The sequence below is a fragment of the Mycolicibacter icosiumassiliensis genome (genome assembly GCF_900078685.2).
GTDB lineage: Bacteria > Actinomycetota > Actinomycetes > Mycobacteriales > Mycobacteriaceae > Mycobacterium > Mycobacterium icosiumassiliensis.
Window position 1 is genome coordinate 3,656,570 of record NZ_LT546166.1, and the last position, 113,134, is coordinate 3,769,703.

112 protein-coding genes, 4 pseudogenes and 1 riboswitch (1 of these 117 only partly in view) are annotated in these 113,134 nt (G+C 67.5%); of the genes and pseudogenes, 40 read left to right on the forward strand and 76 right to left on the reverse strand.

The features are described from left to right. The 4 genes and pseudogenes from BN4346_RS50085 to BN4346_RS50100 all read right to left on the reverse strand — a co-directional run. The coding region (locus tag BN4346_RS50085; RefSeq protein WP_208863260.1) for a hypothetical protein at window positions 1-875 on the reverse strand (875 nt) is incomplete at its 3' end. Beyond that, entirely contained in the window at window positions 872-1,027 is a 156-nt protein-coding gene (locus BN4346_RS50090) for a hypothetical protein (protein WP_208863261.1), read from the reverse strand. The genes BN4346_RS50090 and BN4346_RS50085, both read right to left, overlap by 4 nt. A gap of 24 nt (window positions 1,028-1,051) precedes the next feature. Beyond that, entirely contained in the window at window positions 1,052-1,546 is a 495-nt protein-coding gene (locus BN4346_RS50095) for a hypothetical protein (RefSeq protein WP_208863262.1), read from the reverse strand. A gap of 352 nt (window positions 1,547-1,898) precedes the next feature. Beyond that, a pseudogene (locus BN4346_RS50100) lies at window positions 1,899-2,594 on the reverse strand (hypothetical protein); the annotation flags it as partial. A 194-nt stretch (window positions 2,595-2,788) separates the two neighbouring features. Here BN4346_RS50100 and BN4346_RS41400 point away from each other — a divergent pair. Together BN4346_RS41400 and BN4346_RS49185 are read left to right on the forward strand one after the other, a co-directional pair. Next, a complete protein-coding gene (locus tag BN4346_RS41400; protein ID WP_235653685.1) occupies window positions 2,789-3,406 on the forward strand; it encodes a GNAT family N-acetyltransferase in 618 nt (205 codons plus the stop codon). Window positions 3,407-3,573: 167 nt separating this feature from the next. Further along, a complete protein-coding gene (locus BN4346_RS49185) occupies window positions 3,574-4,245 on the forward strand; it encodes a DUF2599 domain-containing protein (RefSeq protein ID WP_235653686.1) in 672 nt (223 codons plus the stop codon). 19 nt (window positions 4,246-4,264) lie between these two features. Here BN4346_RS49185 and BN4346_RS49570 read toward each other — a convergent pair whose 3' ends face one another. Together BN4346_RS49570 and glgC are read right to left on the reverse strand one after the other, a co-directional pair. Beyond that, window positions 4,265-6,514 carry a cellulase family glycosylhydrolase gene (locus BN4346_RS49570; protein WP_067975443.1) on the reverse strand — a complete coding sequence of 750 codons (2,250 nt, stop codon included), beginning with the start codon at window positions 6,512-6,514 and terminating at the stop codon, window positions 4,265-4,267. Window positions 6,515-6,769: 255 nt separating this feature from the next. Next, on the reverse strand, window positions 6,770-7,984 hold the full coding sequence (glgC, locus tag BN4346_RS41415; RefSeq protein ID WP_067975444.1) for a glucose-1-phosphate adenylyltransferase: 1,215 nt from the start codon (window positions 7,982-7,984) through the stop codon (window positions 6,770-6,772). A 139-nt stretch (window positions 7,985-8,123) separates the two neighbouring features. Between glgC and glgA the strand changes: the two genes are divergently transcribed. Further along, window positions 8,124-9,284 carry a glycogen synthase gene (glgA, locus tag BN4346_RS41420; protein WP_067975447.1) on the forward strand — a complete coding sequence of 387 codons (1,161 nt, stop codon included), beginning with the start codon at window positions 8,124-8,126 and terminating at the stop codon, window positions 9,282-9,284. Window positions 9,285-9,323: 39 nt separating this feature from the next. Here the strand turns inward: glgA and BN4346_RS41425 are convergent, their stop codons facing one another. The 8 genes from BN4346_RS41425 to BN4346_RS41460 all read right to left on the reverse strand — a co-directional run bounded on the left by BN4346_RS41425 (window position 9,324) and on the right by BN4346_RS41460 (window position 15,762). Then, window positions 9,324-9,494 (reverse strand): DUF3117 domain-containing protein, encoded by a 171-nt coding sequence (locus tag BN4346_RS41425; protein WP_064998965.1) that lies wholly within the window; start codon window positions 9,492-9,494, stop codon window positions 9,324-9,326. A gap of 166 nt (window positions 9,495-9,660) precedes the next feature. Then, window positions 9,661-10,236, reverse strand: coding sequence for a DNA-3-methyladenine glycosylase I (locus BN4346_RS41430; RefSeq protein ID WP_067975450.1), 576 nt, complete (start codon window positions 10,234-10,236; stop codon window positions 9,661-9,663). Next, entirely contained in the window at window positions 10,233-10,544 is a 312-nt protein-coding gene (locus BN4346_RS41435; protein WP_067975453.1) for a DivIVA domain-containing protein, read from the reverse strand. The genes BN4346_RS41430 and BN4346_RS41435 overlap by 4 nt, the downstream gene beginning before the upstream one ends. 72 nt (window positions 10,545-10,616) lie before the next feature. After that, on the reverse strand, window positions 10,617-11,564 hold the full coding sequence (locus tag BN4346_RS41440; protein ID WP_067975456.1) for a glucosyl-3-phosphoglycerate synthase: 948 nt from the start codon (window positions 11,562-11,564) through the stop codon (window positions 10,617-10,619). Beyond that, window positions 11,561-12,436: a dihydropteroate synthase gene (gene folP / locus BN4346_RS41445; RefSeq protein WP_096867574.1), complete on the reverse strand. Its 876-nt coding sequence runs from the start codon at window positions 12,434-12,436 to the stop codon at window positions 11,561-11,563. Before folP ends, BN4346_RS41440 begins: the two co-directional genes overlap by 4 nt. A gap of 49 nt (window positions 12,437-12,485) precedes the next feature. Further along, window positions 12,486-13,361, reverse strand: a complete 876-nt coding sequence (gene hchA / locus BN4346_RS41450) for a glyoxalase III HchA (protein ID WP_067975462.1) — start codon at window positions 13,359-13,361, stop codon at window positions 12,486-12,488. Window positions 13,362-13,399: 38 nt separating this feature from the next. Continuing rightward, window positions 13,400-15,166 carry a long-chain-acyl-CoA synthetase FadD6 gene (gene fadD6 / locus BN4346_RS41455; protein ID WP_067975464.1) on the reverse strand — a complete coding sequence of 589 codons (1,767 nt, stop codon included), beginning with the start codon at window positions 15,164-15,166 and terminating at the stop codon, window positions 13,400-13,402. 32 nt (window positions 15,167-15,198) lie between these two features. Then, complete coding sequence (locus BN4346_RS41460) at window positions 15,199-15,762, reverse strand: LOG family protein (RefSeq protein WP_067975468.1); 564 nt, start codon at window positions 15,760-15,762, stop codon at window positions 15,199-15,201. Window positions 15,763-15,808: 46 nt separating this feature from the next. Here BN4346_RS41460 and BN4346_RS41465 point away from each other — a divergent pair, with 46 nt between their 5' ends. After that, the gene (locus BN4346_RS41465) at window positions 15,809-17,857 is read left to right on the forward strand and encodes an AAA family ATPase (protein ID WP_096867575.1); all 2,049 of its coding nucleotides are present in this window, start codon (window positions 15,809-15,811) and stop codon (window positions 17,855-17,857) included. Window positions 17,858-17,975: 118 nt separating this feature from the next. On the opposite strand, the gene dapE is transcribed toward BN4346_RS41465, so the two are convergent. After that, window positions 17,976-19,052: a succinyl-diaminopimelate desuccinylase gene (gene dapE / locus BN4346_RS41470; protein WP_067975472.1), complete on the reverse strand. Its 1,077-nt coding sequence runs from the start codon at window positions 19,050-19,052 to the stop codon at window positions 17,976-17,978. 82 nt (window positions 19,053-19,134) lie between these two features. Here dapE and dapD point away from each other — a divergent pair, with 82 nt between their 5' ends. Continuing rightward, window positions 19,135-20,088 (forward strand): 2,3,4,5-tetrahydropyridine-2,6-dicarboxylate N-succinyltransferase, encoded by a 954-nt coding sequence (gene dapD, locus BN4346_RS41475; RefSeq protein WP_096867720.1) that lies wholly within the window; start codon window positions 19,135-19,137, stop codon window positions 20,086-20,088. Here dapD and BN4346_RS41480 read toward each other — a convergent pair. Next, window positions 20,085-23,000 (reverse strand): MMPL/RND family transporter, encoded by a 2,916-nt coding sequence (locus tag BN4346_RS41480; protein ID WP_067975477.1) that lies wholly within the window; start codon window positions 22,998-23,000, stop codon window positions 20,085-20,087. The genes dapD and BN4346_RS41480 overlap by 4 nt on opposite strands. Continuing rightward, window positions 22,997-23,422, reverse strand: a complete 426-nt coding sequence (locus BN4346_RS41485; RefSeq protein ID WP_067975480.1) for an MmpS family transport accessory protein — start codon at window positions 23,420-23,422, stop codon at window positions 22,997-22,999. Before BN4346_RS41485 ends, BN4346_RS41480 begins: the two co-directional genes overlap by 4 nt. Before the next feature lie 124 nt (window positions 23,423-23,546). On the opposite strand from BN4346_RS41485, the gene BN4346_RS41490 reads away from it, so the two are divergent. Next, the gene (locus tag BN4346_RS41490; RefSeq protein ID WP_096867721.1) at window positions 23,547-24,224 is read left to right on the forward strand and encodes a TetR/AcrR family transcriptional regulator; all 678 of its coding nucleotides are present in this window, start codon (window positions 23,547-23,549) and stop codon (window positions 24,222-24,224) included. An 8-nt stretch (window positions 24,225-24,232) separates the two neighbouring features. Here BN4346_RS41490 and BN4346_RS41495 read toward each other — a convergent pair whose 3' ends face one another. Together BN4346_RS41495 and BN4346_RS41500 are read right to left on the reverse strand one after the other, a co-directional pair. Continuing rightward, complete coding sequence (locus tag BN4346_RS41495; RefSeq protein ID WP_067975486.1) at window positions 24,233-24,529, reverse strand: hypothetical protein; 297 nt, start codon at window positions 24,527-24,529, stop codon at window positions 24,233-24,235. A gap of 38 nt (window positions 24,530-24,567) precedes the next feature. Beyond that, window positions 24,568-25,974, reverse strand: coding sequence for an acyl-CoA synthetase (locus BN4346_RS41500; RefSeq protein ID WP_067975490.1), 1,407 nt, complete (start codon window positions 25,972-25,974; stop codon window positions 24,568-24,570). Between the two features lie 129 nt (window positions 25,975-26,103). On the opposite strand from BN4346_RS41500, the gene BN4346_RS41505 reads away from it, so the two are divergent. Continuing rightward, window positions 26,104-26,823, forward strand: coding sequence for a helix-turn-helix transcriptional regulator (locus BN4346_RS41505; RefSeq protein WP_067975493.1), 720 nt, complete (start codon window positions 26,104-26,106; stop codon window positions 26,821-26,823). A gap of 24 nt (window positions 26,824-26,847) precedes the next feature. Here the strand turns inward: BN4346_RS41505 and BN4346_RS41510 are convergent, their stop codons facing one another. From BN4346_RS41510 to BN4346_RS41520, 3 genes are all read right to left on the reverse strand, one after another. After that, entirely contained in the window at window positions 26,848-27,195 is a 348-nt protein-coding gene (locus tag BN4346_RS41510) for a carboxymuconolactone decarboxylase family protein (RefSeq protein ID WP_067975495.1), read from the reverse strand. A 19-nt stretch (window positions 27,196-27,214) separates the two neighbouring features. Beyond that, the gene (gene pruA / locus BN4346_RS41515) at window positions 27,215-28,846 is read right to left on the reverse strand and encodes an L-glutamate gamma-semialdehyde dehydrogenase (protein ID WP_067975497.1); all 1,632 of its coding nucleotides are present in this window, start codon (window positions 28,844-28,846) and stop codon (window positions 27,215-27,217) included. 75 nt (window positions 28,847-28,921) lie between these two features. Beyond that, complete coding sequence (locus BN4346_RS41520) at window positions 28,922-30,376, reverse strand: PE-PPE domain-containing protein (RefSeq protein ID WP_067975500.1); 1,455 nt, start codon at window positions 30,374-30,376, stop codon at window positions 28,922-28,924. A gap of 125 nt (window positions 30,377-30,501) precedes the next feature. Between BN4346_RS41520 and BN4346_RS41525 the strand changes: the two genes are divergently transcribed. Continuing rightward, window positions 30,502-31,722 (forward strand): PucR family transcriptional regulator, encoded by a 1,221-nt coding sequence (locus tag BN4346_RS41525; protein ID WP_235653687.1) that lies wholly within the window; start codon window positions 30,502-30,504, stop codon window positions 31,720-31,722. Here BN4346_RS41525 and BN4346_RS41530 read toward each other — a convergent pair. Further along, window positions 31,719-32,621, reverse strand: coding sequence for a pseudouridine-5'-phosphate glycosidase (locus BN4346_RS41530; RefSeq protein ID WP_067975508.1), 903 nt, complete (start codon window positions 32,619-32,621; stop codon window positions 31,719-31,721). The genes BN4346_RS41525 and BN4346_RS41530 overlap by 4 nt on opposite strands. Window positions 32,622-32,840: 219 nt before the next feature. Here BN4346_RS41530 and BN4346_RS41535 point away from each other — a divergent pair. Beyond that, window positions 32,841-33,473 (forward strand): annotated as a pseudogene (locus BN4346_RS41535) (HNH endonuclease family protein); the annotation flags it as partial. Window positions 33,474-33,475: 2 nt separating this feature from the next. Here BN4346_RS41535 and dapC read toward each other — a convergent pair. Then, a complete protein-coding gene (gene dapC / locus BN4346_RS41540) occupies window positions 33,476-34,576 on the reverse strand; it encodes a succinyldiaminopimelate transaminase (protein ID WP_067975767.1) in 1,101 nt (366 codons plus the stop codon). 161 nt (window positions 34,577-34,737) lie between these two features. Between dapC and BN4346_RS41545 the strand changes: the two genes are divergently transcribed. Both BN4346_RS41545 and BN4346_RS41550 read left to right on the forward strand, forming a co-directional pair. Beyond that, window positions 34,738-35,286, forward strand: coding sequence for a PadR family transcriptional regulator (locus BN4346_RS41545; protein ID WP_067975770.1), 549 nt, complete (start codon window positions 34,738-34,740; stop codon window positions 35,284-35,286). 10 nt (window positions 35,287-35,296) lie between these two features. Further along, window positions 35,297-37,339, forward strand: a complete 2,043-nt coding sequence (locus BN4346_RS41550) for an NADPH-dependent 2,4-dienoyl-CoA reductase (RefSeq protein WP_067975511.1) — start codon at window positions 35,297-35,299, stop codon at window positions 37,337-37,339. Window positions 37,340-37,402: 63 nt separating this feature from the next. Here BN4346_RS41550 and BN4346_RS41555 read toward each other — a convergent pair whose 3' ends face one another. The 13 genes from BN4346_RS41555 to BN4346_RS41615 all read right to left on the reverse strand — a co-directional run bounded on the left by BN4346_RS41555 (window position 37,403) and on the right by BN4346_RS41615 (window position 54,716). Then, window positions 37,403-39,949 (reverse strand): bifunctional FO biosynthesis protein CofGH, encoded by a 2,547-nt coding sequence (locus tag BN4346_RS41555; RefSeq protein WP_067975514.1) that lies wholly within the window; start codon window positions 39,947-39,949, stop codon window positions 37,403-37,405. Window positions 39,950-40,022: 73 nt separating this feature from the next. Then, a complete protein-coding gene (locus BN4346_RS41560) occupies window positions 40,023-40,421 on the reverse strand; it encodes a hypothetical protein (RefSeq protein ID WP_067975773.1) in 399 nt (132 codons plus the stop codon). A 178-nt stretch (window positions 40,422-40,599) separates the two neighbouring features. Continuing rightward, window positions 40,600-41,514 carry an N-acetyl-1-D-myo-inositol-2-amino-2-deoxy-alpha-D-glucopyranoside deacetylase gene (mshB, locus tag BN4346_RS41565; RefSeq protein WP_078058782.1) on the reverse strand — a complete coding sequence of 305 codons (915 nt, stop codon included), beginning with the start codon at window positions 41,512-41,514 and terminating at the stop codon, window positions 40,600-40,602. A gap of 50 nt (window positions 41,515-41,564) precedes the next feature. Beyond that, window positions 41,565-42,449: a hypothetical protein gene (locus tag BN4346_RS41570; protein WP_154677645.1), complete on the reverse strand. Its 885-nt coding sequence runs from the start codon at window positions 42,447-42,449 to the stop codon at window positions 41,565-41,567. Window positions 42,450-42,607: 158 nt separating this feature from the next. Beyond that, a complete protein-coding gene (locus BN4346_RS41575; RefSeq protein ID WP_407695115.1) occupies window positions 42,608-44,515 on the reverse strand; it encodes an ABC transporter family substrate-binding protein in 1,908 nt (635 codons plus the stop codon). Between the two features lie 65 nt (window positions 44,516-44,580). Next, window positions 44,581-46,467 carry a translational GTPase TypA gene (gene typA / locus BN4346_RS41580; RefSeq protein ID WP_067975782.1) on the reverse strand — a complete coding sequence of 629 codons (1,887 nt, stop codon included), beginning with the start codon at window positions 46,465-46,467 and terminating at the stop codon, window positions 44,581-44,583. A gap of 51 nt (window positions 46,468-46,518) precedes the next feature. Continuing rightward, entirely contained in the window at window positions 46,519-46,908 is a 390-nt protein-coding gene (locus tag BN4346_RS41585; RefSeq protein WP_067975520.1) for a MarR family winged helix-turn-helix transcriptional regulator, read from the reverse strand. 198 nt (window positions 46,909-47,106) lie between these two features. Continuing rightward, a complete protein-coding gene (locus tag BN4346_RS41590; RefSeq protein WP_067975524.1) occupies window positions 47,107-47,424 on the reverse strand; it encodes a DUF732 domain-containing protein in 318 nt (105 codons plus the stop codon). Beyond that, entirely contained in the window at window positions 47,421-48,170 is a 750-nt protein-coding gene (narI, locus tag BN4346_RS41595) for a respiratory nitrate reductase subunit gamma (protein ID WP_096867578.1), read from the reverse strand. Before narI ends, BN4346_RS41590 begins: the two co-directional genes overlap by 4 nt. Further along, complete coding sequence (gene narJ / locus BN4346_RS41600; RefSeq protein ID WP_067975527.1) at window positions 48,167-48,835, reverse strand: nitrate reductase molybdenum cofactor assembly chaperone; 669 nt, start codon at window positions 48,833-48,835, stop codon at window positions 48,167-48,169. The genes narI and narJ overlap by 4 nt, the downstream gene beginning before the upstream one ends. Next, window positions 48,832-50,439, reverse strand: coding sequence for a nitrate reductase subunit beta (gene narH, locus BN4346_RS41605; protein ID WP_067975529.1), 1,608 nt, complete (start codon window positions 50,437-50,439; stop codon window positions 48,832-48,834). The genes narJ and narH overlap by 4 nt, the downstream gene beginning before the upstream one ends. A 3-nt stretch (window positions 50,440-50,442) precedes the next feature. Further along, the gene (locus tag BN4346_RS41610) at window positions 50,443-54,165 is read right to left on the reverse strand and encodes a nitrate reductase subunit alpha (protein WP_067975532.1); all 3,723 of its coding nucleotides are present in this window, start codon (window positions 54,163-54,165) and stop codon (window positions 50,443-50,445) included. Between the two features lie 143 nt (window positions 54,166-54,308). Further along, a complete protein-coding gene (locus tag BN4346_RS41615) occupies window positions 54,309-54,716 on the reverse strand; it encodes a (deoxy)nucleoside triphosphate pyrophosphohydrolase (protein WP_067975535.1) in 408 nt (135 codons plus the stop codon). A gap of 33 nt (window positions 54,717-54,749) precedes the next feature. On the opposite strand from BN4346_RS41615, the gene BN4346_RS41620 reads away from it, so the two are divergent. Then, window positions 54,750-55,028: a 4a-hydroxytetrahydrobiopterin dehydratase gene (locus BN4346_RS41620; RefSeq protein WP_067975539.1), complete on the forward strand. Its 279-nt coding sequence runs from the start codon at window positions 54,750-54,752 to the stop codon at window positions 55,026-55,028. On the opposite strand, the gene BN4346_RS41625 is transcribed toward BN4346_RS41620, so the two are convergent. Further along, on the reverse strand, window positions 55,006-56,289 hold the full coding sequence (locus tag BN4346_RS41625) for a mannosyltransferase (RefSeq protein ID WP_067975542.1): 1,284 nt from the start codon (window positions 56,287-56,289) through the stop codon (window positions 55,006-55,008). The genes BN4346_RS41620 and BN4346_RS41625 overlap by 23 nt on opposite strands. An 85-nt stretch (window positions 56,290-56,374) precedes the next feature. On the opposite strand from BN4346_RS41625, the gene BN4346_RS41630 reads away from it, so the two are divergent. After that, the gene (locus BN4346_RS41630; RefSeq protein ID WP_235653688.1) at window positions 56,375-57,376 is read left to right on the forward strand and encodes an Rv1157c family protein; all 1,002 of its coding nucleotides are present in this window, start codon (window positions 56,375-56,377) and stop codon (window positions 57,374-57,376) included. Between the two features lie 52 nt (window positions 57,377-57,428). Further along, entirely contained in the window at window positions 57,429-58,262 is an 834-nt protein-coding gene (locus tag BN4346_RS41635; protein WP_067975543.1) for a DUF4349 domain-containing protein, read from the forward strand. Here BN4346_RS41635 and BN4346_RS41640 read toward each other — a convergent pair. Continuing rightward, on the reverse strand, window positions 58,256-58,402 hold the full coding sequence (locus BN4346_RS41640) for a DUF1059 domain-containing protein (RefSeq protein WP_078058784.1): 147 nt from the start codon (window positions 58,400-58,402) through the stop codon (window positions 58,256-58,258). The genes BN4346_RS41635 and BN4346_RS41640 overlap by 7 nt on opposite strands. Continuing rightward, window positions 58,399-58,998: an HhH-GPD-type base excision DNA repair protein gene (locus tag BN4346_RS41645; RefSeq protein WP_067975546.1), complete on the reverse strand. Its 600-nt coding sequence runs from the start codon at window positions 58,996-58,998 to the stop codon at window positions 58,399-58,401. Before BN4346_RS41645 ends, BN4346_RS41640 begins: the two co-directional genes overlap by 4 nt. Window positions 58,999-59,140: 142 nt before the next feature. Here BN4346_RS41645 and BN4346_RS41650 point away from each other — a divergent pair, with 142 nt between their 5' ends. Continuing rightward, the gene (locus BN4346_RS41650; RefSeq protein WP_067975553.1) at window positions 59,141-59,437 is read left to right on the forward strand and encodes a hypothetical protein; all 297 of its coding nucleotides are present in this window, start codon (window positions 59,141-59,143) and stop codon (window positions 59,435-59,437) included. A gap of 9 nt (window positions 59,438-59,446) precedes the next feature. Here the strand turns inward: BN4346_RS41650 and BN4346_RS41655 are convergent, their stop codons facing one another. Continuing rightward, window positions 59,447-59,620: a DUF5302 domain-containing protein gene (locus tag BN4346_RS41655; protein WP_096867581.1), complete on the reverse strand. Its 174-nt coding sequence runs from the start codon at window positions 59,618-59,620 to the stop codon at window positions 59,447-59,449. A gap of 44 nt (window positions 59,621-59,664) precedes the next feature. After that, window positions 59,665-60,108 (reverse strand): PPOX class F420-dependent oxidoreductase, encoded by a 444-nt coding sequence (locus BN4346_RS41660; protein WP_067975556.1) that lies wholly within the window; start codon window positions 60,106-60,108, stop codon window positions 59,665-59,667. A 63-nt stretch (window positions 60,109-60,171) separates the two neighbouring features. Between BN4346_RS41660 and BN4346_RS41665 the strand changes: the two genes are divergently transcribed. Together BN4346_RS41665 and BN4346_RS41670 are read left to right on the forward strand one after the other, a co-directional pair. Continuing rightward, window positions 60,172-60,702, forward strand: coding sequence for a DUF1697 domain-containing protein (locus BN4346_RS41665; protein ID WP_067975558.1), 531 nt, complete (start codon window positions 60,172-60,174; stop codon window positions 60,700-60,702). 25 nt (window positions 60,703-60,727) lie between these two features. Next, a complete protein-coding gene (locus tag BN4346_RS41670) occupies window positions 60,728-61,549 on the forward strand; it encodes a class I SAM-dependent methyltransferase (protein WP_067975561.1) in 822 nt (273 codons plus the stop codon). On the opposite strand, the gene BN4346_RS41675 is transcribed toward BN4346_RS41670, so the two are convergent. Further along, window positions 61,546-61,929: a GntR family transcriptional regulator gene (locus tag BN4346_RS41675; RefSeq protein WP_067975563.1), complete on the reverse strand. Its 384-nt coding sequence runs from the start codon at window positions 61,927-61,929 to the stop codon at window positions 61,546-61,548. The two genes, BN4346_RS41670 and BN4346_RS41675, sit on opposite strands and share 4 nt — an antisense overlap. Before the next feature lie 28 nt (window positions 61,930-61,957). On the opposite strand from BN4346_RS41675, the gene BN4346_RS41680 reads away from it, so the two are divergent. After that, window positions 61,958-62,671: an SIR2 family NAD-dependent protein deacylase gene (locus tag BN4346_RS41680; RefSeq protein ID WP_067975566.1), complete on the forward strand. Its 714-nt coding sequence runs from the start codon at window positions 61,958-61,960 to the stop codon at window positions 62,669-62,671. A gap of 7 nt (window positions 62,672-62,678) precedes the next feature. Here the strand turns inward: BN4346_RS41680 and BN4346_RS41685 are convergent, their stop codons facing one another. After that, window positions 62,679-63,317, reverse strand: a complete 639-nt coding sequence (locus BN4346_RS41685; RefSeq protein ID WP_067975570.1) for a class I SAM-dependent methyltransferase — start codon at window positions 63,315-63,317, stop codon at window positions 62,679-62,681. Window positions 63,318-63,485: 168 nt separating this feature from the next. On the opposite strand from BN4346_RS41685, the gene BN4346_RS49575 reads away from it, so the two are divergent. Next, the gene (locus BN4346_RS49575) at window positions 63,486-63,611 is read left to right on the forward strand and encodes a hypothetical protein (protein WP_096867583.1); all 126 of its coding nucleotides are present in this window, start codon (window positions 63,486-63,488) and stop codon (window positions 63,609-63,611) included. Window positions 63,612-63,672: 61 nt separating this feature from the next. On the opposite strand, the gene BN4346_RS41695 is transcribed toward BN4346_RS49575, so the two are convergent. The 4 genes from BN4346_RS41695 to BN4346_RS41710 are packed head-to-tail and all read right to left on the reverse strand — an operon-like array spanning window position 63,673 to window position 68,102. Next, window positions 63,673-64,704, reverse strand: coding sequence for an amidohydrolase family protein (locus BN4346_RS41695; RefSeq protein ID WP_067975574.1), 1,032 nt, complete (start codon window positions 64,702-64,704; stop codon window positions 63,673-63,675). Between the two features lie 10 nt (window positions 64,705-64,714). Then, a complete protein-coding gene (locus tag BN4346_RS41700; protein ID WP_067975576.1) occupies window positions 64,715-65,713 on the reverse strand; it encodes a VOC family protein in 999 nt (332 codons plus the stop codon). Further along, window positions 65,710-66,579, reverse strand: a complete 870-nt coding sequence (locus BN4346_RS41705) for an alpha/beta fold hydrolase (RefSeq protein WP_067975578.1) — start codon at window positions 66,577-66,579, stop codon at window positions 65,710-65,712. The genes BN4346_RS41700 and BN4346_RS41705 overlap by 4 nt, the downstream gene beginning before the upstream one ends. Continuing rightward, window positions 66,576-68,102: a bifunctional 3-(3-hydroxy-phenyl)propionate/3-hydroxycinnamic acid hydroxylase gene (locus tag BN4346_RS41710; protein ID WP_078058791.1), complete on the reverse strand. Its 1,527-nt coding sequence runs from the start codon at window positions 68,100-68,102 to the stop codon at window positions 66,576-66,578. The genes BN4346_RS41705 and BN4346_RS41710 overlap by 4 nt, the downstream gene beginning before the upstream one ends. Before the next feature lie 98 nt (window positions 68,103-68,200). On the opposite strand from BN4346_RS41710, the gene BN4346_RS41715 reads away from it, so the two are divergent. From BN4346_RS41715 to dmpG, 4 genes are read left to right on the forward strand one after another with little or no spacing between them, the layout of a single operon-like run. Then, on the forward strand, window positions 68,201-68,833 hold the full coding sequence (locus BN4346_RS41715) for a TetR/AcrR family transcriptional regulator (protein WP_067975796.1): 633 nt from the start codon (window positions 68,201-68,203) through the stop codon (window positions 68,831-68,833). Next, complete coding sequence (locus tag BN4346_RS41720; RefSeq protein WP_067975581.1) at window positions 68,830-69,618, forward strand: 2-keto-4-pentenoate hydratase; 789 nt, start codon at window positions 68,830-68,832, stop codon at window positions 69,616-69,618. The genes BN4346_RS41715 and BN4346_RS41720 overlap by 4 nt, the downstream gene beginning before the upstream one ends. Before the next feature lie 33 nt (window positions 69,619-69,651). Further along, window positions 69,652-70,569, forward strand: coding sequence for an acetaldehyde dehydrogenase (acetylating) (locus BN4346_RS41725; protein WP_067975799.1), 918 nt, complete (start codon window positions 69,652-69,654; stop codon window positions 70,567-70,569). Further along, the gene (gene dmpG / locus BN4346_RS41730) at window positions 70,566-71,588 is read left to right on the forward strand and encodes a 4-hydroxy-2-oxovalerate aldolase (RefSeq protein ID WP_067975584.1); all 1,023 of its coding nucleotides are present in this window, start codon (window positions 70,566-70,568) and stop codon (window positions 71,586-71,588) included. Before BN4346_RS41725 ends, dmpG begins: the two co-directional genes overlap by 4 nt. On the opposite strand, the gene BN4346_RS41735 is transcribed toward dmpG, so the two are convergent. Continuing rightward, window positions 71,581-72,243, reverse strand: coding sequence for a TetR/AcrR family transcriptional regulator (locus tag BN4346_RS41735; protein WP_235653689.1), 663 nt, complete (start codon window positions 72,241-72,243; stop codon window positions 71,581-71,583). The genes dmpG and BN4346_RS41735 overlap by 8 nt on opposite strands. 133 nt (window positions 72,244-72,376) lie before the next feature. On the opposite strand from BN4346_RS41735, the gene BN4346_RS41740 reads away from it, so the two are divergent. Together BN4346_RS41740 and BN4346_RS41745 are read left to right on the forward strand one after the other, a co-directional pair. Continuing rightward, a complete protein-coding gene (locus tag BN4346_RS41740; RefSeq protein ID WP_407695148.1) occupies window positions 72,377-73,498 on the forward strand; it encodes a VOC family protein in 1,122 nt (373 codons plus the stop codon). After that, window positions 73,495-74,451, forward strand: coding sequence for a fumarylacetoacetate hydrolase family protein (locus tag BN4346_RS41745; RefSeq protein WP_067975591.1), 957 nt, complete (start codon window positions 73,495-73,497; stop codon window positions 74,449-74,451). The genes BN4346_RS41740 and BN4346_RS41745 overlap by 4 nt, the downstream gene beginning before the upstream one ends. 57 nt (window positions 74,452-74,508) lie before the next feature. Here the strand turns inward: BN4346_RS41745 and BN4346_RS41750 are convergent, their stop codons facing one another. The 3 genes from BN4346_RS41750 to BN4346_RS41760 are packed head-to-tail and all read right to left on the reverse strand — an operon-like array spanning window position 74,509 to window position 77,428. Continuing rightward, a complete protein-coding gene (locus BN4346_RS41750; RefSeq protein ID WP_067975594.1) occupies window positions 74,509-75,507 on the reverse strand; it encodes an NAD(P)H-dependent flavin oxidoreductase in 999 nt (332 codons plus the stop codon). Window positions 75,508-75,547: 40 nt separating this feature from the next. Then, on the reverse strand, window positions 75,548-76,300 hold the full coding sequence (locus tag BN4346_RS41755) for a 3-hydroxyacyl-CoA dehydrogenase (protein ID WP_067975597.1): 753 nt from the start codon (window positions 76,298-76,300) through the stop codon (window positions 75,548-75,550). Window positions 76,301-76,342: 42 nt separating this feature from the next. After that, the gene (locus BN4346_RS41760; RefSeq protein WP_067975801.1) at window positions 76,343-77,428 is read right to left on the reverse strand and encodes a CaiB/BaiF CoA transferase family protein; all 1,086 of its coding nucleotides are present in this window, start codon (window positions 77,426-77,428) and stop codon (window positions 76,343-76,345) included. Window positions 77,429-77,479: 51 nt separating this feature from the next. Between BN4346_RS41760 and BN4346_RS41765 the strand changes: the two genes are divergently transcribed. Further along, the gene (locus BN4346_RS41765; RefSeq protein WP_067975600.1) at window positions 77,480-78,304 is read left to right on the forward strand and encodes an enoyl-CoA hydratase; all 825 of its coding nucleotides are present in this window, start codon (window positions 77,480-77,482) and stop codon (window positions 78,302-78,304) included. Window positions 78,305-78,315: 11 nt separating this feature from the next. Here BN4346_RS41765 and BN4346_RS41770 read toward each other — a convergent pair whose 3' ends face one another. The 4 genes from BN4346_RS41770 to BN4346_RS41785 all read right to left on the reverse strand — a co-directional run bounded on the left by BN4346_RS41770 (window position 78,316) and on the right by BN4346_RS41785 (window position 81,576). Beyond that, window positions 78,316-79,035 carry a CPBP family intramembrane glutamic endopeptidase gene (locus BN4346_RS41770; protein WP_067975603.1) on the reverse strand — a complete coding sequence of 240 codons (720 nt, stop codon included), beginning with the start codon at window positions 79,033-79,035 and terminating at the stop codon, window positions 78,316-78,318. A gap of 80 nt (window positions 79,036-79,115) precedes the next feature. Further along, a complete protein-coding gene (locus tag BN4346_RS41775; protein ID WP_067975806.1) occupies window positions 79,116-79,634 on the reverse strand; it encodes a gamma carbonic anhydrase family protein in 519 nt (172 codons plus the stop codon). A gap of 5 nt (window positions 79,635-79,639) precedes the next feature. Then, entirely contained in the window at window positions 79,640-80,428 is a 789-nt protein-coding gene (locus BN4346_RS41780) for a crotonase/enoyl-CoA hydratase family protein (protein WP_067975606.1), read from the reverse strand. After that, a complete protein-coding gene (locus BN4346_RS41785; protein WP_067975609.1) occupies window positions 80,425-81,576 on the reverse strand; it encodes a thiolase family protein in 1,152 nt (383 codons plus the stop codon). The genes BN4346_RS41780 and BN4346_RS41785 overlap by 4 nt, the downstream gene beginning before the upstream one ends. A gap of 104 nt (window positions 81,577-81,680) precedes the next feature. Here BN4346_RS41785 and BN4346_RS41790 point away from each other — a divergent pair, with 104 nt between their 5' ends. The 3 genes from BN4346_RS41790 to BN4346_RS41800 all read left to right on the forward strand — a co-directional run bounded on the left by BN4346_RS41790 (window position 81,681) and on the right by BN4346_RS41800 (window position 85,971). Continuing rightward, window positions 81,681-82,331: an SDR family oxidoreductase gene (locus BN4346_RS41790; protein WP_067975612.1), complete on the forward strand. Its 651-nt coding sequence runs from the start codon at window positions 81,681-81,683 to the stop codon at window positions 82,329-82,331. Between the two features lie 52 nt (window positions 82,332-82,383). After that, a riboswitch (cobalamin riboswitch) is annotated at window positions 82,384-82,589 on the forward strand. 121 nt (window positions 82,590-82,710) lie between these two features. Next, window positions 82,711-85,005 carry a 5-methyltetrahydropteroyltriglutamate--homocysteine S-methyltransferase gene (metE, locus tag BN4346_RS41795; protein ID WP_407695116.1) on the forward strand — a complete coding sequence of 765 codons (2,295 nt, stop codon included), beginning with the start codon at window positions 82,711-82,713 and terminating at the stop codon, window positions 85,003-85,005. Between the two features lie 75 nt (window positions 85,006-85,080). Next, on the forward strand, window positions 85,081-85,971 hold the full coding sequence (locus BN4346_RS41800) for a mycobacterial-type methylenetetrahydrofolate reductase (RefSeq protein WP_067975614.1): 891 nt from the start codon (window positions 85,081-85,083) through the stop codon (window positions 85,969-85,971). An 11-nt stretch (window positions 85,972-85,982) separates the two neighbouring features. Here the strand turns inward: BN4346_RS41800 and BN4346_RS41805 are convergent, their stop codons facing one another. Both BN4346_RS41805 and BN4346_RS41810 read right to left on the reverse strand, forming a co-directional pair. Beyond that, a complete protein-coding gene (locus BN4346_RS41805) occupies window positions 85,983-86,456 on the reverse strand; it encodes a hypothetical protein (RefSeq protein ID WP_154677646.1) in 474 nt (157 codons plus the stop codon). 99 nt (window positions 86,457-86,555) lie between these two features. Further along, on the reverse strand, window positions 86,556-86,885 hold the full coding sequence (locus tag BN4346_RS41810; RefSeq protein ID WP_067975620.1) for a MerR family transcriptional regulator: 330 nt from the start codon (window positions 86,883-86,885) through the stop codon (window positions 86,556-86,558). A gap of 65 nt (window positions 86,886-86,950) precedes the next feature. Between BN4346_RS41810 and BN4346_RS41815 the strand changes: the two genes are divergently transcribed. Next, a complete protein-coding gene (locus BN4346_RS41815) occupies window positions 86,951-87,832 on the forward strand; it encodes a crotonase/enoyl-CoA hydratase family protein (RefSeq protein WP_067975623.1) in 882 nt (293 codons plus the stop codon). Here the strand turns inward: BN4346_RS41815 and BN4346_RS41820 are convergent. From BN4346_RS41820 to prpD, 7 genes are all read right to left on the reverse strand, one after another. After that, entirely contained in the window at window positions 87,829-88,656 is an 828-nt protein-coding gene (locus BN4346_RS41820) for a sterol desaturase family protein (RefSeq protein WP_067975626.1), read from the reverse strand. The genes BN4346_RS41815 and BN4346_RS41820 overlap by 4 nt on opposite strands. Window positions 88,657-88,660: 4 nt before the next feature. Continuing rightward, on the reverse strand, window positions 88,661-89,377 hold the full coding sequence (locus BN4346_RS41825; protein ID WP_067975629.1) for a FadR/GntR family transcriptional regulator: 717 nt from the start codon (window positions 89,375-89,377) through the stop codon (window positions 88,661-88,663). 122 nt (window positions 89,378-89,499) lie between these two features. Then, the gene (locus BN4346_RS41830; RefSeq protein WP_067975632.1) at window positions 89,500-91,230 is read right to left on the reverse strand and encodes a DUF3556 domain-containing protein; all 1,731 of its coding nucleotides are present in this window, start codon (window positions 91,228-91,230) and stop codon (window positions 89,500-89,502) included. A gap of 98 nt (window positions 91,231-91,328) precedes the next feature. Next, entirely contained in the window at window positions 91,329-92,489 is a 1,161-nt protein-coding gene (locus BN4346_RS41835) for an acyl-CoA dehydrogenase family protein (protein ID WP_067975635.1), read from the reverse strand. Window positions 92,490-92,519: 30 nt separating this feature from the next. Continuing rightward, window positions 92,520-93,650, reverse strand: a complete 1,131-nt coding sequence (locus BN4346_RS41840) for a bifunctional 2-methylcitrate synthase/citrate synthase (RefSeq protein ID WP_067975639.1) — start codon at window positions 93,648-93,650, stop codon at window positions 92,520-92,522. Beyond that, window positions 93,647-94,561, reverse strand: a complete 915-nt coding sequence (gene prpB, locus BN4346_RS41845) for a methylisocitrate lyase (RefSeq protein ID WP_067975642.1) — start codon at window positions 94,559-94,561, stop codon at window positions 93,647-93,649. Before prpB ends, BN4346_RS41840 begins: the two co-directional genes overlap by 4 nt. After that, entirely contained in the window at window positions 94,558-96,063 is a 1,506-nt protein-coding gene (gene prpD, locus BN4346_RS41850) for a 2-methylcitrate dehydratase PrpD (protein ID WP_067975645.1), read from the reverse strand. Before prpD ends, prpB begins: the two co-directional genes overlap by 4 nt. A gap of 120 nt (window positions 96,064-96,183) precedes the next feature. On the opposite strand from prpD, the pseudogene BN4346_RS41855 reads away from it, so the two are divergent. Continuing rightward, window positions 96,184-97,611 (forward strand): annotated as a pseudogene (locus tag BN4346_RS41855) (short-chain fatty acyl-CoA regulator family protein); the annotation flags it as partial. On the opposite strand, the pseudogene BN4346_RS41860 reads toward BN4346_RS41855, so the two are convergent. From BN4346_RS41860 to BN4346_RS41870, 3 genes and pseudogenes are all read right to left on the reverse strand, one after another. Beyond that, window positions 97,543-98,046 (reverse strand): annotated as a pseudogene (locus BN4346_RS41860) (DoxX family protein); the annotation flags it as partial. The pseudogenes BN4346_RS41855 and BN4346_RS41860 overlap by 69 nt on opposite strands. 9 nt (window positions 98,047-98,055) lie before the next feature. Further along, window positions 98,056-99,279 carry a WS/DGAT/MGAT family O-acyltransferase gene (locus BN4346_RS41865; protein ID WP_067975647.1) on the reverse strand — a complete coding sequence of 408 codons (1,224 nt, stop codon included), beginning with the start codon at window positions 99,277-99,279 and terminating at the stop codon, window positions 98,056-98,058. Window positions 99,280-99,309: 30 nt separating this feature from the next. Next, complete coding sequence (locus tag BN4346_RS41870) at window positions 99,310-100,203, reverse strand: alpha/beta fold hydrolase (RefSeq protein ID WP_067975649.1); 894 nt, start codon at window positions 100,201-100,203, stop codon at window positions 99,310-99,312. A 72-nt stretch (window positions 100,204-100,275) separates the two neighbouring features. Here BN4346_RS41870 and BN4346_RS41875 point away from each other — a divergent pair, with 72 nt between their 5' ends. Together BN4346_RS41875 and BN4346_RS41880 are read left to right on the forward strand one after the other, a co-directional pair. Further along, a complete protein-coding gene (locus BN4346_RS41875; RefSeq protein WP_067975652.1) occupies window positions 100,276-101,127 on the forward strand; it encodes an alpha/beta fold hydrolase in 852 nt (283 codons plus the stop codon). After that, complete coding sequence (locus tag BN4346_RS41880) at window positions 101,128-101,952, forward strand: adenylate/guanylate cyclase domain-containing protein (RefSeq protein WP_067975655.1); 825 nt, start codon at window positions 101,128-101,130, stop codon at window positions 101,950-101,952. A 6-nt stretch (window positions 101,953-101,958) separates the two neighbouring features. Here BN4346_RS41880 and BN4346_RS41885 read toward each other — a convergent pair whose 3' ends face one another. Beyond that, a complete protein-coding gene (locus BN4346_RS41885; RefSeq protein WP_096867723.1) occupies window positions 101,959-102,120 on the reverse strand; it encodes a hypothetical protein in 162 nt (53 codons plus the stop codon). 38 nt (window positions 102,121-102,158) lie between these two features. Between BN4346_RS41885 and BN4346_RS41890 the strand changes: the two genes are divergently transcribed. Then, window positions 102,159-102,836: a guanylate cyclase gene (locus BN4346_RS41890; RefSeq protein WP_407695149.1), complete on the forward strand. Its 678-nt coding sequence runs from the start codon at window positions 102,159-102,161 to the stop codon at window positions 102,834-102,836. 54 nt (window positions 102,837-102,890) lie between these two features. Here BN4346_RS41890 and BN4346_RS41895 read toward each other — a convergent pair whose 3' ends face one another. Then, a complete protein-coding gene (locus BN4346_RS41895; protein WP_067975657.1) occupies window positions 102,891-103,211 on the reverse strand; it encodes a putative quinol monooxygenase in 321 nt (106 codons plus the stop codon). Window positions 103,212-103,216: 5 nt separating this feature from the next. Further along, window positions 103,217-103,729: an OsmC family protein gene (locus tag BN4346_RS41900; RefSeq protein WP_067975815.1), complete on the reverse strand. Its 513-nt coding sequence runs from the start codon at window positions 103,727-103,729 to the stop codon at window positions 103,217-103,219. Window positions 103,730-103,832: 103 nt separating this feature from the next. On the opposite strand from BN4346_RS41900, the gene BN4346_RS41905 reads away from it, so the two are divergent. Further along, window positions 103,833-104,186, forward strand: a complete 354-nt coding sequence (locus BN4346_RS41905; RefSeq protein ID WP_067975660.1) for a Fe-S protein — start codon at window positions 103,833-103,835, stop codon at window positions 104,184-104,186. Window positions 104,187-104,262: 76 nt separating this feature from the next. Here the strand turns inward: BN4346_RS41905 and BN4346_RS49775 are convergent, their stop codons facing one another. Further along, complete coding sequence (locus BN4346_RS49775; protein WP_078058785.1) at window positions 104,263-105,486, reverse strand: acetyltransferase; 1,224 nt, start codon at window positions 105,484-105,486, stop codon at window positions 104,263-104,265. Between the two features lie 23 nt (window positions 105,487-105,509). On the opposite strand from BN4346_RS49775, the gene arr reads away from it, so the two are divergent. Continuing rightward, window positions 105,510-105,914, forward strand: a complete 405-nt coding sequence (gene arr, locus BN4346_RS41915) for an NAD(+)--rifampin ADP-ribosyltransferase (protein WP_067975662.1) — start codon at window positions 105,510-105,512, stop codon at window positions 105,912-105,914. A 373-nt stretch (window positions 105,915-106,287) separates the two neighbouring features. Here arr and BN4346_RS41925 read toward each other — a convergent pair whose 3' ends face one another. From BN4346_RS41925 to ychF, 3 genes are all read right to left on the reverse strand, one after another. Next, window positions 106,288-107,295, reverse strand: a complete 1,008-nt coding sequence (locus BN4346_RS41925) for an alpha/beta fold hydrolase (protein ID WP_067975666.1) — start codon at window positions 107,293-107,295, stop codon at window positions 106,288-106,290. 250 nt (window positions 107,296-107,545) lie between these two features. Then, window positions 107,546-107,983 (reverse strand): VOC family protein, encoded by a 438-nt coding sequence (locus BN4346_RS41930; protein ID WP_067975668.1) that lies wholly within the window; start codon window positions 107,981-107,983, stop codon window positions 107,546-107,548. A gap of 30 nt (window positions 107,984-108,013) precedes the next feature. Beyond that, window positions 108,014-109,087 carry a redox-regulated ATPase YchF gene (ychF, locus tag BN4346_RS41935; protein WP_067975671.1) on the reverse strand — a complete coding sequence of 358 codons (1,074 nt, stop codon included), beginning with the start codon at window positions 109,085-109,087 and terminating at the stop codon, window positions 108,014-108,016. 71 nt (window positions 109,088-109,158) lie between these two features. Here ychF and BN4346_RS41940 point away from each other — a divergent pair, with 71 nt between their 5' ends. Then, on the forward strand, window positions 109,159-110,217 hold the full coding sequence (locus tag BN4346_RS41940; RefSeq protein ID WP_235653690.1) for a DUF6542 domain-containing protein: 1,059 nt from the start codon (window positions 109,159-109,161) through the stop codon (window positions 110,215-110,217). A 15-nt stretch (window positions 110,218-110,232) separates the two neighbouring features. Here the strand turns inward: BN4346_RS41940 and BN4346_RS41945 are convergent, their stop codons facing one another. Then, window positions 110,233-111,249 carry a 4-hydroxy-3-methylbut-2-enyl diphosphate reductase gene (locus tag BN4346_RS41945; protein WP_067975679.1) on the reverse strand — a complete coding sequence of 339 codons (1,017 nt, stop codon included), beginning with the start codon at window positions 111,247-111,249 and terminating at the stop codon, window positions 110,233-110,235. Window positions 111,250-111,345: 96 nt separating this feature from the next. Here BN4346_RS41945 and BN4346_RS41950 point away from each other — a divergent pair, with 96 nt between their 5' ends. The 3 genes in view from BN4346_RS41950 to BN4346_RS41960 are tightly spaced (each overlapping or abutting the next) and all read left to right on the forward strand, a layout consistent with a single transcriptional unit that may run on beyond the window. Beyond that, window positions 111,346-111,939 (forward strand): lipid droplet-associated protein, encoded by a 594-nt coding sequence (locus BN4346_RS41950; protein ID WP_067975682.1) that lies wholly within the window; start codon window positions 111,346-111,348, stop codon window positions 111,937-111,939. Further along, a complete protein-coding gene (xseA, locus tag BN4346_RS41955; RefSeq protein ID WP_067975684.1) occupies window positions 111,936-113,126 on the forward strand; it encodes an exodeoxyribonuclease VII large subunit in 1,191 nt (396 codons plus the stop codon). Before BN4346_RS41950 ends, xseA begins: the two co-directional genes overlap by 4 nt. After that, on the forward strand, window positions 113,116-113,134 hold the 5' end (the start) of the coding sequence (locus tag BN4346_RS41960) for an exodeoxyribonuclease VII small subunit (protein WP_067975688.1). 224 nt of this gene lie beyond the right edge of the window; only the first 19 of its 243 coding nucleotides appear in the window; its start codon is at window positions 113,116-113,118; the stop codon falls past the right edge of the window. Before xseA ends, BN4346_RS41960 begins: the two co-directional genes overlap by 11 nt.

Here is a 113,134-nt window from a genome sequence, read left to right on the forward strand (position 1 = left end):
CCGGCCGCACCACCGGTGCCGCCCTGGCCACCGTCGCCGTCAGCGCCCGCAGTGCCCGCGGTCGCGGTGCCACCGGCACCACCCTGGCCGCCGACACCACCAGCACCACCGTTGCCGCTGTCGCCGCCGCCGATACCGACCGTGCCGTCACCGCCGCTGCCAGCTATCGCATCGACACCGGCCTGTCCGTCGAGGCCGTGGCCACCGGCACCACCGGTGCCGCCTACGCCGCCCGCACCGCCGGCACCACCGTTGCCCGCGGTCGTACCGCCGGCACCACCGATGCCGCCCGCACCACCGGCACCACCGACAACGCCGTCCGTGCCGTCACCACTGATGTTCGTTTGTCCGGCCGTACCGGTCGCGCCCTTGCCGCCGACGCCGCCGTTACCGCCGTCACCGACCGCCCCGGCGTTACCACCGTTGCCGCCCTGGCCACCGGCCTGCACGGTGCCGTCGCCAAGGAGCTCGCCGGCGCCACCGTTACCGCCGGCGCCGCCGTTACCTTCGGCGCCCGCGGCACCCCCAGCGCCCGAAGCCGCGTGCGTGGAGCCGCCGCTCGAGCCGCCAGCGCCACCGGCACCACCAAGACCGGCAACAGCGTCAGCTGCGTTACCGCCCTTACCGCCGTTACCGGCCGCTGCCCCGGTACCGCCGCCAGCACCGTCCCCGCCGTTACCACCGTTACCAGCACCGCCACCGACACCGCCGTCGCCGCCGATACCGCCAACGCCGTGCGCACCCGCGGTGCCGTGCGCCGAGGAACCGCCCGCGCCACCGTCGCCACCGACACCACCCACACCACCGGCACCACCGGTGTTGGAGGCGTCGCCACCATCGCCACCGTTGTCACCGCTACCGGCATCGGCATTCACACCCGCAGTGCCATCAGCGCCGGCACCACCGGTGCCACCGGTGCCACCGCGGCCACCAACACCACCGGCACCACCATTGCCGGCCTGCGAACCACCCGCACCACCAGCGCCACCCACACCACCAGCGCCACCGGCCAGACCCGTCGTGCCATCACCGTTGACATCGGTGTGCCCAGTCACGCCGACCGCGCCGTCACCACCAGCGCCGCCGGCGCCACCGTTGCCCAGCGAACCACCATCACCACCACGACCACCAGCGCCACCGGCACCACCGGCAATGGCGGCGTCGGCACCGTCACCGCCCTGGCCACCGTTACCACCACCGGTTGCCGCCGCACCCGCAGCACCCGCGGTACCCGAGGTCGAACCCGCACCACCGGCACCGGCCACACCCGCGTCACCACCACGACCACCGGCACCACCATCAATGTGAGCGCCATCGCCGTCGGCACCGGCGCCACCGTTACCACCAACACCAGCGTTACCACCGTTACCGCCGTGCCCACCGGCACCCGCAGAACCGGCGGAACCAAGCAGACCACTCGAGCCACCGGCACCACCAAGACCGGCGGCACCACCAGCACCACCGTTACCGCCGTTACCGGCGGCGCCACCGTCTGCGCCCGCAGTGGTGGCGTTGATGCCGTCGCCGCCATCACTACCGTTGCCACCGTGGGCGCCCTGACCACCAGCACCACCCTGGCCACCGGAACCGATCAGCCACGAACCCTTACCACCGGCGCCACCATTACCACCCGCGCCACCATTAGCCCCAGCAAGACCATTGAGCCCCGCACCAACAACCGCCCCCGCAGCACCCACCGCACCATCGCCACCAAGACCACCGTTACCACCAGAACCGAACGCCACACCAATACCGTCACCACCGGCACCACCAACACCACCGTCACCACCAGCGATACCAGCACCAGCAGCACCACCGTCACCGCCGATACCCATCCACCAGCCGCCGTTACCACCAGCGCCACCGTCACCACCATCAACACCGGCACCACCGGCACCACCATCGCCGAACATGCCCGCCGAACCACCAACACCACCGGTGCCATCTGCGGCCGTACCACCAGCACCACCATCACCGAACCACAAACCACCAGCACCACCAGCAGCCTGCGCCACCGTGCCGCCATCCATACCGTCAGCGCCATTACCGATCAGAATCTGACCGAACCCGAAAATATTGATGAACTCATTAACCGCAGACCCAAACGAACTGTTAATCCACGCCTGACCCAAGTCATGCCACGGGTCATAGAACAACGACCCAAACCAGTCATCCGCAGCAGCCGACCCCGGCACCCCCGCCAACGACGCATCAAACGACAAACCCACATTCGACAGCAACGGCTCCCACGAACCCGCGTCAAACAACGTCTCCCACGACGACGCCTGACCCAAATCACCAAGCGCCCCAGCCAAATCCGAACCAACCAGATCAACAACCCAATCCAGCTCATCAGCCTGCGCCACCGGAACCCCCGACAACGGCGACAACCCAAACGCCAAAAACGCCCCAACCGCACTACCCACAGCCGCCACTCGGCCACCCTGGCGGCGAACTACGCCAGTGAAACCACGACGCTCTGCGCGGTGCTGCTTTCCTGTCATGTGGGACTCCCTATTCTGCGACGAACCCATGTCGGTGATGTCTTGTCGGATCAAGTTTTTGAGTGCTTTACGGCGCTGATGTCTCAGCATCGGTGAGGGAAATTCGGCTGCCTGTTCTGGCGGTGGCGATCGGCATTTCGGACCTGCCGCTTCGCGGTCGACGTGGCATCATTGGCGAACCCATCGGCGACGGCGTTGCCGTCAAAGGACTTCCAGGAGGAACCTGTAATGATTACCGAATCTGCTTCAACAACAACGGGTTCGGGTGCGCTATGAGTGCGCTGATGGCGCGACAACTGGCGGACGTGTCCGATGAGGTCCGTGCGGTTCCGGCTCCGCCGCTGCCGATATTTCCCGAGCCGTACAGTTTTCGTTTCGCAAACCCGGACACCGATGCCGAGATGATCTCCGAGTGGATGAACCGTCCGCACCTGGCCCGGACCTGGCACTACGACCGGCCGGCCGACGAGTGGCGTCGACACCTGAGCATCCAATTCGAAGGCAACTACTCGCGCCCCTACGTCTTCAGCCTCGAAGGGCGCCCGCTTGGATATATCGAATTGTTCCGTGCCGCGCAAGATTACATGTCCACCGTCTACGACGCCGATCCGTATGACGTGGGGATGCATGGTGCCATCGCCGACCCCGAGATGGTGCGAAAAGGGCACGGACGGATCGTGGTGACCAACATCATTTCCGGCCTGTTCAGTGCAGAACCCCAGTGCCGACGGCTGCTCGGCGATACCGGGAGCGATCCCGACACCGAGGGTAGGCGTTTCTGGGAACAGTTCGGCGGAGTGTTCCTCGGCGAACACCACATCCCGGCACTGAACTACCGGCTTGCGCTGTTCGTCTGGCCGCGGTCGCCCGAAGATGTTCCGCCCCGTCGCGACGACACCTAGTACCGATCGCCCTAGGTGGCGGGTCATCATGACCCTCCACCTGCGCCACCGCCCCCGCCGGCGCCGCCCTTCCCGGCACCCGCGGACCCATCGTTCTTGCTGCCGCCAGTGCCGCTCACGCCGGCCTGGCCGACACCGCCGGCCTGGCCGGCACCGCTCGCGCCGCCGTGGCCGCCGGCGCACCCCTGGCCACCGGTGCCGCCGGCGCCGCCGGTGGTCAGGGCGGCACCGTCATCGCGATCTTCGGCGGCAATGGCGGTGCGGCCGGCAACGGCGGTGCGGGTGGCGACGCGAGCGGCGACGGTAGCACCGCAGGCACTGGCGGCGTCGGAGGCTTCGGCGGCATCGCTATCACGATCTTCGGCAGTACCGGCGGCGCAGGTGGAGTCGGTGGCGACGGCGGCGCGGGTGGCCTGCTGTTCGGCCGCGGCGGTGACGGCGGACTCGGCGCAGAGGGCGGCGCGGGCGGCCTGGGCGGCGCCGGCGGGTTCCTGGGTGCCGCCGGCATCAGCGCGGCGCCGTACGTCGCGAACACCCAGTGGGTGACTTACGACGGCGGGACCAGCCTGCGGGTGTATCCGACCGACGCCGGCCGAACCGAGGCGGGCGAGCCCGGCACCCTGCGCCAGGGCGAGCAGGCCTGGGCGGAGGTCGTGAAGCGCAACCCGGAGGCGAACAACCCCGGCATGCGCGCACAGTTCCTGTGCCACTGGCAGTTCGCCGAGTTCATCCAACCCGGTAAGACCAGTTGGAATTTGGAGCCGTGGCGCCCGGACGTGAGCACACTGAACCTGCTCGCCAACGGCTGTAACCCCGGCGGCGCCGAAGAGCCGTTTTAGCCTGGCCCTAACCTCAGGATTAGTGCTGACCGCCGGGGTCGGCGGTGACGGTCACGGTGACGGTGGTTGCGCCGTTGTCCGAGGCGATGATCAGCACCGGGGCGTCCGGTGCCGAGACCACGTGCCCGCCGGTGACGACAACGTCGTAGCCGTTCGGGTAGTTGATAGTCGGCACCGAGATGGTGGTCTGTGCGCCGGCGGCGAAGTGGCCCTGTCCATCAGCCATCTCGGTGGAGTAGCTGAGATGGAAGCTGCCGTTGTCAAACGACCACGAGTTCGGAGTGCCGGCGATCGCCTGCGGATACGGCTGGGCCAGTGTCCCCACGGTGCTGTCGCTGCCCGTCTGGTCGCGCCATCCCGAGTTGTAGGCCCACTGCATCCAGCCGATCTGGGCGTGATCGGCGCTGTGCATGGTGTCGGTGACGATCTTTGGTGGGTCGACGGCGCCGAACTCGGTGATCAACGCCGGGACATGGTGCGCCTGCGCGAAAGCCACGGAGGTGTTGACCTGCAAATCGACAAGGAAGCCGCACAGCGACTCCAACGGGCCAAAGCCGGTGACCGGGCAGTAGTCGTGGAACGAGAACACCGAGTAAGGGTCGTCCACGACGCCGAGTTTGGGTGGCACCAAGACCTGGGTGGTCTCTGTCGGTTCGTAGAGCACCGGGGTCGTCGGGTCGACAGCACGGATTCCGCCGATCACCTGGTTGTAGAACGGGGTCAGCGTCTCAGCGTCGAAGCGTGGACTGCCCAACAAAGTGGGCAGCCACTCTGTTCCGCCGGGCCACGGTTCGTTCATGATCTCGTAGCCGGCCACGTTGGGATTGTCGGCGAAGTAGTGCCCAACGTATTCCCACATGCGGGTGTAATGGTTCTGCAGCCCGACCCCATCCGGCGCCTTGGAGTTCGACCAGAACGCAGCCCAGGCGTGGTTCTGCGCCGGGTCGGTGACGTATCCGAACGGGAAGGGAGCGCCGATGTGGGGCAGGCCTCCGGTGTCGGCGGCCCAGGCCGGTGCCCCGTTGCCGTCCCCGTCGAGGTTGGTGTAGAGATCCTGGTGCATCTCGACCACGGTGACGATGCCGTGCCTGGCCAGCATGTTCACCGTCTCTTCGATGGAGGCCAGGTAGGCCTGGTCGTAGACGCCGGGCTCGGGTTCCACCGCGGCCCATTCAATGCCGAGCCGCACCACGTTGAAGCCGTTGGCCGCCAGGAAGATCGCGTCGTCTTCGCTGAACCCGTCGGCGGACGGCGTATATGGCGGCTCCTTGTTCACCTCGTTGGTGCCGTGCAGGATGATGACCCGGCCGTCGCGGTCGGTTAGCCAGGTGCCGGTGACCCCGAGGAGATGGGGGGTGGGCGTCGGGCCGTCGGCCAGCGTGCCGTGGTGTCCGACCGCGCCATGGGTGCCCAACATGCCGGCGTTGCCGCCGGCCCCACCCAGAGCGGGCAGCACATCGCGGTTGTAGCCGTTGCCGCCGTCACCGGCGTTGCCGCCATTGCCGCCGTTGCTGAACAACCCGGCGCCGTTGCCGCCGTCACCACCGTTGCCGCCAGCGGAGACAGCATCACCCGCGCCGCCCGCGCCGCCGGTGCCACCGGTACCGAACAACCAGCCAGCGGTCCCGCCGGCACCACCGGTGCTGACGTTGACGGCGATGGCGCCGGTGACGTTGGGGCCGAATCCGGCGCCGCCGACGCCGCCGTTGCCGATCAGGCCGGCATTACCGCCGGCGCCCGCCAGAATCACGTTGCCGTGGTCGTCGATGCCGGCCGCGGTCCCGGCGCCGCCGTCACCGAACAAGAAGCCACCGTCGTGCAGGCTGCCGAATACCCCGAAGGACCCGAGGACCGAGTCGTTGACGCCGTCCCACCCGTTCTCGCCGACCGTGATGCCGTTGCCGATCAGATCCCGGCCGAACAGGAATACCGACGGCTGGTTGACGATGTCGAGCAGCGGCGCAATCGCCGGGTCTGTGATGATGTCCTGCAGCTGGCTGTAGGCGTTGGTGTAGAGCGCGTCAAAAATGTTGCCCAGGTCGAAGTCAGCGGCCGGAAAAGGGGTGGCCGCCGCGGCACCCAGCCACGCCGAAGGGTCCAGGAAGTCGAGAAGATCGAAGTCGGCATGCGCGCTGGGCGCGCTGGCCAACGGCGTCAACCCGAAGGCCACCACGGCACCCGCCGCGGTCGCGGTGCCTATCGCGCGACGCCGCGACGACGCGGCCGGTAACCGGCGGTTTCCGGCACGGCGGCGGCGCCCAACAGCCATCTGCAATCTCCTAGCATCGATTCTGGCAACGATGCCATGCATGTTAGCAAGCACTCAGACATTATTCAGATTCTGCAGATTGAGGGGTGCGTGGGCGTCTGAATCCGCCGGTCGCCAGAAGTGAACGGGCTGGGCGGGTCGGTTTGGCGGTATGCGCTGCTAGATGCCCCGGCGGCGTCGACGTCGAGATGGGCGTGGGTGGCGAACTGCCGCGACCCTGGGTGCCGGACGCGGGCTTTATGGCTAAGCCTAGGTTCAGATCCAAACGCCCTTTCCGACGGCGACCACGCCGCCGGAGCTGATGGAGAACCGTTCCCGGTCCTTCTCCAGGTCGACACCGATCATCTCGCCGGGCCCGACCACGACGTTCTTGTCGAGGATGGCGTGGCGCACCACTGCGCCGCGCCCCACCCGGGCGCCGGGCATGATCACGCTGTCTTCCACGATCGCGCCGTCGTCGATCACCACATTCGACGACAGCACCGAGTTGCGCACCGAGCCCGCTGAGATGACGCTGCCGGCGCCCACCACCGACTCCTGCGCCGAGCCCCCGTTGACGAACTTCGCCGGCGCCAGATTCTCGGTCGCGCCGTGAATCGGCCAGCGGTTGTTGTACAGGTTGAACACCGGGTGCGCTGACACCAAGTCCATGTGCGCGTCGTAGAACGCATCCAAGGTTCCGACATCACGCCAGTAGCCGCGGTCACGCTCGGTGGCCCCGGGCACCTCGTTGTCGGAGAAGTCGTAGACCGCGGCCATTCCGTCGGCCACCAGACGCGGCATGATGTCGCCGCCCATGTCGTGGTCGGAGTGGTCATCGTCGGCGTCAGCGCGGATCGCATCGATCAGCACCTTGGTGGTGAAGACGTAGTTGCCCATCGACACATACGTGCTGTCCGGATCATCGGGTGTGCCAGGCGGGTTCGCCGGCTTCTCCAGGAAACCGCGGACCCGGCCGGACTCGTCGGCGTCGATGCAACCGAACGAGGACGCGTCCGCGCGCGGCACCCGTACCCCGGCGACCGTCGCCCCGGCCCCACTGTCGATGTGGAAGCGGACCATCTGTTCGGGGTCCATCCGGTACACGTGGTCGGCTCCGAAGACCACGATGTAGTCCGGATCTTCGTCGAAGATCAGGTTCAGCGACTGATAGATGGCGTCGGCGGACCCGGTGTACCAGCGCGGGCCGAGGCGCTGCTGGGCCGGCACCGGGGTGATGTACTCCCCCGCCAGGCCGCTCAACTGCCAGTTCTGCGAGATGTGCCGGTCCAGCGAATGCGACTTGTACTGCGTCAGAACACAAATTCTCAGGTAGCGCGCGTTGACCAGATTCGACAGCACGAAGTCGATCAACCGGTAGGCACCCCCGAAGGGCACCGCCGGTTTGGCGCGGTCTGCGGTGAGCGGGTGCAGCCGCTTGCCCTCCCCACCGGCCAGGACGATGCCCAGCACATGCGGCGCTTCCCTCATGGCCACAAACCTATCGGCCCCTTCGAAGCCCTGCCAGGTTGACCGCACGATTGACGAAGGTTCATTACAAAATCGTCGTCACAAATCGCCGGTCGATCCGCTGCGCGGCCGGTGATCGGCGACCGCTACCGTGCCGGTTATGCGGGTGGCGATGCTGACTCGGGAATACCCTCCGGAAATCTATGGCGGCGCGGGTGTCCATGTCACCAACCTGGTCGAGGCGCTGCGGCGGTTGTGTCACGTCGACGTGCACTGCATGGGCGCGCTCCGGCCGGGCGCGCACGCGCATCAGCCCGATCCGGCGCTGCGCGACGCCAATCCGGCGCTCGGGACACTGTCGGCCGACCTGACGATGGTCGACGCGATCAGCACGGCCGATGTCGTGCACTCCCACACCTGGTACACCGCCCTGGCCGGTCGGCTGGCGGCGCTGCTGTACGACATCCCGCATGTGCTGACCGCACATTCGCTGGAGCCGTTGCGCCCCTGGAAAGCCGAACAGCTCGGTGGCGGCTACCGGGTGTCGTCGTGGGCCGAGAAGGAGGCGACGGTCGCCGCCGACGCGGTCATCGCGGTCAGCTCGGCCATGCGCGACGATCTGCTGCGGGTCTACCCTGACCTGCGGCCGGACCGGGTGCACGTGATCTACAGCGGCATCGACACTGAGGTCTGGCGTCCGCAGCCTGCCGGTCCCGATTCGATGCCGGCCGAACTCGGCGTCGACCCCGATCGGCCGATGGTGGCCTTCGTCGGGCGGATCACCCGACAAAAGGGGGTGGCCCATCTGGTGGCCGCCGCCCACCGGTTTCACCCGGACGCGCAATTGGTGTTGTGCGCGGGCGCCCCCGACACTCCGGAGATCGCCGAGGAGGTGAGTGCAGCCGTGGCCGATCTGTCCGCCGCCCGCCGCGGGGTGTTCTGGATACAGGAGACCCTGCCCGCTCGGCAGATCCGCGAATTACTCTCGGCGGCAACGGTTTTTGTCTGCCCGTCGGTTTACGAACCGTTGGGCATCGTCAATCTGGAGGCGATGGCCTGCGGTACCGCGGTGGTCGCCTCCGACGTCGGCGGCATCCCGGAGGTGGTCATCGACGGCGTAACCGGCACCTTGGTCCACTACGCCGCCGCCGATCCGGACGCCTATCACGCCGAACTCGCCGACGCCGTCAACGCGTTGATCACCGACCCGACGCGTGCACAACGCTACGGCGACGCCGGCCGGCACCGCTGCGAGGAGGTGTTCTCCTGGGCCAGGGTGGCCGAGCAGACCTTGGCGGTCTACCGGCAGGCGGGCCGCTAGTGCCCCCATTCGCCCGGCTCCGCCGCGCTTGCGATCGCCTTAGCCGCTGGTGACAGCTTTGAGTTCGTCGCCGAGCGCGGCGGCCTCATCGGGAGTCAACTCGACGACCAGTCGTCCACCGCCCTCAAGCGGTACTCGCATCACGATGCCTCGCCCCTCTTTGGTCGCTTCCAACGGACCGTCGCCGGTCCGGGGCTTCATCGCCGCCATCAAGTGCTCCCTCCAGGTACCAGCCCGCAGGCCGTGCCCATGCTCTGCGCCGGGTGTGCACGGCAGTCGCAGCGTCCGGCTTCGAACTGCAAATTCACTCCGCCATTCTCCCCTATCGGCGATGGCGCGTGCACAAGACCCGATTCCGTAGTGCATTTTAGTGGATCTAGGCGGTTACCGGTGGCACCCAACATGCCCGGACGTGGTCGTCGACCATGCCCGTGGCCTGCATCAACGCGTACGCGGTGGTGGGCCCCACGAATCGGAACCCCCGACGCTTCAATTCGCGCGCCATCGCTGTCGATTCCGGCGTGACGGCCGGAATTGCCGACAGGTCCACCGGGCGCGGACGCGGCGGTGGGGCGAATGACCACAACAGTTCCGCCAAATCGGTGGAACCCAGGTCGATGGTCGCCCGCGCGTTGGCGATCGTCGCCTCGATCTTGGCCCTGTTCCGCACGATGCCGGCGTCGTCCATCAGCCGGGCCACGTCGGCGTCGGTGAAACGCGCGACGGTATCGACGTCGAAATTGGCGAACGCACGCCGGAAGTTCTCCCGCTTACGCAGAATCACCAGCCACGACAGTCCGCTTTGAAAGGCTTCCAGGCTGACCCGCTCGAACAGCGCGGCCGAGTCTCGCACCGGACGGCCCCACTCCTGGTCGTGGTAGTCGCGGTACAGCACCGAGGCGCCGTCGACCCAGCCACACCGAACCTGGCCGTCGTCGGGTGCGCTGCTCAACGCGATTCCGTTGCGGCCGCGGCGGTCGCCTGCGCCGCGGCCAGCTGACCGCGGAGCTGGTCGAGCTCGGCACCGAGGCGCTCCAGCACCCAGTCGACCTCACCGGTGTTGTAGCCGCGCAGCACCTGGGAGAACTTGACCGCGTCGACATCGGCACCGGTGACCCCGGAAGCCGGCAGCATGGTCGCCGTCGTCGCCCGCGGCAGCGGCGGCAGCTGCTCACCACGGCCGAACAGCGTGCTGGCCACCCCGAACAGCAGCAACGCGGTGAGCACGAGCACAACGAGATACAGCAACACCAGTGTCACGGCATCGATAGTGCCTCATTACACCGACACGAGGGGCGATGCCGACCCGATCAGCGCTGGCGATCGCCAGGATCAGCGCTGGCGCAGCGTGTTCATCGGTGGCCGCTCGACCAGCGACAACGGCGTAGTGCGGGGCAGATAGTCCGTTCCGTCCGGGCCGTCCGCGACGAACTGGGTCAGGCCCACCCCGGAATCCGGGACACCGCAGCGCGACAGCAAGGTGGCGACGACTTGGCGGCTCATCACGGCCAACTCGGCCAACGGGCGATTGCGGTGGGCCCGCACACCGAGGTTGACCTGGGCGATGGCCTCCAGCCCCAACCGGTCGTAGGTGTCGATCAACAGCCCGATCTCCACCCCGTAGCCGGGCGCGAACGGAACCGACGCCAACAATTCACGACTGCCCGCGTACTCACCGCCCAACGGCTGGATGACCGCACCCAGGTCGGGGCGCAGCGCGGTCAACAACGGTCGGGCCACCAGCTCGGTGACCCGGCCGCCGCCGGTGGGTTCCTCGGTGCCGTTGACCTTCAGCGGCCGCCGGTAGAAGCCTTTGACGAGGTGGACGCCGTCCCCGGTGAGCAGGGGCCCGACCAGGTTGGGCACGAACATCGGGTCGGGGTCGATCAGGTCAGAGTCGATGAACACCACAATGTCGCCGCTGGTGGCCGCCAGCGACCGCCACAGGGCTTCGCCTTTGCCGGGCTGCGGTGCGACCTCCGGGACCGCCTGTTCACGGCTGACGACGCGGGCGCCGGCGGCGATCGACCGGATCTCGGTGTCGTCGGTGGAGCCGGAGTCCAGCACGATCAGTTCGTCGACCAGGTTGTCGACCAGCGGCGTGATGCTGTCGATCACCGATTCGATGGTGGCCTGCTCGTTCAGCGCGGGCAGCACCACCGAGATGCTGCGACCGGACTTGGCCTTGGCCGCCAGCAGCTCGGCCACCGTCCACTGCGGCCGGGCCCAGGTGCGCCCGGACAGCCGGGTGTCGCCCGGCGCCGAGACCAGGTCGGTCATGCCAATCCCCTTACTGTGCGGGTCGGGGCCCGCACGCCCTGGATCGATGCCACCATCTCCAGTACGCGCCGGGTCGGCCCGACCTCGTGAACCCGAAACATCCGGGCTCCGGCGGCCGCCGCCAACGCGGTGGCCGCCAATGTTCCGTCCAGTCGTTCGGTGAGGCCCACTCCAAGAGTCTCCCCGATGAAGTCTTTGTTGGAGAGCGCCATCAGCACCGGCCATCCGGTACCGACCAAGTCCTCCGTGTGTCGCAACAACGCTAGCCCGTGGAAGGTGTTCTTGCCGAAATCATGGGTGGGATCGATCAGCACCCGCTCCCGGGCCACCCCGGCCGCCACCGCTCGCTCCGCGGCCGCAGTGACCTCGCTGATCACCGCTTTCACCACGCCGTCGACGCCTGTGCCGTAGCTCACCCGGAACGGGCGGGTGCGCGGCTTGGCGCCTCCGGTGTGCGAGCAGACCAGCCCGGCCCCGAACTCCGCGGCCACCACCGGCAGATCCGGGTCGATGCCGCCCCAGGTGTCGTTGATCAGGTCGGCACCGGCCGCGCAGGCGCGTTTGGCCACCTCCGCACGCCAGGTGTCCACGCTGATCAGCTGCTCGGGATAGGCGCTGCGCAGCCACTCGATGAACGGCACCACCCGAGCGGTCTCGGTGTCGGCGTCGATGGTCTCGCCCGGCCCGGCCTTGACCCCGCCGACGTCGATGACATCGGCGCCGTCGGCCACTGCGCGGTGCACGGCGGACTTGGCCGCCTCGTCGGTGAACGTGGCGCCCGCGTCGTAGAACGAGTCCGGGGTGCGGTTGATGATCGCCATGATCAGCGCTCGATCAGCCGCCACCGGACGACCGCAGAAGTGGGACTGCACCCATCTATGGTGCCCGGTGATGCTCAGTCCGCTCAGACCTGGTGGCCGCTCACACCGTCGCGCCGGCCTCTTCCAACAGCGCGGCGGCGGCGAGGTGACCCAGCCTATTCGACGCGAGCGGACTGTCCCCGGTCAGTAACTTGCGGTCCCGGTGCACCTGACCGGTCATCGCGTCGTTGACAACGGTCAGTCCCTGCTTGCTCAGCAGATCGGCGACGAGCCAGCACAGTCGGCCGGGCAGGTATCCGATTTCGAGATTGGGGCCCTCGTCGAGCGCATCGGGAAACACGCACACCGAGTATCCAGCGAACGGCGATTGTTGCTTGCTCACCGAGGCGGCCAGCAGCGCCGCCGGGCCGTGGCACAACGTGATGATGAACTTGTCGTTGGCCAGCGCCCAATCCAGGGTCTGCTCCACCAAGGTGCTGGTGGGGAGCCCCACCACGGCACCGTGGCCGCCCGGGATGAACACCGCCAGATAGTCGGAATCCGGGCCGAGCTCGTTCTCGATCACCTCGGAAAGCTTTTTCGGTGCCTTGAGCTTCGATTTCAATGCCGCATAGGTCGCAGCGACAGCCTGGTCCTGTGACGGCATCGCCCACAGTTCCAACTTGGCCGGGTAGCCGGAGATGGTCGCGACGTCGATCTCGAACCCTGTCTCCATCAGATGGTGGGCGGGCAGCAGCATCTCGACCGGATGATTGCCGGTGGAGAACATCCGCCCGTTTTCCAGCAGCACATAGCGTTCCTCGGTCGCGATCATCAGCACTTTCCACCGACCGCGGTAGCCGCCCTGATGTGTCACCTTGTCGAAGTCGGTTCGCGGTGCCGTGTACTGGCTCAGCGAATAGGGAGACGGGAAGAAGGCGTTGTCCTCGGCGGGATCTGGAGTCGGATCTCTGCTCAAGTCATCCGTGCTCGACATGTCCCCCAACGTACGCGGGCTTGACCAGCGTGTCAGCCCTACGGACGCTTACCGGCGGCTACTTCGGCGGGGTAGTCGGCGTAGTAAGGCACGTAGCCTTCGCCGCGGCCGGCCAACACGTACAGCGGGTCCTCGATCACGGCGCCCCCGCCGCCGTAGCCCTGCTCGCGCAGCTCCACCTTGCGGCTCTTGAACGTGGTGGTGTGGGCCATCGACGGCACCACCCGCACGAACAGCGGCACCGCGTAGGAGGGCAGCTGGCCGGAGACCACGGCGGCCAGCCCCGGCCCGTCGAAGCTCACTCCGTCCCGCAGTTTGACCGCGGCCATCCCGGCACGGCCACCGGTGCCGGGCACCTCCACCCCGTAGACGGCGCACTCCTCGACCGACTCGTCGGCGCCCAGCGCAGCCTCGACCTGAGTGGTGGCGACGTTCTCGCCCTTCCACCGGAAGGTGTCCCCGAGCCGGTCGACGAACGCGGCGTGCCCCATGCCCTGTGGGCGCATCAGGTCACCGGTGTTGAACCAGCAGTCGCCGTCGCGAAAGGCGTTGCGCACCAGTTTCTTCTCGTTGGCCTCCGGGTCGGTGTAGCCGTCGAACGGCGAGAACCGGTTCACTGGGCTCAGCAGCAGTCCGGGCTGGCCCGCCGGCACCCGCTGCACCCAGCCGTCCGCGCCGCGCAGCGGCAGGCCGGTGTCGGGGTCGTACTGCACGTAGGCCAGCGGCCCCGGATAGACACCGGTGCTGCGCGGCACGTTGAACACATTGAGGAAGGCGCTGTTGCTCTCGCTGGCGGCGTAGAACTCGCAGACCCGCTTGATACCGAACCGATGGGTGAACTCGTCCCAGATCTCTGGCCGCAGCCCGTTGCCGGCGATCACCCGCACCTTGTGCGCCCGATCGGTGGCCTTGGCGGGCTGGTTGAGCAGATACCGGCAGAGCTCGCCGATGTAGACGAACGCGGTGGCGTCCGTGGCGATCACCTCGTCCCAGAACCTCGAGGCCGAGAACGACTTGCCCAACGCCAGCGTGGCACCGGCGTTGAGCACCGAGGACACCGCGACCGTCAGCGCGTTGTTGTGGTACAGCGGCAGGCAGCAGTACAGCGTGTCGGTGCCGCGCAGCCGCAGCCCGATGCCCCCGAAGGTCGCCAGCGCACGCAACCACCGGTAGTGCGTCATCACGCTGGCCTTGGGGTAGCCGGTGGTGCCGGAGGTGAAGATGTAGAACGCGGTGTCCTTGGCCAGCACCGCGTTGACCGAGGCGGGGTTGCCGTCCGGTGCCGTGGCGGCCAGCCGCCGGAACTCCTCGATGGTCACCGGCGCGTCGGTGCAACCGCATTCTTTGACCGGCTCGACCAGGTCGGACTCCGCAATCAGCAGGGTGGCGTTCAGCACGCCCAGACTGTGGGCCAGCACGTCACCGCGCTGGTGGTAGTTGAGCATGCCGGCGACCCCACCGCATTTGGCGACGGCCAGCATCATCAGCACCGCGTCCGGGGAGTTGCGCAGCATGATCCCGACGACATCGCCGTGGCCGACGCCGCGCGCGTAGCGGTTGAGGGTCTCGTTGGCTTCGCGGTAGGTCAGTTGCTGCTCGCCGAACCGGATGAAGACCCGGTCACCGACTTGGGCCGCGCGGTCCTGGAAGACCTTGCCGATCGAAGCCTTGGAGGTGGGGCGGGCCCGCAGTCCGGTCCACAGCCCGCGCAGGATGGTCGGCCCGTCGGCTAACAGGCTGGGGGTGCGGGCGAGAACGTCGACCAGTCCCACCTTGGTGACGGTTCCGGAGTCGTGGTCGGACACGTTATTGCCTCATTTCGCCGAAAATCGAGAGCTTAATCGGTACCGGCGGTACCGGGTGAACAGGCGTCCAGCGCCGCCTCCATCTCGCCGAACACCAGCAGGCGGTCCCTCGCACGCTGGGACACGAACCCGGTGTCGATCAGCCCCGACAGCCACCTCCACAGCCCCTCGTAGTGGCCGTCGGGATCCAGCAGCACCACTTCTTTGTCGTGCATGCCCAGATACCCGGCGGTCCATGTTTCGAACAGCTCTTCCAGCGTGCCGATGCCGCCGGGCAGGGTCAGGAATGCGTCGGCGCGATCATCCATCACCTGTTTCCGCTCGCGCATGGTGTCGGTGACGATCAGCTCGTCGGCGTCGACATCGGCCACCTCGCGGTGCAACAGCGCCTTGGGGATCACCCCGACGGTATGCCCACCGCGCTCGCGGGCGGCCACGGCAAGCGCGCCCATCGCCGAGACGTTGCCGCCTCCCCACACCAGCGTCCAACCCCGCTCGGCGATCGCCGCACCGACTTTGGCGGCCAGCGCCAGCAGCGCCGGATCGCTGGGGCCCGACGCGCAGTAGACACAGACCGCCCATTCGCTGCACCGCACACCGAAAGGCTATCGGGCAGTTGGCTCAGACCGTAAACTCTCGGCGATGCCGATCCGGTGGAACGTCCCCGAGCATTCGGCGACGTTGCATCAGCTCACCGCAGCACTCGACCCCGACGGGCCCCGCGCGGGCGCGGTGGTGCTCGGTCCCGACGGGTGCGGCAAGTCCACCCTGGCCCGGCTGGCTGCTGAAGACCACGCCGACCGCCACCGAAGCACCCGGGTGTGCTGGGTGATCGGCACACCCGCCGAACGCGCCGTGCCGTTCGGCGCCTTCAGCCATCTGGTTCAGGTGGCCGACATCGGTAAACCCGCCGCGCTGCTGCGGGCGGCGCGCGCGTCGTTGGTCGATGCGGTGGGCGATCTGCTGCTGGTGGTCGACGACGCGCATCTGCTCGACATCTTGTCGGCGACGCTCGTCTATCAGCTGGCGCTGACCGGGACGGCCCGCATGATCGTCACTGGGCGCGCCGACTGCTCCCCTGCACCGCCGCCGCCGATCACCGCGCTGTGGGGCGACAATCTGCTGGCACGCATCGACATCACCGCTTCCGATCAGACGAGTGCGGCCGATCGCGACGTGGACGCGTTCGTGGCGGGGTTGCCGGCCGACGCGCGTGCGGTGCTGGACTATCTGGCCGTCTTCGAACCGCTCGCGCTGGTCGACCTGATCAGCCTCACCAGCGCCGACGCGGTCCGCCAGGCCGAGGAGCTGGGCGCGGTGGAGACCCGTGCCCGCGGCGGCCGCGAACCGGACCCGGTGGTCTACACCGCGCACCCGCTGTTCGCCGAGCGGGCCCGCGACGCGCTGGGGGCCCAGGGCGGGCAAGCTGCCCGCACCCGGCGCACCGAGGTGGTCGGGGCGCTGGCGGCCCGGCCCTGCGCACACGTCGGCGAGCAGCTGCGGCTGGCAGAGCTGGCCGCCGACAGCGACGCGCCCCAGCCCACCGCGGACGTGGTGGACGCCGCCCAGCAGGCGCTGCGGCTGGGCGATCTGCACCTGGGTGAGCGGCTGGCCCGCCACGCCCTGGAGCGATCGGACGAATTGCCGGCCCGACTGGCGCTGGCGCACGCGCTGGGCTGGCAGGGCCGCGGGCGCGACGCCGACGCGGTGCTGGCGGCGGTCGACCCCGCCGGACTGAGCGAGCCGGAGTTGATGGCCTGGGCGTTGCCGCGGGCCGCCAATCAGTTCTTCATGCTGGGCGAGCCCGAACGCGCCACCGCCTTCCTGGCCGCCACGCGTGGCCGGGTGACCGGCTTGGCCCCGCGCATCACCCTGGACGCGCTCGGCGCCACCTTCGCGATGAATGCCGGCAACATCGGCCGCGCCGTCGAGGCCGCCACCGCGGTGCTGGCCGACCCGGCCGCCGATGACATGGCGGTGGCGTGGGCGGGCAGCGCCGCGGCCCTGTGTGCGGCGCGGTCCGGCCGCTTCGACGACGTCGGCCCGCTGGCCCGTCGTGCGCTGGACGCCGAACATCCCGGCGTGCTGCGGTTCACCGTCGGGCTCGCCGAGATCACCGCACTGTTGATGGCCAATCGGCTCGCTGAGGCGCGCGAACTGGCTTGGCAGTTCACCGATTTCGCCGAGTTGTCCCAGCCCGGCCGGGCGATCGGCGAGGTGCTGGTGGCGCAGGTGCTGATCGCCGCCGACGAGTACGACGCGGCGATCAAGATGCTGGCGCCGGCGGCGGCCACCTTGGAACGCACCGGCTATTCGTGGGGGCCGCTGTCACTGACCCTGCTGGCCACCGCGCTGGCCCGCCAATCCGACATCGCCGGTGCGGCAAAGGCGTTGAGCCGGGCCGAATCCCGGCACGGCACCAAATCGGCGCTGTTCGCCCCAGAGCTCGGGGTGGCGAAGGCCTGGCAGCGGGCCGGCATGCGCGATCAGCATGGGGCGATCGCCGCCGCCCGGGATGCCGCCCGGATGGCCGAGCGCACCGGGCAGTCGGCGGTGGCGCTGCAGGCCTGGGACGTGGCCGTCCAGCTCGGCGATGCCCGGGCCGTGGACCCGCTGGCCCGGCTGTGCGAGCAGGTCGACTGCGCGTTCGGCCGGACCGCGCTGGAGCAAGCTCGGGCGCTGGAGGGTTAGGACGGGAAACATCTGGTGCCCACTGGGCGTTTGACGACGTGACATGGGCGTGTCGCGTCGTCAAATTCCGACTCGCGGCCAGCACACCTGCGATGGATGTCCGATAATTTTCCGGGCTCTAGGAGCTGAGGAAGCCGCGCAGCAGCTCGGCCACCGTGCTGATCTGCTCGACCGGCACCCGCTCGTCGACGGTGTGGGCAAGGTTGGGATCGCCCGGCCCGTAGTTGACCGCGGGGATGCCGCGGGCGGCGAACCGGGACACGTCGGTCCAGCCGTACTTGGCCCGCACCTGGCCGCCGGCGGCGGCCACCAGTGCGGCGGCGGCGGGTGCGGTCAGTCCCGGCAGGGCGCCGGCGGCGGAGTCGGTCTGCTCGATCACCACGTGCAGGCCGTCGAACACCTCCTGCACGTGGATCAGCGCCTCGTGGGGCGTGCGGTCCGGGGCGAAGCGGAAGTTCACGGTCACGCTCGCGGCATCGGGGATGACGTTGCCGGCCACCCCGCCGTCGATGCGCACCGCCGACAGGCCCTCGCGGTAGACACAGCCGTCGATGTCGATGCTGCGCGGCTGGTAGGCGGCCAGTCGATTCAGGACCGCCCCCAGTTTGTGGATGGCATTGTCGCCCAGCCAGGACCGCGCCGAATGCGCCCGGGTGCCGGCCGCCGTGACGACGACCCGCAGTGTGCCCTGACAGCCGGCCTCGATGTAGCCGCCGGTGGGTTCGCCGAGGATGGCGACGTCGGCCGTCAGCCAGTCCGGCAGGGTGCGCTCGATGCGGCCCAGCCCGTTGGCGGCCGCCTCGATCTCCTCGCAGTCGTAAAACACGCAGGTCAGATCGTGTGCGGGCTCGATGACGGTGGCAGCCAGGTGCAAGAAAACGGCGACACCGGATTTCATGTCGACGGTGCCGCAGCCGTGCAGCACGTCGCCCTCTTCGCCAACGGTGCGCCGGCTGGGCAGGTTGCCGGCCGCCGGCACGGTGTCCAGATGCCCGGCCAGCAGCACCCGGGTCGGGCGTCCCAGTTGGGTGCGGGCCAGCACCGCGTCGCCGTCGCGAATGATCTCGAAACCGGAAGTCTGGGCCCGCAGGGCGGCTTCGACTTCGTCGGCGATACACGCTTCGTGCCGCGACTCGCTGGGGATGTCCACCAGCGCCGCGGTCAGTGCAATCGGGTCCGAGCGCAGGTCCAGCACGTGCCTAGCCTAGCGGTCCGGGTTGATTCGGCGGCCCAGCTTCGCCTCTCCTTCGTCGAGCCTCGCTCACCGCCGGGGTAACCTGACCAGCGTGACTGGAGCTTCGGGCGTCGGGGTAGCGACGCTGGCCGCAGACGGATCGGTGCTCGACACCTGGTTTCCCGCACCGGAGTTGGGCGGCTCGGGCCAGCCCGGAACCACCCCCCTGGCCGCGGACGAGGTGCCCGCCGACCTAGCCGGTCTGCTCGGTCGTGACGAGGACCGCGGCACCGAGACGGTCGCGGTGCGCACCGTCATCGGGTCGCTGGACGACACCGCCGTCGACGCCTACGACGCCTATCTGCGCCTGCACCTGCTGTCGCATCGGCTGGTGGTACCGCACGGACTCAACGCCGGCGGGCTGTTCGGGGTGCTGACCAACGTGGTGTGGACCAACTACGGTCCGTGCGCGGTCGAGGGCTTCGAGTCGACCCGTGCCCGGTTGCGCCGGCGCGGCCCGGTCACGGTCTACGGCGTGGACAAGTTCCCCCGCATGGTCGACTACGTGCTGCCCTCTGGAGTGCGCATTGCCGACGCGGACCGGGTGCGCCTCGGTGCACACCTGGCGTCGGGGACCACGGTGATGCACGAAGGATTCGTCAACTTCAACGCCGGCACCCTGGGCGCCTCGATGGTGGAGGGTCGCATCTCGGCGGGCGTAGTGGTCGGCGACGGCTCCGATGTCGGCGGCGGCGCTTCGATCATGGGAACGCTGTCCGGTGGTGGGACACAAGTGATTTCGATCGGCAAGCGCTGCCTGTTGGGCGCGAATGCCGGATTGGGCATCCCGCTGGGCGACGACTGCGTGATCGAAGCCGGGCTGTATGTCACCGCCGGAACCAAGGTCGCGCTGCCCGACGGCAGCACCGCCAAGGCCCGCGATCTGGCCGGCGGGAACAACCTGCTGTTCCGCCGCAACTCACAGACCGGCGCGGTCGAGGTGGTGGCCCGTGACGGCCAGGGCATCGCGCTCAACGAGGACCTGCACGCCAACTAACGGCCGGGTTCATACGCCTGCTCCTCCGTCGCGGGGTCCCGCTGGATCGGTTGCGGCCAGGGCTGCGGAACCGGCCGGGGACGCACGATCTGCGGCCACCAGAACCAGCGCCCGAGCAGGGTCGCGACCGACGGTGTCATCAGGGACCGGACGATCAAGGTGTCGAAGAGCAGCCCCAGCCCGATGGTCGTACCGACCTGGCCGATCACGATCAAGGCGCTGACCGCCATGGATGCCATGGTGAAGGCGAACACCAGACCCGCCGCCGTGACCACGGCACCGGTGCCGACCATGGCGCGAATCAGCCCGGTGTGCAGGCCCGCGTGGATCTCCTCCTTGATCCGCGAGACCAGCAGCAGGTTGTAGTCCGCGCCGACGGCGAGCAGCACGATGACCGACATCGGCAGCACCATCCAGTGCAGCGGGATGCCGACGATGTGTTGCCAGAGCAGGACTGAGAGGCCGAACGCCGAACCGAGGCTGAGCACCACCGTGCCGACGATCACCGTCGCGGCGACCACGGCGCGGGTCAGGACCATCATGATGATGAAGATCAGGATCAGCGCGGCCGTCGCAACGATCAGCAAGTCGTAGTTGGCGCCCTGCTGCATGTCGTAGAACATCGCTGCGCTGCCGCCGAGGTAGATCGAGGCTCCCTCGAACGGTGTCCCCTTGATCGCATCGGCCGCCGCGACCTTGAGCGCTTCGATGCGCGAAATTCCCTCGGGCGTCAACGGGTCACCCTGGTGAATGATGGTTAACCGCACTGCATGTCCGTCAGGCGACATGAACAGTTTGATGCCGCGCTTGAAGTCGGCGGTCTCGAAGGCCTCCGGCGGAAGGTAGAACGAGTCGTCGTTCTTGGCGGAATCGAAGGCCTCGCTCATCGCCGTGGAGTTCTGCTGCATCGCGATGTTCTGGTCCTGCTGCGCCTTCTGCACCTGGTACTGGTTGAGCAGCGTCTGCTTCTGGTTCTTCATCGACTGGATCTGCGCCGGCATCACGGCGACCATCCGCGGCATCAGCTCGGCCATGCGTTGCATGTCGGGAACCAGGTCGTCGAAGTCACCGGACATGGTGTCGATACCGTCCATCGTGTCAAAGATCGACCGCAGCGCGTGGCAGATCGGGATGTCGAAGCAGTGCGGCTCCCAGTAGAAGTAGTTGCGGAACACCCGGAAGAAATCGTCGAAATCGGCCATGTGGTCCCGCATTTCGCCGATGTCGACCGCGGTGTTGGCCATCTTGTCGGCCATCCGCTGCGACACCGCGGCCAGATCCTGCTGGATATTCATCATCTCGGTCATCGAGTCGATGCTGGCCTGCAGATCGTCGGCCTGCTTGAGCAGGTTCTCCAGGTTGGTCTGCATGTAGTCGTTGTTCATCAGCTGGGCGGTGCCGCTCTGGCCGATGGTGTACGGGATCGTCGAATGCTTGATTGGATCCCCGTCGGGGCGGGTGATGGTCTGCACCTGGGCGATGCCGTGCACGCTCTTGAGGGCTTTGGCGATCTTGTCGATCACCAGGAAGTCGGCCGGGTTGCGCAGGTCCCGGTCGGTTTCGATCATCATCAGGTCCGGGTTCATCTTCGCCTGGGAGAAGTGCCGGAACGCCGCCGAGTAGCCCACGTTCGCCGCGACGTCATCGGGCAGGTAGATGCGGTCGTTGTAGCTGGTGTGGTATCCGGGCAGCGCAAGCAGGCCGATCAGCGCCGCCGCGACGGCGGCCACCAGAACCGCCCCGGGCCAGCGAACGGTGGTGGTGCCGACCCGGTGCCACCCGGTCGACCGGGTGAGGCGCTTGGGCTCCAGAACACGACCGAAGCGACTGCACACCGAGATGACTGCGGGCCCCAGGGTCAACGCGGCGGCGACCACGAACACCATGCCGATCGACAGCGGGAAGCCCATGGTCTGGAAGTACGGCAGCCGGGTGAAGTGCAGGCAGAACGTGGCCCCGGCAATCGTCAGCCCCGAGGCCAACACCACGTGCGCGGTTCCGTGGAACATGCTGTAGTACGCGGTTTCTCGGTCCTCACCGGCTTTGCGCGCTTCCTGATATCGACCGATCAGGAAGATGGCGTAGTCGGTGGAGGCGGCGATGGCCAACGTCACCAGCATGTTGCTCGCGAAGGTCGTCAGGCCGAACAGGTTGTGAAATCCCATGAATGCCACCAGCCCGCGAGCAGCCGAGAGCTCGAATACGACCATCAGCAGCACGATCAGTGTGGTGATGACGGATCGGTACACGCCCAACAACATCACCGTGATGACGGCGAAGGTGAGCATCTCGATGGTTTCCATGCTCTTGTCGCCGACGTGATTCTGGTCGGAACTTGTTGCCGCCGGCCCCGTCACGTACGCCTTCACGCCGGCGGGTGCGGGAGCATCGGATGCGATGTGGCGCACCGCGTCCACCGACTCGTTGGCCAGCGTCTCCCCCTGGTCGCCGGCGATATAGACCTGAACGTAGGCGGCCTTGCCGTCGGCACTCTGGGCGCCCTTGGCAGTCAGCGTGTCGCCCCAGAAGTCCTGGACGTGCTGCACGTGGGCGGTGTCGGCACGCAGATCGCGGACCATGTGGTCATAGAACTCGTGTGCCTGTGCGCCCAGCGGCTCCTCGCCTTCGAGCACGATCATCACCGAGCTGGACGTGTCGTACTCCTGGAACACCTTTCCGACGCGCTTGGTGGCGATCATCGACGGTGCGTCATTGGGGCTCATCGACACTGCGCGCAGCTTGCCGACTTCCTCAAGCTGCGGCACGACGACATTCAGCACGGCGACCAGGGCGATCCAGGCCAGGATGATCGGTATCGCGAACTTCCGGATGAACCGGGGTATCCGCGGGCGCTCGGCATGACGTGCTGCCGGAATGGTCTCGGTCGGCGCGTCGTCCGTCGGCGCGTTCATGCGGCCTTCACAAAACAGAAGGTCTCGGCGTTCACTCCGGTAGCCGTCCTTTCCTGTTTGACCTCGTCGTCGACGGTCACCCGGCAGCTGATGCTGTCGCCGTCGCCCTGGGCCAGGATGTTGGGCATCACCGAGGGCAAGGTGGTCTGCAGAGTCAGGGTCCACGGCAGCGCCACATCCGTGACGCGCTGCGGCTTGCCTTCCAGGTCCATGTAGTTGATGACGGCGGTGGTGCCCGAACCGAAGATCTCGTAGGTGACGAACTTCGGGTTGAAGTCCTCGGCGTTGTCCGAGGATATGTCGGTCACCACGACCGGATGCGCACCGAACACGGTCCGCAGCTGTGCGACGGTCAAGGCGCCTGCCGCGACTGCCGTCACGATCAAAGCGGGCAGCCAAACCCGGCTGATCAGCCTTTTCATCGCCTGCCTTCCCCGACGTTGACCAGGCCGGTCGTCGTCTCCGCTCCAAGTAGCTAAGCTAATTAAGTAAGTGGATTAAGTCAATCCGGTTTAATGTTGCGCCCATTACACTTGGCAGGTGAACGTGAGTGAGACGACGGACCGCCCGTTGCGCAAGGACGCCGAGCGCAATAGGAAGCGCATCCTGGAAGCAGCTCGTGACCTGTTCGCCGGCAAGGGGCTCGAGCCCAACCTCAACGACGTCGCGCACCATGCGGGCGTAGGAGTGGGCACCGTCTACCGAAGGTTCGCCAGCAAGGATGAGCTGCTCGAGGCGATCTTCGAAGACGGCCTGAACCAGCTGACGGATTTGGCGGGAACAGCTCTGCAACAACCAGATCCCTGGCAGGGGTTCGTGTGGTACGTCGAGCAGATGTGTGAGATCACCGCGACCGACCGCGGATTGCGGGAGATCGCCTTCAGCAAGTCATACGGCGGCGATCGCGTGACAGCCGCCCAGGAGCGACTCATTCCTCTTCAGAAGCGGCTCGTCGAACGAGCACGCAGCGACGGTCGGCTGCGCCCCGAACTGTCCGATACCGACATGCCGATCTTCGGACTGCTGGCCGGCACGGTGAGCGAGTTCGCCGGCCATCTCGACGCCGAGCTGTGGCGTCGTTACGTGGCCATCCTTATCGACGGTATGCGCTGCCGCAGTGACCAATTGCCGCTGCCGGTGGCCGCACTCGATGACGACGGAGTCGAGTGCGCGATGCGAAGCTGGGAACCGGCAGGCCCCTGCGGTGACCGCAGCCGCGAATGAGATGAGCGCTACAGCATCGCCCGGCTGATCTTGTCGCTGTCTTTCCCGATCGTCTTGCAGTACGCGCTGACCGCCACCTGCGTGCCCGACAGCTCCAGGTTCGACGGCTCGCCGCCCTTGGAGTCCTTGAGCATCTTGGAGATTTCGGAGCGCTGCTTCTGGTCGGTGTGGCCGTTGAACTCTCCGCACGTGGTGTCGCCGCCCTTGTTGATGACCTTGTCCACCTCCGAGCATCCACCGAGTAGGACCGTCGCGCTGGCGAGGACGGTGACAGCGGCGAGACTGAATCGCTTCCTAGGCTTCACAGGGCCACCCTTCTGGTTTCGATTCGCGCAAGCGGAGCCTACGTCAGCAGCGCCTTCTTGAGCACCTTCCCCATCGCGTTGCGCGGCAGGGCATCTACCAGCCGTACCTCGCGAGGCCGCTTGTGCGCCGAAAGCTGTTGACCGACATAGTCGATCAATTCGCTCGGCTGCGCCGGGCGGTCCGCCGAGGCGACGACGAACGCCACGATCCGCTGGCCCAGGTCTTCGTCGGGCAATCCGACGACGGCTACTTCAGAAACCGCGGGATGGCCCAGCAACGCCGTCTCGATCTCACCAGCCCCGACCCGGAAACCACCGGACTTGATCAGATCGACCGATTCGCGGCCGACGATCCGATGCATGCCGTCGCCGTCGATAACCCCCACGTCCCCGGTGCGGTACCACCCATCGGCGTCGAACGCTTCGGCGGTGGCGTCGGGCCGGTTGAGGTAACCGTTGAACAGCGTCGGCCCGCGCACCGCGAGCCGCCCGATCGTCGCCCCGTCGTGCGGCACCGGGCCGCCGTCATCGGCGACAAGCTTGGTCTGCACCCCGTGCAACGGCAGACCCACCCATCCTGGGCGGCGCTCACCGTCGACCCGGGTGCTCACCGTGATCAGCGATTCGGTGCTGCCATACCGCTCGATCGGGGCGTGACCGGTCTGGGCGACGAGGGCGTCGAACACCGGGACCGGCAGCGCCGCGCTGCCCGAGACCAACAGCCGAGCGGGCCGCAGCGCTGCGGCGGCGCCCGCGTCGGCCACCACCCGAGACCACACGGTGGGCACCCCGAAATACAGCGTGCCGCGTGCGGCTGCGTACGCCTCCGGCGTCGGCTTTCCGGTGTGCACGAAGCGGTTGCCCACCCGCAACGAGCCCAGTAGGCCCAAGACCAAGCCGTGCACGTGGTACAGCGGCAAGCCGTGCACCAGCACGTCATCGGGGCTCCACTGCCAGGCCTGCGCCAGCGCGTCGAGGTCCGCGGCCAGCGCCCGCCGGCTCAGCTGCACACCTTTGGGCGGGCCGGTGGTGCCGGAGGTGTAGATGATCAACGCGGTGTCGCCTGAATCCACCGGCTCAGGCAGCTGGTGCGACGAGCCGGCGCGCGCCGGAAAGTGCGGCAGGCCGGCGAGGTCCTCGGGCCGCTCCCCCAGCCAGGCCTGCGCACCCGAGTCCCGCAGGATGTGCTGGCGTTCAGCGACGCCGACGTCAGCGGGGACCGGTACTACCGGTACTCCGGCGAGCAGACAGCCGGTGACCGCCAGCACGGTCTGCGCCGTGGGGGTGGCCAGTACCGCGACTGTCGGCGCCCCGGCAAGATCTTCGAGCACTGCCGCGGAAGCGGCACTCAACTCGGCACGGCTCAGTAGGGTGTTGTCGATACGCACCGCATCGGCGATGTCCGAGGCGTTCGAGTCGTCGGCAGCCAGCGACGTCAGCAGCATCTCGGGGACGTTACCCGGTCAGCAGCGGGTGCCCGGCCGGCCGACCGAACGGCAGCCGACCGCAATAAGTGGTATCAACGAATTGGTTCCCCTAAATTTGTGGGCAACTCCTCAAGGAGAGGTACTCCCATGCACGACCAGTCCGTCCCGCGGCGCGGCACCGCTCGCAGTCAGCGGTTGCCACGCAACCAGCAACGGGAACGGGTGCTGCGGTTGGTGGGCGCCGCCAGTGGCGCAGTCGACGCCGCTGAGCTCGCCGAGCGGATGAACCTGCATGTCACCACGGTGCGATTCCACCTCGATGCCTTGTGTGAGGACGGGGCGGTCGCCCGGACCCGGATCAAAAGTGGCGGCGTCGGGCGGCCCCGCACCGGCTACCTGGCGGTCCGCGACCGGTTGGATTACCGCAACCTGGCCGAGATATTGGCGATGGAGCTCGGTGAGACCGCCGCCGAGCGCCAGCAGCGTGCCGAACTGGCAGGCCAACGCTGGGCCGACCGGATCTTGGCCGCCGACGAATCCGTTGCCGAGGGGCCCGGCACTCCGGACGAATCGGCCCCCGACGCCGGCATCGACGAGTGCGCCGACCGGATCGCGGGGATCTTCGCGCGAATGGGGTTCGGCGCGGAACTCGCCGCGGCCGAAGACGGCGACGGCAGCCAACGCACGATCCTGCTGCACGCGTGTCCGGTTCGCGACTTGGCGCGGACGCACCCGGAAGTCGGCTGCGCCATGCACCGGGGCCTGCTGTGGGGGCTGCTCAACGCCGACAACGCTCCCGGCGGCAGCGCGGAGTTGGAACCGTTCGTCGAACCGGAGATCTGCATCGCCCGGGTGATCGGCCGCTAGCCCGGCCGGCTCGACCCGGAATCGTCAGTCCGTGGCGTCGGCGAATTCGCAGAACGCCGTGTAGGCACGGGCCCCGTAGATGGTGGCCGGCCCGCCGTGCATGAGAATGCTGACGCCGATGGCCTCGGCGGCCTCCTGCTTGGTTGCGCCGGCGCGTGCCGCCGCCCGTGCGTGTGAGGCGATGCATCCGTCGCAACCCTGCACCACGCCCATCGCCATCGCCATCAGCTCTTTGACCTTGCGCTCCAAGGCGCCGGATTCGAACGTGGCCTTGCTCATTTCGCCGAACGCTTGGTAGACGCCGGGGATCTGCTGCCGAAGGTCGCGATGCTGCGGGTTCAGCTCGTTGAGGACTTCCTGGTAATGACCCATACCCCCCAGGGTATCAGGTTCAGGGCGCCGCCATGTGCGGGTAACCGTGCTCGGTGGGCGGAACGAAGGACTCTTTGATCGTTCGCGCCGACGTCCAGCGCAGTAGGTTCAGCGGCGAACCCGCCTTGTCGTTGGTGCCCGAGTTGCGCGAGCCACCAAAGGGCTGCTGCCCCACCACCGCACCGGTCGGTTTGTCGTTGACGTAGAAGTTCCCGGCGGCGAACCGCAGCCGCCGTAGCGCGGTACGCACCGCATGCCGGTCCTCGGCGATGACCGCCCCGGTCAGCGCGTAGCGCGATCCGCTGTCGATGAGGTCGAGAATCCGCTCGTAATGCCCGTCGGAATAGACGTACACCGACAGCAGCGGGCCGAAGTATTCCGTGCTGAACATCTCGTCGGTCGGATCCTCGGCGAGCAGCACCGTGGGCCGCACGAAATAGCCCACGCTGTCGTCGTAGTCACCGCCGACCGCCACCTCGACACCGGGGGCGGCCTTGGCGCGCTCGATGGCGCGCACGTTCTTGGCAAACGCCCGCCCGTCGATGAGCGCGCCACCGAAGTTCGTCAGGTCGGTGACGTCGCCGTAGCGCAGCTGCGCCGTCGCGGCCAGCAGGTCGTCGCCGCATCGTCGCCACAGCGAGCGGGGGACGTAGGCCCGCGAGGCAGCCGAGCACTTCTGCCCCTGGTAGTCGAAGGCGCCGCGAATCAGCGCAGTACGCAGCACGTCCGGCCGCGCCGACGCATGCGCCACCACGAAGTCCTTGCCACCGGTCTCCCCGACCAGTCGTGGATAGCTGTCGTACCGGTCGATGTTGGCACCCACCTGACGCCACAGCGCGCGGAAAGTCTCCGTCGAGCCGGTGAAGTGGATTCCGGCCAGCCGCGAATCCGCCAGCGCCACCTCGGAAACCGCGTAACCGTCACCGGTGAGTAGGTTGATCACCCCCGGCGGCAGCCCGGCCTCCTCCAACAGCTGCATGGTCAGGTACGCGGCGAGGCTCTGGGTGACGGACGGCTTCCAGATCACCGTGTTGCCCATCAGCGCCGGCGCCGTGGGCAGGTTACCTGCGATCGAGGAGAAGTTGAACGGGGTGATGGCGTAGACGAACCCGTCCAGCGGCCGATAGTCGGTGCGGTTCCACACTCCGGGGCTGCTGATCGGTTGCTGCGTCAGGATCTGACGGGCGAACGCGACGTTGAACCGCCAGAAGTCGATGAGTTCGCACGGCGCGTCGATCTCGGCCTGGTAGGCGGTCTTGGACTGGCCGAGCATGCCCGCGGCGGCGATGGTCTCCCGCCACGGGCCGGCCAGCAGGTCGGCGGCCCGCAGGAAGATGGCCGCACGCTCGTCGAACGGGGTTGCCGCCCAGTCGTTCTTGGCCGCGGCGGCGGCTTCGACCGCCGCGGCGGCGTCCGCGTGGGTAGCGTTGGTCAGCGCGCCCAGCACCGCGGCGCGCCGGTGCGGTTGGACGATGTCGATGCGCGCACCATCGCCCATCCGATGCCGGCCGGCGATGACGTGCGGCACGTCGCGTGGTTGGTCGGTGAGCTCAGCCAGTGCGGTACGCAGCCGGGTGCGCTCCGCCGAGTCCGGGGCATAGTCATGGACCGGCTCGTTGACCGGAACCGGCACTTCGGTGATGGCGTCCATAACCCAGGATGCGCCCAGATACGCGGCCGCGCTCCTGATTCAGCTGTCCCCCGGTTCGCCCCGATGCGGCGCCGGTCAGAAGATGCCGGACAGGTCGCCTGAGATCGACGTCAGGGTCTGCTCCAGCACCATGAACTCGATGCCGACCGCGGCCGTGACCAGCCCGGTGTCAGCGGCCAGCGGCCCCACGAGGGCCTGGAGCGGGTCACTGAAGATGTTCTCGGCGAACATGTTCAGGTCGTAGGCCGGCATGTTGACCAACAGCGACGTGAGGATGTCGGCCGTGGGCAGCAGCGTCGAGTAGCCCTGGGAGAACGCCGACGTCAACCCGTTGACGATGTCGCTGAAGCTCGGCAAGGAACCGCCGGCGCCGCTACCCGCGAACAGATCGGACAACCCTCCCGACGAGTCGGCCGTCGACGCCGGATGCGTCAGATCGTTGAGGAACGCCTGGAAGCCTTCCTGCAGAGCCGGACCCATATTGTTCATCGCCGTGGTCAACTGCTCGATCGACGGAAACAGCCCAAACGTGGTGGGCACATTGGCCTGACCGACATCCCAACCCTGATTGTCAGGGTTGTCGTAACCCAGGTTGACGATCTGCGTCAGGGCCGGGTTGAGCAGGTCGACCAGGGGCTTGCCGATCAGGGGGATGCCTTCGAACAGGCGCAGCAGCGGCAGCACCTGATCGTCGGCCATCGGGATCATGTAGTAGGTGGTGTTCCCGTCGTAGCCCTCGGTCGTGGGCAGCTGGATGGCATGGTCGATCTGATCGGGGGTAAGCAGCCGGTAGGTGGGGTGGACATAGAGCAGGCCCAGGACCGCATTGAGGTCGGCCAAGGCATTCAGCGTGTACTTCGGGAAGTCGGCGAAGCCGTCGTACTCCTGGGTGTAGATGTCGGTCTGGTAGATCGAGTCTGCCGGGGTTGCACCGTCGAAGGTGATACCCAGCGCAGGCAGACTCAGCGGGGCGAACCGTTCCAGCAGCCCGCCGTCGGGGTTGCTCGGATTGCCCACCAACACGAACTTCACCGCGTCGGCGGCGACGCCGTCCTGCTCGAGTTGCGGCATCACCATTCCAGAGATTGTTGAGCTCTGGGACTCCCCGTAAACCGCGACGGTGTTACCCGCTGCGACGCTGTCTTCGATATAGGTTTTGAGCATCGTGGTGCCCTGGGCGAACGACTGATCGAATGTCAGGCTCTTGACGCCGGTATAGATCGGCGAGCCACCCTCGGGGGTAAACACACCCTGAGACTCCGCACCGGGCAGGATCCGTTGGATGAACAGGTCGTTGGCCTGCTGCACGTAGTCGGGGAACTTCGCCGAGTCCTGCGGGATCGGGGTGCCGGTACCGCCGACGACCAGTCCTACCAGGTTATTCGCCGCGTCCACTGCGTTACCGGCGAGCAGCCGCACCGCCTGCAGCTGTGTTGCCGACGGAGCGGGCGCGATCGGAGTGACCGCGACCAGGCCGGCGCCCACCAGGCAGACGCCTGAGGTGACGTAGGAGCGAAGTGCTAACGACATGAGATTTCCTTAGGATCGACGACCGGTCAATAATTGGGCAGGTCGGCGGCCCCGAACAAGACCATTGCGCACCAATTTGCACTTTTTGGAAGTGCACAATGCACTACCTCCGCTACGCTGCGCCGGTGTGGAAGCGACCCTCGAAGCAGATCCGCGATCTGATGCGCCGAGGGGCCGAAATGATGGTGAACATGGCCCCGGACCAAGTCGATGAGTTGCAGCGGGCAACGCTCGAATCGGAATACATGCAGGTCATCGGCGGCGATCCGATCCTGGCCGCGGCCATCCGCCGAGGAATCTGGTCCACCCTGCTGCACTGGGCGGCCGCCAATATCAGCCGTCCGGGTGAGCCGGTAGCGGCGAATACCGGTGAGCTCTCGGACATCGCACGCGGCATCGCACGCCGCGGCCTGAGGTCGCCGACGTCGGTAGACGCCTACCGGCTCGGGCAGAACATGGCCTGGCAGTTTTGGATGCAGATCGCTTTCGAGTTGACCTCGGACCCGGCCGAGCTGCGCGAGCTGCTCGAGGTTTCAGCGCTGTCCATGACTTCATTCATCGACGCCACGGTCACCGAGGTCTACCGGCACCTACAGATCGAACGAGACGAACTCGCCAGCGAAGTGCATGCCGAACGCCGGCAGATCATCGCGCAGATCCTCAGTGGCAAGGCCATCCACCGACACGCCGCAGCCCAGCTCGGCTACCACCTGGGCCAACAGCACACTGCGGCCATCGTCTGGGGCGACGAGGCCAACATCGATCCGATTGACCTGGACCGCGCTATAGAGGCGTTATGGCCCACACCGGACGTGCGCCCGATCTTGTCGGTACGGATCGGCCCCGCTACCCGATGGGTGTGGCTGCCTGGTGTCGGAAGCCTCGACGTGCCAACGATTTCGGCAGCGGTCGGCAAGCTTCCCGGCGTCCGGATCGCGCTGGGCATCCCGGCAACCGGCGTGGAAGGCTTCCGGCGCAGTCATCTCGACGCGGTCGCCACCCAGCGCATGATGATGAATCGGCGCTCGTCCACGCAGGTCGCCAGCTTCGCCGATATCGAACTCGTCGCGCTGGTTACCTCGGACGCGAGCCAGGCCGATCGATTCATCAAGCACACCCTCGGTGATTTCGCTGCTGCCGACCGGGAACTCCAGGAAGCCGTCCTGGTCTACGTCCACGAACAATGCAACGGTTCTCGAGCCGCCGAGCGTCTGTTTACTCACCGAAACACGTTGTTGCGCAGGATTTCCCAAGCCGAGGAATTATTACCTCGGCCGCTGGCCGAAAGCAGCGTCAGTGTCGCGGTCGCACTCGACGCGCTGCGCTGGCGTGAAGACGGGCCCTAGGTGCCCGCGTAAGCCACGGCGACCTCGGCGGCCAGCCGCGCATTGGCCAGCACCAGAGCGACGTTGGCGGACACCGACGCCCCGTGTGTCTCACGGTGGAAGTAGTCGAGCAAGAACGGGGTCACGTCCTTGCCGTGTACGTCCGCGGCCCGGGCGGCGGCCAGCCCATCGGCCAGCACCCGGTCATGCAGCTCGCGGTCCAGCTCGGCGTCGGTGGGGATCGGGTTGGCCAGCACCAGCCCGTAACCGTCGGTGCCCAGCCGGTCGCGAGCCCGCAGCACCGCGGCAGCCTGTTTCGGCGTCTGCACCCACCAGTCGAGCGGGTAGCCGGAGTCGGCCAGGTAGAACGCCGGGAAGCGGTCGGTGCGGTAGCCGATCACCCCCACCGACAGCGTCTCCAACCGCTCCAACGTTGCGCCGATGTCCAGAATCGACTTCACGCCCGAACACACCACCAACACCGGGGTGCGCGACAGCGTGGTCAGGTCTGCGGACTCGTCGTAGCTGTCCTGCGCGTCGCGATGCACACCGCCCAACCCACCGGTGGCGAACACCGTGATGCCGACCGCCGCTGCCAGATGCGCGGTCGCAGCGACCGTGGTTGCACCGTCGCCGGCGACCGCGGCCAGCATCGCGATCTCTCGGACGCTGACTTTGATCGCCGTGCCACCGGTGGCGATGCGGTGCAGCGCGTCATCGTCGAGGCCGATGTGCGGCTGGCCGTCGATGATCGCGATGGTGGCCGGTACTGCGCCTGCCGAGCGCACGGTGTGCTCGATGGCGCGGGCGATGCGCAGATTGTCCGGGCGTGGCAGACCGTGGCTGATGATCGTGCTTTCCAGCGCCACCACGGCCCGGCCGGCGGTCAACGCATCGGCGACCTCGGGATGGATGCGCATCCGCTTAGCCTATGGCGCGCGGCGATCAGCGCGCATCGATCGTGTCGGGGCTGGGTGGTAGCGTCCGCGACTGTTCACCGGTTCATGCGGCGGTCCCAGCTTCGCCTCTCCTTCGTCGAGCCTCGCTGAACCACCGGGTTCATGCGGACTGGAGGTGCCGTGGTCGACCAGCGACGCAGGTGGCCGGGCTATTTTGCCGCGCTCGCGGCGACCCTGCTGATGGTGGCACCGGCCGCCGCCGCGGACCCGGCTGCGGTCGGCGCCGCCGACGGCCCGGCCGAGCTGGCCATGCTCGACGCGCTGCCGATCAAGGGCCGCGCGCCCAAGACCGGCTACTGGCGCGCCCTGTTCGGCCAGGCCTGGAGCGACGATGTCACGGTGCTCGGCGGGCACAACGGCTGCGACACCCGCAACGACATCCTGCGCCGCGACCTGGTCGACATCGAGATCAAGCCCGGCACCGCCGACTGCGTGGTGGCATCGGGTGTCTTGAACGATCCCTACACCGGTAGCGCCATCGCCTTCCAGCGAGGTCCGGGCACCTCGAAGGCGGTGCAGATCGACCATGTGGTGGCGTTGTCCGATGCCTGGCAGAAGGGCGCCCAGGGCTGGGATGAGCTCACCCGGCGCAACTTCGCCAACGATCCGCTGAACCTGCAGGCCACCAGCGGTCCGATCAACGAGCAGAAGGGCGACGGCGACGCGGCTACCTGGCTGCCGCCCAACAAGGCCTACCGCTGCGCCTACGTGTCCCGGATCGTCGCGGTGAAGTCCGGCTACGGCCTCTGGGTGACCCAGGCCGAGCACGACGCAATCGAGCGGATCCTCACCGGCGAGTGCGGTGCGCCGGCAGGCTAACCCAGCCGGCCGACCGCCGCGGCGATCCGCTCGTCGGTGGCGGTAAGCGCCACCCGCACGTACTGCGCGCCGGCCGGTCCGTAGAACTCGCCGGGCGCCACCAGGATGCCGCGCTGGGCCAGCCAGTCGACGGTGCTGCGGCACGCCTCGCCGCGGGTGGCCCACAGGTAGAGCCCGCCCTGAGACAACTCGATGGTGAACCCGGCCGCCTGCATCGCCGGCAGCAGTGTCGCGCGGCGGCGGGCGTAGCGCTCACGCTGCTCGTGTTCGTGGGCGTCGTCGTCGAGGGCGGCGACCATGGCCGCCTGAATCGGAGTGGGCACCATCATCCCGGCGTGTTTGCGTACCGCAAGCAACTCGGCCACCACCGCGTCGTCCCCGCCGACGAAACCGGCCCGGTAGCCCGCCAGCGAGGAGGTCTTCGACAGCGAATGCACCGCCAGCAGGCCGCGATGATCCCCGTCGCACACCGCCGGGTGCAGCACCGACAGTGGTGCGGTGTCCTCCCAGCCCAACCCGAGGTAGCACTCGTCGGAGACCACCAGAACGTCGTGTTCGCGGGCCCAGCCCACGACGGCGCGCAGCTCGTCGGCGGTCGCGATCGCCCCGGTCGGGTTGCTCGGCGAATTCAGGTACACCAGGGCCGGCGGCGGACCGTCGAGTAGGTGCGGGGTATCGCTGCGCACCCATCGGGCCCCGGCCAGCCGGGCGCCTACCTCGTAGGTCGGGTAGGCCAGCTCGGGCACCACGACCACATCCTCGTGGCCCAGGCCGAGCAGGCTCGGCAGCCAGGCGATGAGTTCCTTGGTGCCGATGACCGGCAGCACCGCCGACTCGGCCAGCCCGGTGATCCCATAGCGCCGCTGCAGGGCGGCGACCGCCGAGGCGCGCAACGCCGCAGTGCCGGCGGTGGTCGGATACCCGGGCGCCGAGGAGGCCGCAGCCAGTGCCTCGCGGATCACCGGCGCGACCGGGTCGACCGGGGTACCGACGGACAGGTCCACGATGCCGTCGGGGTGCGCCTTGGCCAGCGCCGTCGCCTCGGCCAGGGTGTCCCACGGAAAAGTCGGCAGTGCGGCCGATCTGCCGCCGCGCACGGGACTCACGAGGCTGCGGCGACGCAGGGCGGATTCATCGGTCCTGATAGTAGAGGTCGCTGCGGCGTCGCGACCACCACGGCCCGGCAGGCCATGGCTATGCACTCAGTTGCTGTGCAACAAGTTGCATAGGAGGCTGACCGCTGCCTATGCTGCCCCGTGTGGCACTTCCCCACGTGATCCTGGTGTCGCTGAGCGAGCAGTCGGGTTCGGGCTATGAGCTCGCACACCGCTTCGACCGCTCGATCGGCTACTTCTGGAGCGCCACTCACCAGCAGATCTACCGGACCCTGCGCACCATGGAGGCCGATGGCTGGGTGCAGGTCACCGAGGTGGCGCAGCAGGGCCGCCCGGACAAGAAGGTCTACACCGTCGCCGAGGCCGGCCGCGCGGAGTTGGCGCGCTGGATCGCGGCCCCGCTGGCCGGGCGCGGCAGCTCGGTGGTGGACAACCGGCTGCGTGAACTGGCGGTCAAGATCCGCGGCGCCGGCCGCAGCGACCGCGCCGCGGTGCGCGCGCAGGCCGTCGACCTGCGGGCCGAACGCGGCGAGCGATTGGACGTCTACCGCGCACTGGAGAAGAAGCAGTTCCCGGATCCCCGCTCACTGACAGGCGCCGCGCTGCACCAGTACCTGGTGTTGCGCGGCGGCATTCGTGCCGAGGAAAGCGCGATCGACTGGCTCGACGAGGTCGAGCAGGCACTGAGGTGAAGGGGGCACGATGACAACAGAATCCACCAGCCCATACCCGCTGTTGCTCTCGCCACTGGACCTGGGTTTCACGACCCTGGCCAACCGGGTGGTGATGGGTTCGATGCACACCGGCCTGGAAGACCGCGCCAGCGACACCGCCAAACTGGCCGAGTACTTCGCGGCCCGCGCCCGCGGCGGCGTGGGGCTGATCATCACCGGCGGATACGCCCCGAACCGGTCGGGTTGGCTGCTGCCGTTCGCCTCGGCAATGACCACCCGCGCCGACGCGCGACGCCATCGGCGCATCACCGACGCCGTGCACGATGCCGGCGGCAAGATCGCGCTGCAGATTCTGCACGCGGGACGCTATGCCTACCACCCGTTTTCGGTCAGTGCGTCGAGCATCAAGGCACCGATCAACCCGTTCCGGCCGCGGGCGTTGACCACGCGCGGGGCCGAGTCGACGATCGCCGACTTCGCCCGAGCCGCCGAACTGGCACGCGAGGCCGGTTATGACGGCGTGGAGATCATGGGCAGCGAGGGCTACCTGCTGAACCAGTTCCTGGCACCGTGCACCAACAAGCGATCCGACGCATACGGCGGCAGTGCTGCCAATCGGCGCCGCTTCCCGGTGCAGATCGTCGCTCGCACCCGCGCGGCCGTCGGCGACGACTTCATCATCTGCTATCGGATGTCGATGGCCGACTATGTCGAGGATGGCCAGAGCTGGGAGGAGATCCTCACGCTGGCAACCGAAGTCGAGGCGGCCGGCGCCACCATGATCAACTCCGGCTTCGGCTGGCACGAAGCGCGGGTGCCGACCATCGTGACATCGGTCCCGGGCAATGCGTTCGTCGACATCAGCAGCGCCGTCGCCGATCACGTCACGATCCCGGTGGTGGCGTCCAACCGGATCAACATGCCGCAGGCCGCCGAGCAGGTCCTGGCCGAGACCTCGGTGCGCCTGATCTCGATGGCCCGCCCGATGCTGGCCGACCCGGACTGGGTGCGCAAGGCCGCCGACGGCCGCGCCGCCGAGATCAATACCTGCATCGCCTGCAATCAGGCCTGCCTGGACCATGCCTTCGTGCACAAGAAGGTCTCCTGCCTGGTCAATCCCCGAGCCGGTCACGAAACCACGCTGATGCTCGGTCCGGCTCCGCGGCGCCGACGCATCGCGGTGGTGGGCGCCGGGCCGGCTGGGTTGTCGGCGGCGGTGTCGGCCGCCGAACGCGGCCACGAGGTGACGCTGTTCGAGGCACATGATTTCATCGGCGGCCAATTCGACTTGGCCAGAAGGATTCCCGGCAAAGAAGAGTTCGCCGGGACGATCCGCTACTACACCACCATGCTGGACAAATACGCCGTTACCGTACGTCTGGGCAGCCGCGCCCACGTCGACGAGCTGACCGGCTTCGACGAAGTGGTGCTGGCCACCGGGGTCAGACCACGAATCCCGCAGATCCCGGGCATCGAGCATCCGATGGTGATGTCCTATGCCGAAGCGATCGCGGGCCGACCGGTGGGCACCTCGGTGGCGGTGGTAGGCGCCGGCGGGATCGGTTTCGACGTCAGCGAATTCCTGGTCCTGGATTCACCCGACTCCTCGCCGACCCTGCACTTGAAAGAGTGGAAGGCCGAATGGGGCGCCGCCGACCCGTGGGAGGCCCGGGGCGCGTTGCTGCCGCCGGACCCGGCGCCGCCGGCCCGCGAGGTCTATCTGTTGGCCCGCACCGCGGGTGCCCAAGGCCGCAAGTTGGGCAAGACCAGCGGCTGGGTACACCGGGCGTCCTTGAAAGCCAAGAACGTCCAGCAACTCTCCGGGGTGAACTACGACCGCATCGACGACGACGGGCTGCACATCAGCTACGGCCCGAACAAGTCACGCCCACAGGTGTTGGAAGTGGACAACGTGGTGATCTGCGCCGGGCAGGAATCGGTGCGCGACCTCGAGGACGGACTGCGGGAGCGCGGGGTGAACCCGCACATCATCGGCGGGGCGGCACTGGCCGCCGAGCTGGATGCCAAACGGGCCATCAAGCAGGGCACCGAACTGGCCGCCCGGCTATAACTGGCGATTTCGGCGCGCTAGTGCCCGCTCAGCGGGAGAAACCGCGCCGAAATCGTACGTAGGTCAGGCCGGTAGGGGTGCGTAGTCGGTGGCGCGCTGGCGGGCCGGGCGGCCGATACCCTCGGCGATCGACGTCAGCTCCGCGATCGTCTTGGCCGATCCGTACTCGGAGCCGGCCATCCGCGAGATGGTCTCCTCCATCAAGGTGCCGCCCAGGTCGTTGGCTCCACCATTGAGCATCACCTGGGTGCGCTCCACCCCCAACTTGACCCAACTGGTCTGGATGTTGGGGATGCGACCGTGCAGCATGATCCGCGCCAACGCGTGCACCGCGCGGTTATCGCGATGACTCGGGCCGGGCCGCGCCCCGCCGGCCAAGTACAGCGGCGAGCTCTGATGCACGAACGGCAACGGCACAAACTCGGTGAAACCACCGGTGCGGTCCTGGATGCCGCGCAAGACCCGCAGGTGGCCGACCCAGTGCCGCGGGGAATCGATGTGGCCGTACATCATGGTGGAACTGGATCGCAGCCCCACCTCGTGCGCGGTGCTGACCACCTCAACCCACATCGAGGTCGGCAGCTTGCCTTTGGTCAGCACCCAGCGGATCTCGTCGTCGAGGATTTCAGCGGCAGTGCCCGGAATGCTGCCCAGGCCGGCCTCACGCAGGCTGATCAGCCATTCCCGAATGCTCAAGCCGCTCTTGGACACCCCGTTGGTGATCTCCATCGGCGAGAACGCGTGCACGTGCATCGACGGCACCCGCGCCTTGACCGCGCGCACCAGATCGGCGTAGCCGGTGACCGGCAGCTCCGGATCGATGCCGCCCTGCATGCAGACCTCGGTGGCGCCGGCCATGTGCGCCTCGTAGGCGCGTTCGCCCACCTCGGCGTTCGACAGCGAAAACGCGTCGGCGTCGCCCTTGCGCTGGGCGAACGCGCAGAACCGGCAGCCGACGTAGCAGATGTTGGTGAAGTTGATATTGCGGTTGACCACGTAGGTCACGTCGTCGCCGACGGCGTCGCGGCGCAGTGAGTCGGCCAGTGCGGCAACGGCATCCAGGGCCGGGCCGTCCGCGGTGGCCAGCGCCAGATACTCGGCGTCGGTGCAGCCGGCCGGGTCGCGCTCGGCGGACCGCAGCGCGGCCAGCACATCGGTATCGACGCGTTCGGGGGCACGAGCCGCCAGCTCATGAATCTGCTCGCGGATCGACTCCCAGTCCCCGAAGGCACTGCCCAGATCACTACGCGTCTGCGTGGCCCGGCCATCGACGTCAATCGCGGTGTGCAGATCCACCCGGCCGGTGGAGGCCACCTCGTCGGGCTCCTGCCAGGCCAGCCCGACCGGATTGACGTCGCGGGCCCAGCCGGTGTCCGGGTCGGCCAGCGCTTCGACATGCGGGCGTACTCGCGGGTCGATCCAGGCGGCGCCGGCAAGCACGTAGTCGGGCTGAGCGGTCAGTCGCTGCACCAGGTCGTAGCCGGCTTGTTCGGTGATCGCGGCCAGATCATCCAGTGCCGGCCAGGGCCGCTCGGGATTGACATGGTCGGGGGTCAGCGGCGACACCCCGCCCCAGTCGTCCACCCCGGCGCCGATCAGCGCCAGGCATTCCTGCGCCGACACCAGGTTGGGCGGTGCCTGCACCCGCATCTTGGGGCCCAGCACCAGCCGGGTCGCCGCCACCGTGGCCAGGAAATCCTCGAAACCCGTGTCGGGCACCGCCGCCATCGCGGTGTGCTCCTTGGCCCGGAAGTTCTGCACGATGACTTCCTGAATGTGCCCGAACTCCTTGTGCACCTTACGGATCGCGTGCACGGTGTCGGCACGCTCGGCGAGCGTCTCACCGATGCCGACCAACAGCCCGGTGGTGAACGGGATCGAGAGTCGACCCGCGTCGGCCAGCGTGCGCAGCCGCACCACCGGATCCTTGTCCGGGCTGCCGTAGTGCGCCAGGCCTTTCGTCTCGAACAGCCGCCGGGAGGTGGTCTCGAGCATCATCCCCATCGACGGCGCCACCGGCTTGAGTCGCGACATCTCCGACCAGCTCATCACGCCCGGGTTCAGGTGCGGCAGCAGGCCGGTCTCCTCCAGCACCCGGATGGCCATCGCCCGTACGTAGGCCAGCGTGCTGTCATAGCCGCGCTCGTCGAGCCACTGTCGCGCCTCGGGCCAGCGGTCCTCGGGCCGGTCCCCCAGGGTGAACAGCGCCTCCTTACAACCCAACTCGGCGCCGCGGCGGGCGACGTCGAGGATCTCGTCGGGCCCCAGGTACATCTGCTTGCCCTGCGCCCGCAGCACGCCGGGCACGGTGACGAAGGTGCAGTAGTGGCAGGTGTCACGGCACAGGTGAGTGACCGGGATGAACACCTTGCGCGAGTAACTGACCGGCAGCCGTCCGCCCGGCCCCCGCCGGCCGCCCGACACCAAACCGGCGTCTCGGACCCGGGCCGCGCTCGCACACAGGTCGGCCAGGTCGGCGCCCCGCGCGGTCATGGCGATCGCGGTTTCCTCGACGTTGAGGAGCACGCCGTCGCGGGCCCGTCGCAGGACGCGGCGCAGTGCCGACGAGTTCGTCATCCGCGCGTCACCCGCATCCGGAATCTCGCGCATGCCATAAGCGCCACAGTAGCCGCCGCGCCAACCGGGTCGGCGAGCGCACACCAGGCTAGACGGTCCGCCCGAGTCACCTGGCCGTCGAGGGCGCGGCCAGCGCCTGGCGCCGCCGCCACAGCACCCACCCGGACGGCGCGCTGCCCAGCACGATCATCAGCAGCACGCCATAGGCCATCACGCCGCGGTCGGCGAAGATCAGGTCGTCCCCCGGACCGCCGAGGGTCATCAGCGCGATGGTCAGCAACCAGGTCCACAGCGGCAGCACCGCCAACCGCAGCGACGACGTGCAGCGCTGCGCCACCCACACCAAACCGGCGTTGACCAGGCCCCCGATCAGGGCACTGAGCGGGAAGGGGACGGTGCCGACGTGCGCAGGCAACAGCAGCGCGGTGGCCACGGCGCAGAGCACGCCGTCCAGGGCAAGCAGCGCCAGCACGACGAAGTTGAATACCGGCGTATCGGTGGGCATCGCGGGCTCGGTGAGCGACGCGACGGGGCTCAAGTGGGGATGCTCTCCAGCTGGCTGACCAACGAACCGACCATCCACTGGTAGCTGTCGAGCCACCACTGCCAGTGCTCCAAGTTCGGGTCCAGATCGGGATCCATGCCTAACCACCTAGCCCTTGCCGCTACATCGAGGATCTTGTTCAGCAGGAGCTTACCTTGTGGCCGTCGTCACCGAGCTGAAGTCCGGCCAGGAGATCGGTTTCCCACCCCCGGGCGTCGCGCGGACCGGGGTCCCCGGCGACCAGGACGTAATGCTCAGCGTCCAGGATCGGCTGGACCACGTTGTTCGACAGCGCGAACGCCCGGCCGGTCGGCCCGACGGTGAGCTGGGTGGCGTGGGCGTTCATCGCGGCCACCTTGGCCGCGCGAGCCTCGGCGGCCTCGATCACCGCATCGATCCGCTCGTCGGGAAAGTCTCCGACCGCCTGCTCGCCCGGCGCGTCGATCGCAGTCGCCCAATGCGGCAGCCGATCGGCGTCCCGCAGTTCTGCCAGGGCGGTTCGTCTGGCGCTACCGGCTATCACCGTCCAGTAGAACTTCGGCGTGACCCATCCCTCGGCGCCGGCTGCCGCTGCGGCCAGCGCCGCGGTGGTGACGTGATGGGCGTGTATGTGGTCGGGATGGCCGTACCCACCGTTCGGGTCGTAGCCGACGACCACGTGCGGGCGCAGCTTCCGCACGATGGCCGCCAGGGCCGCGACGGTCTCGGTGTCGTCGGCGTCGATGAAACGCTGCTGTCGCCGCGCCGGGGTGCCGGTCATCCCCGAGTCGCGCCAGCGTCCCGCGCCGCCGAGAAACTGCGGCGGGCCGGCTCCCAGCGCCCGCAGCGCCGCAGTCAGCTCACCGATCCGGTAGCCACCCAACTGGTCGGCCTCATCCACCGCCAGGTGCGCCCAACGGTCCCCGATGACCTCGCCCTCCTCCCCGAGCGTGCAGGTCACCACATGCACCTCGGCGCCGCGGGCGGCGTAGTGGGCGATCGTCGCCCCGGTGGTCAGAGTTTCGTCATCGGGGTGGGCATGCACGAACAGCAACCGGGGAATCGGATCCGACACGCCAAAACCCTACCGCCGTAGGCCGAACGGATCGGCGGGCCTCAAATCGATCAGAACAGACCGCCGAACAGCCCATCCCAGTCGATGTTGCCCAACAGCAGCGCAAGATTGTCGCCCTGAATCGCGTTGACGATCTCGTTGAACTCATCGGGGCTGAACCCGAGCAGGGTGGTCCAGTCGGCGTTGAGGATCGCCGGGTCGAAGTGGCCGAGCAGGCTGTCGTGGGTGTCGAAGCTGACGCCCAACAGGTTGTTGAAGGCGGCCTCATTCTGCGCCAACACCGTGTTGTTGAGGCTGAAGATCCAATTCACGACGTCGTTGACCTCGGGACTGTCGCCGAACAGCCGGTCGGCGGCGGCCTGCTGCGCTGCGACAAGGGCATCGTTGAACCCCGACTCCACCGCGATGACGGCGGCCGTCATCGTCTGCTGCGGGTCGGGGAACGCCTGCAAGAAGAGGCTCATGTTGCTTATCGCGGCTGCCGCGGCACTGTTGGCAGTCTGCTCGGTCCCGCCGCTCAACGCTCCGCCCGTCTGGGCTTCCAACCCACTCAGATCAGGTGTGAAAGGCAACCCGAGCGGCAGGTTCTGCGGGTCGAAGCTGCCCCCGGTCAGCTCGTTCAACACGGTCTCGTCCAGCCCGCCCGCGTTATATGTCGAACCGACGCCGTAGGCATCGTCACCGCTCCCGAACAGCAGGGAGCCCAGGTTGATGTCCTGGGCGTCGGCGCCGCCGGTGCCGGCGATGTCCGGGCGGACGTGATTTTCGATGACGTCGAGGCCCGGGCTCACGTCGACGTTTGCCGCGGCCAGGTCGATGTCGCGAATCTGTACATCGGGCAGGGCCGGGGTCATCGACGTCAGCACTGCGACCAGGCTGCCGACACCCAGAGCTGCGGCCGTCACTGTGGCGCAGCGGTGAGCGAGGTATTCCATGGGCAATCCCCCTCCGACGAGTCCCGCGCAGGTTTGCTTAATCCTACCCAAGAATTGCATGTGCGCAAGAGTTCGTTAATGCCGATTCTGGCTGGCGTCCACCTGTTGCTCGCCCGTGGCCGAACAGCCTGGGGAAGCCCAATGCCGGTGGCATACCGCTAGGGCAGCTTGACCCAGTTTCCGGCCTCGCCCACGATGCCCACCGGCACTGCCCCGGTCAGGCTGACGTTGGTCACACTCGGGCCAACGGCCACGATCGTGGTGTCCTGCAGGATCGGCAGCACCGTCGCCATATTCCACAGCCGGGGTTCGACAGCGGCGATCACCTCGCCGATGGATTTGCTGCCCTCAAGGGCCGTGTCGATTTCGGCCTGGATGGCATGGTCGCAGACGCCGGTGATGTTCGACGGAGCCTGTACCAACGCCCCCGGCGCCGAGAAGCGCGGCGGCACCTTCGAGGTCGGCGTGGGCGTGGCCGGCGCGGGCGCCGGGGACGGCAGGGCCGGAGTCGTCGAAGGCGCCGGGCTGACCGAGGTGGGCACAGTTGTAGGAGTCAGTGCACCGCAGCCGTAACGCGATGCCAGCAGCGTCGCCAGATCGCCGCCGGCCTGCTGCCAGCCGACGATCGCATCGACCTGATGGGTGACGAGCGCTTCCCGGTAGAGCTTCACCGGGTCCAGCGCGAGCACCGTGGCGGCAACACCGACGTTGCGCAATTGGTCTGCAGCGGTGTTGGCCACGGCCAGCGAGGTCGGATCGTTGGCCGCCACCCCGATGACCAGCGACAACTGTTCTCCGCCCTTACTGATCCGCCCCCGGGTGATCTCCGGGGGGTGCGGCGCACCAGTGGTGGAGCCCGCCGGCGGCACCAGCGCGGACGGGGGCGCATCCTTTTCGACCCGGTAGCCAGCCGCCTGCAGCAGCGCCAGCGCGGCCGATTCGGACATCGCCGGCGGCGCGGTGGGCACATAGCCCGGATCACTGGGAGTACGGACCTGGGCCTGGTCCAAGGTGACGGTGTTGTCGCTGCCAGCACCCACCGTGGCCAACAGGCCGACATCGAGCAATCCCAGAATGGCCCGGCGCACCCGCACATCGGCCAGCTTGGGCTCCGCTGCCCGCAGCGCGAGCTGCATGATTCGGGGCGTGACTACCCGGGTGGTCTGCACGCCCGGGATCACCGAGAGCTGAGCGAACGCCGCCGAGCCGCCGTGCACCTGAGCCACCTGGGTGTCACCGTTGCGCATGGAGTCGGCCAGGGCTGCCGCTGACCCGGCACGGCGGAACAAGACCAGGTCCGGCTTGGCGGGCGGGCCCCAGTAGCGGTCGTTGCGGGCGAGCAGAATCGCGTCGCGCTGCGGGTCGATGTTCTCCACCCGGAACTGGCCGCCGGTTACCGGCAGTGCCCGGGCCAGGCCGGCCGGGAAGCCGCCGGGCACGTCCTTGACGATGTGCGCCGGAAGGATGTTGCTGAACAGCTCTCGCCAAGCCGGGTACGGCTTGGCGAAGGTGACCACCACCTGCTTGCCGCCTTCGACGGAGTGCACGCCGGTGATCAGGTCATAGCCCGCCGGATCGACGACACCGGGCTGGGTGACCATCTGCTGCCACAGGTACCAGAAGTCATCGGCGGCGATCGGCGCGTTATCGGTCCACGACGCCTCGGGGCGGATCCGGTAGGTCACCGTGAACGGCGCCTCGTCAGTCACCTTGGCCGACACCAACAGAGTCGGGTCCATCTCCCACCGCGACCCGGTAGGCGTACTGGAGTCCGGGATGGGCCGAAACGCGCTGGGCAGCACCAGCGCGCTGATCGCCGCGGTGACCGCCGACAGATCCGAACGCAGATGGGGATTGAAGCCGGCCCCAATGGAATCGATGCCCATGATGATCTGGCTGATCCGCTGCGGCGGGGGCGCGGAGCTCTTCGGTGTCTCGGTACTCTGCGGCGCCGGCGGCGGGTTGACCGTGCACGCCGAGGCCGCCTGCGTCAGCACCAGCATCGTCACCGAAACCAGTGCGCCCGCCGTGACGCGGGCGCGGTGGGCTGGTCTCGGCACGGCCACCAGGGTATCCGGGCGACGATTTCGGCGCGAAGACCGTCGAGCAGCGCGCAAAACCGCGCCCAACCCTAGAGGTTCTTGGCCCGGGAGCGGCTGCGCGCCCGCAGCGTCGAGTCCAATTCGACTTTGCGGACCCGGACCACCTCGGGGGTGACCTCCACGCATTCGTCTGCCGCGCAGAATTCCATCGCCTGCTCCAGATCGAGCTCGATCGGACGGGCTAGCGTCTCCATCACATCGGCCGTCGACGACCGCATGTTGGTCAGCTTCTTCTCCTTGGTGACGTTGATGTCGAGGTCCTCGGCCCGCGGATTGATTCCCACCACCATGCCCTGGTAGGTGTCCTGGCCCGGCTCGACGAAGAACTGTCCACGGTCGGCCAACTGGATCAGTGCGAACGGAGTGATGGACCCGGCCCGGTCGGATACCAGCGACCCGGTGTGCCGGGCGCGGATCTCACCGGCCCACGGCTGGTAGCCCTCGAACACCGCGTTGGCGATGCCGGTGCCGCGGGTCTCGGTGAGAAAGTCCGTGCGCCAACCGATCAGGCCGCGGCTGGGGATGATGAACTCCATCCGCACCCACCCGGTGGTGTGGTTGGCCATCTCGGTCATCCGGCCCTTGCGTGCCGCCGCCAGCTGGGTGATGGCGCCGACGTACTCCTCGGGGCAGTCGACGGTCAGGTGCTCGAAGGGCTCGTGCACCTTGCCGTCGACCTTGCGCGTCACCACCTGCGGCTTGCCGACGGTCAGCTCGAAACCCTCCCGGCGCATCTGCTCGACCAGGATGGCCAGTGCCAGCTCGCCACGGCCCTGCACCTCCCAGGCGTCGGGACGGCCGATGTCGACCACCCGGATCGACACGTTGCCGATCAGCTCGGTGTCCAGACGTGACTTGACCATCCGCGCGGTCAATTTGTGGCCGGAGACCTTGCCCGCCAGCGGCGAGGAGTTGGTGCCGATCGTCACCGAGATCGCCGGTTCGTCGACGGTGATGCGCGGCAGCGCGACCGGAGCGGCCAGATCGGCCAGGGTGTCACCGATCATGATGTCGCTGATCCCGGCGACCGCCACGATATCCCCGGCCGCCGCTTCCTCCGTCGGGGTGCGTTCGACCCCCTCAGTGACCAGCAGTTCGGTGATTTTCACGGTGGTGGTCACCGGTTCGCCGGCGACCTCACGCATCCAGGCGACCTGCTGGCCCTTGCGGATGCGGCCGTTGTAGATCCGGATCAGGGCGAGTCGGCCCAGGAATGGCGAGGCGTCGAGGTTGGTGACCAGCGCCTGCAGCGGTGCCTCCGGGTCGCCCGAGGGCGGCGGGACGTGCTCGAGCAGCACATCGAACAGCGGGTCGAGATTGTGGCCGTCCGGAACCTGGCCGTCGGCGGGCGCGGTGGTGCTGGCCACCCCGGCCCGGCCGGATGCGTACAGCGTCGGCAATCCGAGAGCGTGTTCGGCCGCGGCCTGCGCGTCGTCGTCGAGATCGCTGGCCACGTCGAGCAGCAGGTCGTGGCTGGCGTCGACCACCTCGGCAATGCGGGCGTCGGGCCGGTCGGTCTTGTTGACCACCAGGATCACCGGCAGGTGCGCGGCCAGCGCCTTGCGCAGCACGAACCGGGTCTGCGGCAGCGGCCCCTCCGACGCGTCGACCAGCAGGACCACGCCGTCGACCATGGACAGCCCGCGCTCCACCTCGCCACCGAAGTCGGCGTGGCCCGGGGTGTCGATCACGTTGATGACGGTGACGGTTCCGTCGGGGTTGTGGCGATGCACGGCCGTGTTCTTGGCCAGGATCGTGATGCCCTTTTCCCGCTCCAGGTCACCGGAGTCCATGATGCGCTCTTTGTCGTCATCACCGCGGTGCGAGAGGGCGCCGGACTGGCGGAGCATGGCGTCGACCAGAGTCGTCTTGCCGTGGTCTACGTGCGCGACGATGGCGACGTTACGAAAGTTCACCGGGCGATTCTGCCAGCGCACCCTGTCAATCGCGAAAACGTGAAAGCCACGTCACAGCCCAAGGGGGGACTCCGCGGAGAACCTCTCGAGCTCCTTGAGGTGCAGTTCGGTCAACGATTGCAGGCACTGCGCAGCCGTTTCGGTGAGCTGCAGCCGGATCACCCGCTGGTCGCCACTGTCGCGGACCCGGGTGACCAAGCCGGCCGCTTCGGCCCGCTGGATCAGTTCTCCAGCACTGTGGTGGCGCAACAGCAGGTAGTCGGCGACGTCGCCGACGGTCGGCCCCCGCGAGTCGCTGTGGCCGCGCACCGCCAGCAGCAACTGGTGCTGCGCGGGGGTGAGTCCGGCCGCTTGCGCCTGGTCGGCGCTCCACCGCTCAAAGCGCCGCAGCCGCGTGCGGAACGCAAGCAGCCGAGCATAGACGTCGTCAGGCAGTGGCACGTCTGTAACTTTATGCCGACCACCGCGGGCGCGCGTAGCTCAGCTCAGCTGGGCGGTGATCCGGATTTCAACCACCGCTCCCGGGATAGCCAACTCGGAGATCCCGACGGCTGTCCACGCCGGGTACGGCGGGCGCGTAGTGAAAGTTTTCGTAGATCGACGTCATCCACTCGGGAATCACGACCTTCATGGGTGCTCCTAGGCGCCGTTGGGCACCAGCTGATCCGGGCAGTACAGCTGGGCGGCGATTCCCACGAACTGGGTGCCATGCTCAGTCGTCAATCCGGGGTTGCGGGCCTTGAGGCCGTCCAACACATCCGGGCTCGGCTTGCCCTCGGCGATCAGGCCGCACACCAATTTCGCGGTGATGATGGCCTGGTCAGCGTTGTTGTAGGTGATTCCGGCCGCCCGCAGCGACACCAGGAAAGCGGTATCGGTCTCCGAGGGATCGGCATGGGCCGGCGCCGCGAAGCAGACACAGCCGAGTGCGCCCAGCAGCGCCGCGCGGAGTCTCACCAGCCCCTCCGTTGCGGTCGTGAACCCATCGGCTGATTCCTCCTTGCGACGTCGCGGCTGCGATAGACGATGTACGGCCGAAACAGATAACCGATCGGCGCGCTGAACGCGTGCACCAGACGAGTGAACGGCCAGAGCGCGAACAAAGTCAATGCAATCATGACGTGGACCTGGAAATACAGCGGCGCCTGAAGCATCAAATCGCCGCGAGGATCGAGCGTCCAGATCGAGCGGAACCAGACCGACACGGTCTCGCGGTAGTCGTGTGCCTCCCCGTACGCGGTGGTGCCCATCAAGGTGCAGCTCATCCCGACCACCAGCGCACACACCAGCACCGCATACATCAGCTTGTCGTTGACGCTGGTGGCCTTGAACACCGAGCGCTCGGTGCGGCGCCGATAGATCAGCAGCCCGACACCGATCAAGGTGGCGATGCCCGCGGGCAGGCCCAGGATCAGCGCCTGCAGGTGGTAGACCCGATCGCTCATTCCCAGCGCTCGGGTCCAGGACTCCGGGACGAAGAGTCCCATGATGTGCCCCGCGATCACCACGAAGCTGCCGAAATGGAACATCGGGCTGCCGATCCGCAACAGCTTGGACTCATACAGCTGCGACGAGCGGGTGGTCCAGCCGAACTTGTCGTACTTGTACCGCCACCAGGTCGCGACGCCCGCGATCGCCAGCACGAAGTACGGCACGATGTCCCACCACAGCTCCGCAGGGCTGATGAGAGTGACTTGCGTCATCGGGTCGGCACCTTCGGCATCCCGAGCGAAACGGCTGCCGTGAACGGCTGCAGTCCAACAGCTTCCGCTGGTGGCCCGGACGCCATCAGCTCTCTCACGTTGCGCACCTCCTGATCCGTTGCCGCCGGGAGCGTCTCGCACACCGCCGCTACAGCGAAGGCATACGGCGAACCCGCTTCGCTCAATGCACGGTGCAGCACGTCGATCGGCGTGCGGTGCGCCAGCAGCAGCCGACGACCGGCCTGCGGATCTACTGACGCGGCAAACTCCAGAACCACCGGCAGGTGGTCAGGCGCCTCGGCCAACGGCGGTTCGGCGCCGGCCTCGCGGTAGGCGGTGGCGAAGGCCAGCATCTGCATCCCTCGGTTACGGGTGTCACCACCGGTCCAGTAGGTCAGAAACATCGTCGAGCGTCGCCGCATATCGAAGGTTTCGACATAGTCCACGGCGGCCGCCATCGGGTCAGCTGCGCGCAGCGCGGTGACCGTGCGCCGCAACAGATTAGCCGCCGGCGCGTCGGCGTGGGCGAGCAGCGCCTCGGCGGTGTCGAGCCGCTGAGGCAGTTGCTCGTCGGGGTAGCACAGCAGCAGCGATGCCGCCTGCCAGACCGCCCGGTCCGCGGGTCCGCCGGCCTGACGACGCAACGAATGAATGAATCGCTTCACTGATGCTCCGGGAACATCTCCGGCACGGCCCGCTCGCCGCCACCCCAGTTGAGCAAGTTGGTCCGGCCCCGCGGCCGCTGCGCGTGACCGTTCTCGACCAGATGGAATGACGACTTCGCGACGTCATCGGCGCCGACGAAAGGATCCTCCTCATACGCCTCGGGTCCGCCGGTGATCGAGCAGCCCAGGTGTTCGAGGTCGTGTGCCTGCTGACTGTAGGCGGTCGGGATCACGTAGCGCTCTTCGTATTTCGCGATCGCAAGCAGCCGGTACATGTTGTACATCTGTTCCTCGGTCATGCCGACCGAGGCGGGTATGTGCGGTTGGGTCTCGCGGCCCAGGCTGATGTCACGCATGTAGGAGCGCATCGCCGCCAGCCGGCGCAGCACATCCTCGACCACGCCGGTGTCACCAGCGGTGAACAGCTCGGCGAGGTAGCTCATCGGAATTCGCAGCGCGGCAAGGGCCCCGAACAGGTTGCCCAGGTCTTCACCGTCGTGCCCGTCGCGGCTGACAGCGTCGACCACCGGCGACAACGGTGGGATGTACCAGACCATCGGCATGGTCCGGTATTCGGGATGCAGCGGCAACGCCACTTTGTAGGTGTTGATCAACGCGTAGATCGGCGAACGCTGCGCGGCCTCGATCCAGGCATCGGAGATCCCCTCGGCACGTGCGCCCGCGATCACCTGCGGGTCAGTCGGGTCCAGGAACACACCGCACTGCGCCTCGTACAAGTCGGTGTCGTTGTCGACCGAAGCCGCTTCGAGCACCTTGTCGACGTCGTAGAGCACCAGGCCGATGTAACGCAGCCGGCCGACGCAGGTCTCCGAGCACACCGTCGGCAGGCCGACTTCGATACGCGGATAACAGAAATGGCACTTCTCGGCCTTGCCGGTCTTGTGGTTGAAGTACACCTTCTTGTACGGACATCCCGACACGCACAGCCGCCAGCCACGACAGCGGTCCTGGTCGACCAGCACGATGCCGTCTTCTTCGCGCTTGTAGATAGCCCCGGTCGGACACGACGCCACGCACGACGGATTCAGGCAATGCTCACAGATCCGCGGCAGGTAGAACATGAAGGTCTCTTCGAGCTCGCTTTTGACCTGGTCACTGACCTTCGCCAGGATCGGGTCGTTGACCAGAGTCTCCGGCGCCCCAGCGAGATTGTCATCCCAGTTGGGCCCCCACTCGATCTTCATCGGCTCGCCGGTGATCGAACTCTTCGGCGCCGCAACCGGAATGGTGTCCCCCAGCGGCGCAGCGGTGAGGTTCTCGTAGTCGTAGGTCCAGGGCTCGTAGTAGTCCTTCAAGCCAGGCAGGTTGGGGTTGGCGAAGATGTTCAGCAGCTTGTGCAGCCGGCCGCCGGCCAGCAGCCGCAACCGGCCCTTTTTGTCCAGCGTCCAGCCGCCCTTCCACCGACTCTGGTCTTCGTAGGTCCGCGGATATCCACCGCCGGGCCGGGTTTCGACATTGTTGAACCAGACGTACTCGGTTCCCTCGCGGTTGGTCCAGGTCTGCTTGCAGGTCACCGAGCAGGTGTGGCATCCGATGCATTTGTCCAGGTTCATCACCATGGCCATCTGCGCCATTACTTTCATCGCTTAATACCTCACGTCCTGGCTGCGGCGCCGCACCACCGTGACCTCGTCGCGCTGATTGCCGGTGGGCCCCAGGTAGTTGAACGCGAACGCGTGCTGGCCGTAGCCGCCGGCAAGATGGCTGGGCTTGACGCGGATCCTGGTCAACGAGTTGTGGGTGCCGCCGCGCTTGTTGTTGGTCTCGGCCCGCGGGGTGTCAACGGTGCGCTCCTGCACGTGGTAGACGAACACCACCCCGTCCGGCATCCGCTGGCTGACGATCGCCCGGCCGACGAACACGCCGTTGACGTTGACCGCTTCGATCCAATCGTTGTCCTTGACACCGATTTTCGCGGCGTCGCCCGGGCTCATCCACATGGTGGGGCCACCGCGCGACAGCGACAGCATGTACAGGTTGTCCTGGTAGGTGGAGTGGAACGACCACTTCGAGTGCGGCGTCAGGTACCGCACGGTGATCCCGATACCGTCACCGGTCTCGCCGAGCTCGGGGGCATCGAACAGCCGTGCCATGTCCAGCGGCGGGCGGTAGATCGGCAGGTGTTCGCCGAGTTCCTCGATCCAATCGTGCGCGGTGTAGAAGTGCATCCGGCCGGTCAGGGTGTGGAACGGCTTGAGGCATTCGATGTTGATCGTGAACGGGGCGTAGCGCCGTCCGCCGGTCTCGCTGCCGGACCACTCCGGGCTGGTGACCACCGGCACTGGCCGCGCCTGGGTGTCGGCGTAGGTGATCCGCTTCTCCTCGCTGCCCTCGGACAGGTGCGCCAGTCGCCGGCCGGTGCGTTTCTCCAGTGCCCGGAAGCCCTCCGTCGCGATCCGGCCGTTGGTGGTACCCGACAGCGCCAGCACGGTGTCGGCCATCCGGGTCGCGGTGGTGAGCGCGGGGCGACCGGTGCCGGCGCCGGATGTCATCACCCCGAACTTGGCGGCCAATTCCTCGACCTCTTCGTGCGGAAACACGGTGTAGCCCTTGGTGGTCAGCCCCAAGGTGTCCACCAGCGGGCCAAGTGACTGCCACTTGTCCCCGATCGCGGTGTAATCACGCTCCACCACAGTCACTTTGGGCATTGTCTTGCCGGGAATCGGTGTCTCGCTGCTGCGCAGCCAGTCGCGTTCGGTGCCGTCGGGGTAGGCCATCGCATCCGCGGTGTCGTGCTGCATCGCGGTGAGCACGACGTCGTTGCGGACGCCCAGATGCTTAACCGCCAACGCGCTGAACGTCCGGGCAATCGCGCCGAATGCGTCGTAGTCGCTGCGGGTCTCCCAGGGCGGGTCGATCGCCGCGCTGAACGAGTGCACGTAGGGGTGCATGTCGGTCGAGGACAGGTCGGCCTTCTCGTACCAGGTCGCCGCCGGCAGCACGATGTCGGACATCAGCGTGGTCGAGGTCATCCGGAAGTCGATCGACATGAGCAGATCGAGCTTGCCCTCGGGGATGTCACGGTCCCAGCGCACGTCGGCCGGTTTCACCCCACCGGCGGGCGGCTCGCCCATCACGCTGGCGTCGGTGCCCAGTAGGTGCTTGAGGAAGTACTCCCCGCCCTTACCGGAGGCGCCGATGAGGTTGGCCCGCCACACCGTGAGCACACGCGGCCAGTTGACCGGGTTGTCCGGATCGGTGACCGACAGCTTCAGGTCACCGGCGGCCAGTTGCTCGGCGACGTACTCGCCCGCATCGCGGCCGGCGGTGCTGGCCTCGTCGGCGACATCCAGGCTGGACCGGTCGAACTGGGGATAGAACGGACTCCAGCCCATCGCGGTCGCCGACGCCAGGATGTCCATGGTGTGTCGGCCGTCGAATCGGCCGCGCCCCAGCGGCGTGGTCAGCTTCTCCGCGCCATAGGCGTCATAACGCCACTGGTCGGTGTGGGCATACCAGTAGGAGGTGCCCGGCACCTGGCGCGGTGGCCGCGACCAGTCGTTGCCCGCAGCCATGGTCTGCCACCCGGTCAGCGGACGCACCTTCTCCTGGCCGACGTAGTGCGCCCAGCCGCCGCCGTTGCGTCCCATCGAACCGGTGAGCATGAGCAACGCGAGCACCGCCCGGTAGGTGGCGTCACCGTGGAACCATTGGCAGATGCCGCTGCCCATGATGATCATCGACCGGCCGCCGGATTCTTCTGCGTTGCGGGCGAATTCACGGGCGATCCGGATCGCCTGCGAGGCTGAGACACCGGTGATCGACTCCTGCCACGCCGGGGTGTTGACCTGCGTGTCGTCGTCGTAGCCGGTCGGCCATTCGCCGGGCAGCCAGGGCCGGCGCACCGAATAGTTGGCCAGCATCAGGTCGAACACCGTGCAGACCAGGTGCTCGCCGACCTGACGCACCGGCACCCCGCGCTCGACGACGGTGCCATGACCGGTCACGGTGTCGAAGCCGGGCATCGAGACCAGTGCGGCGGGCTGATCGCCGTTGAGGAACTTCGGGTTCTTGACGGTCAACGCCGGCCGCAGATCGCCGAGGTCCAGGTTCCACTTGCCCATGCCGTCGTCGCCCCAGCGGAAACCCAAAGAGCCGTGCGGTACCACCACACTGTCGGTGGCCTCATCCAGTAGGGCCGGCTTGAACGCTGCGTTCTCGACCTCCGCAAGGTCCCCGCCTAGGTCGGCGGCGGTCAGGTTCTTGCCGGGAACCAACCGACCGTCGCGCTCCTCCAGCTTGATCAGAAACGGCAGGTCGGTGTAGCGGCGCACGTAGTCGGTGAAGAACGGCACCTCCTGCTTGACGTAGCACTCGGTGAGGATGACGTGGCCCATCGCCATGGCCAGCGCGCCGTCGGTGCCGGCCGCACACGGCATCCACTCGTCGGCGAACTTGGTGTTGTCGGCATAGTCCGGGCTGACGGTGACGACCTTGGTGCCGCGGTAGCGGACCTCGGCCATCCAGTGCGCGTCGGGCGTGCGGGTGATCGGGACATTGGAGCCCCACATCATCAGGTAGGCCGCGTCCCACCAGTCGCCGGATTCTGGGACATCGGTCTGGTCGCCGAATACCTGGGGCGAGGCGACCGGCAGGTCGGCGTACCAGTCGTAGAAGGACGTCATCACCCCGCCGAGCAGCTGGATGAAGCGTGACCCGGCGGCGAACGACACCATCGACATCGCCGGAATCGGGGAGAATCCCGCGACCCGGTCCGGGCCGTAGGTCTTGATGGTGTGCACGTGGGCGGCGGCGATCATCTCGGTGGCTTCGGCCCAGCTCACCCGGACCAGCCCGCCCATGCCGCGGGCCTGCTGGTAGCGCCGGCGACGCTCGGGGTCGGCCTGGATGTCCGCCCAGGCCAGCACCGGGTCGCCCAGGCGCGCCTTGGCCTCCCGGAACATCTCGACCAGCACCCCGCGGCCGTAGGGGTAGCGCACCCGGGTCGGCGAGTAGGAGTACCAGGAGAACGAGGCGCCGCGCGGGCAGCCGCGGGGCTCGTATTCGGGTCGGTCCGGCCCCACCGTGGGGTAGTCGGTGGCCTGGTTCTCCCAGGTGATGATGCCGTCCTTGACGAAGATCTTCCAGGAGCACGATCCGGTGCAGTTGACCCCGTGAGTGGACCGGACCACCTTGTCGTGGCTCCAGCGGTCCCGGTAGAAGATGTCGGCCTCACGCCCGCCCCGGCGGGTGACGGTGCGCAGGTCCGGCGACATCTGGCCCGGGGTGAAAAACCGGCCGCTGCGCTCCAGGAGTTCCTCGAGCGGGCCGCCGATTCCCGTGGTGGGCGGTCGCGCTGCGCGTGTCATCACCGATTCTCCTTCGCGGGTCGCCGCGGTCCGACGGATTGCAGTTCGGAGCCCCCGCAGCACACAATCGAGCCCGAAACACCAGCGTAGCGGGATATATCGCTCAACGAGCAAATCCGTCGGCAAGATTTAACAGAGGCTTCTCACCAGAGTGCCCGAGCCAGCTCCGGCAGCCAAGCACGATCAGCAGGTACCCAGTCAACGTCGCCCAGTTGCACAGCGGTCACCCAGCGCAGGGCTTGATGATCATCTGGGCGCGGTTCGCCGCGGATGAGGATGACAAGGTAGGCGCGCATCGTCATCTGCGGATTTAGCACCACGTCCGCACCGAGTCGTTCTCCCACGGTGATCGCTTCAGGATCCAGGCCCAGCTCTTCGCTGAGTTCGCGGGCCAGCGCGGCGGATTCACTCTCACCGGGCATGACCTTGCCGCCGGGCAGTTCCCAGCGACCGGCCAGCTCCGGCGGGTGACGCCGCTGCGCGATCAGCACCGTGCGCCCGGCCACCGATTCGGCGAGGACGGCTCCGGCGACGACGATCTGGGGTGACATGGCGTGTGAGGCTATACCGTCCTACCGTCGGGTATGACTTTGTTGACTGACGATCAGGTGAACGCAACGCTGCCCGACCTCTGGGAGCACGCCGACGGGGCGCTGCGGCTCTCGGTCAAGTTCGGCTCGTTTCTGGACGGGATCGACGCGGTGCGTCGGGTGGCCGAACGTGCCGAAGCGGCCGATCACCACCCCGATATCGACATCCGCTGGCGCACCGTGACGTTCGTGCTGGTCACGCACTCCGAAGGCGGGATCACCGATAAGGATGTGGCGATGGCGGGTGAGATCAACCGGATTCTGGCGACGTGACCCGCGTGGTCGCCATCCAGCCCAAGGTGGCTAGCGCGCCGACGATGTAGACCAGCCCGGCCCAGGCCAGGTACCAGGGCCGGCCGGCTTCCCAGATCGTCGGCTGGAAGAAGCTCAGCAGCCACGGCACGCCGATGAGGGTCAGTGCGAGCCAGACCCAGCCCAGGATGCGGGCGCCGCGGCAACCCGAGCGGGGCCCGTAGAACAGCCAGATCATCAGCGGCAGCAGCCAGACCCAGTGATGGGTCCAGGAGATGGGTGATGCCAGCAGTCCGAACAGCTCGACCACCAGCAACGACCCCAGGGGATCGGGTCCGGCGGGAGTACCGTTCAGCGCCCGCCAGGCGAGCACCGCCAGCATCGCGGTGACACCGATCGCGATCAGCACCGGGAGGCTGTAGCCGGCGTCGTGTCCAAGGATGCGGGAGATCCCGCCCCGCCAGGACTGGTTGAACGACGTTCCGATCGGACCTACCCGGTGGGCGTCACCGAGTAGTTCGGTGAAGTAGCGGCGGGCTTGATCGCCAGTGGCCCACACCGACACCGCAATGGTGCCGGCGAAGACGACGGCCGAGAACACCGCGGCGGCCCAGCGCCGGGCCCCGGCCAGATAGACCCCGGCGATCGCCGGGGTCAGCTTCACCCCGGCGGCCAGCCCGACCAACAGCCCCGACACCCACCATCGCCGGCTGTAGACCGCATAAAGCACCGCCAGCACCAGGATCACGTTGATCTGGCCGTAGTCGAAGGTGCTGCGCAACGGTTCGGTCCAGATCCCGGCCGCCGTCCACAACATCGCGACCCGAGCCTCGGCTGACGGTTGGCCCAGCAGCCGCTGGCACAGCCGCAGCACGCCATACAGTGCGGCCATTGTGCCGATCTGCCACAGGAGCGCAACCAGCCCGAACGGTAGGAAATGCAGCGGGTAGAACACCACCGCCGCGAACGGCGGGTAGGTGAAGGGCAGCGGGAAGTCCGGGGTCTGGTCGGCGTAGACGTAGTCATACAGCGTGCCGGGGTGGGCCAGCGCGGCCGCGCCGTTGATGTAGACGTGCAGGTCGACGAAGTTGGCGCCGTGCGGGGTTAGGTAGGTCCAGGCGAGTCGCGCCGCAATGCTGACCGCCAGCAGCCATGGGGCCCACGCGGTCAGGCGATTCGTCAGCGAACGCGCAGGCGGGGTGTCGAGGGTGGTGTCTACCGGCACGACTTTATCGAACGGCCGCCAGATCACCGGCGCGGTTCGGGTCCGTAACGGTTCCATAAATGACACACGTGTCACTTGAGCCTCAGCAGCAACAGGCTAGCTTCAGTTTTCAGGAAGCCACCGCCGACGAATTGGGGAAGTCATGTCGCGCCTCCAGATGCTGTTCGCCACGCCGTTTTTCGAGACGCAGCGTGCCGCCGCCGCCAGGGCGGCCGTCGCAGCCGGATCGTCGGCCGTGCTGGTGTTCGGCGCCGTCGGCGGGGTCCCCATGGCCGACCCGGCCATGCCGGCGCTGCCGCCGCCCACCGCCGGATTCCCCGGGCTGCCCGCAATCGAGCAGTTGAGCCCGGTGATCCAGCAGGCCGCCGCCGACCCCGCCGGGGCAACCTCGCTGCTGATGGCCGCGGCCGCCGCATTCACCGGAAACTCCAACGCGCCCGCCAGCTCCCGGCAGGTGGCCGACTCGGTGGCACAGTTCGTCCAGTCGCCGCCCGAGGCATTGCCGAGCAATCACGTGCCGACGGCCGGCTCCGAACCCGGGCTGGTGGCCCACCTGCCCAGCGGCATCGACCCGGCCAAGTCGGTGGGACCGGTTCCCCAGGCCGCACTGAACGCGCCCGAAGCCGTGCCCGCGCCCGCCGAGGCCCTGCCCGTATCCCCCGAGATGGCCGAAGCCGCGGCCGCCGCTGCGGCACCCGACGCGGCGACGGCGGCCAACCCCGGATTCGGCCCGGACGCCCCGCCGACCCAGGACTTCATGTACCCGTCCATCGGCCAGAACTGCCTGGCCGACGGCGGCACTGTCATCGCCACCGCGCTGTCGGTGGCCGGCCCGGCCACGATTCCGACCCCCGGCCCCAAGCCCGGCCAGACCGCCTACGTGTTCACCGCCGTCGGCACCCCCGGGCCCGCCGAGACGCAGAAGCTGCCGCTGAACGTCAGTTGGGTGAACCTGACCACCGGCAAATCCGGCAGCGCCACCTTGCAGCCGCGCACTGACATCAACCCCGAGGGGCCGACGACGCTGACCGCGATCGTCGACACCGGCTCGGGCAGCGTCATGTCGACGATCTTCGGTCAGGTCAGCACCAAGGACCACCAGTGCAACTTCCTGCCCACCATCGGTTCGACGGTGGTGCCCTGACCGGCGGATTGTTCCGCGTCGATCCAGTCTGACCGGCGATAAGGTGGTGGCCATGACCGTCCCGCGCCCGTCGGCACCGTGGACGTTGTTGATCGGCTTGGCTGCGATGGTGCTGCTGGCGGTCAGCGGTTGCGCCGGGGAACGGACGCCGGCGGAACGGTCGGCCTCCGGTGCCGCGGTCTCCGCGCCAGCGCCGATGAGCCCGCCGGATCAGCCACTGCAACAGGACCTGCACCGGGACATCGTGACCACGGGCAGCCTCAACATCGCGGTGACCGACGTCGGCGCATCGGTGGACCGACTCATCGAGCTGGCCACCAGACTCGGCGGCCGCGTCGATGACCGCACCGAAAGCACGACGCCGGGTCAGTCCCGCACCGCCGAGCTGACCGTGCGTATCCCCTCCGCAAAGGTCGATGAATTCCTCGACAGCGCAAAGCAACTGGGGGATGTCTCGTCGCTCGCCGTGCGGCACGACGACGTCACCAGCCAACGCGTCGACCTCGATGCGCGGGTCGCTGCGTTGCAGGCGTCGGTGGACCGATTGACCACGCTGATGAAGTCCGCCGCCACCACGGCCGATCTACTGCAGGCCGAGAAGGAGCTGACGTCGCGGCAGGCCGACCTCGACAGTCTGCGGGCCCAGCGCGCCCAGCTCGGCGACCAGATCAGCGACGCGACGCTCACCGTTTCGCTGGCCTCCGAGTTCGAGTCGCCGGCCCCCGGATTCGTCGCATCGGTTCGTCACGGCTGGCACGCCCTGCTGTCGTTCACCCACGGCCTGATCTCGATCGCCGGTTTCCTACTGCCCTGGCTCCCGGTGATCGTGGTGGTCGCGGGCCTCGTGACCGTCCTGCGTCGCAGGACCCGACGGCGGCGTCAGTAGGCCATGAACAAGATGGCGTCCCGGTCGTACTCCATGCCGGGGTGCACATCGGCGAGGTGCTTCTGCACCACCACGACCAGGTCGTCTTCGTCTTTGCCCGTCATCGCCTCGCCACACGGACAGTTCAGGTGAGTTTTCACGTCGCCGCCTTTCCCTTTGTTTCCCGGGCCTGCTTTGCAGCCAACTTCTGCGCCTTCTTGGTGGACCGCACCTGCTGTAGCGACGACGCATCCACGACGTCCGCGATCGACAGATGTGTTCCAGCCTCACCGTATGCCCCGGCGGCCTCCCGCCATCCCGACGGGGTCACGCCGTATTGCTTGCCCAGCAGCGCCAGAAAGATTCGGGCCTTCTGCTCGCCGTAGCCGGGCAGTGCCTTGAGGCGCTTCAACACCTCGGCGCCATCGGGGTCACCGACCGTCCACAATGCGGTCGTGTCGCCGCCGTACTGATCGACCACCGCCTTGGCGAGCGCTTGGACCCGGGCCGCCATCGACCCCGGAAATCGGTGTACCGCAGGCCTTTCGGCGAACAACGCTGCGAATTCCTCCGGATCGCGCTCGGCGATGTCGTGCGGGTCCAGCCCGCCCATCCGGTCAGCGATCTTCTTCGGGCCGGCGAACGCGACCTCCATCGGAATCTGCTGATCCAGCAACATTCCGACCAGCAGCGCGAACGGGTCAGCGCTCAGCAACGCATCCGCAGGCGGGTCCCCTACCAGCTGCAGCTTCGGCACCTGGTCAGTCTAAGACCATCCGGGGCGGCCCGACCCCGCGCCACTCCACCCCAGCCAACTAAACCGTTCCGTTGGTCTGTGTCGGTGGAGTGTGCAACCGTGTAGCGACACCCCGACCGGACGCATCTGCAGGAGAAGGACCATGAGACGTGTAGTGGCAGCGCTGTTCGCAGCGATGGCTACGGCGGTATGTCTGGCGGCCACGGCCGCTGCGATACCGGAGCAGGGCACCCCAGAGTTCGACACCTACATGGAGGGTCTGGAGCGCAACGGGTTCAACTTGAACCCCGACACCGCCTGGCGCCTCGCCCACCAGTCGTGCGAAGGCGGACTTCCCGGCTACATCGGGTTGGAACTCGCCGCGCAGGGGGTCGTCGGCCCCGGAGCGAACCAGCGGGCGATGGACGTGGCCCGAAAGTACGCCTGCCCGGTGCAGTAACGGCCCGAACTAGCCGCTCTTGCGGCGGAATTCCCGGCGGCTCTCCAGCGGCCCGTGCGACCGCGACTGCTTGGCGCCACCGTCCTTGTGGTCGGAGCCACCCGCCGACTTCGCCTTCTTACGCTCCAGCGCCTCCCGGAACTTGCGCTTGTTCTCGTCTGCGGCGGAATCTGGTTCGGGCATACCCGGGAGCCTAGCTCAGCGCATGGCATACCGGTGGGAGATGTTCAGCGCACGCCCGGCGGCATGCCATAGAGGTGATGGATAGGCAGCGTCAGCAGCACACGGCGGTCGGTCACCATGGCCTGGCGGTACTCGTCCCAGTCCGGATGCTCCCCGGCGATGTTGCGGTACAACGCAATCAGCGCCTCGACGGTGTCGTCATCGGGCGCGGCGGCCGGCGACGTGAGCTGGGCATCCCCCTCGGCGACGGCATAGGACCAGCCGTCGTCCGAATCGACCAGCAGCGACGCCCGGGGATCCCGGCGCAGGTTGCGGGTCTTGGCTCGCGGTTCGGTGACCGACACCTGCACCACCAGAGACCGCGGGTCGAAGTAGTACTGCACGTTCGACAGTTGCGGGCGCCCGTCTCGTTTGATGGTGGCCAAGACACCGAGTGAGTTCCCGCTGATCAAGGCAAGCAACTTGTCGTCGAATACCTGGCGTCCCATGATCGAAGCCTACCGACGCATCCGGTTATTGCCATCGTTCTTCCACCGATTGGAGGCCGCCTCATGACCCGGTATGCAGTGTTTCTGCGCGGCGTGAACGTCGGCGGAGTCAACCTCAAGATGGCCGAGGTCGCCGCCACGCTGACCGCTGCCGGGCTGACCGCTGCCGGATTCTCCGAGGTCCGCACCCTGCTGGCCAGCGGCCACGTGCTGCTGGACTCTCCCGCCAATGCCACCAAAGTGCGCGCCACCGCCGAGGCGGCGTTGCGGGAGCGCTTCGGCTACGAAGCCTGGGTGCTGGTCTACGACCTCGAGACGGTGCGCGACATCGTGGCTGCCTATCCCTTCGAACCCGAGGTCCCCGGCCTGCACTCCTATGTCACGTTCGTCGCCGAGGAGGCAGCTCTGACCGAACTGTCTGAGATCGCCGCAGATGCCGACGAGACGATCACTGTCGGCGACGGGGTGATCTACTGGCAGATCCCCAAGGGCGACACCCTGATCAGCACGGTGGGCAAGACGATGGGCAACAAGCGGTACAAGTCCGCCACCACCACCCGCAACCTGCGCACCCTGAACAAAATGCTGCGCTAGGTGGCGCACCGGTAAGGTCGCAGACGTGAGCCAGGCACAGAAAGTCACCCTGACCGGGGTCTCCGAAACCGCGTTGCTGACCTTGAACGCCCGGGCGAAAGAGGCCCGCCGTTCCGACGGGATCATCGAGGACCCGATGGCGATCCGCCTCGCCGAGTCGATCGACTTCGATTTCGCGAAGTTCGGACCGACGCGGCAAGACATCGCCCTGCGCGCGTTGGCCTTCGACGACCAGACTCGCCAGTTTCTGCGTCAGCACCCGTCGGGCACCGTGGTGGCCCTGGCCGAGGGCTTGCAGACCAGCTTCTGGCGGGTGAGTGCGAGCGTTCCCGACGCCGCGTTCCGCTGGCTCACCGTCGATCTCCCGCCGATCGTCGACATTCGCTCCCGGCTGCTGCCGGCGTCGCCGCAGGTTTCGGTCTGCGCGCAGTCCGCCTTGGACTACAGCTGGATGGATCAGGTCGATCCCGACAACGGCGTGTTCATCAGCGCCGAAGGTCTGCTGATGTATCTGCAGCCCAACCAGTCGCTCGGACTGATCGCCGAGTGCGCCCGCCGCTTCCCGGGTGGGCGGCTGCTCTTCGATGTGCCGCCGCCGCTGATGGCGATGCTGATTCGCCGCGGGGTATGGACCTCGCTTCGGTACAAGGCGCCGCCGATGCCGTTCAACCTGTCAGTGAGCGACGCTGCCGATCTGGTGAACACCATGCCCGGCATCCGGGCCGTTCGCGATCTGCCGTTGCCGGCCGGGCGCGGATGGCTGTTCAACACCTTGCTCTCGAACGCCCATCGGCTACGTTTCTTGGATCCGGTCCGTCCGTCGCTGACCCTGCTGGAATTCGGCTAAAGAGCACCGCTGCCGGCACTGTCGAAGGCCGCGTCGAGGTAGCGCAGCGCATCGGCCTTGCCCAAACCGACCGCGCGGGCGGCGGCCGCGAAAGCGCCCGCCGCCTGGGTCATGGCCGCATCGGCCGGGTCACTGCTTGCCACGAAGGTGCCGAACCGGCCGCGAGTTTGGACGACGCCGCCGGCCTCCAGCTCGCGGTAGGCGCGCGCGACGGTGTTGACCGCCAAACCCAATTGGCTCGCCAATTCGCGCACCGGCGGCAACCGGGTTCCCGCGGGCAGCGCCCCGGCCCTAACCGCCTCGATCAGTGCAACCCGGATCTGCTCGAACAGCGGCACGCCGGCATGCACATCGGCTTTCAGCAGGTCGGAGAAGTCCATTCGGCCAGTATCCCGCTATCTTGGTGGCGTGCGGGTGGTGGTGTTCAGTGGCGCAGGAATCTCAGCGGAGAGCGGGATACCCACCTTCCGCGACGACGAGAAGGGGCTCTGGGCGCAATACGACCCCTACGAGGTCTCCAGCATCGACGGCTGGAATCGGCAGCCGGAACTGGTCTGGGGCTGGTATTCATGGCGCTGCCAGCTGGCCCGCCGCTATGAGCCGAACCTGGGCCACACCGCGATCGCGGATTGGGAACAGCACGCCGACGTCCAGGTCATCACCCAGAACGTCGACAATCTGCACGAGCGCGGCGGCAGCTCCACGGTTCACCATCTGCACGGCCGGATGTTCACCTTCCGGTGCTCGGACTGCGAACAACCGCACGACACGCAGCTGCCAGAGCTGGCTGAGCCCGTGCTCGAAATCATGCCGCCGCAGTGCGAGTGTGGCGGCTTGATTCGCCCCGACGTGGTGTGGTTCGGCGAACAGCTGCCCGAGGAGCCGTGGAACGCCGCAGTCGAGGCCATCGACGCCGCCGATGCGCTGGTCGTGGTCGGCACATCCGGGGTGGTCTATCCGGCGGCCAGCCTGCCCGAACGGGCGCTGGAGCTGGGCAAGACGGTCATCCAGGTGAATCCGGAGCCGACGCCGCTGTCGGAGCGGGCCACGGTGTTCCTGCGCACTACCGCGTCGGCAGCACTGCCCGGAATGGCGCAGCGGTTGCCGTTCCTGCTGGGCTGACTGGGCTTCAGGCCGGGCGGCTGGCGGAGCCCAGTGCGAACTCCGACACCGGCACCGGGGCCCACGCCGGGAATTGATGCCCGCGTCGCGTTTTACCGACGACGAAGCCGGCAGCGGTGATCATCTGCTCGGTCTCGCGGTGGGTGTGGCAGTTGCCGAACAGTCGGGGCCAGAAGGTGGCGTCGGCCAGCCGTTGCAGTCCGCCCCGCACCCCGGCGCTGGCGACATGCTCGAAGTAGCGCAGCTCGCCGCCCGGCTTGAGCAGTGCGAACAACTGGCGCAGCACCTCTTCGGGACGGTCGACGGAGCACAAGACCAGCGAGCACACGATCGCATCGAACGGCTCCCCCGCGGCTAGGCCCTCGACGGTGCTCGCCAGCACGGTGATCGGCACCGGCGCCGCCGCCGCGGCTGAAACGGCGGCATCCCGCAGCCGGGACTCAGGTTCGGGGGCCACCACTTCGGTCACGGTGTCGGGGTAGAAGCTGAAGTTGCTCCCGGTGCCGGCTCCGACCTCCAGCACACGCCCGGACAGACCCTCCAGGTTCTCCCGGCGGCGGTCCCGCAACCAGTCGGTCTCACGGCTGGACATGAAAGTCCAGATCCGGGCGAACAGCGGGTTGTCCAGGGTGTCCGATGAGCTCATGGCAGCCACCCTAACCCGACGCCACAGTGACCCGGATTCCACTGGCTCGGGGCAGGCGGACCACGGCTCCAGCACAGGCCCCACAAACGCTACCCGCCGGTAGTATTGCCACCATTTCCCGAAACGTGACTCAATGATTCCTTAATAGTGACCAATAGGCTCAGGGTCATGTGGATCGACGACTCAAGTGCCGACGTCATCAAGGTCGACTTCGAGGCCCTGTACCACGGCGATTTCCTCGTCGAGGGCGACACCTCGGAGCAGTTCGACGGCTTGCATTCGCTGGCCAGCTGATTGATCGGCGTCGCGACAGCGGCGCCCTTCAACATGGTGCGGTTGCGCGCAGGTCGCCGCCTCAGCTTTGGCTGATCATGCGCGACAGGGACCGCACAACGTGACGACTGGCTGAGTGCCGCAGCCTCTGCATTACCGGTTGGCGGATCTGAGGGGCACCCACGCCGAACCGAGGAAACAGCTTTAACGCATTTGTCCGGTCGATCGCATCGCGCCCCGATCGATCCAGACCGGCATACGTCTCCAGACCCGCAGCGAACAATCTTCCGGCAGCGCTCGGCGCGAACGGCCAGTCCGAGCCGAAGGTGACGTGCCCGGGCCGCGCGAAAGCCAACAGGCTCGGCAGCGCCGCGGCGCTGGATGACAAGGCCGTATCGAAGTAGAAGCTGGCGAAATCGTCGAGGATGTCGGCTGGACTTCGGCCGGTGTCCGCCGTGATTGCGAGCGCCATCCGATGGCTGGCGTACGGCACGAAGCCCCCGGCGTGGCTCAACAGGAAGCGGATCTTCGGGTAGCGGCGCCGAATACCGTTGCGCACCAACAAGTAGGCGGCTCGGGTGGTATCCAACAGGAAGTCGGCGGCGAACGGGGCGACCCCGGGTATAACCGGTCCGGGCAGGTCGGCGGGGTGAATGAACACGACGGCCGCGCGCTCATCCAGTGCGGTGAACAGTTCGTCCTGCCCGTCTTGGCCCAGGTAGACGCCGGCACTGTTGGCCAGCAGCACCACGCCGTCGGCCTTGAGCTCGTCGAGTGCGCGGATGGCTTCGGCTACCGACTCCCCCAGATGCGGCATCGGGATGGTGGCGAAGAAGCCGAACCGGCCGGGGTGATCCACGACCAGTTGCGCGGTGTAGTCGTTGAGGTCACGCGCCAGCGCGGCGGCGTCAGCCACGGCCGGCAAAAAAGTGGTGCCGGGGGTGGACACCGACAAGATGGCGGTGCCGATGTCGAGGTCAGCCATGGTCTGCAGCGACGCTTCCGGGCTCCAGTCCGGTAGCGCCCTTCCGCCGGCTTCGTCGATGCCGGCTTTCCGCAGGGCTGTGCGGTAGTTGGGTGGGATCAGGTGGTGGTGAGTGTCGATGCGCAGCATGTCCGCCTCCTCATTGACTGTCGGGGATACCGGCGCCGGATAGGGCCGCAACCGTGTCTTCGTGGTGCCGTAGCGACGCTGCCGCGGCCTTGAACTGTGCGAGCTTGCCGATGATGGTCTGCCCCTCGGGAGTGTGTCCCCAGATGCTGATGCCCTGATGGGTCGTCGGCTCCCAGGTGTTCTCGTCTACGACGATGGGGTTCCAGCCCACTTCCCACTCGAAGCCCGACGGGGTCCTCGCGTAGTAGGACAGTTCGCGGTCGTTGGTGTGCTGTCCGACGCCCAGTGCCATGTCGAAGCCAAGTTCCTTGACGCGTTGGTAGGAGGCGGTCATGTCGTCGAGGTCGGCGACCTGGATGTTGAGGTGTTGGATACGCGTGCGGATCGGGTTGATCGGCAGGCGATTCACCGCGGCGATCGCCACCGAGTGATGCCGCTGGTTGACCCGCAGGAACCGGATCTTGAACTTGATGCCGCTGATCGTTTCGTCGATGAAATCGCTGAGGCGGGCGTCGAAGACGGTGTTGAAGTAGCCGCGTACTTGGTGCGGCTTTGTCGTCGTGATCGCGACGTGCCCCATCCCGGCGTCACCGGTGACGAATCCGCCGCGTACCCGCAGGTCCAGGGGCGAGGGGCTGGTCGAGGCGCGGACGAAGATCTCCTGGGTCAGCCCGTTGGGGCCGGGGAACCACACCAGTCGTTCGACGCCGCGCAGCGCGGCCTGCTCCGCTGTCCCCTCGGTGATCGGGACGCCATGCCCGGTGACCCGGGAGAGGATTTCATCGAAGCTGCCGTGGTCGTCGAGTTGCCACCCGAGGGCGGTGACGTCCTCGCTCGCGCCGCGCTGTAGCAGGAACCGGCAGTCGTGGTCGTCGAGGCGGAAGCGCATCACGTCGGGCAGGGTGTCGTCCACGTGCATGCCGATGGCGTCGCCCCCGAAACGGCGCCAGTCGGCGAACTTGGCGGTCTCGACGACCACGTAACCGAGGTGGACTTTGCCGAAGATCATTGCTCGAACACCGAGGGCGCGCTGAGGAATTCGGTGACCAGCTGGTTGAACAGCTCAGCACGTTCCCACTGCATCCAGTGGCCGGTGCGCGAGGTCATTACCAGCTCGGCATTGGGCATCATGTTTAGCAGCATCGGCCCGCCGGCGGGCTTGTTGACCTTGTCGTCGCGGCCCCAGAGCACCAGGGTCGGTGTTTGCAGGCTTCGAAGCCGGCTGTCGCGAGTGAGGTCCATGCGCCACAGCGTGCGCAGCGCCATCGGTCCGGACGGCCGGCGCAGCGGCGGGTTGGCCACCACCTCCGGGTCGATGGAGGCCTGATACCGCAGGTCGATCAGGTCGTCGGGGACCGCGGCGCCGTCGTAGACCAGGTAGGTGCGGATGAAGCTGGCGAGTTTGTCGCGGCTGGGGCCGTCGCCGCCGTAGTAAGCGAGCAGGGCATTGAGCCCGGCGGTCGGCGCGCCGCGGGTGGTCCCGATCCCGCCGGGGCCCATCAGCACCAGCTTGCCGACTCGCGCCGGGGTGTCCAGGGCCAGCCGCAGCGCGCACGCCCCGCCGTAGGAGTTGCCGACCAGATGTGCGGTATCGAGCCCGAGTTCGTCGAGCAGGCCGCGGATCATGCCGGCGAGGCCGCCGAACGGGTCGCGTTGATCCACCTCCTTGACCGAGCGGCCGTAGCCGGGCATGTCCGGGACGATGACCCGGAAGTGCTGCGCCAGCGCGTCGATGTTGCGGGAGTAGTTGGACACTCCGGAGGCGCCCGGTCCCCCGCCGTGCAGCAGCACTGCCGCGGGGCCGGCACCGGCTTCGGCGAAAAAGATCGGCCTTCCGGCGACGGTGACGGTGCGTTCGGTCAGTGCGGTGGTCATGCGGTGACTCCAGTCGGGATAGGGGCGAGCCCGGCGGGCGGCGCCGGGAGGGATTGTCCGGATTTGGCTGCGGCATAGACGAATCCGTCGGGGCGTAGGACCACGGTGCTCGCCTTCCTGGCTCGCAGCCAGTGCAGCAGGGAGGGTTCGTCGATCTGGATCACCGGCACGCCCAGCTCAGTCCACCCGGTGGTGCCCGCGGGCACCGCACCGGCGTGCACGATCGCCCACCGTCCCCCGAGGATGTCGTCGAGTCGAACGGTCGCGCCGTGGTCGTCGGTCACCCACGGCTGCGGGATCTGCCACCCGACCGCGCGGCGCCCACCGGCGGCGAAGAACCCGTCGGCGTATCGGGCGTCGGGAATCCACATCAGTTTCTGGGACCGGGCATTCAGCCCGGGTATCCGCGACAGGGCGCGCAACACATGGTTGCGAACGGCGGCGAGGGCCGGGTTGCGTTCGGTGATGATCCGGCCCACCATGCATGCCCGGCGGGTGGTTTCGGTGACGTGCGGTTTGCGCTCGGTTTCATACGAGTCCAGCAGCGACTCCGGGGCCTGGCCGTTGATGACGGCCGCGAGTTTCCAGCACAGGTTGGCCGCGTCACGCACTCCGGCCGACATGCCCTGGCCGATCCAGGGCGGCATGGCGTGGGCGGCGTCGCCGGCCAGGAATATCCGTCCCACCCGCCAGCGGTCGGCGGTCCGAACGTGGTGGCTGTAGATCACCGCCCGCAGAATCTTGACGTGTTCAGCAGTGATGCCCTGGTCGCCCAGCACCTTCCAGATCTCGGTTTCGTCGAGCAGGGTCCGCTCGTCTTCGCACGCGCGCGCCGGGTACTCCCAGCGGTGGTGACCCAGCGGTGTGGGGCAGTCGACGGTGGGGCGGGCCGGGTTGCAGTGAAACCGCAACCGGTCATAGCCGTCCCAGGTGTTGAGCACCTTGGTGTCGATGACAACCCACCGTTCGCTGTATGTCCGCCCGGCGTAACCGACGCCCAACTGTCCACGAGTGGGCGACGACCCGCCGTCGGCCGCGATCACGTACGACGCCCGCACTCGCTTGATCGTGTCGCTGCGCAGGTCGACCAGCATGAGCTCGACCTCGTTGTCTATCGGCAGCACCCGCAAGCATTCGTGTTCCAGGAGGATGTCGACGTCGGCGAACCGCTGCACGCCCTCGCGCAGCACGCGATCGACCGCGGGCTGGTAGAGGAACTGTTGAGGCGGATGCCCGGCCCCTCGGGGTGCGATTTTCAGATCGATGAAAGGCACCCCCTTGGCGTCGACGAAGTTCAGCGGCCGGTCCGGAAGCATGTCTTGCTGCAGCCGCTCCGCCAGGCCGACGGACTGCCAGATCCGCATGACCTCATCGTCGGTCGAGATCGCCCGCGCACGGCCGTAGATGTCGGGATCACGTTCGACGACAAGCACTTTGAGGCCAAGTTGACCCAAGAGGTTCGCGGCGGTGGCGCCGGTCGGCCCGTAGCCGATAACCGCCACGTCATAGCTGGTTGTGGTCACGATTTTCACCCTCGCCGTCGAAGACTTGTTCCGTAGTGATCGCTACGGTAATGTAGTGATCACTACAGAGTCAAGACTTCACCGCGAGGAGAATGCAGATGGCAGGGAAAGCCCAGCCGGACCGGCGCACGCGGGCCGACGGTGAACTGTCGAGGGAACGCATCCTTGACGCCGCCACCGAGATCTCCGCCGAGCGCGGCTACGAGGGCACCAGCATCGCGCTGGTCAGCCAGAAGTGCGGCCTGCCGGCCAGCTCCATCTACTGGCACTTCAAGAACAAGGACGACCTGATCGCGGCGGTGATCGAGCGCAGTTTCGGCACCTGGTTGACCGCTTGGCAGGTTCCCGACGAAGGCGCCGCGCGTGAACGCGTGCAGGGCTTGGCGATACAGATTGCGAAAGCCCTGTTGAATTCCCCCGACTTCATCCGCCTGGGGCTGATGTTGGCGCTGGAGCGCCGGCCGGTCGAAGCGCGGGCGCGCGCGATGTTCATCGCCGCCCGAACGCAGACCTACCATCAGTTGACCGAAGCGTTGCGCGACCTCACCCCCGAGCTCACCGACGCACAGTTGCACCAGCTGGTCACCTATGCGATCGCCGGCGCCGACGGTCTGTTCATCGCCAAGGAGGTCGGCGGTGACGCCGTGGATCTTCTCGAATTGTTCTCACTACATGCCCACGCCCTGTACGACTCTGCGATTCGGCTGATATCTGAGAACGCCGGCCAATGACACTGACACCCAACATGATCCGCGAGGCAGCTGGCCTGCTGCATGCCGCCCAGACCGAGCGGGCGCCGATCACGCCGCTCACCGAGCGCTATCCCGGCCTGGACGTCGCGGGGGCCTACGCGATCCAGCAGGTCAATCTGTCCCGCCGACTGGCCACCGGCCGCACCCTGGTGGGCCACAAGATCGGGTTGACCTCCGCGCCGATGCAAACCCTGCTCGGTGTCGACGAACCCGACTTCGGCTACATCCTCGACGACATGGTGCTGGCCGACGGGTGCGTCACCCCGGTCGCCGGCTTCTGCGCACCTCGGGTCGAACCCGAAGTCGCCTTCCTGTTGTGCGCGCCGCTGCGAGGGCCCGGGGTCACCGTCGCCGATGTCCGCGCCGCGACCGAAGCGGTTGCCGTCGCGTTGGAGATCGTCGACAGCCGCATTGCCGACTGGAAGCTCACCCTGCCGGATACCGTCGCCGACAACGCCAGCTCGGGTGCCGTGGTGCTCGGCGACTGGACACCCTACGGCGACGCCCTCGATCTGGCCGGTGCGCAGGCATCGTTGCAACTCAACGGAGCCGAGATCGATTCCGGGATGGGCTCGGCAGTCATGGGCGACCCGGCCGCCGCCGTGGCCTGGCTCGCCAACGCCTTGGCCCCGTTCGACATCGAGATCGCACCGGGCCAATTCATCATGTCCGGGTCGTTCACCACGGCAGCGTTCGTTCATCCCGGTGACACCGCCACCGCGACCATCAGCGGCCTGGGCACCGTGTCACTGAGCTTCGCCTAGAGGAGAGTCGTGACATCGCAACCGATCTGGCCGGTGGCCATCCTCGGGTCAGGCAATATCGGCACCGACCTGATGATCAAGATCCAACGCGACCGTGACCGGGCCCCGCTGAGGATGGCCGCCATGGTCGGCGTCGATCCGGATTCCGACGGCCTGGCCCGCGCCGCCCAGCTGGGGGTGCCGACCACCGCCCGTGGTGTCGACGGCCTGCTGGCCATTCCGGAGTTCGCCGATATCAAACTGGTTTTCGACGCCACCTCCGCCGACGCGCACCGCGCCAACTGGGCCAAGCTCGCCGCCACCGGCGTACGCATGGTCGACCTCACCCCCGCCGCAATCGGGCCGTACTGCGTGCCGGTGGTCAACCTCGACGACCACCTCGACGCACCCAACCTCAACATGGTCACCTGCGGCGGGCAGGCCACCGTGCCGATCGTCGCCGCAGTTGCCCGGTCCGGCATCGTGTCCTACGCCGAGATCGTGTCATCCATCTCCTCGAAATCCGCCGGGCCCGGCACCCGCGCCAACATCGATGAATTCATCGAAACCACCACGCGCGCTTTGCACGTCGTCGGAGGAGCCGAGCGCGGCAAGGCGGTCATGGTGCTCAACCCGGCCGATCCGCCGGTGTTGATGCGCAACACGGTGTATTGCCTGGTCGACGGGGACACCGATCATCGGCGAATCGAGGACGACGTACGGGCGATGGTCGAGCGCGTCAACGACTACGTCCCCGGCTACCGGCTCAAGCAGCGAATCCAGTTCGAGGCGTTCGGTTCCGACAATCCGCTGTATATCCCCGAGACCGGCAAGTTCATCGGCACCCGGGTCACCGTGCTGCTCGAGATCGCCGGTGCCGCAGACTATCTGCCGGCCTACGCCGGCAACCTCGACATCATGACCTCGGCGGCCAAGGCCACCGCCGAACGCATCGCGGGGGCCGCAGCATGAACCTGTACATCAGCGACGTCACGCTGCGCGACGGCATGCACGCGGTACGTCATCAGTACAGCATCGAGCAGGCGGTGACGATCGCGTCCGCACTGGACGCGGCGGGCGTGGACTCCATCGAGGTGGCGCACGGCGACGGGCTGGGCGGATCCAGCTGCATCTACGGATTCGGCGCGCACACCGACCTGGAATGGATCGAAGCCGTTGCCGAGGTGGTGCGCCGGGCCAAGGTCGCCACCCTGCTGCTGCCCGGCATCGGCCGTGCGGTCGACCTGCGCGACGCCCATCGGGCCGGTGCCACCGTGGTGCGGGTGGGCACCCACTGCACCGAAGCCGACATCGCCGCGCCATACCTCGGCGCCGCCCGCGAACTCGGTATGGACACTGTCGGCTTTTTGATGATGAGTCATCTGGCCACTCCTTCGACGCTGGCCGCCCAGGCCAAACTGATGGAAGGGTACGGCGCCACCTGCGTGTACATCGTCGACTCCGGCGGAGCGATGACGATGCGCGACGTCGCCGACCGGGTCGAGGCACTGCGCCAAATCCTGCTGCCTGCGACGGAAATCGGCATACACGCTCATCACAACCTATCGCTGGGAGTGGCGAACTCGATTGTTGCCGTTGAACATGGCGCCCGCCGAGTCGACGCCTCACTGACCGGGATGGGTGCCGGGGCCGGCAATGCTCCGCTGGAAGTGTTCATCGCGGCCGCCGAGAAGCTGGGCTGGGACCACGGCTGTGAACTGCACGCCCTAGAAGACGCCGCCGACGACATTGTTCGCCCCCTGCAGAGCCGGCCGGTGCGGGTGGACCGGGAAACGCTGACACTCGGCTACGCCGGGGTGTATTCCAGTTTTCTCCGGCACGCCGAGATCGCGGCCGACCGCTTCGGCATCGACGCCCGCACCCTGCTCGAAGAGGCGGGACGCCGCGGCATGGTCGGCGGACAGGAGGACATGCTCGTCGACATCGCCTTGGATCTGACCGGCGCAAGCGAAAATGTCCGACTCAGCTGATTTCACCACCATCCAGATCCGGGAGGGGGCGTCGACAGATCTCGGACGCCTCGGCGGCGGCCATCCCGAACATGCGCAAGACGTCCTCGGTGACGCGGTCGGCGGCCAGGGCGTCATCCCGCTCGGGTTCGTCGACCAGCAACTGGCCTAGGCCCAGGAGTGCTCCCGCGGCCACCGCTACCGCCCGCGTGGGATCGTCGACGCGGAACCTCCCAGCGTTTGCGGCGGCGGTGATATCACGCCGTACGCGGGGCGCAAGCCCCCGATCGCAGGTCAACAGCGGCAGCCCATGAGCAAGGAGCACTCGACTTTCCTGTGGACGGCGCCGAAACAGGCGTCCGGTGAGCCGGAAGCTGCACGCGAAGATCTCCGCCGGATCGTCGAGCGATTCGGTGAGGCGATCCAGCAGGGCTCCATGGGCGTCGAGAACGTCGTTGACGGCCGCGGCGAACAATTCCTCCTTGCTGCTGAAGTGGTTGTAGAACGAGCCCATCCCGACGTCGGCGGTCTGGGTGATCTCCAGCACCGCGACGTTGGTCTTGCCTTCGGCGATGAACCCCTGCGCGGCCCGGATGAGAGCGCCGCGGGTGCGCTGCTTGCGGCGCTCCAGGCGATTGGACCCGTCACCTTGCCGATTGGCCCGGCCTGCTGCCACGACAGCCCTCCTTCCGAGTGATCTCATCGTAGCCAAACCCATCACTTCTGAGGATTTCGTCATCAATCTTGACTGACGATGTCATCGTATGTGATGATTTCGTCAGCAATGGGCCAGGTTGGGGGTGAGCAGGATGGTTGGCGACCACGGCGGCCTGCACAGCGACCAGGGCTCCCGGGAGGGCGAACATCCGGGGAGGGCGCGCAATCCGGTCATCAAGGTCGACGACCTGGCCTGGCTGGAGTTCGAAAAACCCGACTTGGCCCGGGCCGAGGCCTTCGCGCACGCGTTCGGATTTGCCACCGTTCTGCGCACCCCGCACGAATTGCAGCTGCGCGGCGCCGACGCCGGCGCGCCGTGCGTGATCATCCGGCGCGGCAGCCGAAGCCGCTTTCGGGGCATGGCGCTTCGGGCACACGACACGGCGGACCTGAACCGAGTGGCGGGCGTGGCCGGCAGCCGGATCACCCCGCTACCGGAATCGCTCGGCGGACTGGGCGTTGACCTGGTCGATCCCAACGGCATTCCCGTCCGGGTCGTCACGGGCACCCCTCGGCTCGATCCGCTGCCGACGCAGGCACCGCGCGCCTTGAACTTCGGCCGCGAGCTGCGGCGAGTCAACGCCACCCAGCGCCCGAAGCGCACACCGGCGATCGTGGAGCGCCTCGGCCATGTGGTGCTGCAGAGCACCCGATACCTTCAGACGCTCAACTGGTATCTGGACACCCTCGGAATGATCGTCAGCGACTTCCAGTTCTTCTCCGGGCAGCGCGACCGCGGACCGACGATGAGCTTCATCCGCTGCGATCGCGGCCCCACCCCGACCGACCACCACACCCTCGCGATCGCGCTGGGCCCGGCAAACCGATATGTGCATTCGGCGTATCAGGTCTGCGACCTCGACGCGCTGGCCGCCGGCGGCGAGTACCTCAAAAGCCTGGGATACCAACGATCTTGGGGAGTCGGCCGCCACATCCAGGGCAGTCAGATCTTCGATTACTGGCGCGATCCCGACGGTTTCCTGGTGGAACACTTCACCGACGGTGACATGTTCGACAACACCGTGGAGCCCGGCTGGGCGCCGTTCACCGCGTCCGGGCTGGCCCAGTGGGGGCCGCCGGCCAGCAAGAACTTCCTCGGCACCGAGATCAGCACGGCGCCTCGCGAAGCGCGCGCGATTCTCGCCGCGCTGTGGAACGACAACGAGTTCGATGTCCGCCGGCTGGCCGGCCTACTGAAAGTTGCCTCCTCATGACCGTTTCCGTGCTCCGCACCGCCGACGGCTGGTGGGTGCGTACCCCGACCGGCGCCGCCCGCATCGACACGCACGCCACGACCACCGGGCAGCTGTTGGCCGATCGGGCCGCCATCGATGCCGCCGCGAGCAGTCGCGACACGGTGCCGGTCGAGGGCCTCGCCCTGCTTTCCCCGGTGACGGCGCCGTGCCGGGTGATCGCCCAGATGACCAACTTCGTCTCGCATATCAAAGACGCCGGCATGAACCCCGCGACGGTGCCGCTGACCTTCTTCCGCAAGGCCTCCGCCTCGATCACCGGCCCGTTCGCGGACGTCGTCAAGCCCAGCCATGTCCGCCTGCTCGACTACGAAGTCGAGATCGGCCTCGTCGTGGGCCGTGACATCCCGGTCGGTGCAACGGTTTCCGAGGCCGACCTGCCGCAGCTGATCGCCGGCCTGGTGGTCACCAACGACGTGTCCGCCCGCGACGTCCAACTTCCCCAGACTCAGTTCTACGAGGCCAAGTCCTATCCCGGCTTTACGCCCGTCGGCCCGGTCCTGGTGCTGCTCAACGCCGCTGAATGGGAGCGGTTCGGGGAACTGCGGCTGCGGCTGGCCGTCAACGGTGAAGCCCGACAGAACATGACCGTAGCGGGCGACATGCTGTATCGACCATTGCAGGCATTGCAGTCCCTGACACGATTCCAGAACCTCGCTGCCGGCGATCTGATCCTGACGGGCACTCCGGTCGGCACCGCGCTCAGCGCACCGCCCAAGCCCGTCGAAATCGTCGGCTCGCTGCTGCCGCCGGCGGTGAAGTGGAAACTGTTCTTCAAGCGGCAGGCCGGCAACACCAAATACCTGCGCGACGGCGACATCGTCGAAGCGGCCGTGGCAACCGATGATGGTGCGATCGATTTGGGCACCCAACGCAATACCGTGCGGTACGCCGCCGCTGCCTCCGGCCGATAACGCAAAGGGCTGCGACCCGAAACGGATCGCAGCCCTCTACGCAAACCAGGTAGCCGACTAGGCCACGTTCTCCTCGTCCTCGTCCTCGACCATGTTGCCCAGCCGTCCAAGGATGATCTCCTCGGCCTCGGACACCATCCGCGACACCAGCTCGTCGCAGGTGGGGATGTCGTTGATCAGACCCATCGCGGTGCCCACCGTCCAGATGCCGGCGTCCACGTCGCCTTCGTCGAAGACACGGCGGCCGCGCACACCGGCCACCAGCTCCTGCACGTCGGGGAACTGACCGCCGTTCTTGAGGATCTCCACGACCTCACGGGACACCGCGTTGCTGGCCACCCGAGCGGTGTTGTGCAGCGACCGGAAGATCAGCTCGGTGCCGCGCTCGTCGCCGGCAACGATGGCTTCCTTGACGTTCTGGTGGATGCAGGACTCCACGGTGCACATGAACCGCGAGCCCATGTTGACACCGTCGGCGCCCAGGGCCAGCGCGGCGACCAGGCCGCGGGCGTCGGCGAAACCGCCGGAGGCGATCATCGGGATCTCGATCTGCGCCGCGGCGGCCGGGATCAGCACCAGGCCCGGGATGTCGTCCTCGCCGGGGTGACCGGCACATTCGAAGCCGTCGATGCTGATGCCATCCACGCCCAGGCTCTGCGCCTTGACGGCGTGCCGCACCGAGGTGCACTTGTGCAGCACCTTGATTCCGTTGTCGTGAAACATCGGCAGGTGCGGCGCCGGGTTGGATCCGGCGGTCTCGACGATCTTGATGCCGGCATCGACGATCACCTGGCGGTACTCGTCATAGGGCGGCGGGTTGATCGCCGGCAGGATGGTCAGGTTCACCCCGAACGGCTTGTCGGTCAGATCCCGGGTCTTGGCGATCTCGTTGGCCAGGTCGGCCGGCGTCGGCTGGGTGAGCGCGGTGAGGAAACCCAGTGCCCCGGCGTTGGCGACCGCCGCCACCAGCTCCGCGCGACCCACCCACTGCATGCCGCCTTGGGCGATGGGGTGTTCGACGCCGAATGTCTCGGTGAACTTCGTTGTGATGCTCATAAGGACTCCTAGCTCTGCTTGATTCTCTTCGCGCAAGCGCTTATCGCGGGGCCATCCGGATCGCACCGTCGAGGCGGATGACCTCGCCGTTGAGCATCGGGTTGTTGATGATGTGCTCGGCCAGCGCGCCGTACTCGTCGGGGTCACCGAGCCGCGACGGGTGCGGCACCTGCGCACCCAGCGACTTCTGCGCCTCCTCGGGCAGCGAGCCCAGCAGCGGCGTCTTGAACAGGCCTGGAGCGATGGTGCAGACCCGGATCAGGTCGCGCGACAGGTCACGGGCGATCGGCAGCGTCATACCGACCACGCCGCCCTTGGATGCCGAGTAGGCGGCCTGCCCGATCTGGCCGTCGAACGCCGCCACCGAGGCGGTGTTGATGATGACGCCACGCTCGCCATTGATCGGCTCGGTCTTGGCGATCCGCTCGGCCGAGAGCCGCAGCACGTTGAAGGTGCCGATCAGGTTGACCTGGATGATCTTGGTGAAGGCATCCAGCGGGAAGGCGCCGTCCTTGCTCAGCGTCTTGATCGCGTTGCCGATTCCGGCGCAGTTGACGTTGATCCGCACCGGGCCAAGAGATTCGGCGACATCCAGGGCCGCGCCCACCGCGTCGGGGTCGGCCACGTTGGCTTGGACGAAGCGAGCCCGGTCACCGAGCTCGGCGACCACGTCCTCGCCCTTGAGGTCGATCACCACGACCTGGCCGCCCGCGTCCAGCAGGCGCTTGGCCGTCGCCAATCCCAACCCGGAAGCACCGCCGGTGACAACCGCTACCGCGTCCTTGATCTGCACTCTTGTGGCCCCTCTCAGTCCCAACCGTCTGGTTGGTCGGGACTATACCCAGTCGCTCAGGATGGAGTCGTTGTCGGCTCCCAGAACGGCAGGCGAGGTCGGGACGTCGGGCACGCTGCGGGAGAACCGCGGCGCCGGCATCGGCTGCAGGTAGCCGTTGGCCTCGTAGAAGGTGTCGCGCTCGGTGATGTGCGAGTCGACCTGCACCTCGTTGAACGCCAACACCGGCGCCACGCAGGCATCGGACGTGGCGAACACCGTGGCCCAGTGGTCACGGTCGTGGGCGGCGAACGTCTTGGTGAACACCTCGCGCAGCTCCGGCCAGCGGGCGGTGTCGTTCTGCGCCGGCAACTCGGCGGGGTCCAGCTCCAGCTTGGCCAGCAGTTCGGCGTAGAACTGCGGCTCGATCGAGCCGACCGACACGTACTTGCCGTCGGCACACTCGTAGGTGTCGTAGTAGGGCGCACCGGTGTCGAGCATGTTGACACCGCGCTCATCACTCCAGAGCCCCTGCGCGCGGAAGCTCCACATCATCGCCGAGAGCACGCTGGCCCCGTCGACCATCGCCGCATCGATCACCTGCCCCTTGCCGGACCGCTGCAGCTCCCACAGCGCGGCCAGGATGCCGACCAGCAGGAACATCGATCCACCGCCGAAGTCACCGGTCAGGTTCAGCGGCGGTACGGGGCGCTCCCCCTTGCGGCCGACGGAGTGCAACAGCCCGTTCAGCGAGATGTAGTTGATGTCGTGGCCGGCCTGCTGAGCGCGGGGGCCGGTCTGTCCCCATCCGGTCATCCGGCCATAGATCAGCCGCTCGTTGACCTTGGCGCAGTCCTCCGGGCCGAGGCCGAGCCGCTCGGTGACGCCCGGCCGGAAACCCTCGATCAGCACATCGGCCTTGGCGACCAACTGCAGCACCAGGTCACGGCCTTCGGGCGACTTCAGGTCCGCAGTCACCGAACGCCGATTGCGCAGCATGGTGTCCTTGCTCGCCCCGCCACCGAATTTCGGCGGCCGCTCCACGCGGACCACGTCAGCACCCAGGTCGCCGAGGATCATCGCCGCGTGCGGACCCGGTCCGATCCCGGCCAGTTCGATGACCCGCAGCCCCGCCAGTGGTCCCGCCATATCTGCCTCCTCGTCGTATGCCTGTGTGACCTGCATCCTAGGGTGAGGGCCATGACTGCAATCGACTCCGGCATCGACACCCTGGCCCCGGTGGCCGGCGTGTCCGTCACCCTGGCCGACGGAGTGCTCTCGGTGACCATCGACCGCCCCGACAGCCTCAACTCGGTAACGACCGGAGTGCTGGCCGGTATCGCCGACGCCATGGAAGCGGCCGCCCGCGACCCGCGGGCGGCCGCTTCCATGGCGTCGGCGATACCGGCCAGCACTCCGGTCGTTACCGAGTTGAGGCTGTCGGGGATCAGCGCCGAGGACGCCAGCGATGAACTGGCCACCGAGATCATCGTCGAAGCCAATCGCGCGATCCGGGCGATCGTCGCGTTGCCGCGGCCGGTGGTGGCCGTGGTGCAGGGCCCGGCGGCCGGTATCGGTGTGTCACTGGCCTTGGCCTGCGACCTGATCGTGGCCTCGGACAAGGCCTTTTTCCTGTTGGCATTCACCAAGATTGGGTTGATGCCCGATGGTGGCGCCTCGGCATTGGTTGCCGCCGCGGTGGGCCGGACCCGCGCCATGCGGCTGGCGCTGCTGGCCGAACGGCTGTCGGCGGCCGACGCCCTGGAATGGGGCCTGATCAGCGCGGTGTACCCGGCCGAGGAGTTCGACGCCGAGGTGGACAAACTCCTGGCCGGCTTGCTGGCCGGCCCCGCCGCGGCGTTCGCTAAGACCAAGCATGCCATCAACACCGCGACCCTGACCGAGCTGGATGCCACCCTGGACCGCGAATACGTCGGGCAGTCAATCCTGTTGAACGCCCACGACTTCCGTGAAGGCGCCCGCGCGTTTCAGGAGCGGCGCTCCCCCAATTTCACCGACTGCTGATTTCCGGGCGCTTACATCCCGAAGATCGGGGGCAGCGCCAGCACCATCATCAGCCCCCAGACCAGGTGGGTCAGCACCGGAGCCAGCACTCCGCCGGTGGCGCGACGCTCCATAGCGCAGACGGTACCGAGCACCAGTGCGGCCACCCCCACCATGAAGTTGCCCGCGGCCATCATCGCCGCGACGTAGAGCAGGGTGGAGAACACCAGCGGGTAGCGGCGACCGAACGCGCTAAACAGGGCGCCGCGGAAGAACAACTCCTCGGCGATCGCGTTGACCAGGGCGATCAGCACCACTATCCGCCAAGAGGCTTCGGTGGTGTAGGCCAGGATTGCGACCACCTGATCGGCCAGCGGCGGAATGTCTTGCACCGCAAGCCCGCCCAGCAGGAACACCCCACCGAGAACCAGGCCGACGCCGGTGCCGGTGAACACCGGCCGCTCGTTGCGTCCGCGGAACCGCAACACTCCCAGGTGCAACGGTCCGGCCACCACCGCCCCCACCGTCCAGACCGCGGCCAGGACCAGCGACAGCCAGTAGAACGCCGGGTCACCTGGAAGCTTGCTGTGCATGGCCACCAGGACCGCGGCGCCGATCAGTACCACTACCCCGACGACGGCGCGACGTCGCTGCACCACTGCCCGCGGTTCGTGATAGGGCAGGGCGACCCTGGTCATGATGTGGGTGATCTCGCGCAGCAGGCCGGGGCGGGTTGGACTGATCTGGGTCATAGGGGGACGTCCCATCAGCGGCGGGTTGAGCAACGTCCCTAAAACGTAGCGGCGAAACGGCGGCCGGTGGCCTAAATGCGCTAGTTCGTCCGATGGACTTCGATCAGCCGCCGGTATGCCGCGGCGTTGTACCGATTATTGCGGACCTCGGCCTCGCTCAGGTCTCGTCGCACCCGGCCCGGCACCCCCGACACCAGCGACCGGGGCGGCACCACCATCCCCTGCGGAATGACAGCACCCGCCGCGACCAGCGAGCCCTCCCCCACGACGGCACCATTGAGGACGATCGCGCCCATGCCGATCAGGCAGTCGTCCTCAATGGTGCAACCGTGTAGCACTGCGTTGTGCCCGACGCTGACGTGCGCCCCGACTCGACACGGGAACTCCTTGTCGACATGGACCGTCACACCGTCCTGGATGTTGGTGTCGATGCCGATCTCGATCGGTTCGACCTCGGCGCGCAACGTCGCCGAGTACCAAACGCTGGCCCGGGCGGCCAGGCTGACCTGCCCGATCAGGCTGGCGTTGGGCGCCACCCAGGCCTCGGGGTGTAGCTGCGGGGCGTGCCCGCGGATGGAGATGAGCAGCGGCTCGGGCACGCCGCTCAACGCGCCTTCCACACCGGCGCGCGCTTCTCGGAGAACGCCCGGGGTCCCTCCTTGGCGTCCTCGGACCGCAGCAGGGCGGAGAATTCCCGGCCGGTTCTGGCCCAACCGGCCGCCTCGCCGGGAATGGCCCCATCGTCGACGCCGTAAGCGATCCGCTTGCTGGCCCGCACGGACAGCGGCGCGTTGCCGGTGATCCGTTCGGCCAGCTCCAGGGCCGCCTCCAGCGCCCCGCCGTCCTCCACCACGCGGTTGACCAGTCCCCAGCGGGCCGCGTCGGTCGCCGAGATCGGCTCCCCGGTGTAGAGCAGTTCCAGGGCAACCTTGCGGGGCAGCTGGTCGACGATGCGGAACACTCCGCCGGCGCCGGCGATCAGGCCACGCTTGACCTCGGGCAGCCCGAACTGGGCGCGCTGCTCGGCGATCACCAGGTCGCTGGCCAGCGCCAGCTCGGTGCCGCCGCCCAGCGCGGTGCCGTTGACCGCGGCAATGGTCGGCTTGTCGATGAAGTGCTGCACGTAGCCGGCGAAGCCCCACTCCGGGTGCTCGGGATGGAAGATGTTCTCCCGGTTGGCGATCGCCTTGAGGTCGGCTCCGGCACTGAACGACTTGTCGCCGGCGCCGGTGAGCACTACCGCACGCACCTCGTCGTCGTCTTGAGCCTGTGCCAGAGCGTCGCCGATGCCGGCGCTGACGGCGCCGTTGATCGCGTTACGGGCGTCGGGCCGGTTGATCGTGATCAACAGAACGTTTCCACGCCGCTCTACCAGAACGGCCCCTTCACTCACAGCAGCTCCAGGATGGTGGCGTTGGCCTGACCGCCGCCTTCACACATGGTCTGCAATCCGTAACGAATCCCGTTGGCGCGCATGTGGTACAGCATGGTGGTCATGATCCGCGCACCCGAACCACCGAGCGGGTGGCCCAGTGCGATCGCGCCGCCATTGGGGTTGAGCTTCTTCGGGTCGGCACCGATGTCGGCGAGCCAAGCCATCGGCACCGGGGCGAACGCCTCGTTGACCTCGAACACCCCGATGTCGTCGACGCTCAGGCCGGAGCGCTGCAGCGCCTTCTGGGTCGCCGGGATCGGCCCAGACAGCATCATCACCGGGTCAGAACCGGCCAGCGTCGCGGTGTGCACCCGTGCCAGCGGGGTCAGTCCCAGTTCCTTAGCCTTCTCCGCCGACATGAACAGCAGCGCCGCCGAACCGTCGGAGATCTGGCTGGAGTTACCGGCGTGGATCACGCCGTCCTCGCTGAAAGCGGGCTTGAGCTGAGCCATCTTCTCCAGCGTGGTACCGCGGCGGATGCCCTCGTCCGCGCTGACTGAGACATCTGGGTTGCCCGCAACCTTGATCGAGACGATCTCGTCCTTGAAGGCGCCGGCATCCTGTGCGGCACCGGCCTTTTCGTGCGACGCCAGCGCGAACTCATCGAGCGCGGTGCGGCTCAGGCCCCACTGGGTGGCCATCATCTCCGCGCCGATGCCCTGGTTCGGGGTCTGGGAGTAGCGCGCCTTGAAGGAATCGCCGTACGGGCGACCACCGTTGGCCAGCGAGGAGCCCATCGGGGTGCGCGACATCGACTCCACACCCCCGGCCACGACGACGTCGTAGTGTCCGGCGACCACACCGGCGGCGGCGAAGTGCACCGACTGCTGGCTGGACCCGCATTGGCGGTCCACCGTCACCCCGGGCACGCTCTCCGGCCAGCCCGCGCTCAGCAGCGCGGTGCGTCCGATGTCCAGCGCCTGCTCGCCGGCCTGCATGACACAGCCCCAGATCACGTCGTCGACCAGGGCCGGGTCCACACCGGCCCGGTTAACCAGCCCGTTGAGCACCTGGGCGGACAGTTCGGCCGGGTGTACCCCGGACAGTCCGCCGTTGCGCTTGCCGATCGGCGAGCGCACCGCTTCGACGATGACGGCTTCAGCCATGGGTGCTCCTTAGTTCGTTCGGGGTCTTGTTGCCTCGATTGTCGACCGGCGCGCTCGGCCGGCGTCAGCGGGGGTCACTCCGGGGCCCGCGTACCGTCGAATCCATGGCACGCATCATGATCATCGGCGGCCACGGCAAAATCGCCCTGCTGCTCGCCCCGCTCCTTACCCAAACCCACGACCAGGTCAGTTCGGTGTTCCGCAACCCCGACCACGCCGAAGAGGTCGCGGTCACCGGCGCGGTGCCGGTGGTGGCCGACATCGAGCAGCTCGACACCGACGGCCTGGCCCGGCTGCTGGCCGGCCACGATGCGGTGGTGTTCTCCGCCGGCGCCGGCGGCGGCAACCCGGAACGCACCTACGCCGTCGACCGCGACGCCGCCATTCACTGTGTCGACGCCGCCGAAAAGGCCGGTGTGCGGCGCTTCGTGATGGTGTCCTATTTCGGTGCGGGTCCCGATCACGGTGTTCCCGACGGCGACCCGTTCTTTCCGTATGCGCAGGCCAAAGCCGCCGCCGACGCCCATCTGCGCGCCACCGACCTGGACTGGACGGTGCTGGGACCGAGCCGGCTCACCCTCGAGCCGGCGACCGGCCGGATCGCCGTCGGCCCCGACACCGGCAAAGGGCAGGTCTCCCGCGGCAACGTCGCCCAGGTGATCGCGGCCTGCCTGCGCGAGGACTCGACGATCGGTCGCACCATCGAGTTCAACGACGGCCCGACCCCGATCCCGGAGGCGCTTCGAGGCGATTGACCAGGTAATCTCGGTTACGCAACTGGTTTGCCGTTGTCGCCGCGAGGTGGCCTCGGCATCGAGCGCAAAGCGGTTTTCCGCGGTGCGCAAGAGGGAACCCGGTGAGAATCCGGGACTGTCCCGCAGCGGTATGCAGGAACGACCGCCGTCACAAAGCACTGGTCACGGGTTCGCCCATCGACTGGGAAGCGACGGCCATTAGGAGCACCTCGGTGCGCGCCTGCGAGTCCGAATACCTGCCTGTTGTGCTGGGCGCGCCGCGCCCGGCGGATCAACGCCTCGCGGAATGGGCGTCTGGTTTTGAGGGTTACAGTGCTTTATATATAGGCACGGGACCGGATCAGCTGGACGGCTGCTGGCGTTGACCCACCCTCGTCAATTGAAGGATCAAATCGTGACCGCTCAACCCTTTACCGCCACCATTCTCGGCTCACCTCGTATCGGGCCGCGCCGCGAGCTCAAGCGTGCCACCGAAAGCTACTGGGCCGGCCGCATCGGCCAGGACGAGCTGAAGAAGGTGGCCGCCGGCCTGCGCCGCGACACCTGGGCTCAGCTGGCCGCCGCCGGACTCGACTCGGTACCGGTGAACACGTTCTCCTACTACGACCAGATGCTCGACACCGCGGTACTGCTGGGCGCACTCCCGGCCCGGGTGGCCGGCGTCGCCGACGAGCTCGACCGGTACTTCGCCGCGGCTCGCGGCAACGCCGAGATCGCTCCGCTGGAGATGACGAAGTGGTTCGACACCAACTACCACTACATCGTTCCCGAGATCGGCCCGGACACAACGTTCACCCTCAACCCCGCCAAGGTGCTCGCCGAGCTCGTCGAGGCCAAGGAACAGGGCTTCGGCGGAAACGTGGCCCGACCGGTGATCATCGGGCCGATTACGTTCCTGCTGCTGTCCAAAGCCGTCGACGGCGCGCCGGCACCGATCTCGCGCCTCGATGAGCTGACCGACGTCTACGCCGAGCTGCTGGGCAAGCTGGCCGACGCCGGCGCGCAGTGGGTCCAGATCGACGAGCCGGTGCTGGTGACCGACATCGCCGCGGACGCGCCGGCCCTGGCCGAGCAGGTGTACAACCGCCTCGGCGGGCTGAGCAACCGGCCGTCGATCTTCGTAGCCACCTACTTCGGCGACCCCGGCGCTGGGCTGGCGGCGCTGGCCAACACGCCCGTCGAGGCGATCGGCATCGACCTGGTCTACGGCCCCGACACCGCGATCGCCTCGGTGCCGAAGCTGGCCTCCAAGACGCTGGTGGCCGGGATCGTCGACGGCCGCAACATCTGGCGCACCGACCTGCAGGCCGCACTGGCCAAGCTGGCGAGCCTGCTGGGTTCGGCCGGGGCGGTAGCTGTTTCTACGTCGTGCTCGACACTGCACGTGCCCTACTCGCTGGAGCCCGAGACCGGACTGGATGACGCGCTGCGCAGCTGGCTGGCGTTCGGCGCCGAGAAGGTGACCGAGGTGGCCACCCTGGCCCGCGCCCTGCGTGAGGGTCGGGAAGCCGTCACCGAGCAGATCGAGGCGTCCAACGCCGCGGTCGCCTCCCGCAAGTCCGACCCGCGGCTCAACAATGCGGCGTTGCGCGCGCAGATCGCCGAGATCCGGGCGGCCGGCATTCAGCGCGGTTCGGCCGAGGCACGCCGCGCCGCCCAGGACGAGCGGCTGCACCTGCCGCCGCTGCCGACCACCACCATCGGCTCGTTCCCGCAGACCGTGGAGATCCGCAAAGCCCGCGCGGCCCTGGTGGCCGGGGAGATCGACGAGGCGGAGTACACCAACCGGATGAAGGCGGAGGTCGCCGCCGTCATCAAGCTGCAGGAGAACCTCGGCCTCGACGTGCTGGTGCACGGCGAGCCGGAACGCAACGACATGGTGCAGTACTTCGCCGAGCAGCTGAAGGGCTTCTTCGCCACCAGCAACGGCTGGGTGCAGTCCTACGGCAGCCGTTGTGTTCGCCCGCCAGTGCTGTTCGGTGACGTGACGCGACCCAACCCGATGACGGTCGAGTGGGCCACCTACGCCCAGTCGCTGACCGACAAGCCGGTCAAGGGCATGCTGACCGGTCCGGTCACCATCCTGGCCTGGTCGTTCGTCCGCGACGACCAGCCGCTGGCCGACAGCGCCTACCAGGTGGCGTTGGCGATCCGTGAGGAGACGGTGGATCTGGAAGCCGCCGGCATCGCGGTGATTCAGGTCGACGAGCCCGCCCTGCGCGAGCTGTTGCCGTTGCGCGACGCCGACAAGGCGGCCTACCTGGATTGGGCGGTTGGTTCGTTCCGGATGTCCACCTCGGGCGTGTCCGACGCGACACAGATCCACACCCACCTGTGCTACTCGGAGTTCGGCGAGGTGATCGGTGCGATCGCCGACCTGGACGCCGACGTCACCTCGATCGAGGCGGCGCGCTCGCACATGGAGGTGCTCGACGACCTCAACGCGATCGGGTTCTCCAACGGGGTCGGCCCGGGTGTCTACGACATCCACTCGCCGCGGGTGCCCAGCGCCGACGAGATGGCCGCATCGCTGCGTGAGGCACTGGATGCCGTTCCGGCACAGCGGCTTTGGGTCAACCCGGACTGCGGTCTGAAGACCCGCAAGACCGACGAGGTGACCGCTTCGCTGGCCAACCTGGTCGCTGCCGCCAAGGACGCCCGCGCCAGTCTGTGACCGTCTGGCATGTTGCGCCCCAGAGCTGTCTCTGGGGCGCAACATGTCCGTTCCAATGAGATACGGAGTCCCCTGGTGCCGTTGAACACCATTGCACTGGAACTAGTGCCGCCCAACACCGATCGCGGAACCGAGCACGCCCGCGAAGAGGCCCGCAAGGTCCTACAGTTATCCGAGCAAGCGGGCATCGCGGGCCGGATCGGTCACGTAATGATCCCCGGATTAATCCCCGAAGATGATGGCCGGCCGATTGAGATACAACCCAAACTCGATGTCTCCGACTTCTGGTCGGTCATCCACCCCGAACTGCCCGGCGTACACGGACTGTGCACGCAGGTCACCGCATTCCTCGACGAGGCAGCGCTGCGGACGCGACTGTCGGGGCTGCGCCAGGCCGGGTTCGACGCAATCATCTTCGTCGGCGTCCCGCGCACGCTGAACGACGGTGAGGGCGGCGGCGTCGCACCCACCGATGCCCTGTCGAAGTTCGACGATCTGGTCGACAACCGGGGCGTCATCCTCATCCCGACCCGAGACGCAGAGCAGGACCGCTTCGCCTTCAAATGCGACCGGGGCGCCACCTTCGGGATGACGCAGCTGCTCTACTCCGATGCGATTGTCGGATTCCTGCGCGACTTCAAGAACGTCAGTGACCACCGGCCCGAGGTTCTGTTGTCGTTCGGCTTCGTGCCGAAGATGGAGGCCAACGTCGGACTGATCGATTGGCTGATCCAGGACCCGGGGAACGAGGCCGTCGCCGCCGAACAGGCCTTCGTCCGGACTTTGGCCGCAGGCGAACCCGACACCAAACGCCGCCAGTTGCTCGATCTGTACAAACGGGTCATCGACGGGGTGGCGGAATTGGGCTACCCGTTGAGCCTGCACTTCGAGGCTCCCTACGGAATTTCGAAACCGGCATTCGACACCTTCGCCGAGATGCTTGCCTACTGGTCGCCGCACGCATGACGCCGGCGGGTTCATCCGCGGCGGGCGAGGTACTCCTGCTTCAGCACCCAGGTGTGCCCGTCGCTACTGCGTTCGTCGCGCCAGCGAAACGAGTCCGGGGCAATGTCGCGGAAGCTCCATCGGATGGCCGAGCCGTCCGGCAGTGCGCCGTCCTGGACGATCCCGTCCGCGTCGGTGCGGCCCAGTTGGAGCAGCCGAAGTCCTAGCTGCGGTTCGGTCCACTGGATGTGCCAGGCGTCGACGGTCGGGTCATAGACGCGCAGCGTCGTGCCGTGAAAGAGGCCGTCGGCGTGCCAGACGTCCTGGACGGCCCGCCCGTCGAGCACCCAGTCCGCAACCATCCAGCCGGCGACTTGGCGGGTGCCGTCGTCGCCGAACCAGGTGATGTCAAGGTCCCAGCGGCCGCCCACCAACCATCCGTAGCGGGCCATCGCGTCGCGATGTTCGGCGACCGGCCCGGTAGCGACCAATGCGGCTGTCAGCATTGACATCTCATGCCGCCACGATGTCGAACTCGTTGCCCTCGGCGTCGGCGCAGTCGAAGGTGACGGTGTGCAGCGTGATCTCCATGGGTGAACTCCTTGTCATGTTGTCGTGGTCAGGATTTGGTGCGAAAGATCGGCCTGCGCCAGGCGGTCTTGGAGCCGTTGCAGGTGAGCCACGATGGCCCGGTTGCGGTCGGTGACCTGTTCGGCGCGCATCACCTCGGTCAGCTCGCCGAGCGGCATGCCCAGATCGCGTAGCCGGCGGATGACCTGGGCGATCGGTACTTGGTCCGGGCTGTAGTAGCGGTAGCCCGACGACGGGTCCACCTGAACGGGCGCCAACAGGCCGCGCTCGTGATAGAGCCGCAACGCCTTGACGGTCAGATCGGTCATCCGGGAGAAGTCCCCGATGGGCAACAGTGTCGGCATGTGGTCCAGTGTCGAAGCTCCCCCGGGGGCAGAGTCAACAGATCGGTGCAACTAGCCTCGGGGAGATGGAGTTCAACACGCTGCGGCACGAGGTTGAAGACGGCATTCTCACCGTGTACCTGGACCGACCGGAGAATCTCAACGCGTTCACCGTCGAAATGGCCGAGGAGTTGGAGCGCACTTTCGTGCAGGTCAACGACGACGACGCCGTCCGCGCGGTAATCGTCACCGGGTCCGGACGTGCGTTCTGCGCGGGGATGGACCTGTCCAGCTCGGGCAACGTGTTCGGACTCGACGAGTCCAAGACGCCGTCACTGGCCGACATGAGCGACCTCGACGATCCGGAGCTGGCCCGGGTCCGCGACACCGGCGGGCGGGTGACGCTGGCGATCTACGGCTGTCGCAAGCCGGTGATCGCCGCGGTCAACGGCGCCGCGGTCGGGATCGGCGCCACCATGATGCTGGCGATGGACGCCCGGCTGTTTTCGACCAAGGCACGGTTCGGTCTGGTGTTCGGGAAGCTGGGCATCACCCCGGAAGCCTGCTCGACGTGGTTCCTGCCGCGGATCGTGGGCGTGCCAACGGCGTTGGATCTGCTCTACCGCGCCGACATCCTCGACGCCGAGCACGCGCACGCCTGCGGGATCGCCCAGTCCATCCACCAGCCGGAGACCCTGCTGGCCGAGGCACGGGCGGTCGCGGACGCCTGGACCAAGGGCCGCTCGCCGGTCTCGTTCGCGTTGATCCGCCAGATGCTCTACCGCAACTCCGCCCAGCCCGACCCGGTCGAGGCGCACCGGGTGGACTCGCTGGCGATGTTCTACACCAGCATCGGCGACGGCGCCGACGGCGTGCGCGCGTTCCTGGAGAAGCGCGACGCGCAGTTCACCTCCCAGGCCTCGGCCATGCCGCCGTTCTACGACGAGTGGGTCAAACCCAACTCCTAACCCGACGGCTGCCAGCCCGGGCCGCGAAACAGGTGGCCCAACACCGCACGCCAGTTGCGGGCCGCGCGGATGTCACGCCAGATCGCGACGTACTCGTGGGTGGCCACGCGCACCGGATTGAACGTGTCGATGTTCTTGGTCAAGCCGTAGATGACGCGCTCCTCCTCGGGCTCGAAGGTGCCGAACAGCCGATCCCAGACGATGAGGATCCCACCGTAGTTCTTGTCGAGGTATTGGGCGTTCGCCCCGTGGTGCACGCGGTGGTGTGACGGGGTGTTGAAGATGAATTCGATGGGCCGCCAGAGCTTGCCGACCCGCTCGGTGTGGATGAAGAACTGGTAGAGCAGGCTGACCGACTGCTGCAGCAGGATCATCCACGGAGCGAATCCGGCAAACGCCAACAGGATCCAGAACGGCACCGCGGTGAACGGCGTCCAGGTCTGACGCAGGGCCGTGGACAGGTTGTAGTGCCGGCTGGAGTGGTGCACCACGTGGCTGGCCCAGAACACCCGGATGGTGTGGTGGGTGCGGTGATACCAGTAGTAGGCGACGTCGTCGGCGACGAACAACGCGATCCAGGTCAGCGGGTTGGCCGCCGGCAGGTGAACCGGCGCCAGCAGATAGACCCCGCTGAAAATCGCCAGCACCACCAGCTTCCAGCCGATGTTGATGATCACGTTGCCGATGCCCATCGAAAGGCTGGTGCCGGTATCGCGTAGTTCGTAGCCGCGCTCGTCGTCGTCGGGCCGCACGGCGAACGACACGGCTTCCAGCAGCAGGCAGAGCACGAAGACCGGGATGGCGTGGGCGATGAGGTCGAACATGCGGCTATTCCTCTCCCTCGGCGCCGGCCTGGCAGGCCATGACGAACCGGGTCAGCAATGCGTCGGCGAGCGGGTATGCCGCGTCCTCGTCGGCGGCGGCGATCGCCGCGGCCAGCTCGATGTGTGCGCTGCGGTCGGCAAACTCGGCGGCGCCCAGCGCGTAGATGGCGTCGCGCCCCATCTCGTCGTAGGCGGCGACCAAGGTGTTGAGCGCCAGCCGGTAGGCAATATTGCCGGATGCGTCAATTACGGCGATCCAGAACGCCAGGTCGGCGTCGCTGACCGCCGTGAGGTCCCCGGAGCTGGGGTATTCCGCGGCGGCCGCCGTGATCGCGGCCCGCTGCTCCGGTGAGGCATTGCGCGCACAGAGCCGGGCCGCGTCCGCGGCGATCGAACGCCGCATCACCGCGACATCGCCGATGATCTGACGCGCCGGAATCGCCCCGGCGATGGCCAAGCCGGTCAGGGCGTCCAGGCCGGCGCTTTGGCGCCAATCCAACACCCGGGTCTTTCCGCCGTGGCTGATCCGGACCAGCCCGGCCTGCTGCAGCCGCTTGAGCGCTTCGCGCACCGCATGCCGGTTGACCTGCAGGGTCAACGACAATTCACGCTCTGAGGGCAGCGGTTCGCCGGCCGGCAGGCGTCCGGTCAGAATCTCCTCGACCAGCCGCACAAAGATCGTGTCGGATATCGCCGCGCGGGGAATGGGTGCCAGATCCATGGTCTACATGGTCAGACACCCGACCCTACTGGTCAACTGGTTGGACCAGTTATCTGGATCACATTGCACTTCGTCCAGCGTGCAGCCAGTTTCACGCTCGACCGTCGAACGTGCAGCTACCTTCACGTTCGACGGTCGGGGAACACCGGCAGGTCGTCCTGCCAGGGCTGGCGCACCACCATGTCCGCCACTTTGACGTGGCCACGTTCGAACTCGCCGGTGGCGGCATCGACCAACCGATATTGCTGGGTTTGCCGCTGAATCGGCTGCGCGTCCAGCATCACGATGCGCACCTCGCCGGGCTCGAACCGGCAGCGCTTCTGGAGCGCGGCGACCAGCTGCTCGTTGCTGAAATGCCCATCACCGAAATTCCATCCGAGCGCGGTGCTGCAGATTCGCTCGCCGTCGGTGAGCACGTAGTCGTCTTCGTTCTGATCGGCCATGGCGCGGTGGGCCAGGGCAAACAGTGCGCGGCCGTGAGTGTTGAAGGCGCGGAAGGCATACCCCATGTACATCGGGATCTGCGCTGCTTCCTTGCTGCCGTAGAACTTCTCCAATTGGGCGGCGGGCATGCTGGCGATCGACACGATTCCCTCGGCGATCTTCGCGTCAGCCGACGGTTTGATGCACCACAACGTGGTATCCCAGTTGCCCGCGTAGTAACGCATGCCGGGCAGGAAGGACACCTTGCGGGGGAACAGATTCCCCAGCACGACGGTCCCCGCGACCACGACGAACAGCAGTATCGGCAGGGGTGTGGTCATATCCGTCAGCCCGACCCCGGAATGACCGACGAACAGCGCCAGCACCGAAAACATCATGAAGACGTTCCATTCCAGCGGCACGCCCATCGGGATCGCGGACAGGATTCCGAAGTGGAAGCACAGCATGACGAACGCGGCGATCGCCGTGGGCCAGCCGCCGTGACTGAAGAACAACACCAGCGGGACCAGCCCCTCGACGGCCGTACTGAAATGCGCGAGCCAGCGCGAACGCCAGCCCGGACGCAGATCGTCGGGAAAGTGTTCGAAGAACTTGCGTTTGATGAACCGCGGCCGAAACAGCGGATTGTTGCTCATCATCGTCGAGATGACGAACGGGAAGTGTTTGTTGAGCTTGGACGTCGCCGCGCCCAACCAAATGACCAGACAGACGAGCTTGGCACCCAGGATCAGATCGACGCCGTAGCCGGCGAACAGGAACGCGACGGTGAACGAGGCGTACACCTCGCCGCGAGCAGCCAGGAACACGACCTTGTCCCGCAGGCCCAGCACCGCCAGCACGATCAACACGGCCCAGATCTGCCACGCCGGCAGCACCCCGACCGTCGTCCCCAGCGCGGGCACCGGGCCGGTTCCATCGGAAAAGATCGCGACGATGAGCAGCACCAGTAGGGCGCCGTAGAGCAGCGCATCGAACGGCGTTCGGCTATCGCCCTTCGTCAACGGAATGCGGCCCGGCCACGGCGGCAGCCGAATAGTGCCGGGTCGCAGCCAGTACAGGATCGAGCCCATCGGCGGGAAGAACCGGTTGTTCAGCGGTCCGAACCCGCAGCCCAGGCCGACCACCTCGAACAACATCGTGTACAACACGACCTTCTCGAACACGATGGGCTCGGCGTACCAGTGCGCGACATTGGTGAAGCCATCGATTCCCGTGGTGGTCAGCACCAGCAACCAGGCCGCCAGGACGTACAGCGCGATCTTGACGACGTAGAACAGGTGCAGCAGAACTGGGGTGCCGAAACCGACCTCGGCCCAGTGCCGCGCCATCGGCTTGATCTTCTCGGCGCGGGTGCCCTTGCTCCATTTCTCAAAGTCGATCTGCGGGGTGTCCTGTTTGAGAAATCCCATGACGGTCAGATTAGAACGCGTTCTAGAAGTTCGGGGTCGCGATCAACTTTTCGTGTCGAACGCCGGGGCCACGAAGCGCTCCAGAATCTGCCGCTCGCTCACAGCGATCGGCTGATGATCTCCTTCATGATCTCGCTGGTGCCGCCGTAGATCCGGTTCACCCGCGAACCGGTGTACATGTTGGCGATCGGGTATTCGGCCATGTAGCCGTAGCCGCCAAAGATCTGCAGGCACTTGTCGACGACCTGGTCGGATTTCTCGGCGGCGAACAGTTTGGCCATCGACGCGGTCATCGGGTCGTTCTTGCCGCCGACGTACTGACTGATCGCGTAGTCGACCAGGGTCTTGATCGCGAGCGTCTCGGTTTTGCATTCGGCCAGCACGAATTTGGTGTGCTGGAAATTGCCGATGGGCCGGCCGAACGCCTCACGTTCTTTGGAGTAGCGAATGGCCTCCAGCACGGCGGCCTCGGCCAGTGCCGCGCACAGCGTCCCGATGATCAGCCGCTCCCGGGCCAACTGCTCCATCAGCTGATAGAACCCCAGCCCTTCCTTCTCACCGAGCAGGTTGGCCACCGGCACCCGCATGTCGGCGAAGAACAGTTCCCGGGTGTCCTGGCCGTGCTGGCCGATCTTCTGCAGCACCCGACCGCGTTCGAAGCCGGCCAGTCCGTTGGTCTCGGCGACGATCAGCGACACCCCGGCCGCCCCCTGGGACGGGTCGGTCTTGGCCACGATCACCAGCAGATCGCAATGGGTTCCGTTGGAGATGAACGTCTTCGAGCCGTTGATGACGTAGTGGTCGCCGTCGCGCACCGCGGTGGTGCGCACCGACTGCAGATCCGAGCCGGTGCCCGGCTCGGTCATCGCGATCGCCAGCACCGCCTCACCGCTGATGACCTTGGGCAGCCAACGTTTCCGTTGCTCGTCGTTACCGTAGGCGTACAGATAGTGCGCCACGATCGGCGAATGCACCGAGAAGCCGAAGCACTGGTCGTGGGCGTAGACGAGTTCTTCCTGAATCACCGAGTGCATGGCGTAGTCACCGCCGGCTCCGCCGAACTCCTCGGGCAGATCCAACCCCAGCAGCCCGGCGTCACCGGCCTTGTTCCAGAACTCGCGGTCCACGCCGTGTTGGGCGACCCAGCGCTCCTGATGCGGGGTGGCCTCCTTGCGCAGGAACTCCGCGGCGTGCTTGCGCAGTTCGCGATGCTGGTCGGTCTCCCAGAGCGGGCGGTAATCGGGGAACAGTTGCGACATTCCCGGATCTTAGCCCCCGGGGGGCGAACCTCAGAGGGCGCCGACGACGCGCTGCGGGCTTCCCGAATAGGCGCTCAGCGGGCGGATCAGCGCGTTGGACGCCGTCTGCTCGATGATGTGCGCGGTCCATCCGGTGATGCGACTCATCACGAACAGCGGAGTGAACATCGGGATGTCGAAGCCCATCAGGTAGTAGGCCGGCCCGGTCGGGAAGTCCAGGTTGGGCTTGATCCCGGTGGCGGCAAACATCTCGGCCTCCAGGATGCGGTAGATGTCCAACCAGCGCTGACCATTACGCGCCGCCGCGACCTTCTCCAGTGCCGCTTTCATGGTCGGCACCCGCGAGTCGCCGTGCTTGTACACCCGGTGACCGAACCCCATCACCTTGTCCTTGCGAGACAGCTTGCCGTGCAGCCACTCCGCGGCCTTGGCGGGCTCACCGATCTCGATCATGTCATGCATGACCGCCTCGTTGGCCCCGCCGTGCAGCGAGCCCTTGAGCGCGCCGATAGCCGCGGTGACAGCACTGTAGATGTCGGACTGGGTGGAGGTGACCACCCGCGCGGCGAAGGTGGACGCGTTGAAGCTGTGCTCGGCGTAGAGGGTCATGGACTGCTCGAAGGCCTCCACGATGACCGGGTCGGGCACCTCGCCGAAGCACATCCGCAAGAAGTTCTCGGAGTAGCCGAGGTGGCTGTGCGGGGCGATCGGTGCCAGACCACGCCGGCGGCGCATGTCGACGGCGACGATGGTCGGCAGCACCGCGAACATCCGCAGCGCCTTGGCGAAGTTCGCCGACTCGGCGGAGTCGTCCTCAGCAGGGTCCTCGGCACCCAGGTAGCTGATCGCGGTGCGCACCACGTCCATCGGGTGGCAGTTCTCCGGGAGCTTTTCCACCAGCGACAGCAGCGACCGGTCCACCCGCCGGGCCGCCCGCTCGCGCTGGCAGAACAACGCCAGCTCGGCATCGGTGGGCAGCTCGCCGTGCCAGAGCAGGTAGGCGACCTGCTCAAAGCTGCAGTGCGCGGCCAGGTCCTGCACCGGGTAGCCGCGGTAGGTCAGCGAGTTGGTCTCCGGCACCACCTTGGAGATCGAGGTGGTGTCGACGACGACGCCCGCGAGACCTTTGCGGATTTCCGGCGCGTCAGGGGAAATCGTCATTGAGCCGCTCCTAACGTGAAGTTGAAGATGTCGTCGTCGAACTGGTTGTACTCGGCGTAGCGCAGCAGCTCGTAGAGCCGACTGCGGTGCTGCATCTGGTCCAGCAATCCGGATTGTGTTCCGGCCGTGTCGATCTCGCGTAGACCCACCTCGACGGCGAACATCGCCAGGCGCAAGGTGGTGACCGGGTAGATCACTGCGTTGTAGCCGAGGTCGGACAGTTGCGCGGCGGTGAGCAGCTCCGATTTGCCGAACTCGGTCATGTTGGCCAGCAGCGGCACATCGACTGCGGCGCGGAACGCTTCGAAATCTGCCGGCCCGCGTAGCGCTTCGGTGAAGATCAGGTCCGCCCCGGCGTCGGCGTAGGCTTTCGCGCGGTCGATCGCGGCGGAAAGGCCTTCGATGCCGGCCGCATCGGTGCGGGCGCAGATGACGAAGTTCGGGTCCCGGCGCGCGGCGACCGCGGCGCGCAGCCGCTTGACCATCTCACCTGCCGGCACCACGGCCTTGCCGTCGAGGTGCCCGCATCGCTTCGGATTGACCTGATCCTCCAGGTGGCACCCGGCCAGCCCGGAGTCTTCGAGCACCGTGATGGTGCGAGCCGCGCTCATCGGCTCGCCGAAACCGGTGTCGGCATCAATGAAGGTGGGCAGGCTGGTGGCGGCGGCGATCTGCGCACCGCGCCCGGCCACCTCGGTCAACGTGGTCAGCCCGATGTCGGGCAGTCCCAGGTCGGCCGAGAGCACCGCGCCGGAGACGTAGACGCCCTCGAATCCGATCTCGGCGACCAGCTTGGCGACTAGCGGCGAGAACGCCCCCGGGAACCGTTGCAGCTCAGAAGATTGCAGGCCGGCCCGAAAGGCTGCCCGTTTGTCCGACGGCGCCGAGGCGGCCCCGAGCAGCCCACTCACCGGAAGATCCCGTCGGGGGTTGCCGGCGCCTGGTCCAGCACCGACTGCTCGACCACGATGTTCAGTCCGCTGAGTTCGGAACCCGCCAACCCCACTAAACCTTCTGCGGCGGCCAGGAAGCGCTCCTGCTCGGCCGTAGTCACGATGCCCTCGGCGAGTTCGGTGAACTTGCCGATGTACTGCTTGCGCTCGAACGGCCGGGCCCCCAGCGGGTGCGCGTCGGCGATCGCGAGCTCGTCGGTGATCACTTCCCCGCTGGCCAAGGTCACCTCGGCGCGCGCCCCGAAGGCCTTCTCGTTCGGGTCGCTCGAGTGGTAGCGCCGGGTCCACTCCGGGTCCTCGACGGTGGAGATCTTGCGCCACAGTGCGATGGTGTCGGGGCGGTGTGCACGCTCCGGGGAGTACGACCGCACGTGGTGCCAGCTGCCGTCCTCCAGTGCGACGGCGAAGATGTACATCACCGAGTGGTCCAGGGTTTCCCGCGAGGCGTCCGGGTCGAACTTCTGCGGGTCGCCCGAGCCGGTGCCGATCACGTAGTGGGTGTGGTGGCTGGTGTGCAGCCTGATGGTGGCCACCTGGCTCAGGTCGCCGATCCGCTCCCGAAGCCGCTTAGCCAGGTCGATCAGCGCCTGGCTCTGGTACTCCGCGGAGTACTCCTTGGTGTAGGTGTCCAGGATGCCGCGCTTGGCCTCGCCGGGGCCGGGCAGCGGCACCTGGTAGGTGTGGTCTTTGCCCGACAGCATCCAGGCGATGACGCCGTCTTCGCCCTCCCAGATCGGGGCCGGCGCACCCTCCCCGCGCATCGCCCGGTCCACGGCCTCGATGCCGACCTTGCCGGCCCAGGCCGGCGCGTAGGCCTTCCAGCTGGAGATCAGGCCCTTGCGGGACTGGCGGGTGGCGGTGGTCAGGTGCAGCGCCTGGCCGACCGCCTGGTAGATCACCTCGGGGTCCAGCCGCAGCATGGTGCCGATTCCGGCAGCCACCGACGGTCCGAGGTGGGCGACGTGGTCGATCTTGTGCTCGTGCAGGCAGATGCCCTTGACCAGGTCGACCTGAATCTCGTAGGCGGTAGCCAGGCCGCGGATCAGGTCAGCGCCGGAGAGCCCCAGCTGCTGGGCTACCGCCACCAGCGGCGGGATGTTGTCGCCGGGGTGCGAGTACTCGGCGGCCAGGAAGGTGTCGTGGAAGTCCAGTTCGCGCACCGCGGTGCCGTTGGCCCAGGCGGCCCATTCCGCCGAGTAGCTGCCTTCGACGCCGAAGACCGCAGCGCCCGGAGTCGAGGGGTGCGCCAGCGCTTGACGGCGGGCGACGGTCACCGGCCGGCGCAGCACCGAGGCAGCACTGACCGCCGCGTTGTCGATGATCCGATTGATCACCATTGCGGCGGTGTCGTCGGGTACGGCCACCGGATCGGCGGCAACTTGCGCGATCTTCCAGGCAAGGTGCTCGGAGCGGGGGAAGTCATCGGCACTGCGGCGGGTCTTCACGTCATGTAGCTGCATATTCCACACCCTACGCACGACAGTTCGACCCCGATATGCACGGAAAATGCGTATTAATGCGTCCTAAGTTGGCCAGAATTGCGAATGTTGCGAATGCATTCGCAAGTTACGCTTCATGACATGGCACCCACCACGACCCGGACTTTCGCCGGGGCCCGGCTGCGACGCCTGCGCGAGGACCGCGGCCTCACCCAGGTGGCCCTGGCACGCGCGCTGAATCTGTCGACCAGCTACGTCAACCAGCTCGAAAACGACCAGCGGCCGATCACCGTACCGGTGTTGCTGGCGCTCACCGACCGGTTCAGCTTGCCCGCGCAGTACTTCTCCGGGGACGCCGACGCCCGGATGGTGGCCGAGCTGCGCGACATGTTCACCGCAACCGCCGGCGAACACGCCGCCAGCGACAGTCAGATCGAGGAACTGGTCGCGCGGATGCCCGATATCGGCAACAGTCTGCTGACCATGCATCGCCAGCTACGCGGTGCCACTGAGGAATTGGAGTCCTATCGGTCACAGATCTCGGGCGACTCGGCGCAGTCGGTGGCCCGGCCCATGCCGTTCGAGGAGGTCCGCGATTTTTTCTACGACCGCAACAACTACATCGGTGAGCTCGACAACGCCGCCGAGAAACTGTTCGTCGAGACCGGGATGCGCTTCGGCGGCTTGGACATTCAACTGTCGACGCTGATGGCCGAACGATTCGACATCACGGTGGCGATCGTCGATGACCTGCCCGCGGGAACCAAACGGGTCTTCGACCCGGCGACTCGGGTGCTGCGCATCGCGCATTGGCTGCTAGCCGGTCAGCGGGCCTTCCAGATCGCCACTCAGCTGGCACTGCTGACGCAACAGGAGTTGATGTCGGACATCGTGGCCCAAGATCAGTCGTTGAGCCCGGAGTCCCGCGGTGTCGCCAAGATCGGGTTGGCCAACTACTTCGCCGGAGCGTTCCTGTTGCCGTATCGGCAGTTTCAGCGTTCCGCCATGGACCTGCGCTACGACATCGACCTGCTGGGACGCCGCTTCGAGGTCGGCTTCGAAACGGTGTGCCACCGGCTTTCGACACTGCAACAGCCCGGGCGGCGCGGGGTGCCGTTCATCTTCGTGCGTACCGACAAGGCGGGAAACATCTCGAAGCGCCAGTCAGCCACCGCGTTTCACTTCAGCCGGGTCGGTGGCAGTTGTCCGCTGTGGGTGGTGCACGACGCGTTCAGCCAACCGGGCCGGATCGTCACCCAGGTCGCGCAGATGCCCGATGGCCGCAAGTACTTCTGGATCGCCACCACCACCCCGCCCGAAGGGCGCGGCTATCTGGGGCAGCACAAGACTTTCGCCGTCGGGTTGGGTTGCGACCTGGCGCATGCCGACAAGCTGGTGTACTCCACCGGCGTCGCCCTGGGTGACGCGGCCACCGTGGTGCCGATCGGTGCGGGGTGCAAGATCTGCGAGCGCGAGGCGTGCCCGCAGCGCGCGTTTCCGTTTCTGGGCCGGCGGGTGGTCGTCGACGAGAACGCCGGCAGCGGGCTGCCTTACTCGCCGGCCGACCGAGATCCACAGGCCCGGCCAGCCGTTCTTCCAGCAATGGCAGAACATCTGGTGGTCCACGCTGAGATAGCCCGGCCCGAGCATCGCCACCACGACGGCGCCGGTGGCCAGCACCAGGTTGTACTCCCAGCCGTTGGTCAGCACGAAGAAGCCGTTCGAGCGGTGCACGGTCCACACCGCCACCGCCATCAGGGCCACGAATCCGGCGGCGGCGATCGGGGTCAGCAGCCCCACCGCCAGCCCCAGCCCGGCGGTGATCTCCGCGGTTGCCGCCGTCACCGCCTGGAACTTGCCGTGCTTCATCCCGATGCTTTCGAACCATCCCGCCGTGCCGGGGATTCGGCCTCCGCCGAAGAACTTGTTGAACCCGTGCGCCGCCATGGTCAGACCCAGGACCAAGCGCAGGAGCAGGAGCGCGACATCAGTAGCAGTGACCATCTGCTCAAACTACAACGCAGTATCGAGCAGTCCTAGATATCCCTCGATATCGCCGACCGCCGATTCGGCGGCATGCACGCTGATCACCACGGTGTCGCCGATGCCGTGCACCCCGTGGGTCAGTCCCATCGCCGGGGACAACGATGGAAACCCCGCGGTCAGCTGCACCGGCACCGCACCGAAGCGCAGGTCCGCGGCGCCGCGGTGCACGCTGGAGACCACGGTGTTGCCGGTGACCCGCTGGGGCCGGGCTTCCAGGTCGAAATTGTCGATGCCCCAGCGCAGCAGGACCGCGGGTGTCGCGGCAAAGGCCCGATCGGCCGCGGACGCAGCCGGGTGGCGGCCGCGGAGCCGGCCCCCGGCGATGTCGGCGGCGATCCGGTCACAGCGGGCATCGTGACCCAACAGCGGATACAGCCCGACCGGAATATTGCCGAAGTGGTTGTGGGCTTGGCGCTCACCGGCTTTGGCCATCGGTACTTCGGCGCCCAGTTCATCGGAAGGCTCGTCGAGATACTCCGACAGCGCCGCCGATACCGCTGACAGCACCGCCACGGTCACGGTCGGCCCGCGCAGTTCGTGTCGCTGCCGCACCAACGTGCGCACGACCCGGCCGCCGGCCGGCCGGTTGTTGGTGGCCAGCGGCGGGCGATCGTGCACCGGGGGCGGCAAGAGCCCGGCCGCAGTGTCAGCGACCCGGCTGCGGTGGGCGCGCGCCGCGACAACCGCGCGCCACGGCAAGAAACCACGGCCCGGTGTTGGGACCCCGGCCACCGGTGCGGCCCGGCCGAACAGCCAGGCAGCCAACGCCGAAGCCCGCCCGCCGTCGGCGAGGGCATGCGCCACTTGCAACACCGCCACCGTGCCCGCGCCGCGGTGCCCGGGAATGTCGTGGACCGGGGCGAACACGTGCAACCGCCAGGGCGCCACCCGGACATCGACCTGGTCGTCGATCAAGCTCACGACCGCATCCAGGCAACCGGCCCAGCTGTCGCCGGGGGCGCGGTGCCGGCTCGCACCCAGCGGCTCGGTGGTCGACACCCACCGCGGGTAGCGCAGTGCACCGGCATCGGCGACCCGGATGGCCAGGTCCGGAATCAACCGGGCCCGGTCGAGCACCGCGGCGATCGCGTCGTCGAGGTCTGCCGGCACCCCGGCGAAGGCGTACAGCAGGAACTGGTCACTGGGGATCTTCGCGGACATCCAGTAGAACTGGGCGTCGATCGCGGTCATCCGCTCGCCGCGCGTCAGGTCAAGCCCCGCTCATCGGGCGAGAAAGGGCAGCACCCGATCGGCGATCTCGTCGGGCTGCTCGAGTTGCAGGAAGTGCCCGGCGTTCTCGACGACGGCTACCGCACTGCCCGCAGGCAAGGCCGGCTGCACCCAGCGCGTCAACGCCGGCGACATGCAGCCGTCGGTACGCCCGTGCAGGTACAAGCTCGGCAGCTGTGGGAGTTGCAGCCAATACCGGTGCAGATCGGCGTAGCGGTCGGGAGCCCGTAGGCTGCGCAACGCCCGGTACGGCCCGAGCGCTGCACGCCAGCCTTCCGGCGTTCCGATGGCCGCGTCGACGTGCCGCAGGTCCTCTTCGGCGGCATATCCGGGCGACCACCGCCGCCACAACAGCGGCAGCACCCATGCGGCGGATCGGTCCGGCAGCCACGGCAGTTGGAAGTAGCTGATGTACCAACTGCGCAGCAACTGCGCCGGCAGGAGGCCGGCCAAGGTGAGCCGGTCCATCCCACGGACCGCGCGAAGCGATGCCGGCGGAGGCACCGACATGATCACCGCCTTGGCGAACGGACTGTTTGGCATCGCGGCTAGCCCGGTGGCCGTTATCGCGCCCCAGTCGTGGCCGATCACCACGTCGCGTCCGGTCCCGCCGACGGCGGCGTACACCCGCAGCGCGTCGTCCATCAGCGCGCCGATGTGATAGCTGCCGTCGGCGGGGATCGACGACGGCGCGTAGCCCCGCATGAACGGCGCCACCACGTGCCAGCCGGCCGCGACCAGCCGCGGCGCCACCCGGCGCCATCCGTAGGCGGTGTCCGGAAACCCGTGCATGCACAACGCCACCGGGTCACCCGGTGTCCCCCAACTCAGTGCCTTGAGCGCGACCCCGGGCGTAGACACGTCGATCCACCGCGGTTCAGTCATCACATACCCCTCAGACCGGGCCGGGCAGGCGTTTCCCTCCGCCCTGTCGTTCCAACTATCTACCATCTTGAGATGCGCACAGCCCAGACCGTCGAATATGACGGCGTCGGCGGAGTAACGCTGGTCGCCGACGAGTGGAACCGGGGCGCCGCCGAAGCCGCCGAGCATCCGACGATCGTGATGCTGCACGGCGGTGGACAGAATCGGCACTCCTGGCACAAGACCGGCCAGATCTTGGCCGACCGGGGCTATCACGTCGTCGCGCTCGACACCCGCGGCCACGGCGACAGCGACCGCGCACCGAACGCCGACTACGCCATCGAGACGCTCACCGCCGACGCGGTCGCGGTGATCGAGGCGATCGGCCGGCCGGTGGCACTGATCGGGGCCAGCATGGGCGGGCTGACCGGCATTCTGGTGGCCGATGAGGCCGGGCCGCAGCGGGTGACCAAGCTGGTGTTGGTCGACGTGGTGCCGCGGTACGAGAAGGACGGTAGTGCCCGGATCCGCGACTTCATGTTCGGCCACATCGATGGCTTCGATTCCCTGGAGCAGGCCGCCGACGCGGTGGCCGCGTACTTGCCGCACCGGGCCAAGCCCCGTAGTCCCGAGGGGCTGAAGAAGAATCTGCGCTTGCGCGACGGCCGCTGGTACTGGCATTGGGATCCGGCGCTGATGACCAAGCCCGGGGACGATCCGGCGCTGCGTACCGAGAAGATCGAGGCCGCCGCCATGGGGTTGCAGATTCCGATCCTGCTAGTTCGCGGCAAGCTGTCCGACGTGGTCAGCGCCGAAGGTGTCGCGGACTTTCTGTCCAAGGTCCCCGGCGCGCGCCTCGTCGAGTTGTCCGACGCCGGGCACACCGCCGCCGGCGACGACAACGACGCCTTCAGCGCAGCCGTCGTCGAGTTCGTGTCCGGCTGAATGTTCGGGATCGGATGGCTGACACCGACGCTGCTGGCGGCCGGTGTGCTGGCGGCGGTGGCGGTCGCCGAGGCCGTCGCCCTGGCGGTGTTGACCCGACAGTTGCGGCAGACGCAGGCCGAGGTCGAGGCACTGCGCGGTCAGGTCGACACCCGCAACCTGTTGCTGGCCGGCGGACGTGAGGCCGTCAAGACCGTGTGGCAGACCGCGAACCTGGTGCGCAAACACGGATTTGGTGCGGCGGTGCGCAGCTCCATCGAAGACCTCGCCGACTGGGCGGAGGTGGAACGACCCGATCTGGCCCGGCTGACCCCGAACGGGCATGTGGTGGTGCTGTTCACCGATATCGAGGGATCGACCGCGCTCAACGAGCGGATCGGTGATCGCGCCTGGGTGAAGTTGATCGCCCGGCACGACCAGATGGTGCAGCGTCTGGTCGCGCAGCACTGCGGGCATGTGGTCAAGAGCCAAGGCGACGGCTTCATGATCGCGTTCGCCCAGCCCGAACAGGCGGTGCGCTGCGCCATCGACATCCAGCACGCGCTGGCCTCGCGCCGCGGTCGCAAACCGCAGCACCCGATCCGAGTCCGGATCGGGGTGCACATGGGCCGCTCGGTGCGCCGCGGTGACGACTTGTTCGGGCGCAACGTCGCGATGGCCGCTCGAGTGGCCGCGGCCGCCGAGGGCGGTCAGATCCTGATCAGTGGACCCGTGCGCGACGCCGTCAGCGAATGCGACGACATCACCGTCGGTGCCGGCCGTGACGCCGAGCTGAAGGGCTTCGCCGGCACGCACCGCCTCTATGCCGTCGACGTCACCGATTAGTCCGCGCTAGTCTTCCCCGCCCGCCGCGGCCAGCCGCTCGTGTAGCCGGGCGCGGATTTCCTCGGGCGTGTAGGCCCGTCGCCGCCGCTGGTCCCGCGCCACCAGCACTCCCCCGGCGGCAACCCCGACCACGCCCGCCAGGCCGATCCATTTCCAGATGCTGCGCACGCTCACACTTTAGGGTGCTGAGCGTGGACGAACACACCGTGACGTTGGAGCGTGCGCTGGCGGAGACGCGCACCGGAGACATCTGGCTGTTCCGGGGCCGCTCCGGCCCAGACCGCGCCATCCAAACGCTGTCCAATTCTCCGGTGAACCATGTCGGGATGACGGTGGCCCTCGATGACCTGCCGCCGCTGATCTGGCATGCCGAGCTCGGCGACAAGCTGCACGACTTCTGGACCGGCACCAATCACCGCGGCGTGCAGCTCAACGATGCCCGGGCAGCGGTCGAACAGTGGATGGGCCGCTACGAGCAGCGCTGCTGGTTTCGCCAGCTCAGCGGGACCATCACCCGCAAGCAGGAGAACCACCTGTTGCAGGCGATCGCCCGGATGGACGGCACCGCGTTTCCCACCACGGCGCGGCTCACCGGCCGCTGGCTGCGGGGGCGGATGCCGACCCTGGCCGACTGGACCCGCGGCATCCCATTTCTGGACCGCAAAGTCCACGAGATCACCCAACGCCGCAAGGCCCGCAACAACAAGGTCGCGCTGCAGACCGCCTACTGCGCCGAGACGGTAGCCATCACCTACGAGGAGATGGGGCTGCTGTCCACCGACAAGAATTCGAACTGGTTCGACCCCGGGTCGTTCTGGAGCGGCGACATCTTGCCGTTGGCCCCCGGCTATCAGCTCGGCCGGGAGATCGTCGTCGTGCGCTGATTGCGATTTCGGCGCGGTTTCGCCCGCTCAGCGGGAGTTATCGCGCCGAAATCGCTAGACCGTCAGCTCACCCATCGCCGACCAGTCCGTCGCGTCGATCTGCTGGCTGATGATCTTCGGTGTCGACACCAGCGCCTGCGGCATATCGGCCATGGCCTGCTTGAAATGCTCGCTGTTGACGTGCGCGCCGCCGGCGTCGCCGTCCCGGAAGGCCTCGACGAGCACGTATTCGTTCGGATCCTCCAGGCTGCGCGACCAGTCGAACCACAGGTTTCCCGGCTCGGCGCGGGTGGCCGCGGTGAAGTCGGCCACCAGCTGCGGCCAGCGCTCGGCCCACTCCGGCTTGACCGCGAACTTGACCACGATGAAGATCATCGCCGCTACCCGATTTCCAGCGTGCTGCACACCGGAGTGACGTTGGTGGTCAAATCCAGTATCGGGCAGTGCTTTTCGACCACCTGATGCAGTTCCCGGTAGCGCTCCTCGGTCTCCGGGCCGGTCACGGTGACGACCACGCGCACCTCACTGAAGCCCGGGCGCACCGAGTCGTCCAAGCCGAAGAACCCGCGCACGTCGAGGTCGCCCTCGGCGCGCCCGGTGATCTCGTCGACCGCGATACCCAGCTTCTCGGCCCAGTACCGCCACGTCACGATCTGGCAGGACAGCAGCGATCCCAGGTAGTACTCGACCGGGTTGGGGGCGGTGTTCTCACCGCCGAGCGCCGGCGGCTCATCGACCTCGACGCTGTAGCGGCCCATGGTGATGGTGCTGGCCACTGCATCGTGCGCGACGGCCGAGGCGCGGAAGACGACCTGGGAGCCGGCGGGGTCGGCGGCGGCCGGGTCACTGGTGGCGGCGACGACGGCGGCCAGGCGGGTTGTCGAAGAAGTCATGCCGGTAAGGGTAGAGACCCCGGCGACCGGGCGGTGAACCACGCGACCCCCGGGTCGCCGGATCGAATACCATTTGCCGCCGCCAGGGGCTAGCCTGAGCGACGTGGAGGTACTACGGCACGTAATAGTTCTGCTGCATATCGTCGGATTCGCGGTGACGTTCGGGGCGTTGATCGCCGAAGCCGCGGCACGGCGCTTCCAGCTCACCCCGGTGATGGACTACGGCGTCGTCTTATCGCTGCTGACCGGACTGGCGTTGGCTGCCCCGTGGCCTGCCGGAGTGGTGCTCAACTATCCCAAGATCGAGATCAAGCTGGTGATCCTGATCGCCCTCGGTGCCGTGCTGGGCATCGGCCGGGCCCGGCAGCGCAAGTCGGGAGGGGAAGCCCCTCGCCCGCTGTTCTACGCCGCGGCCGCATTGGCGCTGACCGCCGCGGGTCTCGCCGTCATCTGGTAGTCGGCCCGGTTCAGCCATTCAATCTGAATGATCCGAACGGACGCCAACCGTCAGCGACCAGCTCGCTCCCGGAAGGCTAGCCGCGGTCCCCGACAATGTCATTGGCCTGGTGGATCAGGCCTACCAGCGTCGGAATCAACGCCACGACGTGGTCGTAGTGGACGCCCCAAGTCACCTGGACAAGCCCGAGATAGTCCTGTCCGGCCAGCTCCAGCAGGGCACGATCCCGGCCTGCCAATCTCGGTGCGACACGTTGCGCGGCAACATCCTTGGCGACGATCTGTCCGGTCTCGATCGTGACCAGCATTCGAGCCAAAGTCAGCAAGAAGAACCGCTCCTCGCCCGCCGGATCGTTCATGAGCTCGGGCAGCAGCGCGAGCTGGGCGTGCCGGAGCAGCTCGGGCGGCACCGGAGCGACCAGAGCGTCGAGCGGCTGGCCACGCAAGACCCGGTGAGCACTTTGGGCGGTGGCCAGCAGCACCACCACGTCGGGATCGGGAACGGCAGTCGGGACCTGGCCGTCCAGCAGCTCCGCGCGCAGCCATTCGCCGAATTGGAAGTCGCGGCGGGGTGTCTGCGGCAACGGATCGACGTCGGCTACGACGAGGCTGGTCAGCTCCAACGGCCGACGGTCGGCAACCTCGGGGAATTGGGCGGCATGCCCGCTCCACCCGGACACACTCAGCAGCATCGAGACCAGCGACGCCCGCTCGGCCTCCGACAGCGGTGTGCGTGTGAGAACCAGCAGATCGACGTCGCTGTCCGGCCGCAGCCCGGCGGTGGCCGCCGAACCGTAGAGATAGGCCCCGACCAGATCTGCAGGCCGGTGCTCGTCCAGATAGCTCAGGACCGGTGTGAGCAGTGCCGCCATGTGCAGCAACGGGTATGGCCGACCCGCCTCGTCACGCTCGCTACGTCCCGTGACGACGAATCCGCGCCGAGTGTAGAACTCGACCGCCTGCTCGTTCTGCTCGTTGACCTCGACCAGGCAGATCCCCGGCTCGGCGAAAGCGTGATCGAGAAGTGCTGTCCCGACTCCGTGGCCGCGGGCGCCGGCGTGGACGAACAGCATCTCCAGGTGCTCCCCCGCCGTGCCGGCGAACCCCACCGGGTCACCGTCGATCTCGGCGACGGTGAGGCGAACGGCCGGAAAATAGGTATCGGCCAGCTGACTCTCGATGGCTGCGCGGTCGGGTTCTGCCAGAAAGTCGTGGGTGGCGTCGACGGCGCTGCGCCAAATCTGCACCAGCCGGGGGTATTCGGCCGGGCCGGTGCAGTCTCGAATCCGCATATCGCTCATTGGCGCACTCTGGTTTGTAACCTGTGGAGGTGGACGAGGGGCCATTCTTTCACGGAACTAAGGCCGCACTGGTGGTTGGGGACCTGCTCACCGCGGGCTTCCGATCGAACTACCGGCCCGAAATCGTCATGAACCACATCTATTTCACCGCTTTGCGCGACGGTGCCGGGCTGGCGGCCGAGCTCGCGGCCGGCGACGGTACGCCGCGGGTGTATCGGGTCGAGCCGACCGGCGAATTCGAGAACGACCCCAACGTCACCGACAAGAAGTTCCCCGGCAACCCGACCCGCTCGTATCGCAGCAGTGCACCGCTACGCGTCGCCGAAGAGATCATCGATTGGCCGCGGCTGACGCCCGAGGCACTTCAGGAGTGGCGTGATCGGCTCGCCGCGCTGCGCGCTGACGGGCTCGACGAAATCATCAACTGAGCGACGCTCCCGAAGACGCCGCGTCCGGCAACCGCACGCTGGAGAACGGAGGCACCGACGGCGGCCACTGCCCGGTAGGGGCTGATCGCGTGCTCGATGGACAGCCGCAAGGTGTCGATCAGCCCGGTCACCTGCCGGCGCCTAGCACGAAGCTTCACCAGGTAGTGGCCTCCTATGCAAGCCGCGGCCACCACCACAACAATCCACAGCACAGCCGCGACCAGGTAGATCGCCTCAACCACCGACATGAGGATGAGCCTCCCCTATCGCCGTCGCGGTGAGGTCACCGGCGAGACACACGTCGGCGACGTATCCGGCGCGGATGGGTTTCAACCTCAGACAGTAGAGAACTGGCGGCCGCCAAAATCCACTCTCAGGTGACGCTGCGGCCGTCTGTCAACGCGCGCAGCAACTCCTCATCCAGATCCGCCACCGCTGGGTCGGCCGCTCCGTCGGTGAGCAGCCGACGCCACCGTTCCAGATCGAAATCCAACGGCACCGTGCTGGTTATGAAGTCGTCGACGAGGTCGGCGAACCGTAGCGGGTCGTCACGGAACGGGAAATGACCGGAATCGACGAAGGTTTCCAGCCGCGAATGCGGCATAGCGGCGTGTGCGAGCTTGGCGTGCGAATACGGCAGCACCAGATCGTGGGTCCCCCAGACGATCATGACCGGAAGCCGTTCGGTGAGATAACTGCGGTCAAGCATGGTGACCATCTGCCCGCGCCAATCCACCACGGCACGCAGCGTCCGCACGAACGCCGCCCGCTTGTTCGGCGAACTCAAATCACCTAGCACCCGCAGGATCTCGGGTAGATCGACCAGAGGCGCCGGCAGGTTCACCTTGTCGATCCGACCCCGAACCATCCGAAGCGCTGTCTCCAATCCTGGCACTGAAAGTGCGGCCAGCGCCTGCGGTGCGGCCGGCAGCGACGCCAGCCGCAGCGCGGGGTTGACCTCGCGCTTTACACCGCCGGCGGCCACCAACACCAGCCGCTCAACCATCTGTGGGTACTGGTAACAGAACTGCATCGCCACCCCGCCGCCCAAGGAGTGCCCGATAACCGTTACCTGGTCAAAATTCAAGACCGACAGCAGATCTCGCATGCCGTTGGCAAACGCGGCGACGGAATAGTCAGCGCGCGGCTGATCCGAGAGTCCGTGACCGAGGAGATCGGGGGCGATCACCGTGTACTTCTGCGCCAGCAGCGGGATCAGCGGCTTCCAGGTCGACGAATTGTCTCCAATCCCGTGGATCAGCAGCAGCGGCGGCCCGTCCCCGGCCACCCGATACGCCCGGCGATATCCGTGGACGGTTCGGTATTCGACTCGGACCGGATCATCTGAGACCGTGCGCAATCGAGGCTTACGCGCAACCATTCGGCGCTCCCTCCATCGGCAGTTACCGACAGCTAACCGCCTGTTGGCCCGTTGCGCACTCGATGTTTCGAGGATTTAACGCGCGACCCGTTCCCACCCCCGGCCCGCTCGCATCAAACCCGTTGTAAGCAACGTCACGAGCACCGCCGTGCCTGCGTCACCCGCGATGACAAACTCACTGTCCGCTTCGCCGCCACCATCGAAATCGCCGGCAATCAACCATTGGCTTAAACGACCCGCTAATCATTAGTCAGGTATTCCCCAGCTCCTCGGCGAGCATGACGATGATTCCGCTGGGACCGCGGACATAGGTGAGCTTGTACACGTCGTTGTAGTTGGCCACGCCGCGGAGCGGGTGACATCCGTGCTTCGCGGCTATACCGAGAGCCTCGTCGATGTCGTCGACCGAGAAGGCGACGCGGTGCATGCCAATTTCGTTCGGACGCGTCGGATTCGACTCGATGGCACGGGGGTGGATGTACTCGAACAGCTCGATGCGGCCCTGGCCGTCCGGCGTCTGGAGCATCGCAATGTTGGCGTGGTTACCGTCGAGACCCACCGCGATGTCGGTCCATTCGCCGCTCACGGTGTCACGTCCGACGAGTGTCAAACCGAGGTCGGTGAAGAAGGCGATTGTTGCTTCGAGGTCGTCCACCGCGATGCCGACGTTCTCGAGTTTGATGGCCATGCGCTAGACGCTAACGCGCAGGCAGTCCACCTACACGTTAAACCGGAACTCGACCACGTCCCCATCGGCCATGACGTAGTCCTTGCCCTCCATGCGCACCTTGCCGGCGGCCTTGGCGGCGGCCATCGATCCCGCCTCGACCAGGTCGTCGTAGGAGACCACTTCGGCCTTGATGAAGCCCTTCTCGAAGTCGGTGTGGATCACCCCAGCCGCCTTGGGCGCAGTGTCGCCCTGATGGATGGTCCAGGCCCGCGCCTCCTTGGGTCCGGCGGTCAGGTAGGTCTGCAACTTCAGGGTGTGAAAACCGGCCCGCGCCAACGCATCCAGGCCGCGCTCACTCTGTCCGATCGACTCCAGCAGCTCCATGGCGGACTCGTCGTCAAGCTCGGCGAGCTCGGCTTCGATCTTGGCGTCCAGGAACACCGCGTCGGCCGGGGCCACCAGCTCGCGCAACGCGGCGACCCGCGCGGCATCGGTGAGCACCGACTCGTCGGCGTTGAACACATACAGGAACGGCTTGGTGGTCAGCAGGTTCAGCTCGCGCAGCGGCGCGGTGTCCACCCCGGCGGCGAACAGGGTCTTGCCGGTGTCGAGGATCGCCGCGGCGGCCACCGCAGCCTCGTGCATGGGCTTGCGGTCCTTGTTGTTGCGGGCTTCCTTCTCCAGCCGCGGGACCGCCTTCTCCAAGGTCTGCATGTCAGCGAGGATCAGCTCGGTGGCAATCACCTCGATGTCGGCCTCCGGGTCCACCTTGCCGTCGACGTGCACCACGTCGTCGTCGGCGAAGACCCGCACCACCTGACAGATGGCGTCGCACTCGCGGATGTTGGCCAAGAACTTGTTGCCCAGGCCGGCCCCCTCCGAGGCGCCCTTGACGATGCCGGCGATATCGACGAACGTCACCGGCGCGGGCAGGATGCGCTCGGAACCGAAGATCTCCGCCAGCTTGTCCAGCCGGGGGTCGGGCAGCGGCACCACGCCCTCGTTCGGCTCGATCGTCGCGAACGGGTAGTTGGCGGCCAACACATCGTTGTGTGTCAGCGCGTTGAACAGGGTCGACTTACCGACGTTGGGCAACCCCACGATTCCCAGGCTCAGGCTCACGGGAAGCCAAGTCTAGAGCCCGTGGCGTGCCGCCGTGCGCCCCCGCCGCCGCCAGCCGGTACCGTCAGTGTGTGGCAGTAGCGCGGGAGAAGTCGGCAGTGGCCGCTGACCACCGTTCGATCTTGCCGAGCATCGCCGGTTTGCCGTGGTGGAGTGCCGTGGCAGTGGCGGTGGTCGCCTCAGCGATCGGAGTGGCGTTCGACGCCGGCTCCGGAGACAAAGAACTGACTATCGTCTTCTCCGCCCTCTACGCGATGGGCTGTATCGCCGCGGTGCTCATGGTCCAGCAGTCGGCGGTGTTCACCACGGTGGTCCAGCCGCCGTTGATCCTGTTCATCGGCGTGCCCAGCGCGTACTGGTTGTTACGCGGTGGCGGGTTCCCCGGCCTCAAGGCCATCGTCATCAACTGCGGCTATCCCCTGATCGAACGCTTCCCGCTGATGCTGTTCACCGCGGCGGCCGTGCTGCTGATCGGGATGCTTCGCTGGTATCTCGGGATGCTGGACGGCACCGCCAAGCGCGATACCCGCGATGCCGAGGACGACGGCACACCGAAGCGGACCACGCTCAGCGACCGCATCGGCGCCATGCTCACCTCGGCCCTCAACCGTAACCCCGCGCACGCCATCGAGCAGTCGGCCTCTCGCGAGCAGCGCCCGGGTCGGCGTCCCCGCCGCGCCACCGCGGAATCCCGTCGGGCCGCGCGGGCAGCTTCCGGGTCCCGATCACGTACCGGCTCCGCCCAGCGACGCGGCGGGGGCGACGCCCGGCCCCCGAGGCACATGACGAGCGCCAACCCCGCCGGCGTCCGGCGCCCGACCGGCCTGACGAGCCCCGGCGACGCCCGCGCCCGCCCCAGGACGCGCCGCGCTCAGGTGACCCGCTCTCCAGGGCCACCCGGGATCCGCATCCGCGCAGCTACCGCCCCTCCGACGCGTCCGAATCGATGCCTCGGCGCCGGCCGGCTCCGACGAGCGCCGAGGGCCGCGGCAACGGAACCGGCACTCGGCACCCCGTTTCCCAGGTGCGCTACCGCAGGCCAGGCGCCGACGAGGCCGACGCGCAACCCCGCACCCGCTCCCGTCAACCGCACGACGAAGCCGACTCCTGGGAGTTCGACATCTAGCTGAGCCGACGGCTCGCTGTCAGCGGCGACTGGGCCGGATCTCGCGGGGCAAGGCGAACACCAAGGTCTCATTAGCGGTGGCCACCGGGAACACCGTGCCGTAGCCGTACTCGCCAAGTCGCTCCAGCACACCGCGGACCAGGATCTCGGGCACCGACGCACCTGAGGTGACGCCGATGGTCTGCACCTCGCCGGCCTCGGGCGCCAGCCACGCCGGGTCGATGTCGTCGGCGTAGTCGACCAGGTGGGCCGCGCGGGCACCGGCACCCAGCGCCACCTCGACCAGCCGGCAGGAGTTCGACGAGTTCCGCGAGCCCACCACGATCACCAGCTCGCACTCCGGGGCCATCGCCTTGACCGCGGTCTGGCGGTTCTGGGTGGCGTAGCAGATGTCGTCGCTGGGCGGGTCCTGCAGGTTCGGGAAGCGTTCGCGCAGCTTGAGCACCGTCTGCATCGTCTCGTCGACGCTGAGCGTGGTCTGCGACAGCCACACGATCTTGTTCTCGTCGCGGACGGTCACGGCGGCTACAGCATCTAAGCCGTCGACCAGCTGCACGTCGTTGGGGGCCTCGCCGATGATCCCGACGACCTCTTCGTGGCCGGCGTGGCCGATCAGCAGGATGTCGTAGCCGTCGCGGGCGAATCGTTTGGCCTCGTTGTGCACCTTGGTCACCAGCGGGCAGGTCGCGTCGATCACCCGCAGGTTGCGGTCGGCGGCCGTTTCATGCACGGTCGGGGCCACGCCGTGCGCGGAGAACACCACGATCGCGCCTTCGGGGACCTCGTCGGTCTCGTGCACGAACACCGCACCCTTGTTCGTCAGGGTGTCCACCACATGCTTGTTGTGCACGATCTCGTGCCGCACGTACACCGGGGCACCGTGCTTCTCCAGGGCCCGCTCGACGGTCTCCACCGCCCGGTCCACGCCCGCGCAGTAGCCGCGTGGCTCCGCCAGCAGCACCCGCTTGCCGGCGGGGGCGCCGCCCACCCGCGCGGCTGAACTGTAGGCGATCTCCACGTCGACGGTTTGGGGCATGGCAACCAGGGTACGGTCTGCCGATACGAGACCGCCAGCTCGCGTTACGCCGGTCAGTACTTGGAGATGACCGGCAGGTAAGGCAGGCTGGGGGCCATGGCAACTGCACCCTTTGGAGTCCGGCTTCTGGTCGGCGCGGCCACCGTCGCGGTCGAGGAGACCCTGAAGCTGCCGCAAACCATCCTGACCTACCCGATGACGCTGGCCAGCCAGGCCGCGCACGCGGTGATGCGCTGGCAGCAGGGTGTCGCGGATCTGGTCAACAAGGGCGACACCACCCTCGAGTCGCTGTTCCCGCCGAAGGACGAGCAGCCGGAGTGGGCAACCTTCGATGATGATCTCGACGACAGCTTCGATGGCAGTGCCACAACGTTCGACGACGACGACACCGGCCCACGCACCGAAGGGCGGTTCGCCCTCTATTCGTTCAGCGAAGACGGGGCCACCCCGCCGGCCGATAACGAGGCTCCGGCCAGCCGGAATGGTGCCGCAGACCCGGCGGTGCCCACCCCCGACCTGGTCGACGAGCTCGACTACGGCTCGCTGACCCTGGCCCAGCTTCGGGCCCGGCTGGCGTCCCTGAGCCTCGACGAGCTGGAGACCCTGCTCGCCTACGAAGAGGCCACCAAGGCCCGGGCACCGTTCCAGACGCTGCTGGCCAACAGGATCACCCGCACCACCGCGAAGTGAGCGCCCCCGCGCCGGGCGAATCCGCCGAGAACCCGTTCCCGGTCCGCGCGGTTGCCATCCGGGTCAAGGGCTGGATCGACCGGCTGGGTTCGGTGTGGGTGGAAGGGCAGCTCACCCAGATCAATCTGCGCCCCGGCGTACGGACCGTCTTTATGGTGCTGCGCGACCCCGCCGCCGACATGTCCCTGACCGTGACGTGCAGCCCCGAACTGGTAGCCGGCGCGCCGGTCAAGCTGACCGAAGGCACCCAGGTGGTGGTCTGCGGCAAACCCAACTTCTACACCGCCCGGGGCACCTTCTCGCTGCGCCTGAGCGAGATCCGTGCTGTCGGCATCGGTGAACTGCTGGCCCGCATCGAGCGGCTGCGCCGGCTGCTGGACGCCGAGGGATTGTTCGATCCGCGGCTCAAACGGCCGCTCCCTTTCCTGCCGGGCACCATCGGCCTGATCACCGGGCGCGCCAGTGCCGCCGAGCACGATGTCATGACGGTGGCCGGCACCCGGTGGCCGGCGGTGCGCTTCGCGGTACGCAACACCGCCGTGCAGGGGCCGACCGCGGTCGCCCAGATCGTCGAGGCGCTGCGCGACCTGGACGCCGACCCGGCCGTGGAGGTGATCGTGCTGGCCCGCGGCGGCGGCAGCGTCGAGGACCTGCTGCCCCACGAACCCGACAGCCCGCTGTGCGATTTGGTCGCTGACCTGCGCGCGGCCACCCCCACCGACGCGGCGAAGCGGATCGTCCCGGATGCCGCCGCCGAACAGGCGCTGGTCGATGACCTGCGACGGCGCAGCGCGCAAGCGGTGCGCAACTGGGTGGTGCGCGAGGACCGCGTGCTGGCGCAGCTGCGCAGCCGACCGGTGCTGGCCGACCCGCTGCGGGCGCTGACCGAACGTGGCGAGGAGGTACGGCGCGCCCTGGCCACGGTGCGCCGTGATGTCACCCGGCTGATCGCCGTGCAAAGCGAACGGGTGGGGCATCTGGCGGCGCGGCTGGCTACCCTGGGGCCGGCCGCGACGTTGGCGCGCGGCTACGCGGTCGTCCAGACTGTCGGCGCAGCAGGGCCGCACGTACTGCGGTCGGTCGACGATGCGGCGGCCGGCACCCGCCTGCGAATCCGGGTGGCCGACGGGGCCGTCGCGGCGACGAGTGAGGGGCGACTTCTTGAAGGACCCAGCGATGGCAGCTGAGCAAGCCG

Coding starts and splice junctions, on each gene's coding strand:
- BN4346_RS49570 (WP_067975443.1), bottom strand. CDS start 6,514: ATGGCTGTTGGGCGCCGCCGCCGTGCCGGAAACCGCCGGTTACCGGCC.
- BN4346_RS41615 (WP_067975535.1), bottom strand. CDS start 54,716: ATGTCACCCCAGATCGTCGTCGCCGGAGCCGTCCTCGCCGAATCGGTG.
- BN4346_RS41400 (WP_235653685.1), top strand. CDS start 2,789: ATGGCGCGACAACTGGCGGACGTGTCCGATGAGGTCCGTGCGGTTCCG.
- BN4346_RS41870 (WP_067975649.1), bottom strand. CDS start 100,203: ATGACTGAACCGCGGTGGATCGACGTGTCTACGCCCGGGGTCGCGCTC.
- BN4346_RS41610 (WP_067975532.1), bottom strand. CDS start 54,165: ATGACACGCGCAGCGCGACCGCCCACCACGGGAATCGGCGGCCCGCTC.
- glgC (WP_067975444.1), bottom strand. CDS start 7,984: ATGAGGGAAGCGCCGCATGTGCTGGGCATCGTCCTGGCCGGTGGGGAG.
- BN4346_RS41665 (WP_067975558.1), top strand. CDS start 60,172: ATGACCCGGTATGCAGTGTTTCTGCGCGGCGTGAACGTCGGCGGAGTC.
- BN4346_RS41630 (WP_235653688.1), top strand. CDS start 56,375: ATGTCGCGCCTCCAGATGCTGTTCGCCACGCCGTTTTTCGAGACGCAG.
- BN4346_RS41825 (WP_067975629.1), bottom strand. CDS start 89,377: ATGGATCTGGCACCCATTCCCCGCGCGGCGATATCCGACACGATCTTT.
- BN4346_RS41715 (WP_067975796.1), top strand. CDS start 68,201: ATGGCAGGGAAAGCCCAGCCGGACCGGCGCACGCGGGCCGACGGTGAA.
- BN4346_RS41950 (WP_067975682.1), top strand. CDS start 111,346: ATGGCAACTGCACCCTTTGGAGTCCGGCTTCTGGTCGGCGCGGCCACC.
- BN4346_RS41820 (WP_067975626.1), bottom strand. CDS start 88,656: ATGTTCGACCTCATCGCCCACGCCATCCCGGTCTTCGTGCTCTGCCTG.
- BN4346_RS41895 (WP_067975657.1), bottom strand. CDS start 103,211: ATGATCTTCATCGTGGTCAAGTTCGCGGTCAAGCCGGAGTGGGCCGAG.
- BN4346_RS41505 (WP_067975493.1), top strand. CDS start 26,104: ATGCACGACCAGTCCGTCCCGCGGCGCGGCACCGCTCGCAGTCAGCGG.
- BN4346_RS41695 (WP_067975574.1), bottom strand. CDS start 64,704: ATGCTGCGCATCGACACTCACCACCACCTGATCCCACCCAACTACCGC.
- BN4346_RS41750 (WP_067975594.1), bottom strand. CDS start 75,507: ATGAGCATCACAACGAAGTTCACCGAGACATTCGGCGTCGAACACCCC.
- BN4346_RS41555 (WP_067975514.1), bottom strand. CDS start 39,949: ATGCGCGAGATTCCGGATGCGGGTGACGCGCGGATGACGAACTCGTCG.
- BN4346_RS41700 (WP_067975576.1), bottom strand. CDS start 65,713: ATGATCTTCGGCAAAGTCCACCTCGGTTACGTGGTCGTCGAGACCGCC.
- BN4346_RS41840 (WP_067975639.1), bottom strand. CDS start 93,650: ATGACGATTTCCCCTGACGCGCCGGAAATCCGCAAAGGTCTCGCGGGC.
- pruA (WP_067975497.1), bottom strand. CDS start 28,846: ATGGACGCCATCACCGAAGTGCCGGTTCCGGTCAACGAGCCGGTCCAT.
- BN4346_RS41500 (WP_067975490.1), bottom strand. CDS start 25,974: ATGCTGCTGACGTCGCTGGCTGCCGACGACTCGAACGCCTCGGACATC.
- BN4346_RS41765 (WP_067975600.1), top strand. CDS start 77,480: ATGACTGCAATCGACTCCGGCATCGACACCCTGGCCCCGGTGGCCGGC.
- BN4346_RS41480 (WP_067975477.1), bottom strand. CDS start 23,000: ATGAACGCGCCGACGGACGACGCGCCGACCGAGACCATTCCGGCAGCA.
- BN4346_RS41675 (WP_067975563.1), bottom strand. CDS start 61,929: ATGGACTTCTCCGACCTGCTGAAAGCCGATGTGCATGCCGGCGTGCCG.
- BN4346_RS41930 (WP_067975668.1), bottom strand. CDS start 107,983: ATGGCCATCAAACTCGAGAACGTCGGCATCGCGGTGGACGACCTCGAA.
- BN4346_RS41900 (WP_067975815.1), bottom strand. CDS start 103,729: ATGACTTCTTCGACAACCCGCCTGGCCGCCGTCGTCGCCGCCACCAGT.
- BN4346_RS41440 (WP_067975456.1), bottom strand. CDS start 11,564: ATGACCGACCTGGTCTCGGCGCCGGGCGACACCCGGCTGTCCGGGCGC.
- BN4346_RS41530 (WP_067975508.1), bottom strand. CDS start 32,621: ATGCGCATCCATCCCGAGGTCGCCGATGCGTTGACCGCCGGCCGGGCC.
- BN4346_RS50090 (WP_208863261.1), bottom strand. CDS start 1,027: ATGGCACGACGGGTCTGGCCGGTGGCGCTGGTGGTGTGGGTGGCGCTG.
- BN4346_RS41660 (WP_067975556.1), bottom strand. CDS start 60,108: ATGGGACGCCAGGTATTCGACGACAAGTTGCTTGCCTTGATCAGCGGG.
- BN4346_RS41815 (WP_067975623.1), top strand. CDS start 86,951: ATGGAGTTCAACACGCTGCGGCACGAGGTTGAAGACGGCATTCTCACC.
- BN4346_RS41925 (WP_067975666.1), bottom strand. CDS start 107,295: ATGGTTGCGCGTAAGCCTCGATTGCGCACGGTCTCAGATGATCCGGTC.
- BN4346_RS41790 (WP_067975612.1), top strand. CDS start 81,681: ATGGCACGCATCATGATCATCGGCGGCCACGGCAAAATCGCCCTGCTG.
- BN4346_RS41510 (WP_067975495.1), bottom strand. CDS start 27,195: ATGGGTCATTACCAGGAAGTCCTCAACGAGCTGAACCCGCAGCATCGC.
- narI (WP_096867578.1), bottom strand. CDS start 48,170: ATGACGCAAGTCACTCTCATCAGCCCTGCGGAGCTGTGGTGGGACATC.
- BN4346_RS41705 (WP_067975578.1), bottom strand. CDS start 66,579: ATGACCACCGCACTGACCGAACGCACCGTCACCGTCGCCGGAAGGCCG.
- BN4346_RS41485 (WP_067975480.1), bottom strand. CDS start 23,422: ATGAAAAGGCTGATCAGCCGGGTTTGGCTGCCCGCTTTGATCGTGACG.
- BN4346_RS41945 (WP_067975679.1), bottom strand. CDS start 111,249: ATGCCCCAAACCGTCGACGTGGAGATCGCCTACAGTTCAGCCGCGCGG.
- BN4346_RS41760 (WP_067975801.1), bottom strand. CDS start 77,428: ATGGCGGGACCACTGGCGGGGCTGCGGGTCATCGAACTGGCCGGGATC.
- BN4346_RS41550 (WP_067975511.1), top strand. CDS start 35,297: ATGACAACAGAATCCACCAGCCCATACCCGCTGTTGCTCTCGCCACTG.
- BN4346_RS41685 (WP_067975570.1), bottom strand. CDS start 63,317: ATGAGCTCATCGGACACCCTGGACAACCCGCTGTTCGCCCGGATCTGG.
- BN4346_RS41830 (WP_067975632.1), bottom strand. CDS start 91,230: ATGGGATTTCTCAAACAGGACACCCCGCAGATCGACTTTGAGAAATGG.
- BN4346_RS49775 (WP_078058785.1), bottom strand. CDS start 105,486: ATGAGCGATATGCGGATTCGAGACTGCACCGGCCCGGCCGAATACCCC.
- prpD (WP_067975645.1), bottom strand. CDS start 96,063: ATGCAGCTACATGACGTGAAGACCCGCCGCAGTGCCGATGACTTCCCC.
- BN4346_RS41655 (WP_096867581.1), bottom strand. CDS start 59,620: ATGCCCGAACCAGATTCCGCCGCAGACGAGAACAAGCGCAAGTTCCGG.
- hchA (WP_067975462.1), bottom strand. CDS start 13,361: ATGTCGAGCACGGATGACTTGAGCAGAGATCCGACTCCAGATCCCGCC.
- BN4346_RS41650 (WP_067975553.1), top strand. CDS start 59,141: ATGAGACGTGTAGTGGCAGCGCTGTTCGCAGCGATGGCTACGGCGGTA.
- BN4346_RS41740 (WP_407695148.1), top strand. CDS start 72,377: ATGGTTGGCGACCACGGCGGCCTGCACAGCGACCAGGGCTCCCGGGAG.
- dmpG (WP_067975584.1), top strand. CDS start 70,566: ATGAACCTGTACATCAGCGACGTCACGCTGCGCGACGGCATGCACGCG.
- BN4346_RS41625 (WP_067975542.1), bottom strand. CDS start 56,289: ATGGAACCGTTACGGACCCGAACCGCGCCGGTGATCTGGCGGCCGTTC.
- BN4346_RS41465 (WP_096867575.1), top strand. CDS start 15,809: ATGCCGATCCGGTGGAACGTCCCCGAGCATTCGGCGACGTTGCATCAG.
- BN4346_RS41520 (WP_067975500.1), bottom strand. CDS start 30,376: ATGTCGTTAGCACTTCGCTCCTACGTCACCTCAGGCGTCTGCCTGGTG.
- BN4346_RS41835 (WP_067975635.1), bottom strand. CDS start 92,489: ATGTCGCAACTGTTCCCCGATTACCGCCCGCTCTGGGAGACCGACCAG.
- narH (WP_067975529.1), bottom strand. CDS start 50,439: ATGAAAGTAATGGCGCAGATGGCCATGGTGATGAACCTGGACAAATGC.
- BN4346_RS41425 (WP_064998965.1), bottom strand. CDS start 9,494: ATGGCGGCGATGAAGCCCCGGACCGGCGACGGTCCGTTGGAAGCGACC.
- BN4346_RS41720 (WP_067975581.1), top strand. CDS start 68,830: ATGACACTGACACCCAACATGATCCGCGAGGCAGCTGGCCTGCTGCAT.
- BN4346_RS41880 (WP_067975655.1), top strand. CDS start 101,128: ATGTTCGGGATCGGATGGCTGACACCGACGCTGCTGGCGGCCGGTGTG.
- BN4346_RS41785 (WP_067975609.1), bottom strand. CDS start 81,576: ATGGCTGAAGCCGTCATCGTCGAAGCGGTGCGCTCGCCGATCGGCAAG.
- BN4346_RS41560 (WP_067975773.1), bottom strand. CDS start 40,421: ATGCCCACCGATACGCCGGTATTCAACTTCGTCGTGCTGGCGCTGCTT.
- BN4346_RS41810 (WP_067975620.1), bottom strand. CDS start 86,885: ATGCCGACACTGTTGCCCATCGGGGACTTCTCCCGGATGACCGATCTG.
- BN4346_RS41635 (WP_067975543.1), top strand. CDS start 57,429: ATGACCGTCCCGCGCCCGTCGGCACCGTGGACGTTGTTGATCGGCTTG.
- BN4346_RS41805 (WP_154677646.1), bottom strand. CDS start 86,456: ATGCTGACAGCCGCATTGGTCGCTACCGGGCCGGTCGCCGAACATCGC.
- BN4346_RS41570 (WP_154677645.1), bottom strand. CDS start 42,449: ATGGAATACCTCGCTCACCGCTGCGCCACAGTGACGGCCGCAGCTCTG.
- BN4346_RS41865 (WP_067975647.1), bottom strand. CDS start 99,279: ATGACCGCGATCGACGCCCAGTTCTACTGGATGTCCGCGAAGATCCCC.
- BN4346_RS41770 (WP_067975603.1), bottom strand. CDS start 79,035: ATGACCCAGATCAGTCCAACCCGCCCCGGCCTGCTGCGCGAGATCACC.
- BN4346_RS41745 (WP_067975591.1), top strand. CDS start 73,495: ATGACCGTTTCCGTGCTCCGCACCGCCGACGGCTGGTGGGTGCGTACC.
- BN4346_RS41620 (WP_067975539.1), top strand. CDS start 54,750: ATGACTTTGTTGACTGACGATCAGGTGAACGCAACGCTGCCCGACCTC.
- BN4346_RS41875 (WP_067975652.1), top strand. CDS start 100,276: ATGCGCACAGCCCAGACCGTCGAATATGACGGCGTCGGCGGAGTAACG.
- BN4346_RS49575 (WP_096867583.1), top strand. CDS start 63,486: ATGTGGATCGACGACTCAAGTGCCGACGTCATCAAGGTCGACTTCGAG.
- glgA (WP_067975447.1), top strand. CDS start 8,124: ATGCGGGTGGCGATGCTGACTCGGGAATACCCTCCGGAAATCTATGGC.